101 protein-coding genes (1 of these 101 running past the window's edge) are annotated in these 115,343 nt (G+C 64.3%); 58 read left to right on the forward strand and 43 right to left on the reverse strand.

Features of this window, described 5'->3' with window-relative positions:
• Positions 1-5: 5 nt before the first annotated feature.
• The gene (locus AC1DVM_RS01380) at positions 6-914 is read right to left on the reverse strand and encodes a Gfo/Idh/MocA family protein (RefSeq protein ID WP_477251367.1); all 909 of its coding nucleotides are present in this window, start codon (positions 912-914) and stop codon (positions 6-8) included.
• Between the two features lie 167 nt (positions 915-1,081).
• Here AC1DVM_RS01380 and AC1DVM_RS01385 point away from each other — a divergent pair, with 167 nt between their 5' ends.
• Complete coding sequence (locus tag AC1DVM_RS01385) at positions 1,082-2,626, forward strand: serine hydrolase (protein WP_477251369.1); 1,545 nt, start codon at positions 1,082-1,084, stop codon at positions 2,624-2,626.
• A 20-nt stretch (positions 2,627-2,646) separates the two neighbouring features.
• Positions 2,647-2,994 (forward strand): hypothetical protein, encoded by a 348-nt coding sequence (locus AC1DVM_RS01390; RefSeq protein ID WP_477251371.1) that lies wholly within the window; start codon positions 2,647-2,649, stop codon positions 2,992-2,994.
• A gap of 32 nt (positions 2,995-3,026) precedes the next feature.
• Here AC1DVM_RS01390 and AC1DVM_RS01395 read toward each other — a convergent pair whose 3' ends face one another.
• Positions 3,027-4,166, reverse strand: coding sequence for an FAD-dependent monooxygenase (locus AC1DVM_RS01395; protein WP_477251372.1), 1,140 nt, complete (start codon positions 4,164-4,166; stop codon positions 3,027-3,029).
• Positions 4,167-4,639: 473 nt separating this feature from the next.
• Between AC1DVM_RS01395 and AC1DVM_RS01400 the strand changes: the two genes are divergently transcribed.
• From AC1DVM_RS01400 to AC1DVM_RS01465, 14 genes are all read left to right on the forward strand, one after another.
• On the forward strand, positions 4,640-6,913 hold the full coding sequence (locus AC1DVM_RS01400; protein ID WP_477251374.1) for a putative bifunctional diguanylate cyclase/phosphodiesterase: 2,274 nt from the start codon (positions 4,640-4,642) through the stop codon (positions 6,911-6,913).
• Positions 6,910-8,115 (forward strand): fumarylacetoacetate hydrolase family protein, encoded by a 1,206-nt coding sequence (locus AC1DVM_RS01405; RefSeq protein WP_477251375.1) that lies wholly within the window; start codon positions 6,910-6,912, stop codon positions 8,113-8,115. The genes AC1DVM_RS01400 and AC1DVM_RS01405 overlap by 4 nt, the downstream gene beginning before the upstream one ends.
• Positions 8,112-9,563, forward strand: coding sequence for an aldehyde dehydrogenase family protein (locus AC1DVM_RS01410; RefSeq protein WP_477251377.1), 1,452 nt, complete (start codon positions 8,112-8,114; stop codon positions 9,561-9,563). The genes AC1DVM_RS01405 and AC1DVM_RS01410 overlap by 4 nt, the downstream gene beginning before the upstream one ends.
• A 453-nt stretch (positions 9,564-10,016) precedes the next feature.
• Positions 10,017-11,591, forward strand: a complete 1,575-nt coding sequence (locus AC1DVM_RS01415; RefSeq protein ID WP_477251379.1) for an ABC transporter substrate-binding protein — start codon at positions 10,017-10,019, stop codon at positions 11,589-11,591.
• Between the two features lie 72 nt (positions 11,592-11,663).
• A complete protein-coding gene (locus AC1DVM_RS01420) occupies positions 11,664-12,641 on the forward strand; it encodes an ABC transporter permease (RefSeq protein ID WP_477251381.1) in 978 nt (325 codons plus the stop codon).
• An 11-nt stretch (positions 12,642-12,652) separates the two neighbouring features.
• Positions 12,653-13,489, forward strand: a complete 837-nt coding sequence (locus AC1DVM_RS01425) for an ABC transporter permease (RefSeq protein WP_477251383.1) — start codon at positions 12,653-12,655, stop codon at positions 13,487-13,489.
• A 1-nt stretch (position 13,490) separates the two neighbouring features.
• Positions 13,491-15,122, forward strand: a complete 1,632-nt coding sequence (locus AC1DVM_RS01430; RefSeq protein WP_477251384.1) for an ABC transporter ATP-binding protein — start codon at positions 13,491-13,493, stop codon at positions 15,120-15,122.
• A gap of 23 nt (positions 15,123-15,145) precedes the next feature.
• A complete protein-coding gene (locus tag AC1DVM_RS01435) occupies positions 15,146-16,843 on the forward strand; it encodes a thiamine pyrophosphate-binding protein (protein WP_477251386.1) in 1,698 nt (565 codons plus the stop codon).
• 31 nt (positions 16,844-16,874) lie between these two features.
• Entirely contained in the window at positions 16,875-17,936 is a 1,062-nt protein-coding gene (locus AC1DVM_RS01440; RefSeq protein WP_477251388.1) for a histone deacetylase family protein, read from the forward strand.
• A 33-nt stretch (positions 17,937-17,969) separates the two neighbouring features.
• Positions 17,970-19,400, forward strand: coding sequence for an aldehyde dehydrogenase family protein (locus AC1DVM_RS01445; protein WP_477251390.1), 1,431 nt, complete (start codon positions 17,970-17,972; stop codon positions 19,398-19,400).
• A gap of 84 nt (positions 19,401-19,484) precedes the next feature.
• Positions 19,485-20,156, forward strand: coding sequence for a GntR family transcriptional regulator (locus AC1DVM_RS01450; protein WP_477251391.1), 672 nt, complete (start codon positions 19,485-19,487; stop codon positions 20,154-20,156).
• Positions 20,157-20,188: 32 nt separating this feature from the next.
• Positions 20,189-21,433, forward strand: coding sequence for a Zn-dependent hydrolase (locus tag AC1DVM_RS01455; protein WP_477251393.1), 1,245 nt, complete (start codon positions 20,189-20,191; stop codon positions 21,431-21,433).
• A 175-nt stretch (positions 21,434-21,608) separates the two neighbouring features.
• Positions 21,609-22,673 carry a phosphotransferase gene (locus AC1DVM_RS01460; protein ID WP_477251395.1) on the forward strand — a complete coding sequence of 355 codons (1,065 nt, stop codon included), beginning with the start codon at positions 21,609-21,611 and terminating at the stop codon, positions 22,671-22,673.
• Positions 22,670-23,995 carry an aspartate aminotransferase family protein gene (locus AC1DVM_RS01465; protein ID WP_477251397.1) on the forward strand — a complete coding sequence of 442 codons (1,326 nt, stop codon included), beginning with the start codon at positions 22,670-22,672 and terminating at the stop codon, positions 23,993-23,995. The genes AC1DVM_RS01460 and AC1DVM_RS01465 overlap by 4 nt, the downstream gene beginning before the upstream one ends.
• Positions 23,996-24,024: 29 nt before the next feature.
• Here AC1DVM_RS01465 and AC1DVM_RS01470 read toward each other — a convergent pair whose 3' ends face one another.
• The 4 genes from AC1DVM_RS01470 to AC1DVM_RS01485 form a co-directional block, all read right to left on the reverse strand.
• Positions 24,025-24,348 carry a cupin domain-containing protein gene (locus AC1DVM_RS01470; protein WP_477251398.1) on the reverse strand — a complete coding sequence of 108 codons (324 nt, stop codon included), beginning with the start codon at positions 24,346-24,348 and terminating at the stop codon, positions 24,025-24,027.
• A gap of 105 nt (positions 24,349-24,453) precedes the next feature.
• Positions 24,454-25,377 carry a DMT family transporter gene (locus AC1DVM_RS01475; protein WP_477251400.1) on the reverse strand — a complete coding sequence of 308 codons (924 nt, stop codon included), beginning with the start codon at positions 25,375-25,377 and terminating at the stop codon, positions 24,454-24,456.
• On the reverse strand, positions 25,374-25,871 hold the full coding sequence (locus tag AC1DVM_RS01480; protein ID WP_477251402.1) for a GNAT family N-acetyltransferase: 498 nt from the start codon (positions 25,869-25,871) through the stop codon (positions 25,374-25,376). Before AC1DVM_RS01480 ends, AC1DVM_RS01475 begins: the two co-directional genes overlap by 4 nt.
• On the reverse strand, positions 25,868-26,692 hold the full coding sequence (locus AC1DVM_RS01485) for an IclR family transcriptional regulator (protein WP_477251404.1): 825 nt from the start codon (positions 26,690-26,692) through the stop codon (positions 25,868-25,870). Before AC1DVM_RS01485 ends, AC1DVM_RS01480 begins: the two co-directional genes overlap by 4 nt.
• A 143-nt stretch (positions 26,693-26,835) precedes the next feature.
• On the opposite strand from AC1DVM_RS01485, the gene AC1DVM_RS01490 reads away from it, so the two are divergent.
• The 15 genes from AC1DVM_RS01490 to AC1DVM_RS01560 all read left to right on the forward strand — a co-directional run bounded on the left by AC1DVM_RS01490 (position 26,836) and on the right by AC1DVM_RS01560 (position 47,015).
• The gene (locus AC1DVM_RS01490) at positions 26,836-28,119 is read left to right on the forward strand and encodes an ArgE/DapE family deacylase (RefSeq protein ID WP_477251406.1); all 1,284 of its coding nucleotides are present in this window, start codon (positions 26,836-26,838) and stop codon (positions 28,117-28,119) included.
• Between the two features lie 36 nt (positions 28,120-28,155).
• The gene (locus tag AC1DVM_RS01495; RefSeq protein ID WP_477251408.1) at positions 28,156-29,061 is read left to right on the forward strand and encodes a LysR substrate-binding domain-containing protein; all 906 of its coding nucleotides are present in this window, start codon (positions 28,156-28,158) and stop codon (positions 29,059-29,061) included.
• A gap of 93 nt (positions 29,062-29,154) precedes the next feature.
• Entirely contained in the window at positions 29,155-30,432 is a 1,278-nt protein-coding gene (gabT, locus tag AC1DVM_RS01500) for a 4-aminobutyrate--2-oxoglutarate transaminase (protein ID WP_477251410.1), read from the forward strand.
• A 184-nt stretch (positions 30,433-30,616) separates the two neighbouring features.
• Positions 30,617-31,873, forward strand: coding sequence for an ABC transporter substrate-binding protein (locus AC1DVM_RS01505; RefSeq protein ID WP_477251412.1), 1,257 nt, complete (start codon positions 30,617-30,619; stop codon positions 31,871-31,873).
• A gap of 89 nt (positions 31,874-31,962) precedes the next feature.
• The gene (locus AC1DVM_RS01510) at positions 31,963-32,703 is read left to right on the forward strand and encodes an ABC transporter ATP-binding protein (protein WP_477251414.1); all 741 of its coding nucleotides are present in this window, start codon (positions 31,963-31,965) and stop codon (positions 32,701-32,703) included.
• The gene (locus tag AC1DVM_RS01515; protein ID WP_477251416.1) at positions 32,690-33,400 is read left to right on the forward strand and encodes an ABC transporter ATP-binding protein; all 711 of its coding nucleotides are present in this window, start codon (positions 32,690-32,692) and stop codon (positions 33,398-33,400) included. The genes AC1DVM_RS01510 and AC1DVM_RS01515 overlap by 14 nt, the downstream gene beginning before the upstream one ends.
• Before the next feature lie 27 nt (positions 33,401-33,427).
• Entirely contained in the window at positions 33,428-34,312 is an 885-nt protein-coding gene (locus AC1DVM_RS01520; RefSeq protein ID WP_477251418.1) for a branched-chain amino acid ABC transporter permease, read from the forward strand.
• Between the two features lie 5 nt (positions 34,313-34,317).
• The gene (locus AC1DVM_RS01525; RefSeq protein WP_477251420.1) at positions 34,318-35,319 is read left to right on the forward strand and encodes a branched-chain amino acid ABC transporter permease; all 1,002 of its coding nucleotides are present in this window, start codon (positions 34,318-34,320) and stop codon (positions 35,317-35,319) included.
• A gap of 96 nt (positions 35,320-35,415) precedes the next feature.
• Positions 35,416-36,696, forward strand: coding sequence for an ArgE/DapE family deacylase (locus AC1DVM_RS01530; RefSeq protein ID WP_477251421.1), 1,281 nt, complete (start codon positions 35,416-35,418; stop codon positions 36,694-36,696).
• A complete protein-coding gene (locus AC1DVM_RS01535; RefSeq protein ID WP_477251423.1) occupies positions 36,693-38,087 on the forward strand; it encodes an amidase in 1,395 nt (464 codons plus the stop codon). Before AC1DVM_RS01530 ends, AC1DVM_RS01535 begins: the two co-directional genes overlap by 4 nt.
• Before the next feature lie 136 nt (positions 38,088-38,223).
• On the forward strand, positions 38,224-39,390 hold the full coding sequence (locus tag AC1DVM_RS01540) for an efflux RND transporter periplasmic adaptor subunit (protein ID WP_477251425.1): 1,167 nt from the start codon (positions 38,224-38,226) through the stop codon (positions 39,388-39,390).
• Positions 39,387-42,542, forward strand: coding sequence for an efflux RND transporter permease subunit (locus tag AC1DVM_RS01545; RefSeq protein WP_477251427.1), 3,156 nt, complete (start codon positions 39,387-39,389; stop codon positions 42,540-42,542). Before AC1DVM_RS01540 ends, AC1DVM_RS01545 begins: the two co-directional genes overlap by 4 nt.
• A gap of 159 nt (positions 42,543-42,701) precedes the next feature.
• Positions 42,702-43,865, forward strand: coding sequence for an ABC transporter permease (locus AC1DVM_RS01550; protein ID WP_477251429.1), 1,164 nt, complete (start codon positions 42,702-42,704; stop codon positions 43,863-43,865).
• Between the two features lie 40 nt (positions 43,866-43,905).
• Positions 43,906-44,979 (forward strand): NAD(P)-dependent alcohol dehydrogenase, encoded by a 1,074-nt coding sequence (locus AC1DVM_RS01555; RefSeq protein WP_477251431.1) that lies wholly within the window; start codon positions 43,906-43,908, stop codon positions 44,977-44,979.
• A 56-nt stretch (positions 44,980-45,035) separates the two neighbouring features.
• On the forward strand, positions 45,036-47,015 hold the full coding sequence (locus AC1DVM_RS01560) for a heavy metal translocating P-type ATPase (RefSeq protein WP_477251433.1): 1,980 nt from the start codon (positions 45,036-45,038) through the stop codon (positions 47,013-47,015).
• Here AC1DVM_RS01560 and AC1DVM_RS01565 read toward each other — a convergent pair.
• Positions 46,945-47,640: a DUF1003 domain-containing protein gene (locus AC1DVM_RS01565; protein ID WP_477251435.1), complete on the reverse strand. Its 696-nt coding sequence runs from the start codon at positions 47,638-47,640 to the stop codon at positions 46,945-46,947. The genes AC1DVM_RS01560 and AC1DVM_RS01565 overlap by 71 nt on opposite strands.
• A gap of 155 nt (positions 47,641-47,795) precedes the next feature.
• Between AC1DVM_RS01565 and AC1DVM_RS01570 the strand changes: the two genes are divergently transcribed.
• From AC1DVM_RS01570 to AC1DVM_RS01580, 3 genes are all read left to right on the forward strand, one after another.
• Positions 47,796-49,388, forward strand: coding sequence for an MBL fold metallo-hydrolase RNA specificity domain-containing protein (locus tag AC1DVM_RS01570; protein ID WP_477251436.1), 1,593 nt, complete (start codon positions 47,796-47,798; stop codon positions 49,386-49,388).
• A gap of 116 nt (positions 49,389-49,504) precedes the next feature.
• On the forward strand, positions 49,505-49,909 hold the full coding sequence (locus tag AC1DVM_RS01575; RefSeq protein WP_477251438.1) for a hypothetical protein: 405 nt from the start codon (positions 49,505-49,507) through the stop codon (positions 49,907-49,909).
• Positions 49,910-49,917: 8 nt separating this feature from the next.
• Positions 49,918-50,226 (forward strand): c-type cytochrome, encoded by a 309-nt coding sequence (locus tag AC1DVM_RS01580; protein WP_477251570.1) that lies wholly within the window; start codon positions 49,918-49,920, stop codon positions 50,224-50,226.
• 38 nt (positions 50,227-50,264) lie between these two features.
• Here the strand turns inward: AC1DVM_RS01580 and AC1DVM_RS01585 are convergent, their stop codons facing one another.
• From AC1DVM_RS01585 to AC1DVM_RS01595, 3 genes are read right to left on the reverse strand one after another with little or no spacing between them, the layout of a single operon-like run.
• A complete protein-coding gene (locus AC1DVM_RS01585; protein ID WP_477251440.1) occupies positions 50,265-50,702 on the reverse strand; it encodes a universal stress protein in 438 nt (145 codons plus the stop codon).
• A 25-nt stretch (positions 50,703-50,727) separates the two neighbouring features.
• Positions 50,728-51,570 carry a universal stress protein gene (locus tag AC1DVM_RS01590; RefSeq protein ID WP_477251441.1) on the reverse strand — a complete coding sequence of 281 codons (843 nt, stop codon included), beginning with the start codon at positions 51,568-51,570 and terminating at the stop codon, positions 50,728-50,730.
• Between the two features lie 48 nt (positions 51,571-51,618).
• On the reverse strand, positions 51,619-52,644 hold the full coding sequence (locus tag AC1DVM_RS01595; protein ID WP_477251442.1) for a zinc-dependent alcohol dehydrogenase family protein: 1,026 nt from the start codon (positions 52,642-52,644) through the stop codon (positions 51,619-51,621).
• 228 nt (positions 52,645-52,872) lie between these two features.
• Between AC1DVM_RS01595 and AC1DVM_RS01600 the strand changes: the two genes are divergently transcribed.
• The 5 genes from AC1DVM_RS01600 to AC1DVM_RS01620 all read left to right on the forward strand — a co-directional run bounded on the left by AC1DVM_RS01600 (position 52,873) and on the right by AC1DVM_RS01620 (position 56,020).
• The gene (locus AC1DVM_RS01600) at positions 52,873-53,244 is read left to right on the forward strand and encodes an ArsR/SmtB family transcription factor (RefSeq protein ID WP_477251444.1); all 372 of its coding nucleotides are present in this window, start codon (positions 52,873-52,875) and stop codon (positions 53,242-53,244) included.
• A 10-nt stretch (positions 53,245-53,254) separates the two neighbouring features.
• A complete protein-coding gene (locus AC1DVM_RS01605; RefSeq protein WP_477251445.1) occupies positions 53,255-53,680 on the forward strand; it encodes a YeeE/YedE family protein in 426 nt (141 codons plus the stop codon).
• Between the two features lie 3 nt (positions 53,681-53,683).
• Positions 53,684-54,136 carry a DUF6691 family protein gene (locus AC1DVM_RS01610; protein WP_477251446.1) on the forward strand — a complete coding sequence of 151 codons (453 nt, stop codon included), beginning with the start codon at positions 53,684-53,686 and terminating at the stop codon, positions 54,134-54,136.
• Positions 54,137-54,163: 27 nt separating this feature from the next.
• A complete protein-coding gene (locus tag AC1DVM_RS01615; protein WP_477251448.1) occupies positions 54,164-55,072 on the forward strand; it encodes an MBL fold metallo-hydrolase in 909 nt (302 codons plus the stop codon).
• Positions 55,073-55,171: 99 nt separating this feature from the next.
• Positions 55,172-56,020 carry a universal stress protein gene (locus tag AC1DVM_RS01620; protein WP_477251450.1) on the forward strand — a complete coding sequence of 283 codons (849 nt, stop codon included), beginning with the start codon at positions 55,172-55,174 and terminating at the stop codon, positions 56,018-56,020.
• Between the two features lie 58 nt (positions 56,021-56,078).
• Here AC1DVM_RS01620 and AC1DVM_RS01625 read toward each other — a convergent pair whose 3' ends face one another.
• Positions 56,079-56,624, reverse strand: coding sequence for a pyridoxamine 5'-phosphate oxidase family protein (locus AC1DVM_RS01625; protein WP_477251452.1), 546 nt, complete (start codon positions 56,622-56,624; stop codon positions 56,079-56,081).
• A gap of 238 nt (positions 56,625-56,862) precedes the next feature.
• Between AC1DVM_RS01625 and AC1DVM_RS01630 the strand changes: the two genes are divergently transcribed.
• Positions 56,863-57,351 (forward strand): hemerythrin domain-containing protein, encoded by a 489-nt coding sequence (locus AC1DVM_RS01630; RefSeq protein WP_477251454.1) that lies wholly within the window; start codon positions 56,863-56,865, stop codon positions 57,349-57,351.
• A 17-nt stretch (positions 57,352-57,368) separates the two neighbouring features.
• Here AC1DVM_RS01630 and AC1DVM_RS01635 read toward each other — a convergent pair whose 3' ends face one another.
• Positions 57,369-59,666 carry a PAS domain S-box protein gene (locus tag AC1DVM_RS01635; RefSeq protein WP_477251455.1) on the reverse strand — a complete coding sequence of 766 codons (2,298 nt, stop codon included), beginning with the start codon at positions 59,664-59,666 and terminating at the stop codon, positions 57,369-57,371.
• A gap of 107 nt (positions 59,667-59,773) precedes the next feature.
• A complete protein-coding gene (locus AC1DVM_RS01640) occupies positions 59,774-60,523 on the reverse strand; it encodes a helix-turn-helix domain-containing protein (protein ID WP_477251457.1) in 750 nt (249 codons plus the stop codon).
• A gap of 191 nt (positions 60,524-60,714) precedes the next feature.
• Between AC1DVM_RS01640 and AC1DVM_RS01645 the strand changes: the two genes are divergently transcribed.
• The gene (locus tag AC1DVM_RS01645) at positions 60,715-61,485 is read left to right on the forward strand and encodes a response regulator (protein ID WP_477251459.1); all 771 of its coding nucleotides are present in this window, start codon (positions 60,715-60,717) and stop codon (positions 61,483-61,485) included.
• Between the two features lie 29 nt (positions 61,486-61,514).
• Here the strand turns inward: AC1DVM_RS01645 and gyrB are convergent, their stop codons facing one another.
• From gyrB to AC1DVM_RS01710, 13 genes are all read right to left on the reverse strand, one after another.
• Positions 61,515-63,941 (reverse strand): DNA topoisomerase (ATP-hydrolyzing) subunit B, encoded by a 2,427-nt coding sequence (gyrB, locus tag AC1DVM_RS01650; protein ID WP_477251460.1) that lies wholly within the window; start codon positions 63,939-63,941, stop codon positions 61,515-61,517.
• A gap of 137 nt (positions 63,942-64,078) precedes the next feature.
• Entirely contained in the window at positions 64,079-64,687 is a 609-nt protein-coding gene (locus AC1DVM_RS01655; RefSeq protein WP_477251461.1) for a LysE family translocator, read from the reverse strand.
• A 59-nt stretch (positions 64,688-64,746) separates the two neighbouring features.
• Positions 64,747-65,076 carry a DHCW motif cupin fold protein gene (locus tag AC1DVM_RS01660; protein ID WP_477251463.1) on the reverse strand — a complete coding sequence of 110 codons (330 nt, stop codon included), beginning with the start codon at positions 65,074-65,076 and terminating at the stop codon, positions 64,747-64,749.
• Between the two features lie 52 nt (positions 65,077-65,128).
• Positions 65,129-66,286 carry a DNA replication/repair protein RecF gene (gene recF, locus AC1DVM_RS01665; protein ID WP_477251465.1) on the reverse strand — a complete coding sequence of 386 codons (1,158 nt, stop codon included), beginning with the start codon at positions 66,284-66,286 and terminating at the stop codon, positions 65,129-65,131.
• 124 nt (positions 66,287-66,410) lie between these two features.
• Complete coding sequence (gene dnaN, locus AC1DVM_RS01670; RefSeq protein WP_477251467.1) at positions 66,411-67,529, reverse strand: DNA polymerase III subunit beta; 1,119 nt, start codon at positions 67,527-67,529, stop codon at positions 66,411-66,413.
• A 168-nt stretch (positions 67,530-67,697) separates the two neighbouring features.
• Positions 67,698-69,200 carry a chromosomal replication initiator protein DnaA gene (gene dnaA / locus AC1DVM_RS01675; RefSeq protein ID WP_477251469.1) on the reverse strand — a complete coding sequence of 501 codons (1,503 nt, stop codon included), beginning with the start codon at positions 69,198-69,200 and terminating at the stop codon, positions 67,698-67,700.
• A gap of 779 nt (positions 69,201-69,979) precedes the next feature.
• Positions 69,980-70,246 carry a 30S ribosomal protein S20 gene (gene rpsT, locus AC1DVM_RS01680; RefSeq protein WP_477251471.1) on the reverse strand — a complete coding sequence of 89 codons (267 nt, stop codon included), beginning with the start codon at positions 70,244-70,246 and terminating at the stop codon, positions 69,980-69,982.
• Positions 70,247-70,417: 171 nt separating this feature from the next.
• A complete protein-coding gene (locus AC1DVM_RS01685) occupies positions 70,418-71,209 on the reverse strand; it encodes a TSUP family transporter (protein WP_477251473.1) in 792 nt (263 codons plus the stop codon).
• An 8-nt stretch (positions 71,210-71,217) separates the two neighbouring features.
• Positions 71,218-71,991: an enoyl-CoA hydratase gene (locus tag AC1DVM_RS01690; protein WP_477251475.1), complete on the reverse strand. Its 774-nt coding sequence runs from the start codon at positions 71,989-71,991 to the stop codon at positions 71,218-71,220.
• 72 nt (positions 71,992-72,063) lie between these two features.
• Positions 72,064-72,855, reverse strand: coding sequence for a DUF2189 domain-containing protein (locus AC1DVM_RS01695; protein ID WP_477251477.1), 792 nt, complete (start codon positions 72,853-72,855; stop codon positions 72,064-72,066).
• 140 nt (positions 72,856-72,995) lie between these two features.
• Positions 72,996-74,090, reverse strand: a complete 1,095-nt coding sequence (locus AC1DVM_RS01700) for an NAD(P)/FAD-dependent oxidoreductase (protein WP_477251479.1) — start codon at positions 74,088-74,090, stop codon at positions 72,996-72,998.
• On the reverse strand, positions 74,090-74,506 hold the full coding sequence (locus AC1DVM_RS01705) for a hypothetical protein (RefSeq protein ID WP_477251481.1): 417 nt from the start codon (positions 74,504-74,506) through the stop codon (positions 74,090-74,092). The genes AC1DVM_RS01700 and AC1DVM_RS01705 overlap by 1 nt, the downstream gene beginning before the upstream one ends.
• Before the next feature lie 45 nt (positions 74,507-74,551).
• Complete coding sequence (locus AC1DVM_RS01710) at positions 74,552-76,162, reverse strand: phosphoenolpyruvate carboxykinase (protein WP_477251483.1); 1,611 nt, start codon at positions 76,160-76,162, stop codon at positions 74,552-74,554.
• A 346-nt stretch (positions 76,163-76,508) separates the two neighbouring features.
• Between AC1DVM_RS01710 and AC1DVM_RS01715 the strand changes: the two genes are divergently transcribed.
• From AC1DVM_RS01715 to AC1DVM_RS01780, 14 genes are all read left to right on the forward strand, one after another.
• The gene (locus AC1DVM_RS01715; RefSeq protein ID WP_477251485.1) at positions 76,509-77,207 is read left to right on the forward strand and encodes a response regulator transcription factor; all 699 of its coding nucleotides are present in this window, start codon (positions 76,509-76,511) and stop codon (positions 77,205-77,207) included.
• A 141-nt stretch (positions 77,208-77,348) separates the two neighbouring features.
• A complete protein-coding gene (locus AC1DVM_RS01720) occupies positions 77,349-79,124 on the forward strand; it encodes a stimulus-sensing domain-containing protein (RefSeq protein ID WP_477251571.1) in 1,776 nt (591 codons plus the stop codon).
• A 5-nt stretch (positions 79,125-79,129) separates the two neighbouring features.
• Entirely contained in the window at positions 79,130-79,588 is a 459-nt protein-coding gene (locus AC1DVM_RS01725; protein ID WP_477251486.1) for an HPr kinase/phosphorylase, read from the forward strand.
• Positions 79,589-79,677: 89 nt separating this feature from the next.
• The gene (locus AC1DVM_RS01730) at positions 79,678-80,079 is read left to right on the forward strand and encodes a PTS sugar transporter subunit IIA (protein ID WP_477251488.1); all 402 of its coding nucleotides are present in this window, start codon (positions 79,678-79,680) and stop codon (positions 80,077-80,079) included.
• Positions 80,080-80,084: 5 nt separating this feature from the next.
• On the forward strand, positions 80,085-80,399 hold the full coding sequence (locus tag AC1DVM_RS01735) for an HPr family phosphocarrier protein (protein WP_477251490.1): 315 nt from the start codon (positions 80,085-80,087) through the stop codon (positions 80,397-80,399).
• Positions 80,400-80,501: 102 nt separating this feature from the next.
• Positions 80,502-81,914 (forward strand): adenosylhomocysteinase, encoded by a 1,413-nt coding sequence (gene ahcY / locus AC1DVM_RS01740; RefSeq protein WP_477251492.1) that lies wholly within the window; start codon positions 80,502-80,504, stop codon positions 81,912-81,914.
• 345 nt (positions 81,915-82,259) lie between these two features.
• Positions 82,260-84,860 (forward strand): sensor histidine kinase, encoded by a 2,601-nt coding sequence (locus AC1DVM_RS01745; protein WP_477251494.1) that lies wholly within the window; start codon positions 82,260-82,262, stop codon positions 84,858-84,860.
• A 49-nt stretch (positions 84,861-84,909) separates the two neighbouring features.
• Positions 84,910-86,487 (forward strand): tRNA (adenosine(37)-N6)-threonylcarbamoyltransferase complex ATPase subunit type 1 TsaE, encoded by a 1,578-nt coding sequence (gene tsaE / locus AC1DVM_RS01750; protein WP_477251573.1) that lies wholly within the window; start codon positions 84,910-84,912, stop codon positions 86,485-86,487.
• Between the two features lie 17 nt (positions 86,488-86,504).
• Positions 86,505-87,233, forward strand: a complete 729-nt coding sequence (locus AC1DVM_RS01755; protein WP_477251496.1) for a nucleotidyltransferase family protein — start codon at positions 86,505-86,507, stop codon at positions 87,231-87,233.
• A complete protein-coding gene (gene addB / locus AC1DVM_RS01760; RefSeq protein WP_477251498.1) occupies positions 87,230-90,388 on the forward strand; it encodes a double-strand break repair protein AddB in 3,159 nt (1,052 codons plus the stop codon). Before AC1DVM_RS01755 ends, addB begins: the two co-directional genes overlap by 4 nt.
• Positions 90,385-93,828 (forward strand): double-strand break repair helicase AddA, encoded by a 3,444-nt coding sequence (gene addA / locus AC1DVM_RS01765; RefSeq protein WP_477251500.1) that lies wholly within the window; start codon positions 90,385-90,387, stop codon positions 93,826-93,828. The genes addB and addA overlap by 4 nt, the downstream gene beginning before the upstream one ends.
• 99 nt (positions 93,829-93,927) lie before the next feature.
• Positions 93,928-94,248: a thioredoxin gene (gene trxA / locus AC1DVM_RS01770; protein WP_477251502.1), complete on the forward strand. Its 321-nt coding sequence runs from the start codon at positions 93,928-93,930 to the stop codon at positions 94,246-94,248.
• 190 nt (positions 94,249-94,438) lie between these two features.
• Positions 94,439-94,942, forward strand: a complete 504-nt coding sequence (locus tag AC1DVM_RS01775; RefSeq protein ID WP_477251504.1) for a putative pterin-binding protein — start codon at positions 94,439-94,441, stop codon at positions 94,940-94,942.
• Positions 94,935-97,091, forward strand: a complete 2,157-nt coding sequence (locus AC1DVM_RS01780) for a sensor histidine kinase (protein ID WP_477251505.1) — start codon at positions 94,935-94,937, stop codon at positions 97,089-97,091. The genes AC1DVM_RS01775 and AC1DVM_RS01780 overlap by 8 nt, the downstream gene beginning before the upstream one ends.
• 6 nt (positions 97,092-97,097) lie before the next feature.
• Here the strand turns inward: AC1DVM_RS01780 and AC1DVM_RS01785 are convergent, their stop codons facing one another.
• The 12 genes from AC1DVM_RS01785 to AC1DVM_RS01840 form a co-directional block, all read right to left on the reverse strand.
• On the reverse strand, positions 97,098-98,423 hold the full coding sequence (locus AC1DVM_RS01785; protein WP_477251507.1) for a bifunctional folylpolyglutamate synthase/dihydrofolate synthase: 1,326 nt from the start codon (positions 98,421-98,423) through the stop codon (positions 97,098-97,100).
• 69 nt (positions 98,424-98,492) lie between these two features.
• Positions 98,493-99,353 carry an acetyl-CoA carboxylase, carboxyltransferase subunit beta gene (gene accD, locus AC1DVM_RS01790; protein WP_477251509.1) on the reverse strand — a complete coding sequence of 287 codons (861 nt, stop codon included), beginning with the start codon at positions 99,351-99,353 and terminating at the stop codon, positions 98,493-98,495.
• Positions 99,354-99,457: 104 nt separating this feature from the next.
• Positions 99,458-100,297 carry a tryptophan synthase subunit alpha gene (gene trpA, locus AC1DVM_RS01795; RefSeq protein ID WP_477251510.1) on the reverse strand — a complete coding sequence of 280 codons (840 nt, stop codon included), beginning with the start codon at positions 100,295-100,297 and terminating at the stop codon, positions 99,458-99,460.
• Positions 100,298-100,369: 72 nt separating this feature from the next.
• Complete coding sequence (trpB, locus tag AC1DVM_RS01800; RefSeq protein ID WP_477251512.1) at positions 100,370-101,590, reverse strand: tryptophan synthase subunit beta; 1,221 nt, start codon at positions 101,588-101,590, stop codon at positions 100,370-100,372.
• Positions 101,591-101,643: 53 nt separating this feature from the next.
• Positions 101,644-102,306, reverse strand: coding sequence for a phosphoribosylanthranilate isomerase (locus AC1DVM_RS01805; RefSeq protein WP_477251514.1), 663 nt, complete (start codon positions 102,304-102,306; stop codon positions 101,644-101,646).
• 11 nt (positions 102,307-102,317) lie between these two features.
• The gene (lhpI, locus tag AC1DVM_RS01810) at positions 102,318-103,265 is read right to left on the reverse strand and encodes a bifunctional Delta(1)-pyrroline-2-carboxylate/Delta(1)-piperideine-2-carboxylate reductase (protein WP_477251515.1); all 948 of its coding nucleotides are present in this window, start codon (positions 103,263-103,265) and stop codon (positions 102,318-102,320) included.
• A gap of 7 nt (positions 103,266-103,272) precedes the next feature.
• On the reverse strand, positions 103,273-103,617 hold the full coding sequence (locus AC1DVM_RS01815; protein WP_477251517.1) for a lipopolysaccharide assembly protein LapA domain-containing protein: 345 nt from the start codon (positions 103,615-103,617) through the stop codon (positions 103,273-103,275).
• 15 nt (positions 103,618-103,632) lie between these two features.
• Positions 103,633-103,941 carry an integration host factor subunit beta gene (gene ihfB / locus AC1DVM_RS01820; protein ID WP_150942562.1) on the reverse strand — a complete coding sequence of 103 codons (309 nt, stop codon included), beginning with the start codon at positions 103,939-103,941 and terminating at the stop codon, positions 103,633-103,635.
• Positions 103,942-103,967: 26 nt separating this feature from the next.
• Complete coding sequence (gene sppA, locus AC1DVM_RS01825) at positions 103,968-104,933, reverse strand: signal peptide peptidase SppA (RefSeq protein WP_477251520.1); 966 nt, start codon at positions 104,931-104,933, stop codon at positions 103,968-103,970.
• A 96-nt stretch (positions 104,934-105,029) separates the two neighbouring features.
• Complete coding sequence (locus AC1DVM_RS01830) at positions 105,030-105,434, reverse strand: YkvA family protein (protein ID WP_477251522.1); 405 nt, start codon at positions 105,432-105,434, stop codon at positions 105,030-105,032.
• An 82-nt stretch (positions 105,435-105,516) separates the two neighbouring features.
• Positions 105,517-107,223 carry a 30S ribosomal protein S1 gene (gene rpsA, locus AC1DVM_RS01835; protein ID WP_477251524.1) on the reverse strand — a complete coding sequence of 569 codons (1,707 nt, stop codon included), beginning with the start codon at positions 107,221-107,223 and terminating at the stop codon, positions 105,517-105,519.
• A gap of 336 nt (positions 107,224-107,559) precedes the next feature.
• Positions 107,560-108,192, reverse strand: a complete 633-nt coding sequence (locus tag AC1DVM_RS01840) for a DsbA family protein (RefSeq protein ID WP_477251526.1) — start codon at positions 108,190-108,192, stop codon at positions 107,560-107,562.
• A 245-nt stretch (positions 108,193-108,437) separates the two neighbouring features.
• Between AC1DVM_RS01840 and AC1DVM_RS01845 the strand changes: the two genes are divergently transcribed.
• A complete protein-coding gene (locus AC1DVM_RS01845; RefSeq protein WP_477251527.1) occupies positions 108,438-109,682 on the forward strand; it encodes an argininosuccinate synthase in 1,245 nt (414 codons plus the stop codon).
• Positions 109,683-109,727: 45 nt separating this feature from the next.
• Here the strand turns inward: AC1DVM_RS01845 and mazF are convergent, their stop codons facing one another.
• On the reverse strand, positions 109,728-110,114 hold the full coding sequence (gene mazF / locus AC1DVM_RS01850; protein WP_477251529.1) for an endoribonuclease MazF: 387 nt from the start codon (positions 110,112-110,114) through the stop codon (positions 109,728-109,730).
• On the reverse strand, positions 110,071-110,313 hold the full coding sequence (locus tag AC1DVM_RS01855) for an AbrB/MazE/SpoVT family DNA-binding domain-containing protein (protein ID WP_477251531.1): 243 nt from the start codon (positions 110,311-110,313) through the stop codon (positions 110,071-110,073). Before AC1DVM_RS01855 ends, mazF begins: the two co-directional genes overlap by 44 nt.
• Before the next feature lie 493 nt (positions 110,314-110,806).
• Between AC1DVM_RS01855 and AC1DVM_RS01860 the strand changes: the two genes are divergently transcribed.
• On the forward strand, positions 110,807-111,928 hold the full coding sequence (locus AC1DVM_RS01860) for a site-2 protease family protein (protein ID WP_477251532.1): 1,122 nt from the start codon (positions 110,807-110,809) through the stop codon (positions 111,926-111,928).
• Positions 111,929-112,067: 139 nt separating this feature from the next.
• Positions 112,068-113,900, forward strand: a complete 1,833-nt coding sequence (typA, locus tag AC1DVM_RS01865; RefSeq protein WP_477251534.1) for a translational GTPase TypA — start codon at positions 112,068-112,070, stop codon at positions 113,898-113,900.
• 57 nt (positions 113,901-113,957) lie between these two features.
• On the opposite strand, the gene AC1DVM_RS01870 is transcribed toward typA, so the two are convergent.
• The 3 genes from AC1DVM_RS01870 to cysK form a co-directional block, all read right to left on the reverse strand.
• On the reverse strand, positions 113,958-114,167 hold the full coding sequence (locus AC1DVM_RS01870) for a hypothetical protein (protein ID WP_477251536.1): 210 nt from the start codon (positions 114,165-114,167) through the stop codon (positions 113,958-113,960).
• Positions 114,151-114,456, reverse strand: a complete 306-nt coding sequence (locus tag AC1DVM_RS01875) for a hypothetical protein (protein WP_477251538.1) — start codon at positions 114,454-114,456, stop codon at positions 114,151-114,153. Before AC1DVM_RS01875 ends, AC1DVM_RS01870 begins: the two co-directional genes overlap by 17 nt.
• 240 nt (positions 114,457-114,696) lie before the next feature.
• A protein-coding gene (cysK, locus tag AC1DVM_RS01880; protein ID WP_477251540.1) for a cysteine synthase A crosses the window boundary here: on the reverse strand, positions 114,697-115,343 show its 3' portion. It continues 316 nt past the right edge of the window; 647 of the gene's 963 nt are visible here — the last part of the coding sequence; its start codon lies beyond the right edge, outside the window — the gene reads right to left on this strand; the stop codon is at positions 114,697-114,699.

Here is a 115,343-nt window from a genome sequence, read left to right on the forward strand (position 1 = left end):
CCGCTCTAGCCCGCACGTTCGGCCAGGATTTCCTCGATGATGCGAACCACTTCAGCCGCCTCGCCAAATGTCGCGAGGCGGCTGCGGCCGGTGGACAGCAGGGTTGCGAGTTCGGCGATCTGCCCCGCATCGGCGCGGGCGGGCGCGATATCACCACTCTCGTGCTGAAGACGGAACCATTCGCTCAGGACCGCCGAACCTTTCGAGCCTGTCACTTCGAAGCGATTGAAGTCTTCGATGTCGCCCGCGACCGCGCCGTCGATCGTCATGCGGCAGGCCGGGAATTGCAGCACGGCGTCGATGCGCGTCTCGGTGCCACGCTCGCCATGCTCGACCGCGACGGCCTCCACTTGTGCGGGGCCGAAAAGCCGAAGCGCAAGGAAAACCGCGTGCGAAATCACCTCGCGGGTAATGCCGCCTTGTTCGGGCCCCGCAAGCCAGCCGCCCGCACCCTCCTGCCAGCCCCGGGGCCAGGTGCGAAACCGCACCTTGAGATCAGCCGAGAACCCCTCCCCGAGCGCTCCGGTCTGCACGAGCTCGAGCAGCCGCAATGTGGCGGGCGCTGTCGCAAACGGAAAATTGACGGCGGCCGGCACACCGAACCGCTCGACAGCCTCGACGCATCCTTGGGCGGATCGCAACGTGGCCGCCAAGGGCTTCTCGCAGAACACGGCCTTCCTCGCGCCAGCGACCGCCGCGACCAGCGCCTCGTGAGTCGCTGGCGGCGTCGCCACATACACGCAATCCACATCGGGATTGTGGATCAGTTCCTCGACGCTTCCCGCCCGCGCAACATCGACCWCGACATCGCGCGGGTCGTAGCCGGCCACGACGCGGAAATTCGGATTGGCGCGAAACCCCTCCATGTATCGTCGTCCGATGACGCCAAGCCCGAGAATGCCGATGCCGAACATGAGTTGTTTCCCGATGTGTCTTTCGCCGCCCCTATAGTCGTTTCGGCGCGCCCGTTCCAGAGCGGGCACGCAACATCGGGGACGTTGTTCCTAGCCGCGAGTTCTGCCACGATGACGATATCGGCCTTGGTTCAGACGTCGTCGGAGGGCCGCCGGAGGCAAGTCAGATGGCGTTGTCCGCTTTGCGCGCGTGGGTATCGGCCGGTTCCGCCGTTCTGATTCTGGCAGCCGCCGCCGGTCCGGTGTGCGCGCAAGCGACGGGTGACATGCAAGCCCGCATCGATGCCGTGATGCCGGCCTACGAGACCTATGTGCAGGCCGGCATGACGGCAGCGAACGTGCCGGGCGTCGCCATCGGCATCGTTCACGGCGACAGGCTCGTCTACACGAAAGCCTTCGGAGTGAAGGAACGGACGAAACCGGACCCGGTCACGCCCGACACGATTTTCCAGATCGGTTCGACCACCAAGGCTTTCCTGGGCGCCACGCTGGCACAGGCGGTCGATTCCGGGCGGTTGAAATGGGATGACCGCGTCGTCGATCATCTGCCCGAATTCCAACTCAACGACCCTTGGGTCGGGCGCGATTTCCGGCTCCTCGATCTCCCGGCGCAGCGCAGTGGGCTCACGCCCTATGTGAATGACGGCCTCGGCCTGCTCGGCTTCGATCAGCAGACCATGATCCTTTCTCTCCGCGACGCGCCTCAGGTGGGGATCTTCCGGTCCGAATTCTCCTATCTCAACATCCCGCACATGGTCGCCGGCAAGATCTTGGCCGGGACCTCCGGCGTCGCCGCGTGGCCGGAGGTGTTGAAGAAAGGCATCCTCGATCCGCTCGGCATGGCGGCCACGTCCTGGACGCCGGAGGCGATCGCGCGCGCGCCAGACCATGCCGTCGGTCACCGGGCGACCGATGGCGGACCTGTTGCGATTCCGTTTCATCCGTCGTTCCCCTACGGCTTCGGGCCTGCTGGCGCCCTCAATTCCAACCTCGCGGACATGTCGCGTTGGCTGCGCATGCAACTCGCTCGTGGCATGTTCGGCGAGGCGGTGATCGTCTCCGAGGCCAATCTCGACGTCACCTGGACGCCGCGCGTGGCCATGTCGGAGCGGGTCTCCTACGCACTCGGATGGGTGGTGAGTGCGACACCGAACGGTCGGGTGATTTGGCATAACGGCGGCACGACTGGTTTTGGCGCGCATGTGGGTTTCGTTCCCGATCGCGATCTCGGCGTGATCGTTCTGTCGAACCTGGAGAACCAGGGTTTTCCCGACGCCGTCGCGCAATGGCTCTACGACCGGTTGATGGGAAATCCGGAAGTCGACAACGTCGCGCTGATGCTGTCGGCATTGCATGCGAGGGAGGTCCAGGCAAAGGCCGCGATCGAGAAGCCGCTCGCCTCGCCCTCGTCGCCCACTCCCTATCTCGGCACCTATGCGTCGCGGCTCTTGGGCGATGCGACCTTGCGCGAGAGCGCCGGGAAGCTGCAGATGGTTCTCGAAACCTCGGAGGCCGTGCTCGACCTCGAAGCCATCGGCACCGACCTCTACAATGCCCGCCTTTCCCCCACCGGCACTTTCGCCGCCGTGGCGGCGATGACAGGTGATGATATCGTCACGCCCGTGCGCTTCGAGCGCGACCAGAAGGGCATCGTGACGGGCATGCGCTGGACGGCACCGGCCCTGCCGCAATTCTTCGAGCGCCAATTCTGAAACCGGAAGGACGACGGGTCATGACGCGATCGAGACACGCCGCAATCGGCCTGCTTGCCGCCCTCGCGGCAGGCTTACTGCCAGCCGACGCCACGCTCGCCTTCGGGCGGCCCGTTCCGGCAGCCGACAAAACGCCTCTCGTTCACAACGCGCAGATGCAGGGATTGCTGGAGCTGTTTGGCGAGGACCGGGACAATGACGGCTACGGTCACGACCGTCACTACGATTTCGACCAGTACCGCAATTCCACCAGCCGCAAGGAACGCATTCGCGACTATTACCAGATGCAGAAGGACATGCAGAAGGATTACTGGAAGAGCCAGAAACAGATGCAGAAGAACGCCATCAAGCGCCAGCGCGGGTGGTGATCGCTCTCTCGCCGCTGTCCACGCCTCGCATCCTAGAGCGAGCGCGGCGCCCGGCGATAGAGGTCACCGGCCATGGTGCGCATGGCGCGCAGGATCGAGACCTTCCTGGTCAATTCGTCGAGCTGGCAATACATGCGCGGAGGCAGGATCGCCACGAGCGGCGAGCGGCGGCTGAGCATCACGGTTGAGAATTGCGGCGGATCGAGATGGGTGTAGCGAGAGATCTCCTCGTACCAGCGGGTGCTGAAGCGCGCTTCCTTCTGGGGCCGCACAAGCGCGGTCTTGCGCTCGTGTTCATAGGCGCGGAAGGCTGACTGCACATCGGGCTGTTCGTGGAGGCTTTTTGCGAGCGCGATCGAATCCTGGATCGCCAGCCGCGTTCCCGACCCTATGGAAAAATGCGTCGTGTGCGCCGCATCGCCGATGAGGACGACCTTCTGGCTGTACCAGGTCTCGTTTGTCACTCGCATGAAGTTGAGCCAGGGAAGGCGGTCCTCGCGGACCTGGGCCAGGAGCTTGTGACCTTCCAGATGCTCGGCAAAGATCTCTTCAAGGCGCGCCAGACCCTGGTCGGCCGGGAGGTTGTCGAACCCGAGGCCCGCCCAGGTCTCGGGCGCGCATTCGACGATGAGCGTGCTCATCCCCGGCTCGAACCCATAGGCATGGAACCAGATCCAACCGGCATCGGTCGGCACGAACGCGAATTCGAATGAGTTGAAGACCCGGGTCGTCCCGAGCCACACATACTTGTTGMGGCCTTGCACCACCCGCGTCTTGAACGCCTCGGCGCGCTGCCGTCGCAGACGACTTCCGGCTCCGCCCGATGCGACCACAACGTCGGAGTCCGAGAAATCGGCCGAGGGGTCGATCTCGGTATTGTACTCGATTTTGACGCCGAGTTCGGTGGCGCGCTTCGACAGGATATCGAGCAGCCGCTGACGGCGCATGCTGTAACCGCCGCCGGTGCCGCGAACCGGCTTCCTGCCCTTGATGTCGACGTTCTGGTCGACCCACACGAAGGATTGGTCGATGATCTCGCGCGCCGTCGGCGGATCGTTCGCCTGGAGGTCCTGGATCAGATCGTTCCAATAGACGACGCCCCAGCCCTGGGTAACGCCGGGCGGATTCTGCTCATAAAGCGTAATATCGTGACGTGAGTCCCGATTTTTCATCAGGATGGCCAGATAGAGCCCAGCTGGTCCTGCACCGACACATGAAATTTTCATCGCACTCGCGCCTGCTCTTCGCCTCACCGGAGAATGCCGCACTTTCCCCCTCTGCGCCTCTGCCGGTTGGATGAATTGGGAGGTTTATTGAGGAGTAGTCCTGTCGGATACGGACAAGCTTGAAGCGGGCTTTGCTGTGCACCGCGGCTTTGACTGGCAACGCTGACCATTTTACTCCCGGAAGTTGGAAAAAGCCGCCTGTTCAACGCGAAGAAATTGCTTAATGTCACGCCGCTCTATCCTTTGTGAGTAGAATCCCGGCGCGAGGCGTATTCTGCCCTGAGCGCTTGCGACGGCATGGACGGCAGAACCGCGCGGGATGCGGTTGCAAGAAAAGAATAGGCTTCCGCATCGATGGAGGCGCGGGTCGAATAACAGCCTATTGGATTTTGTAAGTGTTCCGAGCGCCGCCCCTTCTCATGCCACCCACAAGACGATTTGTCTCTCAGGTCCTCCTGCCAGTCGCGGCGGCGACGACGGTTGCCATGGTGCTGGCTGCGATGGCGCTCGTTTGGACCGTGAACCAGAGCGACAGCATTTCGATCGAGCGGCAGGTCAGAACGACTCAGACGGCGATCGACAGCAGTGTCGGTGATCTTGCCACGCAGCAGGAGACGATCGCCGTGTGGGACCTTGCCGTTACAGAATTGCGGAAAGAGCAGCTGAACTGGGGCTGGGTCGATGCCGAAATGGGAACGTGGCTTCATCGGCTGTTCGCGCACGACCAGGTCTACATTTTGAACGGACGGGACGAAGCCATTTATGTGATGAAGGGCGGCGCTTCTGCGCCCACCGAGCAATATCTGCTTGCGGCGCCGGATCTGCAGCCTCTCGTGGATACTGCGCGTGCGCAGCTGAATGAGCGCGCGTCCGCCGATAGCGGTGCGGGCGCGCAGATTTTCGGCCATTCGGGGAAATTCCTCGAGATCCTGGGCCGGCCCGGGATTGCGAGCGCGATGACGATCGTGCCGTCGACGGATGCGGTCACTCAGGCGCCCGGTTCGGAATCGATCCTGCTGAGCGTACGGTTTCTCGACGGAAGCTTTCTTACGACGCTTTCGTCGCGCAATCTCATCGCGCAGCCTCGCCTGTCGCGTTTCAACACGGCGCTCCCACGCGAGCGGGCCATTGCCCTGCGCACGGATCAGGGCGCGGCGGTGGGGTATTTCATCTGGGAGCCGGAGCTTCCGGGCACCGAGATCCTGACTGTGCTCGGACCAGTCGTCGCCATCGTGTTCGTGGCCATCCTGCTGCTGATGGCTCTGCTTGTCGGTTCGCTTCGAAGGTCCGTCAAGGAGCTCGAGGAGAGCGAGCGAAAGGCTCGGCACCGCGCGCTTCACGACGTGCTGACCGGACTTCCCAACCGGACGTTGTTCAACGCCCGCCTTGACGAGGCCATCGAGGCCGTTGCCCGCGGCGGCGCGCTTGCGGTCTTGACGCTCGACCTCGACCGTTTCAAGCACGTCAACGATACGCTCGGACACGGCGCCGGCGATACGCTCATTCGCGCTTTCTCCAGACGCTTGTCCGACATCGTCCGCCCGCTCGATACGGTGGCGCGCCTCGGCGGCGATGAATTCGCCATCGTGCTGCCGGGCGTCGAAACCGCGTGCGAGATCGAAACCCTCTGCGACCGGATTCTCGACGCGGTTCGTCAACCCTTCGACATCGAAGGCAGCCAGGCTTTCGTGGGCGTCAGCATCGGCATCGCCTTTGCGCCGCGGGACGGGACGACACGCCACGAACTGGTCCGCAAGGCAGATATCGCGCTCTATCGCGCGAAGGACGAGGGACGCGATTGCCATCGCTATTTTGCGCCCTCCATGGACGAGATCGTCAAGCGGCGCGGCAAGATCGACGAGGAACTGCGGGCGGCCCTGGCTTCGGGCGACGGGCTTTCCATGTATTACCAGCCGCAGGTAGCCTCCGACGGGTGTCGGGTGGTCGGGCTCGAAGCGCTCATCCGCTGGAACCACCCGACCCGCGGGCCCCTGCTGCCCGATCAGTTTATCCCGGTCGCGGAAGAGACCGGGCTCATCGTCCGGCTTGGCGAATGGGTGCTGCGAGAAGTTTGCGCGACGGCCCTGCAATGGCCCCAACTCTTCTTCGCGGTCAATGTCTCGGCCGCGCAGTTCAGATCGAACGGATTTGCCGAGAGGGTGATTGCGCTCGTGCGCCGCGCCGGCGTCGACCCGCGCAGGATCGAGCTCGAGGTCACCGAAAAGGTGCTGCTGGGCGATCAATTGACCCGCGACGCTCTCAGGACGCTTCGGGCGGCCGGATTTACTATTGCGCTCGACGATTTCGGAACCGGTCATTCGAGCCTCGGATATCTGCGTCAGTTTCAGGTCGACAAGATCAAGATCGATCGGTCGTTCGTGCAGAATCTCGGGCATGAGGCCGATACCGAATCCGACGCGATCGTGGTGGCGATCATCACTCTCGGCCAGGCCCTGGGCCTGATGGTGACGGCCGAGGGCGTCGAAACCGCACAACAAAAGGCGTTTTTGATGCGTTCAGGATGCGCCGAAATGCAGGGCTTCCTGTTTTCCCGCCCGGTTCCCGCAAGCGACATCGAGACCGTCATCCATCATCCGAGGATGGAATCCGGACCCGCACACAAAAGAAGCGGCGTGGCAGCGCCCGGGCTGCTAAAGAAGAGCGTCCTTGCTGACCGGTCGGGTGAAAAATGAACAACGTGATTTCCAGCGACAGATTGTCCGATGTCCTGCCCACCGATGGCTTTCAGGGAGCACTTGCGGGGCGCGTGTGGCGGCCTGGCATCGGCCCGTGCCTGGTGTCGATCCGCCAGGAGGGCGTGATCGACATCTCGAGAGCCTTCGCGACCATGAGCGAACTCGCCGCAGCGGCGGACCCTGCGCGAATCCTCAAAACGGCCGAGGGCGACAACCTCGGATCGCTCGCCTCCCTGTTGGCGAACACCTTGCCGGATGGGCGGGACCCGTCGAAACCCTGGCTTCTGGCTCCTGTCGATCTGCAGGTCATCAAGGCCGCCGGCGTCACCTTTGCGGTTTCCATGTTGGAACGGGTCATCGAGGAGCGCGCGCGGGGCGACGCGGGCGCGGCCACGGCCATCCGCGCCGAGGTCACCCGCCTTGTCGGCGACGATCTCGCAAAGCTCAGGCCCGGGTCGCAAGAGGCCATGGACCTCAAGGCCGTCTTGGTCGCACAGGGCGCGTGGAGCCAGTATCTGGAAGTCGGCATCGGCCCGGACGCCGAGATTTTCACCAAGGCTCCGACCCTCTCGGCCGTCGGCCCATACATGGATGCCGGCTACCACCCCAAATCGACCTGGAACAACCCGGAGCCCGAAGTCGTCGTGGTGGTCTCGTCCACGGGCAAGATCGTCGGTGCGAGCCTCGGCAACGATGTAAACCTGCGCGATGTCGAAGGCCGCTCCGCATTGTTGCTGTCGAAAGCCAAGGACAACAACGCGTCCTGCGCGATCGGCCCCTTCATCCGATTTTTCGACGCCACATTCTCGCTCGACGACGTGCGGGGGACGAATGTGACGCTGACTGTCGAGGGCGAGGACGGCTTCCGGCTCGAAGGATCGTCTTCGATCGCCAGGATCAGCCGCGATCCGGAAGATCTCGTGGCCCAGACCATCGGCCCCAATCATCAATATCCGGACGGCTTCGTGCTCTTCCTCGGTACCATGTTCGCGCCGACGCAGGATCGGGACGAGCCGGGCCTCGGCTTCACCCACAAGCCCGGCGACATCGTCACCATCGCGGCGCCAAAACTCGGCGCGCTGGTCAATCGCATGCGACAAAGCTCGGATTGCGAGCCGTGGACATTCGGAATTGTTGCGCTCATGACTAACCTTGCGCAACGGGGCCTTCTCAAGACCAAAACGGAAACTCTCTCATGACGCTTCATGCCAAGAACTTCATCGCCGGCGAGTGGATCGCAGGGGCCAACGCGGCATCCGACATCAATCCGTCGAACACCAACGACGTCGTGGGAGAATTCGCCCGCGCCGACGCCGCCGATGCGAAGCGCGCGATCGAGGCCGCTCACGCGGCTTTTCCCGCCTGGGCCCGTTCGTCGATTCAAACGCGCCACGATATCCTGAAAAAGGTCGGCGATGAGATCATCGCACGCAAGGACGAACTCGGCCGGCTACTGTCCCGCGAGGAAGGCAAGACCTTGCCCGAGGGCATCGGCGAGGTCATGCGCGCCGGCCAGATATTCCAGTTCTTCGCAGGCGAATGTCTTCGCCTCGCCGGCGAGAAACTCGCCTCCGTCCGGCCCGGCGTCGATGTCGAAATCACGCGCGAGCCCATTGGCGTTGTGGGCCTGATCACGCCATGGAACTTCCCCATTGCAATCCCGGCCTGGAAAATCGCGCCGGCACTGGCCTACGGCAATTGCGTGGTGTTCAAGCCCGCAGAACTCGTTCCCGCGTCGGCCCATGCTCTCTCGGAGATCATCGTGCGGGCGGGCGTGCCGTCCGGGGTGTTCAATCTTGTGATGGGCCGGGGCTCGATCGTCGGCGAAGTCATGCTGAACAGCCCCAAGATCGCCGCCATCTCGTTCACTGGCTCGGTCTCGACAGGACGGAAGGTCGCGCAGGCCTGCATCGCATCGGACCCGATGAAGAAGATGCAGCTGGAGATGGGCGGAAAGAACCCGCTCGTGGTGCTCGACGACGCGGACCTGAAGGTTGCGGTGGAATGCGCCGTCAACGGAGCGTTTTTCTCCACCGGTCAACGGTGTACCGCCTCGTCGCGCCTCATCGTGACGGAAGGCATTCACGACCGGTTTGTGGACGCGGTGTCGGAACGCATGAAAGGGCTCGTCATCGACGACGCGCTGAAAGCGGGGACGCAGATCGGCCCTGTCGTCGACCAGAACCAGCTCGATCAGGACCTCAGCTATATCCGGATCGGGCAGGACGAGGGCGCAAGGCTTGCCGCCGGCGGCGAGCTGCTCAACCGCGAAGCGCCGGGCTTTTACCTCGCCCCGGCTTTGTTCGTGGATGTGGATAACGGGATGCGGATTGCGCGCGAGGAAATCTTCGGCCCGGTCGCGACCGTCACGCGGGCTCGCAGTTACGAGGATGCGCTGGCGATCGCCAACGATACGGCCTTCGGCCTGTCGGCAGGCATCTGCACATCGAGCCTGAAACATGCGGGCCATTTCAAGCGCAACAGCGAAGCCGGGATGGTGATGGTGAACCTGGCGACGGCCGGTGTCGATTACCACGTGCCCTTCGGCGGGCGCAAAGGCTCGTCCTATGGACCGCGCGAGCAAGGGCGCTACGCGCAGGAATTCTACACAACTGTCAAGACGGCCTACACGGCCGACGGGAACTGACGGCTTTTGCACCTGACCCGCGGCTTCCGCGCTCATCGATCACCCTCTCGCTTGCCCGCGGGAGGGTGATGTCGTTTCAGGCATCTCGATGCGTCGCGCCTGCCGTTCAGCGCGGGTTTTCCACCCGGGCCTTGCAACGCTGCTTGACTCAAAAATTTGATGCATCATAATCGTTCCGCAAGGGAACGTAGAGGTCAATCAAAGTCCAAACCGCATCGATGCATGTGTTCGCAGGTTAAACGCTCGCGAAACCGAACAATCTTTCGCAGTTTCAGCCACCTGCTGGATGGGTAGTTACATAATCAACTTACGTTTCTAGGACAATTTGGGCTTCAATCCGAGTTAGTTTACTTCGTTGCGTGGTTTCTGGGACTGCCGCCCGCCCCTTCCCTTTATGCGAAGACTTGCTGCGTAAACCGAAATTCGACCTGAACAAACCAGAGGAAGATCACGATGAAAATGAGGCTTAGCGTGCTGGCCGCCCTCGCCGGATTGCTTTGTGCCGGTGGATCCGCAGCGGTCGCGCAAGAGGCGGCGGTCAAGGGCGGAACGCTCAACATGATCGCCCAACCCGAGCCGCCGATGTTGATGGTCGGGCTGAACACGCAAGGGCCGACACTGTATGTGGGCGGGCAGATCTACCAGAGCCTCCTGACCTACGGCACCGACCTGAAGCCTCTCCCGTCGCTCGCCAAGTCCTGGGTCATCTCGGACGACGGGCTGACCTACACGTTCACCCTCCAGGACAATGTCAAATGGCACGACGGGAAGCCGTTCAGCGCCGATGACGTCGTGTTCACCGCCGACAAGTTCCTCCGCGAGGCGCATCCGCGCTGGCGCCTTATCGCAACCACCTATGTGGAGAGCATCACCGCACCGGCTCCCAATCAGGTCGTGTTCAAACTGAAGACGCCCTTCTCGGCCTTCATCAGCGCGTTCGAACTCAGCTCCTTCCCGATCATTCCAAAGCACCTCTACGAGGGCACGGATTACCGCACCAATCCCGCCAACCAGACGCCTATCGGCACCGGCCCGTTCAAGCTGAAGGAATGGAAGCGCGGCTCTTACATCCATCTCGTACGCAACGAGGATTACTGGAAGCCCGGCAAGCCTTATCTGGATGAGCTCTATTTTCGCATCATCCCCGATTCCGCCTCGCGCGCGGTCGCTTTCGAGAAGGGCACGGTCGACGTTCTTCGCGGCGGCGACGTCGAGGGCTTCGAGGTTCGCCGGCTCGTGAAGCTGCCTGAGGTGGAAAACACCACCAGCGGCTGGGAGAACTACGCACCGCTCGTGTTCATGCAGATGAACCAGCGCACCATGCCGTTCTCGGACAAGCGCGTTCGCCAGGCCATCATGCATGCGATCGATCGCGAGTTCATCGTCAAGAACGTGTTCTTCGGCCTCGGCAAGGTTGCGACGGGTCCATTCGCGTCCTCGACCTTGTACTACTCGCCCGATGTTCCGGCCTATCCGTTCGATCTGCCCAAGGCCAAGAAGCTCCTGGCTGATGCAGGCATCAAGCCTGGCGACTACACCATCCGGTTAATGCCGCTTCCCTACGGCGCCGCGTGGGACCGTATGTCCGAATACGTCAAGCAGCAGATCGAGCAACTCGGCTTCAAGGTCGTGATCCAGGGCGTCGATGCCGGTGGCTGGTCACAGAAGCTGGCCGATTTCGATTTCGATCTCACGTTCAACTTCACCTATCAGTATGGCGATCCGGCGCTGGGTGTTGCGCGGCACTACCTGTCGAACAACGTCGTCAAGGGAACGCCCTACGGCAACAACCAGAACTACCTGAACCCCAAGGTCGACGAACTCTTCGCCGTCGCGGCCGGCGCGGTCAGCAAGGACGTGGCGACCAAGGCCTACGCCGAAGCGCAGAAGATCCTCGTCGACGACGTGGCGCTCGGCTGGCTCTACGAGATGCAGAACGTCACCATCAGCCGCAAGAAAGTAAAGAACCTCGTGAGGACCGGCATCGGCCTCAATGAATCCATGGACGAGGTCTGGGTCTCCAAGTAACCGCCGCATGGGATCGGGCCGGCATGTTAACGCCGGCCCGTCTCACGCCATGCCGCCGTCGGGAGAGAATTTTTGAAAACGCTCGATTTCCTGTTTCAGCGCTTCCTCAAGGCGATTCTGGTCGTCCTCGGGGTCGTGATTTTGAACTTCGTGCTGATCCACATGGCGCCGGGCGATCCCGCCTCCGTCCTCGCGGGTGAAGCAGGAGCCGGCGACGCCAAGTTCATCGCCCAGTTGCGCGCCCAGTTCGGCCTCGATCAACCGCTCTACTGGCAGCTTTGGACGTATCTCAAGGGCGTCCTGACCGGCGATCTAGGCTATTCCTACCGCAATCAGGTCCCGGTCATGACGCTGATTTTGGACCGTCTGCCCGCCACGTTGCTGCTGACCGGATGCGCCTTCGTGTTTTCGCTCGTGCTCGGGATTCTGCTCGGCGTCATCGCGGCCTATCGCAGGGGCAGTATCGCCGACAGCGTCGTCATGACCAGCGCACTCGTCTTCTACGCGACGCCTTTGTTCTGGATTGCCCTGATGTCGGTGCTGGTGTTTTCGCTGCACCTCGATTGGCTGCCGCCCTTCGACATGGAGAGCATCGGCGCCAACTATACCGGCTGGGCGCGCGTTGCAGATATCGCGCACCATCTCGTCCTGCCGACCGTGACTCTCGGCCTGTTTTTCACCGCCGTGTATACGCGCCTTACGCGCGCCTCCATGCTGGAGGTAATGGCGCTCGATTTCGTCAAGACCGCCCGTGCCAAAGGCGTGCCGAAGGCGCAGATCATCCGCCGCCACGTGCTGCGCAATGCCATCCTGCCGGTCTTCACCTTCGCCAGCATGCAGGCCGGCCAGTTGGTCGGCGGCGCCGTGCTGACGGAGACGGTGTTTGCGTGGCCAGGCATCGGACGGCTGATGTTCGATGCGCTGTTGCAGCGCGACTATCCGGTTCTGCTCGGCGTATTTCTCGTGACCGCGGCCGTCGTGGTGCTGGTCAACCTGATCGCGGATCTCCTCTACCGGTTCGTCGATCCCCGTATCGAAGCCGCGGCCTGAGGAGAGGCGACATGAATTTCTTCAAGCGTTACGCGCGCAATTACGGCGCTCTTATCGGGCTCGCGATCCTGCTCGTGGTGATGGTGCTGGCCTTCGCGGCGCCTTTGCTGTTCCCCGTCAGCCCTTGGCAGAGCGTCGGCGACCCGTTGCTGCCGCCATCCGAAGATCCGGCTTTTCCGTTTGGCACCGACATGCTGGGACGGGATATCGCGGCGGGCCTTGCCTATGGGGCTCGCGTTTCGCTTCTCATCGGCGTCATTTCGACGGCCGTCGCCGTCGTGATCGGCGTCACCATCGGGGCGCTCGCGGGATTTTATGGCGGACGGGTCGACGATCTCCTGATGCGCTTCACCGAGTTCTTTCAGACCATCCCTGCTTTCGCCATGGCGGTCGTGCTGGTGGCTATCTTCAATCCCGACATCGTGTCGATCACACTCGCAATCGCGGTTGTGTCGTGGCCCCCCGTCGCGCGGCTCGTTCGCGGCGAGTTCCTGAGCTTGCGCTCCCGGGAGTTCGTGCAGGCCGCCATCGTGATCGGCCAGAGCGGCCCCCGGATCATGTTCACGCAGATCCTGCCCAACGCGATCTCACCCATCATCGTCACGGCGTCGCTGATGGTCGCGACCGCGATCCTGACCGAAAGCTCGCTATCTTTCCTCGGCCTTGGCGACCGCAACATGATGAGCTGGGGCTTCATGATCGGCGCCGCACGCACGATGCTGCGCGAAGCCTGGTGGATGAGCGTGTTTCCTGGCGTTGCCATCCTGTTGACGGTTCTGGCCATCAACCTGATCGGCGAAGGGCTCAATGACGCGATGAACCCGCATCTGCGCGGGCGGAAGGGCTGAGATGAACGCGCAAGCCACACCCCTTCTTCGCGTCGAAAATCTCTCGATTCCTCTCCCAGTCGGGCTTGATCGCGAATTCGCCGTCGAGAAAATCTCCTACGATCTCCATGCGGGCGAAATTCTTTGCATCGTGGGTGAATCCGGTTCCGGCAAATCCATGACCGCCAATGCCATCATGGGACTGCTTCCGGAGTATCTGACTCCTTCGGGCGGGCGCATTCTGTTTCGGGACAAGGACCTGCTGGCCATGCGCGAATCCGAGCTCGAGCAAGAGCGCGGACGGTCGATGGCGATGGTATTCCAGGAGCCGCTGTCGGCACTCAACCCGTTAATGAAAGTACGCGACCAGATCGCCGAAGTGATGGAGGTGCATGGCGAACGCAACGCCGAGGTGCGTGACCGGCGCGTTCTCGACCTGCTCGAATATGTCGGACTTCCCGATCCGGCAAATTTGCGAGACGCCTATCCTTTCCGCTTGTCGGGCGGGCAGCGGCAACGCGTCATGATCGCAATGGCGCTGGCTCTCGAGCCGGCCCTCCTCATCGCCGACGAACCCACCACCGCGCTCGATGTGACGACCCAGGCGCAAATTCTCGATCTGATCCGCCGCATCCAGAAGGCCCAGGGCATGGGCGTGATGTTCGTGACTCACGATTTCGGCGTCGTCGCCGATATTGCCGACCGCGTCGTCGTCATGGAGCGGGGCGTCGTCGTCGAGCAGGGTCTTGCGGCTGACGTCCTGAACCGTCCCCAGCACCCCTACACGAGGCGGCTCATCGCCGCGGTGCCGCATCGCGAGGCGCACGACGCGAAGGCGGCGGCGGAGGGCGATCTCCTGCTCGACGTGAGGAATCTTCGCAAGACCTATCGCAGCGGAGGCGGATTTTTTTCGAAGCCGCGCGTTGTCAAGGCCGTCAACGATATCAGCTTTACGCTCCGGCGTGGCGAGACCCTCGGGGTGGTGGGCGAATCAGGTTCCGGCAAGTCGACGCTCGGCCGTTGTCTCTTGAAACTGACGGAAGTCGATGGCGGGCAGGTTCTGTTTCGCGGGCGCGATGTCGTGCCGCTCTCGGCGCGTGCTTTTCGTCCAATACGTCGTCACATGCAGATGGTCTTTCAAGACCCCTTCGCGTCCCTGAACCCCCGCCAGACCGTAGGGCGCATTCTCACGGACGGGCCGGTTGCAAACGGCGTCTCGTATGCCGAGGCGGAACGCAAGGCGCGCGAACTTCTGGACCTCGTCGGCCTCGAATCCTCGGCGTTCGACCGCTACCCGCAGGAGTTTTCCGGTGGCCAGCGCCAGCGTGTCGGAATCGCGCGCGCCCTCGCTCTCGATCCTGAATTGCTTGTGGCCGACGAAAGCGTCTCGGCCCTCGACGTGTCGGTTCAGGCGCAGGTTCTCGAGTTGCTGCAAGACCTGCAACGCCGGCTCAACATCGCCATCATTTTCATCACACACGACCTTCGCATCGCGGCCCAGATCTGCGACCGCATCGCCGTGATGTATCGCGGCGAGATCGTCGAGTCGGGCCCGCCCGAGCAGGTGTTCGATGCGCCCCAACACGCCTATACGCAACGTCTGATTGCCGCTATTCCGGGCCTTCACTGGAACCCGCGCCTCGCGGTGCTGTGATGATTCCCGCAGGAGAGAACACGATGCCCCCCCTAGCTGTCCGCTCCGGCGGCGAGATTCTCGTCCGCCAACTCATGATCAACGGCGTGCGCCGGGTTTTCATGGTCGCCGGCGAAAGCTTCCTGCCCTGCATCGACTCGCTTTATGCGCACCGCGATGAGATTTCCACCGTGTCGTTCCGGCAGGAGGGCGGAGCCGCCTATGCGGCGGAAGCGCATGGCAAGCTGACGGGCGAACCCGGCATCTGCTTCGTCACCCGCGGGCCGGGCGCGACCAATGCGAGCATCGGTGTGCACACGGCCTATCAGGACGGCACGCCAATGATTCTCTTCGTCGGCCAGATCGGGTCCGACACGGTTGAGCGCGACTGTTTCCAGGAAGTCGATTATCGCCGCATGTTCGGCTCCATGGCCAAATGGGTCGCGAGCATCGACCGTACGGACCGCATCCCGGAATACATCGCCCGCGCGTTCCAGGTTGCCCGGAGTGGAAGACCGGGGCCGGTGGTGCTGGCGCTTCCCGAGGACACTCTGTGGGGACAGGCTTCCGTCGCGGACGTCCTGCCGGGAGCCCGCGCACACGCCCACCCGGCGCCTGCCGAAATCGCCCGCCTCGCGGAACTTCTCGAACAGGCCGAGCGGCCCTTCATGATCGTTGGCGGCGCCGGCTGGAACGACGAGGCGCTGGCGAAGATGCGCGGCTTCGCAGAGCGTTTCGATCTGCCGGTCGGCGTCTCCTGGCGCCGCCTGGAATGCTTCGACAACCGACATGCGAATTTTGCCGGTCATGTGGGCTATGGAATGGACCGAAGACTCGCGCAGCGCATGGAGGATTCGGACCTCCTGCTGGCAGTCTGCACGCGTCTCGACGAGCCCACCACCGAAGGCTATGTCCATGTGACGAGCCCCGTCCCGCGCCAGACCTTGGTTCACATTCATCCTGATCCGAACGAGCTCGGCCGGGTCTATCGGGCGGAACTCGCCATGGTGGCCGATCCGACCGGCTTCAGCACCGCGGTTGCGTCGCTCTCGCCCAAGGCAACGCCTCGCTGGGCCGGTGCCGCGAAGGCGGCCAATGCGGAGTATCAAGCGACGCTGGAGCCGGGACCGATGCCAGGCGAAACGAATCTCGCCAAAATTTCCGCCTCGCTCCGCGACCGCCTGCCGAAGGACGCGTGCATCACTCTCGGAGCCGGCAACTTCGCGCTGTTTCCGCACCGGTTTCTACAATTCTCCGGGCCGGGCACGCAGGCCTCGCCGGTCTGCGGCGCGATGGGATACGGGCTCCCGGGCGCCATCGCCGCGAAGCTCGCTTTTCCTGAACGTGTCGTCATCTGCTACGCGGGCGACGGCTGTTTCCAGATGACCATGCAGGAGCTTGGTACCGCGGCGCAAAGCAAGCTGGGGATCGTCATTCTCGTCTTCAACAATGGCATGTGGGGCACCATCCGGCAGCACCAGGAGCGCGAATACCCGGCACGCGTGTTCGGTCTTTCGCTGACCAACCCCGATTTCGCCGCGCTTGTGCGTGCCTATGGCGGACACGGGGAGACGGTCGCGCGGACGGGAGATTTCATGCCCGCATTCGAACGTGCGCTCGCCTTCGCCGAGCGTGAATCGATGCCGGCGCTCATCGAAGTGCAGTACGATCCGAACGGTATCACCCCCGACACCACACTGGCCGCGGTGCGGGATGCGGCGCTGACGCGGGCCGGCGCCTAATATCAAGACCATGCAACAGGAGCGAAGCTCGATGCGAGCGTTCTTTCATCCCGATCAAAGTCTGCACGACCCCCAGCAATTCATGCAAGTCGGCCGCATTCGCGATCCCAAGGACTTGCCGAGCCGCACGGAGGCGCTGCTGGGCGCGCTCGCGAAACGCGGCGTTTCGCCGGAAAAGCCTGCCGATTATGGCGTGGGGCCGGCCCTGACGATCCACACGCAACCCTTCGTGGATTTCCTGCAGAGCGCCTACGAGCGTTGGCGCGCGGTTCCGGAAGCGGGGCCGGAAGTCCTGCCCAATGTCTCCCCCTATTGGAACGGGCGCCCCGAATGGCAGAGCCGCCCCCCATGCCGCTCCAACTGGATCGTGGCTGAAGCCGGCTATTATCTCGGTGACCTCGCGGTGCCGATCGGACCCAACACGTGGACGTCCACAATCCGGTCCAGTCATACTGCGACGGCCGCAGCGGATGCGATCCTCGCCGGCGAAGCCGTGGCCTATGCGTTGTGCCGGCCCTCCGGCCACCACGCGCGTACCGATCGGGCCTCCGGCTTCTGTTATCTCAACAATTCGGCGATCGCGGCACAGCGCCTGCGAAGCCGCTACGCCAAGGTGGCTGTGCTCGACGTGGACGCGCATCATGGTGACGGAACGCAGGAGATCTTCTATCGCCGCGCCGATGTGCTGACCGTGTCCGTCCATGTCGACCCGAATTCCTACTACCCGTATTACATCGGGTACGCCGATGAGCGCGGGCATGGCGATGGCGAGGGATACAACATCAACATTCCGCTTCCGCCCAAAGCCAACGACGCGACCTTTCATGCCGCAGTCGAAGAGGCAGCGATGAAAGTCCGCGATTTCGGCGCCGAGGCGCTCGTCGTGGCTCTCGGCTACGATAGCCATCGGGAGGATCCGATCGGCTTGCTGGACGTTTCGACGGAAGGGTTTCGCGGCATCGGCGAACGCATCCGCGCCATCGGCCTGCCCACCGTTGTGGTGCAGGAGGGCGGATACCAGATTTCGGTGATCGGGGATTGTCTCGGGCAGTTCCTTGACGGACTTCTCGAAAACAAACCTTATGGCGGCTAAGCGGTATCGCTCCAGTTTGGAAGGAAACAGGCAATGACACAGGCTCTCCAGTTCTACATCGACGGATCGTGGGTTTCTCCAGTCGGGAGCGCAACGCTCGAGGTCGTGAACCCCGCCACGGAGGAGGCTTATGCGCGCATCGCGATGGGCGAAAAAGCGGATGTCGACAAGGCCGTCGCAGCGGCGAAGCGCGCGTTCGGTTCGTTCTCGCGCAGCTCGCGCAAGGAGCGGGTGGAGCTCATGGAAAGCGTGATCGCCACCTATAAGAAGCATTACGACGAGATGGCAGCCGCAATCTCCGACGAGATGGGTGCACCGCTGGGCTTTGCCAAAGAGGCCCAGGCGGCGGCGGGCCTCGGGCACCTGGCGCAGGTTCTCGAGGTTCTCAAGACTTTCGAGTTCGACGAGATGATCAACAACGCTCTGATCACCCGTGAGCCTATCGGGGTCTGCGGTTTCATCACACCGTGGAACTGGCCCATGAACCAGATCGCCTGCAAGGTCGGTCCGGCGCTCGCCACCGGCTGCACCATGGTGCTCAAGCCAAGCGAAGTGGCGCCGATGTCGGGCGTGCTGTTCAGCCAGATCATGCACGAAGCGGGCGTTCCGGCCGGCGTCTACAACATGGTCAACGGTGACGGCCCGACGGTCGGCCAGGCGCTCTCGACGCATCCCGACATCGACATGGTGTCGTTCACCGGCTCGACGCGCGCAGGCATCGCGGTTGCACGCGCGGCCGCCGACACGGTGAAGCGCGTGTCGCAGGAACTCGGTGGAAAATCGCCCAATATCATCCTGCCGGATGCGGATTTCCTCCGGGCGGTCACGCACGGCACCCGTCAGTGCTTCAGCAATAGCGGCCAGTCGTGCAACGCACCGACGCGCATGCTGGTGCCGGCAGACCGTCAGGAGGAGGTCATCGAGATCGCTCGCAAGATCGCTGAACAGACGGTCGTGGGCGATCCCCGTGCTGCGACGACTACCATCGGACCGGTCGTCAGCAAGGTGCAGTTCGAGAAGATCCAGGCTCTGATCGAGGCGGGCATTGCCGAAGGCGCGCGCCTGGTTGCGGGCGGGCCGGGCCGGCCGGAAAATCTCAACCGCGGCTATTACATTCGCCCGACTGTCTTTGCCGACGTGCGCAACGACATGACGATTGGTCGCGAAGAGATTTTCGGACCCGTGCTGTCGATCTTGCCCTATGACAGCGAAGAGGAAGCCATCGCGATCGCCAACGATACGGTGTACGGCCTTTCGAGCTATGTCACGTCCGGCGATCTCGATCACGCCCGCAAGGTCGGTCGCCAGATACGCGCCGGCATGGTGCATCTCAACGGTGCCCCCGGTGACGTCGCGGGTGCCTTCGGCGGCTACAAGCAATCCGGAAACGGCCGCGAATGGGGCAAGTTCGGCTTCGAGGATTTCCTCGAGGTCAAATCGATGTTCGGCTACCAGGCCGCGTGACCATCGAACGGGATCGAGGCACGACTCGCGGCCTCGATCCCGAAAAAAAGGAGGGCGCAATGTCAACGCAGGCGGGATGCTGTCGTGGATTTTGAATTCAAAACCATCGACCATAGCAAACTGGGTGAAGTGGTCTATCAGCACATCGCCGAGGCGCTGATCAAGGGCGCCTTGAAGCCGGGCGAACGACTCAAGATCCGCGACCTGGCGCACGACATGGGAACCAGCGTAACCCCTGTGCGCGATGCGATCCTCCGCCTTGTTCATGAAGGCGCTCTGTTGTTGAAGAGCCCGCGCGACATCCGCGTACCGGTCCTGCATCAGGACCGGTATCTGGAGATACGCACCATCCGACTGAAGCTGGAAGGGCTGGCGGCAGAGCGGGCTGCCAGCAACGCATCGGCCGCCGACATCGGACGCCTGGAACGGCTCATCGACGACAATGAGCGCGCTCTTTCGCGGAACGAATTCGCGCGCGCCACCGAAAGCAATCAGATCTTCCACTTCGAACTCGCGAACATTGCCGCCATGCCGATTCTGCGGGGCATACTGCAAAATCTCTGGCTTCAAATGGGCCCGGTCATCGCCGCCGCCTATGAAGGCGGGGGGCGGACCATGATCGAACACCACTACATTGTGCTCGATGCCATCCGCCGGCATGATTCCGTCTCGGCCAAGAACGCCATCCGGGAAGACATCCTGGGCGGTGGCGGCGTCATTCTTCACAGCAACATCCTGAGCAGCAACGACGCGTGAGCGGTCCGCATTCACCGAAGGTTTTCAACGTCATGGCTTTTTCCACTTCCACCCGCGTCAACCTCGACCGCTTCTGGTCGACGATCGAGCGCTCGGCCGAGATCGGGCGCGGCCGCGAGGGCGGACTATCGCGCCTTGCGCTCAGCGATTCCGACAAGGCTGTCCGCGATGTGTTCGTGGATTGGTGTCGGGAGGCGGGGCTCGCCGTGACCGTCGATCGCGTCGGTAATATTTTCGCACGCCGGTCCGGGCTGGACGACACATTGCCGCCTGTTCTAATGGGGAGCCATCTCGATACCCAGGCAAATGGCGGACGGTTCGACGGGATCGTAGGAGTTCTCGGCGCACTCGAAGTTATCCGCACCCTGAATGACCTTGGGCACCAGACGCAGCGGCCGATCGAGATCGTCAATTGGACGAACGAGGAAGGCGCGCGTTTCTCCCCGCCGATGACGGCCTCCGGATGCTTCGCCGGCGCGTACGAACTCGATTGGGTTCATCAGCGCCCGAGCGACGACGGCGCGACGTTTGGCGAGGAGTTGCGACGCATCGGTTATCTCGGCGATGCCCCAGTCGGCGGCCGGGAACTCGATGCCTATTTCGAACTTCATATCGAGCAGGGCCCGATCCTCGATGCGGAGAAGACGCAGGTTGGCATCGTTACCCATGCGTACAGCTCGCGCGGATTTTTTGTGGAATTCAACGGTGAGACGGCCCATGCGGGACCTTGTCCGATGGAGCGTCGCCGCAACGCACTCGTGGCAGCAGCTCGCCTGCTTGTCGCCGTGGACGATATCGGGTGGGATTACGCCGACACCGGCGGCAAGGCGACCGCGGCGCGAATGACCGCTTGGCCCAACAAGGCCGGCATCGTGTCGGACTGGGCGCAGGCCTTCTGCGATGTGCGCCACGACGACCCGACGGTCGCAGCCGTCATGGCCGAACGGGTCGAGCGCGCGGTGGGCGTTTCGGCCGCCCGCGCGGGTTGCACAGGCAAGGTGTTCGAGCGCTGGGACTGGGGCGGCGCCATCTTCGACCCGCAGATGATCGCCGACATCCGGACGCACGCTGAGGCTCTCGGATATTCCACCCGCGACCTGCCGAGTCAGGCAGGCCACGACGCCTATTTCCTCGCGCGGGTCTGCCCCGCAGCCATGATCTTTACGCCGTGTCAGGGTGGCATCACCCACAACAACAATGAGCGCGCTACCCGCGAAGACCTGGAGCCCGGGTTGAACGTCCTGTTGCATGCCGCGGTCGGCCGGGCGGATCGTTAGAACGTCCAGACGACATCGTTTGCCGCGCGCTGTGCGGCAAACTCCACTCGCGTGCGACTCGATCCTACGATGTATCCGCGTCGCGCCCGGCCCCGTTGGGTTCAAGAATCACACCGGCATCTCTTGAGTAAAAATGATGCATCATGCATCATGACAAAAGCGCCGAGGAGTTCCCATGACAACCACGCAGACCTCCGATATCGCTTCGCTTCTGGACACGGTTTCGCCCGCACTTTCGCTCGACGAAGTTGACGGAATCGCACGAGATGTTTTCGGCCTCACTGCGCGTGTCTCCGAGCTGACAGGCGAACGTGATCGAAACTTTCATCTGCAAGTGGGCGACGAGCATTATGTATTGAAAGTCAGCAACCCGGCTGAAAGCAGAGAGGTGATCGACTTTCAGACTCGCGCTCTCCTCCATATCGCACAGGTCGATCCGGGTCTCCCCGTGCCCCGCCTGGTACCGACGCGGGCTGGTGCTGCAGAATGGGTGTTGATGCGAGGACACGAGGCGCCGCGCGTCGTCCGCGTTCTCTCGTTCCTGCAGGGAGTGCCTTTCCACCGCGTGTCGGCCGCCCCCATGCTGAGACGCAATCTGGGCATGGCGACGGCGCGCCTGGACCTTGCGATGCGCGGCTTCTTCCACCCTGCCGCGGGCCACGAACTGATGTGGGACCTGAAACATGCAAGTCGCGTGCGCGACCTTCTCGTTCATATTCAGGACGAAGCGCGACGCGCGTTGGCCCAGCGCTATCTCGACACCTTCGAAGTCCACGCTTTACCGAAGCTGCCACATCTGCGCGCTCAGGTGATTCACAACGATCTCAACCCGCATAATGTGCTGGTGTCGCCCGATGACCACAGCCGGATCGCCGGCATCATCGATTTCGGCGACATGGTCCACGCGCCGCTCATCAACAATCTGGCGGTGGCGGCCGCTTATCAGCTCGCGCCAGACGGCCATCCGCTCGAGACAGCCGCCGAGATGATTGCTGCCTATCACGGCGTGCTGCCGCTGGAACCAGAAGAGCTCGACATCCTTTTCGACCTCATCGTGACGCGCATGGTTCTCACCGTCGCAATCACCGGATGGCGGGCTGCGCGGTATCCCGAGAATGCCACCTATATCCTACGCAACAATCCCCAAGCTTGGGCCGGTCTTGCACGTTGCAATGAGTTGAGCCGTACGGAAGCGCAAGCCTACCTGCGGAAGGCCTGCCAAGCGGAGCGACCGATATGACGATGATCAATGCCTACGATCCCGCCAATGCGGGTCACCTGCCTGTGCAACAGCAGGAGATGATCGCGCGACGGCGGCGTCTTCTCGGCCCGGCCTACCGGCTCTTCTACACCGAGCCCGTTCACGTCGTGCGCGGCGATGGCGTCTGGCTCTACGATCCCGAGGGACATGCCTATCTCGACGTCTACAACAATGTGGCGTCGGTCGGCCATTGCCATCCGCACGTGGTCGAGGCGCTCTGCCGACAGGCCGGCACGCTCAACACCCATACGCGGTATCTGCACGATTCCGTGCTCGATTATGCCGAACGGTTACTGGGCCACTTTCCTTCCGCGCTCGGGCACGTGATGTTCACCTGCACCGGCAGCGAGGCGAACGATCTGGCGTTTCGCGTGGCCAAGGCACATACAGGCGGCACCGGCTTCATCGTCACGCAATATGCCTATCACGGCGTCACCAACGCCATTGCCGAGATGTCGCCTTCTCTTGGCAGCTCGATGAGGCTCGGCGACCACGTTCGCACGGTGCCGGCGCCGGATGCCTATCGAAACAGCAGTCAGGATGTCGGCGCGCTGTTCGCTGGTCATGTGCAACGCGCGATCGACGACTTGCGTGCCAACGGCATCAAGCCGGCGGGATTGATCGTCGATACGATTTTTTCAAGCGATGGCGTTTTCACCGATCCTCCCGGCTTCCTCACGGAGGCCGTCGCGGTCATGCACAAAGCCGGCGGGCTCTTCATCGCCGACGAGGTTCAGCCGGGATTTGGCCGGACCGGCGGCCAGATGTGGGGTTTCCAGCGCCACGGAATCGTGCCCGACATCGTCACACTCGGAAAGCCGATGGGCAACGGGCATCCCATGGCGGGCATGGTGGCGCGTCCGGAGATCTTGGCAGAGTTCGGCCAGAATCTGCGCTATTTCAACACGTTTGGTGGAAATCCCGTATCGGCGGCGGTCGGAATGGCGGTGCTGGACGTCATCGAAAACGAAAACCTTGTCGAGAATGCCGCGAAAGTCGGCGCCCGTCTTCGCGTCGGCCTCGAGGAATTGGCGAAGGCGCACGCGATCATCGGCGACATCCGTGCAGCCGGCTTGTTCGTCGGCGCCGAGTTGGTGCGCGATCGGCGTACACGCGAGCCTGCGACGGAAGAAACCGCCCGCGTCGTCAACGGGCTTCGCGCCCGTCGCATCCTGATCAGCGCGGCGGGACCGGCTGCCAACGTGCTCAAGATCAGGCCGCCCCTCGTTTTCTCGAACGACAACGCCGACCTATTCCTCACCGCACTCGACGAGGTCCTGAGGGAAGTCGCGGGTCGCTAGGCGAGACCCGCGACGTGGAAACCGAGTAATCAGGCGGAGGCCTGCGAGAGAGCCTCCGGCTGCTTGACCTCGATTTCGACGAACGCGATCGGGTGCTCTGATCCGTTCATGACATCGTGCTCGATGCCGGCAAAGCGCATATAGGATTGCCCGGCGACGAGCGGCACGTCCCTCGCCGATTGACCATCATGGATTCTGAGTATTCCATCCGTCAGCATGATGACGAAATAGGGCCATTCGTGCCGATGCCAGCCGGTTACCGCGCCAATCGGAAAATCCCATCGGGTGATACGAATGGTCGTGTCGTCTTGCTGTACTGTCGGGACAGCAGGGATCGTGCATTGAAAAGCCATGTTTCTCTCGTGTGACAAAGAACCGACAGGTGTATTCTTCGGTTTCGGTGGGGGATGGTCCCAACATCGCGCACGCGATGTCGACCGGCGGCATTTCGCGCAACGTCATGGTAGTGCTCGCCCTGAACGTCGAGCGGGGATGAGTACGGTCGCGGCAGCGCCGATCACCAGAACGAGCCCGATGAAATCCGCCAGCGTTGGTTGTTCACCGAGCAGCAGCATCGCCCCGTAAACCCCGACCGGAGGAACCATCAACGTTCCAAGGCTCGCAGTGCCGGCCGGAATACGCGCCAGGATGGCGAACCAGAGAAGATAGGCAAGCGCCTGTGACAGAAGCACGTGGTAGAGGAACGCCATGATCGTGGCCGTCTGAAGCGCATGCGGCAGAGGCACACCCTCGAACGCGAGCATGCCGCACGTGGCGCAGACGGCGCCGACGAGGATTTGCCAAGTGGCGATGGTGAGGGGCGGCGCCGCGACGGGAAATCGTTTGCTGACGATGGTGCCGAGAGCCCAGCAAATTCCCGCCGCCAGTGACAGCAACACTCCGGTCGTGAGCTCACCACTCCGCAGCAACGGCCACCCGAGTGCCACCAATCCGCCCGCCCCGAGCGCAAGCCCGAGGCATCGTCGCCGGTCGAATTTCTCGCCCAACAGGAAGCGCGCAAAGACGACGGTCCAGATCGGCATCGTGAATGTCACGATTGCGGCTCGCGACGTGGGGCCGGAAAGTTGTGCGAATGTCAGCAGAATATTGAAGGCCGCGATCGAGAGAAATCCGGCGCCGATCAGTCGCGCCCAATGGTCGCGCCTTACAGCAAGCGAGTCGCCACGCATAATGGCGACCGCCGCGAGCAGGGCGCCGCCGAGGCTCATGGCGCTTGCGCGAAACGCCCAAGGGCTGATCTCGCTCAGCACGATCTTCACCGCGGGCCAATTGAATCCCCAGAGCAGCGCAAGGAGAGGGATCGCCGCCTTGTAATAGGCGGCTGACAGGGCAGGTCGGGATGCACGCGCTTCGATTTTCAAGGCGTCTTGATCTCGTAGGTGAGCCATTTCGTGCGGTCCGCGATGCGATCATAGGCCGAGCGGGCACGATAATTGTCGTCGGCGGTAATCCAGCGGACAACCGTCCAGCCCCGACCGCGGCCGACTTCGACGACGGCGTCGATCAGCGCCTGCGCGGCGCCGGAACCGCGCGCATCGGGCGCCACGAACAGGTCATCCAGAAAGCCACCCGTCGTCGCGGCCAGCGGACGCGCGAAGGCTCGAAAGTGAGCAAGGCCAATGGGTCGATCGTTCTGGTCGAGGGCAACGAACCCCTCTACCTCATGTGCGGGATCCTGCAGCCATGTCCAGACGGTCGCACGCATTTCGGGTGTCTGCGTGACGCGGTAAAATTCCGCGTAGCCGGCATACAGCTTCTCCCAGACGTCGCGGTGTTCAGGCGACACGCCGACAACGCGGGGCATCATCGCCTTTACCCCAACCGCCGCACCCGATGTGCTGCTGGTCGCATTCATGGTTTCCTCCCCTGTCGTCGATCGACTTCCGTATGATGGGTCTGCAGCCTGGTCCCGATCCGTTCGGCTGCGTCTTTGAGTACCTTGAGATGCCGTGTCGCGGCATTCGCCACGATATCGGCAGTGAGGCCGGTGATGCTGAGTGATCCGGCGAATACTCCGCTGCGGTCCAAAATGGGCACGCCGAGCGCCGCGAGGCCGACATAGAAATCGTCCTTTGCCAGTTCCCACCCTCTTTGACGAATGGTTTTCGCGGCTTTCCGCAGTTTTGCGGGCGAAGTTTCGCTGAACGCCGTCCGCCGGGGCATTTCGGCCGCGAGGCTTCGCTCGCGTTCCTCATCGTCGATAAAGGCGAGCACGATCCGAGGACCGGCACCGCAATTGAGCGCCGCGCGCGCACCGACGGCGAACCAGGTGGTGTCGATATGCAGCCGCGGGGCACGGACGCGATCGACGCACAAAGCCGCGCTCTCGTGGGGAATCCAGAGGAACGCGGATGTAGCCGTTGCCTCCGCGACCTCCCCGAGGATGGCTGACGCAATTTCACGCAGGTCGGATCCCACCTGCACCGCGGAGGCAATCTCCAGAATGGTGGGGTCGAGCATGTAATGCTGTGCGCGCGCATCGAAACCGACGACGCCCGTCACGATCAGCGTGTGGAGGAGGCGGCGGGTGGTTCCCTTGTCGAGGGCGGTCGCCTGGGCAAGCTCTGTCAATGTCAGGCGCGGTCGATCGGGCGCAAAGGCGCGCAACAATGCGACTGCCCGCGCGACGGCGCGCACCTCCGGCACTCCGGGCTTCCCGGGAAACCGAGGGAGCATGTCGGCTTCGTCTACCACCGGTCCGGAAACTCCTCTGAGTGCCATCCAATGACACAGGCAGTCATACCTTGACACAAGTCGGACCCCTTGCAAATACTCGCTTCCTCACCGTAATCCTGTACCCGTCTGATGCGAGCAAGCCCATGACCCTGGACGCCGACCTCCGTGACAAAATCATCGCCTCCGTCGAGGCGGGCTTTGCCGATCAGCTGGCCTTCACGCAGGAGATGATCCGTTTCCCGTCCGTGCGTGGCGCCGAACACACCGTGCAGGATTTCGTATTTCGCCAGCTGTCCGACCGTGGCTACGTGATGGACCGGTTCGAGATGGATCGCGCCGCCATCGAAAGTCACCCGGGTGGATCGCCCTGGTCTGAGGAGCATTCGGAAGCGCCGATCGTCGTCGGGATTCATCGCCCGCGGACGGAGGCCGGTCGCTCGCTCATTCTTCAGGCTCACGTGGACGTGGTCCCCACCGGACCTGCCGAGATGTGGACGCATGCCCCGTTCGACCCGGTGATCGACGGGGATTGGATCTACGGTCGCGGTGGAGCCGACATGAAAGTGGGCCACGCGGCGAATATTTTCGCGATGGACGCCTTGCGCCGCATTGGCCTGCAACCGGCGGCGACGGTTTATGTCCAGTCCGTCGTGGAGGAAGAATCCACCGGAAACGGCGCACTCATGACCCATCTGCGCGGCTACAAGGCGGACGCGGTTCTCATTCCCGAACCGGAAGAGGAAATGTTGGTTCGCGCCAATGTGGGCGTGGTGTGGTTCCAGGTCGAGGTTCGCGGTCATCCGGTGCACGTGCGTGAGATGGGAGCGGGCGCCAACGCCATCGACGCAGCCTACCGCGTCATCGCCGAACTACGCCGGATGGAAGAGGAGTGGAACACCCGCAAGGCGGGGCGCGAGCATTTCGAGAACGAAGCCCACCCCATCAACCTCAACGTGGGCAAGATCGAGGGTGGCGACTGGGCCTCGTCAGTCCCCTGCTGGTGCCGGCTTGATTGCCGGATCGCCATTTATCCCGGCACCTCGGCCGAACAGGCCGCCCAGGAAATCCGCGACCGTCTCGGCGCGTTCGCGCGGTCGGATGCCTATTTTGCCAACAATCCCCCGCTGGTGACCTTCAACGGTTTTCACACCGAGGGTTACGTGCTGGCGCCCGGCTCCGAGGCCGAATCCGTGCTTGGCCGCGCCCACGAGGCCGCCACCGGCAAGCCGCTCGAAACGTTCATGACGGCAGGCTATCTCGACGCGCGCGTCTATGCGCTTTACGATAAGATTCCGGCGCTTTGCTACGGTCCGAGCTCGCAGAACATCCATGGATTCGACGAGCGCGCCAGCATTGCGTCCATCAAACGCATCACCACCGCGATGGCGTTGTTCGTCGCCGAGTGGTGTGGAGTTGAGGCGGCATGAAATGAAGTGGCGTCCGATGACAGACCCGTCTGAGGCGTGAAAAACGCGCGGCTTCCCCCTCTTGTCGCTCTGCGCGCCTTCGACGCGGTCGGCCGACGGCAAAGCATCCGTGCCGCCGGCGACGAACTGGCGGTCAGCCATACGGTCGTGTCGCGGCATCTTCGCAACCTCGAAGATTGGCTTGGCGTCAAGCTTGTCGAAGCCCGTGGTCGCGGGCTCGTCCTCACCGCCGAGGGCGCGCGCTATCACGCTCAGATCGGCCGTGCGTTCGACGCCATCGCGCGGGCGACCGCGGATCTGCGTCCCACCGCCCGACGCAGCCTTGCAATCTGGTGCTTCCCGGGTCTCGCCAATCGCCGGTTGCTGTCGCGCCTGCCGGCATTGGAGGCGCGGCTCCCCGACTGGGAAATCATGTTGCACCCCACCCTTGCCCGCTCGGATCTTTCGCGCGGCGAGGCGGATGCGGAGGTCGTCTATCTGGACGAGGTCGAAAGCAATGAGCGCGTTCGGGCCGAACTTCTTGCGCGGCCCCGGGTCTTTCCCGTCGCAAGCCCCACCTTCATGGCCCGCTATGCGGGGATCGAGACCATTCCGGATCTCTTGCGACTGCCTTTGATTCACGAAGATTCGACCGATCAATGGGGCCGGTGGCTCGACCTTGCGGGCATCCCTGTCCCACAGGCGCTCAGCGGTCCGCGACTCTGGCATGCGCATCTCGCCATCGAAGCGGCGCGCCTCGGACAGGGCGTCGCGCTGGCCAACGAGATGCTGGTGGAGGATGATCTGAAAAGCGGCGCCCTGATCGAAGTCGTGCCGTCGGACATCCGCCTGTGCGGATACTATCTCGTCGCGCCTGCGCCGCGCTGGGACGAGCCCACGATGGTTGCGTTGCGGGCGTGGTTGCACGAACTCTCGATTTGCGCGGAGGGCACCGGTGCCTAAAAAGCACCGTTCCGACGCAAACTAAGCAGTTGTTAACCCGGGTGCTTGTCGCGAAGCTGTCGCCACATTGCACTGAACACGTGGAGCGGACCGATGACCACTAATGCAGATCTTTTCGCGCGGAGACAGGCCGCGGTGGTTCGCGGCGTCGGAAACGCGTCGCCCATCTCGGCCGCCCGCGCTCTCAATTCTGAAATCTGGGATGTCGAGGGCAAGCGCTACGTCGATTTCGGCGGTGGCATCGCGGTTCTCAACACCGGACATTGTCATCCGCGCATCATGGAAGCGGTTCGCAAGCAGCTCGATTGCTTCACCCATACCTGCTTCCAGGTCATGATGTACGAGCCCTATATCGAGCTTGCCGAGCGCCTCAACGCGCTCGCGCCGATCTCGGGAGCCGCCAAGGCAAGCCTCTTTACGACCGGCGCCGAGGCGACCGAGAACGCCATCAAGATCGCGCGTGCCGCGACCGGCCGTTCGGGCGTCATCGCCTTCACGGGCGGGTTCCATGGCCGCACGATCATGGCGATGAGCATGACGGGCAAGGTCAACCCCTACAAGAAGGGTCTCGGCCCTTCGGTTCCGGAAGTCTGGCATGTGCCCTTCCCGGTGCCGCAGCATGACGTGACGGTCGAGGATTCGCTTAAGTATCTGTCGTTTCTCTTCAAGGCCGACATCGACCCGTCGCGCGTCGCGGCCATCATCATCGAGCCGGTTCAGGGCGAAGGCGGGTTTCACGCGGCGCCGGTCGAACTGATGCGGGCGTTGCGCCGCATCTGCGACGAGCATGGCATCATCCTCATCGCGGACGAAGTGCAGACCGGTTTCGGCCGCACCGGCAAGATGTTCGCGATGGAACATTACGATGTCTCGGCGGACATGATCTGCGTGGCCAAGAGCCTCGCGGGCGGCTTCCCGCTCTCGGGTGTCATCGGCCGTGCGCCGATCATGGATGCGGCAGAGCCCGGCGGTCTCGGTGGCACCTATGCGGGCAACCCGCTGTCGTGCGTCGCCGCGCTCGCCGTTCTCGACGTCTTCGAGGAAGAGAAGCTTCTCGACCGCTCGAACGCCATCGGCCAGCGCCTGAAGGCAGGCCTCGAAGCGTTGCAGCGGCGCAACGATCTGCTGCCGATCGCAGCGATCCGCGGCCCCGGCGCCATGATCGCGTTCGACATCGTCAAAGAGCGCGGATCCGACGCGCCGGATGCGGCCGCAACAAGCCGCGTCACGAAAAGCGCTTTTGAGAATGGTCTCGTGCTCTTGTCCTGCGGCACAAACGCCAACACGATCCGCATTCTCGTTCCGCTGACGGCGTCGGACGCCATTATCGACGAGGGACTCGGGTTGCTCGAGAAGTCGCTGGCAGCCTGACACGCTCCATGAAGCGCCGATGCAGGACCGTGTGGTCCTCCGCGCTGTTTGCGCTACGGCGTTAATGATCTCGCGAGATCCGCGTGTGGATCTCGCGCTGTCGCGGAGCTTGGCTTCGCGGCCCTGCCTCGGACGACGAGAAGCGGCTCCATGCCGCCATACACAGTTGCAACGGAGGGAAGTTATGCGAGTAGCGACAACACTACACAGGCGAGCCTTGATGCTCGCGGCCGGGATGAGCGCCCTGTGCTTTGCGGCATTACCAGGCTATGCGGCGGAGCCCGTGAAGATCGGCGTGGTGGCGCCCCTCACGGGTCCCGCGGCGAATTCGGGCATTTCCCTGCGCCAGGGTATGGAGCTTGCCGCCGAGGAATGGAACGCCAAGGGCGGCGTCACCATCGACGGCCAGAAGACACCCATCACGGTGATCTTCGAGGATTCCCAGTCGCGTCCGGAAGTCGGCGTCAGCGCCGCCCAGAAGATGATCAACCGCGACAAGATCGACCTGCTGATCGGCGAGGCGTTCCACAGCTCCGTCACCATTGCGCTGATGGAGCTCGCCTCCCAGTTCAAGCTGCCGATCCTCAGCGGCGAGCCGGTCAGCACCGAGATTTCGAAGAAGGTCGAGGCCGACCCGGAGAAATACAAGCTGTTCTGGAAGGGCGACTTCAACAGCGAGGCCTATGGCGAAGCGTTGCGCGACGTCTACAAGAGCATCGCTGCTGGCGGCAACTTCAAGCCGAAGAAGAACACAATCGCGTTCGTCGTGGAAGACACGGATTACGGGCGCTCGAACGCTCAAATCACCGCCGACCTCTTCAAGAAGGAAGGCTGGAATGTCGTCGCGCTTGAAACCGTGCCGCTCGGACATGCCGATTTCTACCCGCAGCTCACCAAGATGCGTTCGCTGCAGCCGGATGTGCTGGTTTCGATCTTTACCTCGGTGAATTCGGGGGCCGGACTCGTCAAGCAATTCCAGGAGCTTGGCGTGAGCGCCCTGCATCTGGGCGTCTACTACCCGCTGCGTTCCGAGTTCTTCGACCAAGCCGGAGCCGCCGCCGAAGGCCTCGTGTGGGTGCCGATGCAGTATGATGTGGAATCGAACAAGGAGCACGCCGCGTTCGACAAGCTGATCAAGGACAAGTTCAAAACCGCAGGCTCCTCCGACCATGCGTTCGGTCACGGCATTCTCAATGTCGCGCTCGGCGCGATCGAGTCCGCCGGCTCGCGCGACGCGACGAAGATCTCGGATGCGATCGGCAAGACCAATTACAAGGGCGTGCACGGCACCTGGGCGTTCGACCAGAAGAACCACACGGCGAAATCCGGTGCGGATTTCATCCCGGTTCCGGCCGCGCAAATCCAGGGCGGCAAGAATGTGGTGATCTGGCCGGAGGCACGTGCCGCCGGCAAGTACCAAAGCCAGCCGAACCTGCGCTAAACGCGCCAACAGAAACGGGAGAGGCCAGAACGCCTCTCCCGTTTCTTTCGTTAAACCGCGTCCGTCCGACGGAACCAGGCATCAGCAGCATGACGAATATTCCTCTTCTCGAAACCAAGAGCGTCCGAAAGGTCTTCGGCGGCGTCGTCGCCCTCAAGGACGTGTCGTTCGGCGTGTCGGAAGGCGAGATTCTGGGGCTGATCGGACCAAACGGCGCCGGAAAGACCACGCTGTTCCACGTCATCGCCGGCAAGGAACAACCGACGAGCGGAACGATCACCTTCCGCTCGAAAGATATCACCGGCCTTCGCCCGGATCAGCGCTGCCATCTCGGCATTGCACGCACCTTCCAAATTCCGCAGCCCTTTTCGCAGATGACGGTGTTCGAGAACGTCATGGTGGCGCTGCATTTCGGTGCGGGCGAACACGCCCGCCCTCTGGAGGATGAGGCCTCACACATACTCAGCCGCGTAGGTCTTGAACGCTGGGCATCCGAGGAATCGGCATCGCTGCCGCTGGGCGCGCGCAAGAAGCTCGAACTGGCGCGCGCGCTCGCGACAAAGCCGACGCTTCTTCTGCTCGACGAGGTGATGGGCGGCCTGCGGCCGAACGAGATTACCGAGATCATGGAAACGATCCGGGAGGTGCGCGCGTCTGGCGTCACCATCATCATGATCGAGCACGTGATGCGAGCCGTCATGGGCCTCGCCGATCGAATCATCGTCCTGCACCACGGCGAGCTGATTGCCGAGGGTTCTCCCGCGGAGATCACCCAGAACGAAGCCGTCATCGAAGCTTATCTCGGGGGGGCGACGCATGTCTCGGCTTGAACTCAGCGGCGTATCGGCCTTCTACGGTGACGCCCAGGCTCTCTTCGATATCGACCTTGTGGTGGAGCCCGGCGAGATCGTCGCCATCATCGGCTCGAATGGTGCCGGCAAGACGACCGTGCTTCGCACCATCTCGGGTCTGGTAAAGCCACGCAACGGCAGCCTGCAATATGACGGCCGCGACCTCGCCTCCGCCACTGCCTGGTCGGTGGTTTCCAGCGGCATCGCGCATGTTCCCGAGGGGCGCCGACTGTTTCGCGAAATGAGCGTGCAGGAAAATCTCATGATGGGCGCCTATCACCGCAACAACGTGGCGGATGGAAAGGTCGACCTGGAGCGCGTCTATACCCTGTTCCCGCGGCTGGCCGAGCGGCGCGACCAGCTTGCCGGCACGATGTCGGGCGGCGAACAGCAGATGGCTGCGATCGGGCGCGCGCTGATGGCTCGGCCACGGCTTCTGCTCCTCGACGAGCCTTCGCTTGGTCTCGCGCCCAAGATCATCGAGACGGTGTTCAAGACCATTCGTGAGATCAACGCCGACGGCGTGGGCATCGTCCTCGTGGAGCAGAGCGCACAGCTCGCCCTGGAGACTGCGCAACGCGCCTACCTGATGGAGAACGGCCGTATCGTGAAGTCCGGCGACGCCTCCGCTCTCATGAATGACGACGCCGTGCGCGAAGCCTATCTGGGCCTCTGAGCGAGCCTGCAGAAAGAGAACCGAACCATGTTTTCAATGCCGCTGCCGCTCTTTGCCGAGCAAATCATCAACGGTATCGTTCTGGGATCCATGTACGCCCTCGTTGCGAGCGGGCTGACATTGATCTGGGGAACGATGCGGATGCTGAATTTCGCCCATGGCGAGTTCTATATGCTGGGCGGATACCTGTTCTTCCTGCTCATCTCGTCCCTTGGCCTTCCCCCCGCGCTCGCGGTGCCCATCTCGATCTCGCTCGTCTTCCTCGTCGGCCTTGCCGTGCAGCGCCTGTCGGTGCACCCGCTGCTCGGCCGGCCGCAATGGGAGTTCAGCACCCTCGTCGCGACCCTCGGCGTCTCGATCTTCCTGCAGAACGCCGCTCTTCATATCTGGGGCGAGCGTTTCAAGACCGTACCCTACTTCATCAACGGCACCATCGATATCGTCGGAATGAGGCTGTCGTATCAGCGCTTGCTGATCCTCGCGGTCGCGATTTTTGCGATGGTGGTCATGTGGTATCTGCTGCGCCGCACACGTTTCGGCATGGCCCTGCGCGCCACCGCCATGGATCGCGACGCCGCGATGCTCTATGGCGTCAACGTCTACCGGGTCTTCACGATCACGTTTGGAATCGCGGCTGCGCTCGCGGGCCTTGCGGCCACCATGCTGGCAAGCATCAATTCCATCAGCCCATGGATGGGCGCGCCCCTGATGTTGAAGGGATTTGTCGTTGTGGTGCTCGGCGGATTGGGTAGCTTCCCGGGCGCCATCCTGGGCGGAATCATCATCGGTATCGTCGAGACACTCGGCGTTATCACCTGGTCGTCGCAATGGCGCGAGGTCATCTCGTTCACCGTCCTGATCTTCATCCTGTGGTTCCGTCCATGGGGCCTGTTCGGTGTGAAGGAATCCTGAAAATCATGACCACGCCCGAGAACAAGAAACCCCTCAACAACCTCTTCGTGCTCATCGGCATCGCGGCCCTGTTCGCCGTCGTGCCGCTGGTGACACAGGAGGCCTATTTCCTGCACATCTGCATTCTCGCCCTCCTGTTCGGTGCGCTTGCGTCGAGCTGGAACCTGATCAACGGCTACGCGGGGATTTTCACCTTTGGCCATCAGGCGTTCTTCGGTCTCGGTGCCTATGGCTCGGCTCTCATGAGCATGAAACTCGGCCTGAGCCCTTGGGTCACGATGTGGATCGCGGGTGTCATGTCGGCGGCTTTGGGATGCCTGATTTCGCTCCCCGTGCTGCGCATCCGCTCAATCCCGCACATTGCCATCGTCACGCTGGCATTCGCCGAGATCGTGCGCATCGTCTGTTCCAACCTCACCGAGTTCACCCGCGGCGAGCTGGGCCTCTGGGGCATCCCGCCCTTCACGTCGTTCTCGCTGCCGTTCATCGGGCCGGTGGTGTTCGATGCGGCCCATAAGGTTGCGTATTTCTACGTCGTGGTGCTGCTCTGGCTGCTCATCATCGGTGCGACCTACTGGATCCTGCGCAATCGCTTCGGGTTCGGGCTTCGGGCAATCCGGGATTCGCAGATCGCCGCCGAAAGCCTCGGGCTCAACCTCACCCGCTACAAGACGATGGTGTTCGCCCTCAGTTCCATGCTGGCGGGCGTGCTCGGTGCATTCTACGCGCATTACGTGCTGATCCTGACGCCGAGTTCGGCGCTCGGCATCGACATCATGATCCAGATTGTCGCCATGACGCTGATCGGCGGAATTGGCCGGTTGCTCGGACCCACCATCGGCGCGTTCATTCTCACTTTCGGACTCGAATGGCTTCGTGGCTTCGGCGAGTACCGCATGCTCATCTACGGCGTGCTTCTCGTCGCCATCGTGATGTTTCTGCCGAAGGGTCTTGCCAGCATGAGACTTGGATCGCTGCGCCGTCGCAAGAGCGCGCCGTCGCCCTGAGCCCGCGGAAAGCTCGAAGGGCGCAGATTCAGAACAGGTCAACGGTGCGGGCGCGCTGGTGCGTTCGCCACCTCTCAAGAAGGAGCCGGACACATCATGGTCGATCCCGATATTTCCCGCCGCATCAGTGATGCGGTCGATTCGCATTTCGACGAGCAGATCGCCACCACGATGGATTTCGTCGCGATTCCGAGCACCCGGGGCGCCGAGGGTCCGTGCCAGGATATGATGGCCGATCTGCTCAACCGGCGCGGCTACGAGGTGGACGATTGGAAGATCGAGATCGACGACGTGAAGGATCTGCCAGGCTACGGTCCGATCGAACATGATTTTTCCCGTGCGCGCTCGGTGGTCGGCACCTATCGACCGGCAAACACGGTCGGCAAGTCGCTGATCCTGCAGGGACATTGTGATGTTGTTCCGGCCGGTCCCCTCGACATGTGGGACACGCCGCCGTTCCAGCCCACCGTCAGGAACGGCTGGCTCTACGGCCGCGGCGCCGGCGACATGAAGTCGGGCACCATCGCGGCGCTTTATGCCCTCGACGCGTTGCGTTTTGCCGGATTGAAGCCGACAGCGCGCATCCATCTGCAATCGGTCATCGAGGAGGAGAGCACGGGCGTCGGCGCGCTCTCCACCCTCCAGCGCGGCTATCGGGCCGATTGCTGCCTGATTCCCGAACCGACCGACGGCCGGCTCATCCGCTCCCAGGTTGGCGTCATCTGGTTTCGCCTCAAGGTGCGGGGCCGGCCGGCGCATGTGGCGCAGGCCGGGTCGGGCTCCAACGCCATCAAGGCCGCGTACCATCTCGTGCAGGCCCTCGAAGGCCTGGAGGAAGAGTGGAACCGCCGCGCCGCCAGCGACCGCTACTTCAGCGCCCTCACCCATCCGATCAACTTCAATCCCGGCATGATCAAGGGCGGCGAATGGGCCTCCAGCGTTCCGGCCTGGTGCGATGTCGATTGCCGGATCGCGATTCTTCCTGGCTGGAAGGTTTCCGATTGCCAAGCGGAGATCCTTGCCTGCGTGGCGGAGGCGTCGCGCAAGCATGCGTTTCTCGCCGACAGCCCGCCGGAGGTCGTCTGGTCCGGCTTCTTGTCGGACGGTTTCGAGCTCTCCGGAGCCGAAGAGCCCGAGGCCGTGCTGCGGCAGGCCTATGGCTCAATCTTCGGCGGGGAGCTGGCGGACGCGACGTTCACCGGCCTCACCGACACGCGCTTTTATGGTCTCGACCACGGCATTCCGAGCCTCTGCTTCGGCGCCAAGGCCGATCAGATGCACGGGTTCAACGAGGGCGTCGAGCTCGATTCGCTGCGCAAGGTCACGAAGACAATGGCGCTGTTCGTCGCCGATTGGTGCGGGGTTGAACCAGCATGAGTGCGGACATACTGACGCTCCCCGTCGCGGAGCTTACGGCGCGCTATCGCAGCAAGTCGCTCTCGCCGGTAGAGGTTGCCGAAGCGCACCTTGCGCGCGCCGAAATCATCGATGGGAAGCTTTCGGCCTTTCAACTCATCACGCCTGATCTCGCGCGCGAACAGGCGCGCGCTTCTGAGGCGCGGTGGCGGGCGGATTCCCCCATCGGCTCGCTCGATGGCGTTCCCGTGACGATCAAGGACAACTTCGACATCGCCGGCCTGCCGACGCGGTTCGGTTCGCTCACCGTTTCGGACCGACCCGTCGCCGAAGATGTGCCGAGCGTTGCGCGTCTGCGCGAAGCCGGAGCGGTTTTCATCGGCAAGACCACGACGCCGGAATTCGCCTGGAAGGGCATCACCGACAGCGCGTTGCGCGGCATCACCCGCAACCCCTGGAACACCGCGCATTCGCCGGGCGGTTCGAGCGGCGGCGCGGCGGCGGCGCTTGCCGCCGGTGTCGGCTCCCTCGCACTCGGTAATGACGGCGGCGGCTCGATCCGCATTCCCGCGAGCCTGTGCGGAATGTTCGGCATCAAGCCCACGTTCGGACGCGTTCCGCACGCCCAGTCAGGCCTGTTCTGCACGCTCGCCTCCAGTGGCCCCATCACCCGCTCGGTCGCCGATGCGGCCGCCATGCTGCGCGTGCTCGTGCGACCGGACGATCGGGATTATTATGCCGTACCGCCGCCTGCGCCGGATTGGCTGGATAATCTTGAGGGCGGCATCGAGGGCCTGAGGATCGGCTATTCGCCGGCGCTTCAGGGAATCGAGCCGAGCGACGAGGTGGCGCGCGCGGTCCGCGCCGCGGTGGAGCTTGCCCGCGACCTCGGCGCCGAGGTTGAAGATGTCGGTCCGCTTCTCGATCCGCTGCGTCCGATCTTCGAGGAGCATTGGCGCGCCGGGTTCGCTGCGCGCTTACGCGATGTCCCGCGCGAGCAATGGGATCTCGTCGATCCCGGGTTCCGCGAACTCGCGGAAGCGGGATTGAATGTCAGCGGCGAAGCATTGAACCGTGCCGAAATCGCCCGGGCGAAATTGACGGAACAGATGGCCCGCTTCCACCGTCGCTATCCGCTCCTGCTGACTGCGACCACGCGGGTCACGGCCCCGGTCGCCGATATTCTTTACAATGGACCGGATTACGACCGCTGGCAGGTCGCGGTTCCCTACACGGTTCCGTTCAACCTGACGGGACAGCCCGCGGCTTCGTTACCCTGCGGGCTCTCCTCGACCGGCCTTCCGATCGGCCTTCAGGTCATCGGGCCCCGCTTCGCCGAGCCCCTCGTCATGCGGGCGAGCCAGGCGCTGGAGAGAGCTCTGGGGTTCGACAGCCGCCCAGCGCTCGCCTGATCGCAGCTTCGCTTCAGAAAGAATATCTCAGGTCGGGATGTCTTTCCCGATGCGCCGACCTGAAGGTGACTTGTACGTCCGTCCTTATGATCGTTTGATGGTGAACGCCCTCGCCGCGATCCGGAGTTCAGGACAGATGCCCAAGCACCTCGCCTCGTGCCGTAACGCTTTCCTCCTCTTTGCGATTGCATTGGCTTTGGTCACCGGCTCCGACGGACCCTGCGCACAGGGCGGGCCCGGCTCCATGCCGCCGCCGGAGGTTTCCGTGGTGGAGGTGAAGGCGGGACCTGTTCCGCTGAGCTTCGAATATGCCGCCAGAGTCGCGGCCTCGCGCGAAGTTCAGGTCCGGGCGCAGGTGGGTGGCATCCTGTTGAAGCGGAACTTCGTGGAAGGCGCGGAGGTAAAAGCGGGCGACGTCCTGTTTGAGATCGATCCCGCCGTCTACAAGGCCGAGCTTGCAAAGGCCCAGGCCCAGTTGCAGCAGGCCGATGCGCAACTCTCGCAAGCCTCACGCGAGGCCGACCGCATGACGCGCCTGTTCGCCACCGGCTCCGGCACCGAAAAGGCGCGTGACGACGCGCTGTCGGCACAGGAACTCGCAAGCGCCATCGTGGCGGGCGCCAAGGCGCAGGTCATGGCCGCGCAGCTTCAAGTCGATTTCACACGGGTGACGGCGCCCATCGGCGGCAGGACGAGTCTGGAGCGTGTCCCCGAAGGAAGCCTCATCAGCACCGCGGGCGACGCTGGACTCCTCACGCGGATCACGCAGGACGATCCGGCCTATATCAATTTCTCGGTGAACGAGAGCGAGTTCTCGGCGGCCCGCGCGCTGCTCGAATCTCAAGGACAATGGGACAAGGCCGCGGACATCATCAGGCTCAAGATCCTGTTCGGCGATGGGATCCAATACAGTGAGATCGGCATCATCGACTTTCTGTCCAGCGGTCTCGACCCCGAGACCGGTACGTTGCGTCTCCGCGGCGTTGTCGCCAACCCGGAGCGTCGCCTTCTGCCGGGTCTGTTCGTGCGGGCGGTGGTGACGGGCATCACGCTTGCAAGCGCCGTGGTGGTGCCGCGGGCTGCGGTGTCGCAAGGCCCGCAGGGCACCTTCGTCTACACGCTCGGGAGCGAGAGCAAGGCCGAAATCAGGCCGATTGTCCTCGGGCGGGAGGTCGCGGACGGTTGGGTGGTCGAGTCCGGGCTGAAGCCGGGCGATAAACTCATTACGGAAGGCCTGATCAAGGTGCGTCCGGGCTCTGCCGTGAAAGTCAGCGCGGCCGTCGCCGGAGGCACAAGGCCATGAACCGGTTTTTCGTCGACCGGCCGGTTTTCGCAGCTGTCATTTCCATCGTCATCGTTCTGGCGGGCATCGTCGCGATGGGCGTGCTGCCGATCGCGCAATACCCGGAACTGACGCCCCCGCAGGTGGTCGTCAGCGCCAGCTATCCGGGCGCCAATGCCGAGACCATCGCCCAGACGGTGGCGGCGCCGTTGGAGCAGCAGATCAACGGCGTCGAGGGCATGATCTACATGCAATCGTCGAATTCCAGCAGCGGCGAGATGCAGCTGACCGTGACCTTCGCGCTCGGGACAAATCCCGACCAGGCGACCATCAATGTCAACAACCGTGTGCAGCGCGCCACGCCGACATTGCCACAGGAAGTCACACGGCTCGGGGTTACGGTCGAACAAAGGTCCACCTCGATCCTGGGCATGGTGGCGATGTTCGCCAAGGATGGGCGCTACGACACCACCTATGTGGGCAACTACGCCCTTCTGAACGTGGTGGACGAACTCAAGCGCGTCCCCGGCGTCGGTGACGCCTCAATCCTTGGCCAGCTCGATTATTCGATGCGGATATGGCTGCGCCCCGATAAACTTGCGCAGTTTTCTCTCACGCCCACCGACGTGGCCATAGCGATTCGCGAACAGAACGCGCAATTCGCCGCCGGCCGGTTCGGCGACACGCCCAACGATCCCTCGACGTCCTTCACATATTCGGCGACCACGCAGGGACGCCTCGCCGACGCGGATGCGTTCGGCAACATCATCCTGCGCTCGACGCAGGACGCCGCGGCCCTGCGACTCAAGGACGTAGCGCGTGTGGAATTGGGCGCCGCAAGCTATTCGACCGACAGCAAGCTCAACAGCACGCCGGCGGTGCCGATTGCGATCTACCTGCAGGCGGGCGCAAACGCGCTGAACACCATGGATGCGGTCAATGCGCGGCTGGATGAACTTCGACCCGGTTTCCCCCCTGGGCTGACCTACGACATCCCCTATGACACGACCAAATTCATCAAGGTGTCGATCGAGGAGGTGATCCACACCTTCGTCGAGGCCATCATCCTGGTGGTCCTGGTGGTCTTTCTGTTCCTGCAGAACTGGCGTGCCACGCTGATTCCGGTCGTCGCGGTGCCGATATCGATCGTCGGGACATTCGCCGGCATGTATCTCCTCGGCTTTTCCATCAATCTTCTGACCCTGTTCGGCCTCGTGCTCGCCATCGGCATCGTGGTGGACGACGCCATCGTGGTTCTCGAGAACGTCGAGCGCATCATGGAGACCGACAAACTCCCGCCACGCGAGGCCGCCATCAAGGCGATGGGAGAAGTGACGGGGCCGGTCATCGCCATCGTGCTGGTGCTCTGCGCCGTGTTCATCCCCGTGTCGTTCATGGGCGGGCTCGCCGGCAACATGTACCAGCAATTCGCCGTCACCATCGCCATGTCGGTTATCATCTCGGGCATCGTCGCCCTCACCCTCACGCCGGCGCTCTGCGCCCTCATCCTCAAACCCGGCCATCAGGAGCCGTGGCTTCCGTTCCGGATCTTCAATCGCAATTTCGACCGGCTGAGCGCCGGCTATACGAGCGGCGTGCGCTTCTTCGCCCGACGTTTCGTCATCGGCCTGTTGATCTTCGTCGGCATTCTCGCCGCAACCGGGATCCTCTTCCGAACCATTCCGGGCTCGCTCGTTCCCGACGAGGACCAGGGCTTTCTCATCGGCGCCACCGTGCTGCCGCCGGCGGCCTCGCTCCACCGCACCATCGCCGCCATGGATCAATCCTCGGCGAATCTCCAGAAGCATCCGGCTGTCGAGAACGTTTTCGCCATCGCCGGCTTCGATCTTTTGTCGGGTGGGCTCAAGCCAAGCGCCGGCACGACATTCGTGACCTTGAAAGACTGGAATCTGCGCACCACGCCGGACGTCGATGCCCGAAATCTCCCGGGCCCGTTCATGGGCATGAATGCGGGCATCAAGGATGCGCTGACGCTGTTTTTCAATCCACCGCCCATCATGGGACTGAGCACCACCGGCGGGTTCGAGCTCTACCTGCAGGACCGGACCGGAGGCGGCGTGGGATCCTTGGCGGCGACTACCGCCGCGTACGTCGAGGCTGCCGCGAAACGTCCCGAACTCGCGGGTGTTCGCACCACCTTCGACACCAACGTGCCGCAATACCGGATCGATCTCAATCGTGACACCGCAAAGGCGCTAGGGGTGCCGATCAGTTCAGTTTTCGAGGCAATGCAGAGCACGTTCGGGAGCCTCTACGTCAACGATTTCACTCTTTTCGGACGCAACTACCGCGTGACGCTGCAATCGGAAGCAGCCTTCCGTCAGGCGCCCAAGGATCTGCGCCAGGTCTTCGTGCGGTCTAATACCGGCAGCATGATACCTCTAAGCGCGCTGGTCACCACAGAGCGCATGATCGGCCCCGATCAGCTCGAACGGTTCAACGCTTTCGCGGCGGCCAAGATCACCGGCAATCCCGCATCGGGATACACCTCCGGCGAAGCTATCGCGGCCATGCAGCAGGTCGCCCGCGAGATGCTTCCGCAGGGGTTCCAGATTGCCTGGACGGGGTCTGCCTATCAGGAACTGGAGGCGGGCGGCTCCGGTACGCAGGCGATGGTGTTCGGCATCGTCATGGTGTTCCTGATCCTGGCCGCCCAATACGAGAAATGGACCTTGCCGCTGGCGGTGGTGCTGGCGGTGCCGTTCGCACTACTCGGAGCGCTGCTTGCCATCTGGCTGCGCGGGCTGACGAACGACGTCTATTTCCAGATCGGATTGGTCACCCTCGTGGGCCTCGCGGCGAAGAACGCCATCCTGATCGTGGAATTCGCCGTGTTGAAGCGGCAGGAGGGAGCAAGCGCGCTCGAAGCGGCGGTGGAAGCGGCGCGACTGCGTTTCCGTCCGATCATCATGACCTCGCTCGCCTTCATTCTCGGTGTCGTTCCGCTGGCCATCAGCAGCGGCGCAGGGTCCGCCAGCCGGCATTCCATCGGAACCGGCGTCATCGGCGGCATGCTGGTTGCGACCTTCGTCGCCACCTTCTTCATCCCGATGTTCTACCGGCTGGTGGCGTGGCGCGAGCCGAAATCGCGCGATGCCGGAGCACCCCTGGCGGAGGTAGCCCCTCCCGTGACCGAGCGCGGCCCGGTCTAGCGATCGCCGGAGCGCGCATTCATTGCGCTACGTCAAGAACCGCGGCGACTTTTGCCCCATACTTCGGGCCGGGTTCGCGGAGGCCACGATGGATTCGCCATGCGTCAATGACAAGCCTCAGGCCGCGTGCATGGGCTGCCGCGAAGGCGGGAGGACCTTGTGAATCCCGACTTCGCTTCCATCACCGGGACCTCTGCGCCGCCTAGCTGTGGCTTCGACCAAGGCCCGCAGGGGCTCACCGTCCGCCTTGCCGGCGCATGGGTAGCCGAGCACGCCGCCACCATGGAGACCCTGATGGCGGACCTCGCAGAGCGGGCCCGGAGCCTGCCTCAGATCACCATCGATCTCTCGGGCATCGCGCGCCTCGACACCGCCGCGGCGTGGCTTCTGGATCGAACGCGTCACGCGTTGCTCGCCGAGGGTCGCACCGTGTTGTTGTCCGGGGGCACCGAAGAGCATCGCATCCTCATCGATGAAGTCGATCAATACGAGGTCGTGTCGACCCGAGAGACCGACGAGAACGAGGTGACAGAAGCCCTGGAAACCGTCGGCCGCAACGTGGTTGGCATCGAACGCGACGTCGTCAGTGGATTATCGTTTCTCGGGGAGTTCGTCACGGCAGTGGGCGGATTATTTCTCCACCCGCGCCGCCTGCGCGGAACAGCGCTTGTAGCCCAGCTCGATCGGGTCGCTCTGCACGGCGTCCCCATCATCGCGCTGATTTCATTTCTCGTCGGCGGCATCATCGCCCAGCAGGGAATATTCCAGCTCCGCAAATTCGGCGCCGCCACGTTCGTCGTTGATCTCGTGGGCATCCTCACGCTTCGTGAACTCGGCGTTCTCCTGACGGCGATCATGCTCGCCGGTCGCTCCGGCTCCTCGTTCACGGCCGAACTCGGCTCCATGAAAATGCGCGAGGAAATCGACGCCATCCGCGTGATGGGCCTCGATCCGATGGAGGTGCTCATCATCCCGCGTCTGCTCGCGCTGGTGATCGCTCTCCCGATGCTGACCTTCATCTCGGACATCTCGGCGCTCTTCGGCGGCGGTCTCATAGCGTGGCTCTACGATGACATGAGTCCGCGGGTGTTCATGTCACGATTGCAGGACGCGGTCGAACTCAATACCTTTATGGTCGGCATTCTCAAGGCCCCCTTCATGGCTCTCATCATCGGAATGATCGCAACCGTCGAAGGTTTCGCGGTCGCCGGTTCGGCGGAGTCCCTCGGGCGTCACGTGACCGCGTCGGTGGTCAAGTCGATCTTCATGGTGATTGTCGCCGACGGTCTCTTCGCGATTTTCTTCGCCGCGATCGAATATTGATCACACCAACGTTGACCTGCAGGATCTGGGAGAAATCACGATGTCCAAAATGAAAGTTGCGATTTTCGTCGAGCCGGGGCGCATCGTTCTTGACGAGAAGCCGATTCCCGATGTCGGACCGCTCGATGCGCTCATTCGCATCACCACCACGACGATCTGTGGCACGGACATCCATATTCTCAAGGGCGAGTATCCGGTCGCCCGCGGCCTGACGATCGGTCACGAACCGGTCGGCATCATCGAGAAACTTGGTTCCGCCGTGCGCGGCTATCATGAGGGCCAGAAGGTCATCGCGGGGGCCATTTCGCCGAGCGGCTACAGCGAGGCCTGTCTCTGCGGCTGCCACTCCCAGGACGGCGCGGGCACGAAGCATGGCTGGAAGCCGCTCGGAGGCTGGCGCTTCGGCAACACCATCGACGGAGCTCAGGCGGAATTTCTGCTGGTTCCCGACGCCATGACCAATCTGGCTGCCGTTCCGGATGGGCTCACGGACGAGCAGGTGCTCATGTGTCCCGACATCATGTCGACCGGCTTCTCCGGAGCCGAGAGCGGGCGCATCCGCATCGGCGACATCGTGGCGGTCTTCGCCCAGGGTCCCATCGGACTTTGTGCGACAGCCGGCGCGAAACTCATGGGGGCCACCACCATCATCGCGGTCGAGAGCGTGCCGGCGCGCGCGGAAATGTCCCGTCGCATGGGCGCAGACCATGTGGTGGATTTTGCGAACGTCGATCCGGTGGCGGAGATCATGCGGCTCACGGATGGACGAGGCGTCGACGTCGCCATCGAGGCGCTGGGCAAGCAGGCCACATTCGAGGCTGCCCTGCGCGTCCTTCGGCCCGGCGGAACTCTGTCCTCCCTGGGGGTCTACTCGGCGGACCTCAAAATACCGCTCGACGGCTTCCTCGCCGGCCTTGGCGATCATACCATCCGCACGACGCTTTGCCCCGGCGGCAAGGAGCGTATGCGTCGGCTGATGAGCGCGATCTCTTCGGGCCGCGTCGACACGCGGCCGTTGGTCACCCATCGCTTCAAGCTCGACCAGATCGAGGACGCCTATGACCTGTTTGCCCACCAGCGCGACGGCGTCCTCAAGGTGGCCATCACGCCGTAGCTTGCGCCGCATCGGCGGAAAGCGCATCTCTCCTACGTCCCTCGCTCGGTGCCCCGATGTCCGGTCTCGACAATTCCAGCTTTCCGTCTGCGAAGTCGTTTGCTCCGGAACGCGGCGCCTTCTCGTTAGGGGGGTTGCACAGGCTCGTTCGCCCCGTGCTCGTGATGATTCCAGCGCTCGGCTTGGCGGCAGGCTTCGTCGCGCGAGTCGCCGGCTACGACCAGTTGTCCGGAGTCCTTTGGATGGCCGCGAGCGTGCCGGTTCTGGCCGCACTGCTGGTCGAAATCGTCGCAACCCTGAGACGTGGGGATGTGGGCCTCGATATCGTGGCGGCCTTGTCGATGACGGGCGCGCTCGTATTCGGCGAACATCTCGCGGCCGTCGTCGTGGCGCTGATGTATGCCGGGGGACAATATCTCGAGAGCTTTGCCGAGCGTCGCGCCAACCGCGAGATGACCGCCCTCCTGGGACGCGTGCCGCGGACGGCCATGCGTTACCGGGATGGCAGGCTCGAGGAAGTGCCGCTCGATTCCATCTTGCCGGGCGAGCGCCTGCTCGTGCGGCAGGGAGACGTGGTGCCGGTGGACGGCGTCGTGGCCGAAGACGCCGTCGCGGTGCTCGATCAATCCGCCCTGACCGGCGAATCCCTGCCCGTGCAAAGGAATGCGGGCGAGCCTGTGATGAGCGGCGTGACCAATGTGGGCGAGGTCTTCGACCTGACCGCGACCCATCGTGCGGCAGAGAGCACCTTTGCGGGAATCGTACGCCTGATCGAGGCGGCCCAACGCTCGAAAGCCCCCATGTCGCGGCTGGCCGACCGATTCGCCATCGTGTTCCTGGCGTTCACGGTTGCGCTCGCGACATTCGCTTGGCTGTGGAGCGGCGATCCCATCCGGGCGCTGGCCGTGCTGGTGATTGCCACGCCTTGCCCGCTGATTCTCGCGGTGCCTGTCGCCATCGTGTCTGGCGTGTCCCGCGCCGCTCGATCAGGGGTGCTGGTCAAGGGCGGCAAGGCTCTCGAGACCCTGGCGCGCGTGCGCGTGCTGGTGATCGACAAGACCGGCACCCTCACCCATGGCGAAGCCCGCCTGACCGAAATTCGGCCGGTGGCGGAGTTCGAGCCGGGACGGCTGCTTCAGCTCGCGGCCTCGCTCGATCAGGCCTCCAAGCATGTGATCGCCCGTGCGTTGGTGGCGGAGGCCCGGGGGCAGGGAATCGATCTTCATCTCCCTGTGAACGTGGTCGAGGCGCCGGGTGACGGACTTTCCGGGACGGTGGACGGATTTCGCGTGGTCGTGGGCGGGGTCGGCTATGTGGCTGCGCAAATCCCCGCCATGAGGGGGGCGTTCGTGGCCGATCGCTATCCGGTGGGATCGGTGGTGGTGGCAATCGCGGTCGACGAACGCCCGGCCGGGTTTCTGGTGCTGTCTGACGGGCTGCGGGAAGGGGCCGAAAAGGTGATCGATAGTCTGCGCGGATTGGGAATTGCGCGGATCGTGCTCGCATCCGGCGACCGCAAGGACGTCGCCGACGCCGTGACGGCCGGCCTGGGGTTCGACGAAGTGCGGGCCGACCTTTCGCCCGAACAGAAGATCGCCATCGTGCAGGCCGAACGGCGGCACGGCACCGTCATGATGATCGGGGACGGGGTCAACGACGCGCCGGCGCTCGCGGCGGCCGATCTCGGCGTCGCCATGGGGGCGAAAGGCGCCGCCGCATCCGCGGAAGCAGCCGACGTGGTGTTGCTGGTGGACGAACTGGACAGGATCCTGCCCGCCATCACCGCGGCTCGCTGGTCCCGACGCATCGCACTGCAAAGCATCTATGTGGGCATCGGACTTTCGGTTCTCGGCATGATCGTCGCCATGCTGGGTTACCTCACCCCGGTGCAGGGCGCGCTGATCCAGGAGGTGATCGACGTGGCGGTGATCCTGAATGCCTTGCGGGCGCTGCGCGGCCCCGAAATCAACGCCGCTCCTGCAGCAGTTCGATCTGCAACTGCTGGATCTCCGCCAACCGTTCCCATTGACGCGTGATGAGATGATCGAGCTTGTCGTGGAGATGCCGGATTTCTAGTTCGGCCTTGAGATTCACTCGGTAATCGTTGAGGGAGCGCAGGCGATCCTTCGATTCCTGACGCCTCTGGCTCATCATGATGATCGGCGCCTGGACGGCGGCGACGCACGAGAGGATCAGATTGAGAAGGATATACGGATAAGGATCGAAGGCCTCTTGCTGGGCGATGGTGTTGATGGCGATCCAGACCCCGAGCCCGATCCCGAATAGAATGAGAAACGGCCAGCTCCCGCCGAAAGTCGAGAGCCCGTCGGATAGGCGCTCGCCCAGCGTTCGTTTTTCGTCGTAGCTCAGCTCGGTATTGGTCGACACCACCAGGCCTTCGGCGAGACTGCGCGCGACGTCCCGGTCGAGATCGGAAAGTTCGCCACGCTCCTGCCGCAGGAGATCTTCCACGTACAGCATGCGGTACCGGTCCGCCGCCGACCGACTGATGCGGGCATCGGGAGCGAGGTCCGGATGGTCCCGCCGCAGCCGGTCCACGAGCGCGGGGTGGAGATGATCGAGCACGATGGAATCGTGGCTCGACATGGGTTTTCCGGTGATCGGGCAAACGGAGCCGGTTGAGGATGCGCGGGATGTCATGGATCGGGCCTCTGCTTCCTGGGTTGGTCAAACTTAGCCGCTCGACACGATCCTACCTAGATGCGATCCTTCGTCATCGTTTCGGAACGGCGATGGCCGAAAGTGTCGGTCTGGCACTTTGGCTCATCCCCGATCAGCCTTGAAGGAGTGCTTTCGTGCCGCTCCGCCTTCATTTCTACGGCGCCGCCGGAACCGTCACCGGTTCCTGCTTCATGCTCGAAACCGGCACCGTCCGGATTCTCGTCGATTGCGGCATGTTCCAGGGCTCCAAGACGGAGCGGGAACTGAATTATCGCCATTTCCCGTTTCGAGCCGCGGGCATCAGCGCGCTGTGCCTGACCCACGCCCATATCGACCATAGCGGCCTCATCCCGAAATTGACCAAGGCGGGGTTCGACGGCCCGATCTACGCCACGCAGGCGACCGCCGACCTCGCCTCGATCATGCTGCCGGACTCGGGGCACATCCAGGAAATGGAGGTCGAGAACCTGAACCGCCGCAACTCCCAAAGGGGGCGCGCGCCGGTCTTTCCGATCTACACTGCCGAGGAGGCTCTCGCGAGTCTCGCCCAGTTCCGCGCAGTGCCTTATGGGGAATGGCTGGACGTCGCCCCAGGCTTTCGCGCCCGCTACTGGAATGCCGGTCATCTGCTCGGTTCCGCCTCCATCGAGATTGAGGTGGCGTCCGATACGGGCGGCGCGCCGACCCGGCTGCTCTTCTCGGGCGATGTGGGGCCTGATCACAAACTGCTGCAGCCGTCTCCGGACGGTCCGCGCGACCTCGATTACGTGATCCTCGAATCCACCTACGGCGACACCGACCGCGCCGGGGTCACGATCATGAGCCGACGTCGCATGTTGCGGGACGAAGTGCGGGAGGCACGCAAGAAGCCGAGCGGCGTGCTGCTGATCCCGTCCTTCGCCGTGGAGCGAACGCAGGAGCTTTTGGTCGATCTTCGCGCCTTGATGGAGGCAGGCGAGATCCCCGAGATTCCGGTTTTCATCGACTCGCCCCTCGCCTCGCGGGCATCGGATATTTTCCAGCGGCATGCCGGGGAATTGCGCGACGGCGACGATCTCGTGCGGGCGCTTCGATCCCGCTGGGTACGCTTCACCCAAAGCGTGGAGGAGAGCAAGGCGATCGACCGCATCCACAGTTTCCACATCATCATCGCGGCGAGCGGGATGTGCGAGGCCGGGCGGATCCGGCATCATCTTAGGGCGTGGCTCTGGCGCGACGACGCCACCGTCCTGTTCGTGGGCTATCAGGCGCAGGGAACGCTGGGGCGCATTCTGCAGGAAGGCGTCTCGCGCGTGCGCATCCGTGGCGAAGAGGTCAGGGTTCGGGCGCGGATGCGGACGCTCGACCTCTATTCAGGCCACGCTGACGCGCCGGAACTGGCAGCCTGGCTCGCGGATCGGCGTCCGGTGCGACGGAGCGTGTTTCTCGTCCATGGCGAGGCGCCCGCGCTCAGCGCCCTGCAGGCTTCCCTTGGCGGCGATGCACGGGCTCATCGACCGATCATCGCCGACCTTGACGATGTTTTCGATCTGTCCGGGGATGTCGCGCGTCTTCTGGAAGCGCCCGAGCGCCGCCTGCCACCCGAGGTGACTGGTCACCGGGATTGGCACAACGATTACTCCGACCTGATCCTCGACCTCAATGCGGTAATCGAAAAGGCGGCCGACAGGAAAGCAAAGGAAGTCGTCATCCGCCGGCTGAGGCGCGCACTTCATGAGGAGGGGTGACGAGCTCATTTCCGCCGCGCCGGCATTGATCGGAATCAAAGTCGCGTGGGTGCGGGTCTTTACATTGATCAGCGGTGGACCTTCAACGGTCGCCGTCCGATTTCAGGAGAGCGAATATGCTTCATCACATCACGCTTCATCTGGCGCGCAGCAAGGCGTTCCCGGAAGGAAGCATCCGCCATGGCTACGAGGTAACGGCGCCTCTCGACGAGAAAGGCATGCTCGATCGCGAAGAATGGGCGAGCAAGCGCGCGCAGTGCCGCGTCAAGCGCTTCTGGCCCGGCGAACCGGATCGCAACGGGGTGTTGATACACCGCCAGGGCGGTTCGGGAGGCGCCACCTGGATGATCGACTACAATCAGGATCGGCCAGGCGACGAAGAATCGGGCTATCGCCTCAACCAACACCGGTTCGCGCCGGGCGAGTACGTCACCATCCAGGACGAGGACGAGAAACCCTATACGTTCGAGGTGAAAGCCGTCCGGCCCGCCGAACCGCGCGCCAAGGCGGAGACGAAGTGATGCGGCGCATGGTTTTTGCCAGCCTCGTGCTGGCTTCATTCCTCACCTCGGCGGCCGCCCAGGAAGGCCGCGTGCAGCGCGGCGCCACCTTCGCGCGCGTGAACTGCTCCCAATGCCACGCGATCGGCCTGATCGGCGAGAGCCCGCTCTCCGAGGCTCCGCCATTCCGCACGCTGCATGAGCGCTATCCGGTCGAGGATCTGGCCGAGGCGCTGGCAGAAGGAATTACCACCGGACATCCGTCCATGCCGGAATTTCAGCTCGATGCGGCGCAGATCAACGATCTCATTGCCTACCTGAAATCGATAGAACGCTGACGCGCTGGTCGCGCCGCATCCGCACGACACATCGGGTGCTAACGCACGACGAGCACCGGAATGGTCGATTGGGAGAGCACTTTCAGAGTCTCGCTTCCCAGGAACATGGCGGACATGCCCGAGCGCCCGTGCGACGCCATGACGATCAGGTCGCATTGCCGGCTCTCGGCGGCGCGAACGATCGCCTGGTTGGGCGCATCGTCCTCGAGATGGATGGTCGTCGCGTCGATCCCCGCGCCCGCGGCGACCTGAGCGGCTCGCGCAAGAATGCGGTCGGCCTGCTTCTTCATATGCGCGCGGAAGGAGGTGGGCGTCTCCTCCAGTTGCTCGGCCTCGATCGCGAAGACATGGAACGGCTGCGTCACCGTCAGGATGCAGATCTTTGCATCCAGCGCCCTCGCGAGCTTCACACCGTGATCGATGGCGTGCGCCGCCAGCTCCGATCCGTCGGTGGCAATCAGGATGTTCTTGAACATGATAGTCTCCCCTTGTTGAACCTGCTTAGTACGAAAGAAGCAGCGGCACCGGGCAACGCTTCAGCAACGACTGGGTGACGCCACCGAGAATCATCTCCCGGAATCGGGAATGCATGAATGCGCCCATGACGATCATGTCCGCGTGCGTGAGCGTCGCGTGGTTTCGCAGTGTCGTCGCCACGTCGCCCTCGACGACGGGAAGCGTCAGCACGTTCACGTTGACGCCGTGACGCACCAGATGCGGCGCGATCTCGGCACCCGGCACGGTATCGGCGAGATCCTTCTCGCCCTCCACGCTCACGAGTTCGACGGTCTCGGCCGCGCGCAGAAGCGGCAACGCGTCGTTCACGGCGCGCGCGGCCTTGCCGCTGCCGTCCCACGCGACGACGATGCGGTTTGCCTTGAACTTCTCGAACGACGGGGGGACGACGATGAGGGGGCGCCCGCTGCGCGACAGCACTGCCTCGATCAGGCCTCGATCGACGGCGACCGCCACAGGCTCGGCATCGAGCACGGTCACGTCGTGCGAAATCGCCAGTCTCGTGAAACTTTCGATGAGTTGGGGATAGGCCAGTTGTGGCGTCTCGACACTGGACGAGATGCCTGAATCCGCCGCCGCCTGCCGGGCCGAATCCGCAACCGCTTTCGCCAGCGCGTCGAGCCGCCGGTTCTCCGCCGCCACCAGACTGGCGCCGATTTCGCTGACGAAGACATGGGTCAGTACGAGCTTCAGCGAGGCTGCCTGAACGGTCACGTGGGCGGAGGCCTGCGCCGCGAGAGAAAGGCCATATCCGAGCGCGGCGGCAGGCTCTTTGAGCTCACCCTCTTCGGTCGTGCCGATCAAAACGCTCTTGATGTTCTCGATCATGATCTTCCTTTCTTGTTTGTGCGAAAAAAAGCGCGAAGACTCATCGCGTCAGGGAAATGACGCGACATCGACACGCGGCAGGCGTTGCGGCGGCGGAACGAGAACGGCCGCCCCGTCGATCCGCCCGGCCCGCAGATCCGTCAGAGCGTCGTTGGCGGCCTCGAGCGGGTAGCAGGTCGTTGCGGTTCGGACATTCGCCAGCTTTGCGACGGACAGAAAGTCAACCGCGTCCTTACGGGTAAGGTTAGCCACCGACATCACGTGCCGCTCCTCCCACAAGAGCCGATACGGAAAGGACGGAATGTCGCTCATATGGATTCCTCCGCAGACCACCCGGCCACCCTTCTTCACCGCCCGCAGCGCAGTCGGCACGAGGTCGCCCACGGGCGCGAAGATGATGGCGGCATCGAGCTGCTCAGGGGGGCGCTCCTCGGAGCCGCCTGACCAGACCGCGCCGAGAGAACGCGCGAAATCCTGCGCCGCCGGATCTCCCGGACGCGTGAAGGCGAAGACGCGACGGCGTTGCCAGACGCAAACCTGCGTGATGACGTGAGCGGCCGCCCCGAAGCCGAAAATGCCGATGGTTTCGCCATCGCCCGCGGCAACAAGCGACCGCCAGCCGATGAGCCCCGCGCAGAGGAGCGGTGCCAGCGCCACCGGGTCGCCCTCATGCGGCAGGGGGACGACATAATCGGCATCGGCCACCGCGTGTGTCGCAAAGCCTCCGTCGCGCGTGTAGCCCGTGAACAACGGGGCATCGCACAGGTTTTCGCGGTTCGCCCTGCAATAGGGGCAGCGGCCGCAGGTTTTTCCGAGCCAGGAAATACCCACCCGATCCCCGATCCGCCACCGGCCGACCCCGTCCCCGATCGCATCCACGCGGCCGACGATCTCGTGTCCGGGGATGACCGGGAGATTGGCCGGAGGCAGGTCGCCGTCGATGACGTGGAGATCGGTCCTGCACACCGCGCAGGCTTCGACCGCCACGCGGATTTCGCCCGGTCGTGGCGACGGCGTCGGCCGCTCCTCGAGGATCAGAGGCGTTCGCGACCGGCGAAGGACCATAGCCTGCATGGTTCAAGGCTCCTGGCGGAACGGTCGGTTCGGTATCCGCCGATCTGTTCCCAACAGACGGGAATGTAGACCCAACCTACGACCGCCGAATTGACGAGGATCAAGACGCCGGGAGCGAAAGGGCTCTCTCTTGTGGGGCGTGCTCGGTGTTCGACCGTAACGCGCGAACCGGCCTTTGAGCGAACCCTTGACGTTAATTCAAATAATGCTAAATTAGATTTATCTTAAATGACTGATATGATAGCGCAGCCGATGATGGATCTCCCGACCTTTGAGAAACAGGCGACAGAGGTAGCCGATATCCTGCGTGCTCTCGCAAACGAGCGGCGGCTCATGATCCTGTGCAAGCTGGTCGAGTGGGGCGAGGCCAACGCGACGTCTCTTGCCGAGGCCGTGGGGCTCTCCCAATCGGCCCTGTCGCAGCATCTCGCCCGGATGCGCCAGGAGGGCATCGTCACCTTCCGGCGAGAAAGTCAGACTCTCTGGTATCGCGTTGCGGATCCGAGGATCGAGCTGCTACTCGCCTCCCTGTACGATCTGTTCTGTCGAACGGCTTCCGGCGACCGGGACCCGTCCACCCGGATGAAATCGAACGTTTGAGGAGCTTGCCTTGACTGACTTCACTCCTGTTTCGGCGCTCCTCGGCGGGCTTCTCATCGGGACCAGCGCCACCCTCTTGCTGGTGTTGACCGGCCGCATCGCGGGCATCAGCGGGATCGTCGGCGGTTTGCTCACGCCCCGCCGCGGGGATTTGGGCTGGCGGATAAGCTTCATCGCCGGATTGCTGATCGCCCCGTTCGCCTTCCGCCTCGTGGGCGGCGCCATTCCGCCCCTCGTCATCGATGTTTCCCCAGCGGTTCTGGTCCTCGCGGGTCTTCTGGTGGGGTTTGGCACGCGGTTGGGCGCGGGCTGCACGAGCGGCCATGGCGTTTGCGGGATCGGGCGCGCGTCGCCGCGTTCGCTTGTCGCCACCGGTGTCTTCATGGCGACCGCGATTGCCACCGTCTTTCTGACCCGCCACGTCCTGGGGAGTTGAGTGATGCCGTTGATCCTTTCCGCCTTCGCATCCGGTCTCATCTTTGGTCTGGGATTGATCGTCTCGCAGATGGTCAACCCCGCGAAAGTCCTCGGCTTTCTCGATGCATTCGGATCCTGGGACCCCAGTCTCGCCTTCGTGATGGGCGCCGCCGTTGCCGTATCGGCCTTGGGATATCTCGTGGCCCGTCGTCGTGGCGTCCCGGTCTTTTCACCGCGTCTGGAAATGCCGACGCGTCGTGACATCGATCCGCGCCTCGTCGCAGGGGCGGCGCTTTTCGGTATCGGATGGGGGCTCGTCGGCCTCTGCCCCGGCCCGGCCTTGACGATCCTGCCCGTGGGGCCATGGCAGGTCGCGCTGTTCGTGGCGTCCATGGTCGCCGGCATGGCCCTCTTCCGCCTCGTCCCGGCCGGGCCCGAAATGCGCGGGCTGCCGGACCTGAATGCAAGTCTCTAAACGGCATTTTGGAAAGGAGTTCTCCTCATGTCTGAATCTCCCGCCTCGGCGCTTCAGGGACGTCCGATCGTTGCCGGTTTCTATGACAAGCGCACCGGCAGCATCCAGTATGTGGTGACCGACCCCGAAACCAGGCGATGCGCCATTATCGATCCGGTTCTCGATTTCGACCCGAAATCCGGCGCGGTGGCGACGAAATCCGCCGACCAGCTTTTGGCCCATATCGAGCGCGAGGGGTATGTGCTCGAATGGATCCTCGACACACATCCGCACGCGGACCATTTCTCGGCGGCGGGATATCTCAAGGACAAGACCGGCGCGCCGACTGCGATCGGCGAGAAGGTCGTGGAGGTCCAGCGGCTGTGGAAAGGCATCTACCATCTCGCCGAAGATTTCCGCACCGACGGCTCGCAATGGGACAAGCTGTTTGTGGATGGGGAGCGTTTCAAGATCGGCAATATGGACGCGCAGGTAATGTTTACGCCTGGCCACACGCTCGCCTCCATCGCCTATCTGGTAGGCGATGGAGCCTTCATCCACGACACGCTGTTCATGCCCGATAGCGGCACCGCCCGGGCGGATTTCCCCGGCGGGTCCGCGAAGGTCCTGTGGCACAGCATCATGCGGATCATGGCACTGCCGGACGACACACGGCTATTCACCGGTCACGATTACAGGCCCGAGGGAAGAGAGGCGCGCTGGGAAAGCACCGTCGGACAGCAGCGGGAGCACAACACCCATCTCAAGTCGGCGAAGACCGAGGACGCATTCGTCGTCTTGCGCGAGAAACGCGACAGCGAGTTGCCCATGCCGCAACTCATCCTGCACGCGTTGCAGGTGAATATTCGTGGCGGACGATTGCCCGAGCCGGAGAGCAATGGGCGGAGCTATCTCAAAATTCCCCTCGACGCGCTGCCGCGCGTCGCGTGGGACTAGCAGACCTCCCCGCTTGAGGGCGCACGGCGCAGTTTGACAATTCTCATGGCCGGAGCCGTCCGCAAGGCTAGGCTGGCCCAGACAGCATGGGGATCTCACATGATCAAGGACGTTCTGGTTCATCTGGACGGCTCGGCGCAGGACGAGGAGCGCCTCCTTTACGGCGAAGCCGTAGCGTCGATCTCGCAGGCTCATCTCACCGGACTCTTCACACACCCGCTGCCCGATATGGCGGCTCTGGTGCCATTCGACGGCGGCGCGGTGGCGGCCGATCTCGTGGCGCAGATGGACATGGAGGCGAGGCAGCTTGGGACTCGTGTGGCCGGAAAACTGGCCGACCGGTTCAGCCGTCTTTCTGTGCCCAATGAAGTGCGACGGGTTGAAGATATCGCCGATCAAATTTCCAGCGGGGTCGCCACCGAGGCGCGCTGGGCCGATGTTTTCGTCACCAGCCGGCCCTATGAGGACGATGGCGACACGCAATGGCGGCGCCTGTTCGAGGCCGTGCTGTTCGAAAGCGGCCGGGCGATTCTCGTCGTCCCGCCGGGCCGGCGACCGCCGGAGGCGCTGCGGCGCGTGCTCTTATGCTGGCGTGACACGCGGGAATCCGCCCGCGCAGTGGCGGAATCCTTGCCGATCCTCGTTCAGGCTACCCGGACCATGATCCTTGTGGTCGATCCGGATCCCGCGCTCGATGGCGCGAGAAGCGAACCCGCGGCCGATATCGCCAAACATCTCGACCGGTGCGGCGCGAGGGTCGAGGTGACCGTCGCGGCGAGCCAGGGCCACGAGGTCTCTCAGGTGATCCTGGATCACGCGGCGCGCATGTCTGCCGACCTGATCGTCATGGGCGGCTACGGCCATTCCCGCGCCCGCGAGTGGCTGATCGGCGGTGTGACGCGAGACATGCTGACCACGTCGCCGCTTCCAATCCTGATCGCCCACTAGCAGCTTTCGCAGCTTGCCGAGTCTGCGCTACGGAGAAAAGCCGAATTGTCGGTGTTGATCAGCGCACGGTCGTTCTTGTCCACGCCGGTGGATCGCTGGCCGGGAAGGATTCGAGATCGGCTTCTTCGACCGCGTCGGCGCTCTGGTCCGGTTCGAGCAAGGTCACGACATCCTCGTGGCCGAATCCCTGCCGATAATCCAGCGCCGAGATCACCTCGAGCATTACCCGGAACAGAGCGATATCCTGGTCGTCCGGCGGCACGTATTCGGCGATCCCGGCGGGGAATTTACTCAAGAGCAGATTGCGTGCGAGCTCGATGTCCTTCGGATCCTTCAGGCGCATCGCTCGACCGGCTGCCGATATTCCGCGGATCTCACCCCAATTTTCATACGGAAGGTTCACGGTAAGAGAGACCTTGTCGCTTCGTTCGATGTTGCGGGCTTTCTGCGAAACCGCGGAGGTTCCGAAATAGAGGGTCAGATCGTCATGGGCGTAGCTGACGGTCGTCGCCTGGGGAAATCCGTCATCGCGGACGGTCGCGATGGTCATGTCCTTCGCACCGTCGAGAATGGACAGAATGTTCTGCTTCAACGAGGTATCCATCACGCACCTCCGCGCGGCCACTCCGCCGCAAGGTTGGTCCTCACTCGCCTGTCCGCAATCTACGCGTCCTCACTGATAAATTCCATCCTCAAAGGGCGCCGACGACGACCGCGAACCTCCGAGAAACGATGTTTGATTTTGCGCAATGCGGGGGGGTCGGGCAAACGATAACCCTTCTCGGTCATGTATTGCGCCGTGCAGTTTCGGCAAAAACTGTTGGCCGAAAAGGGACCTGACCATGTTCTGCGTTCCAGCTCCCCTGAAATTCGAGCACCAGGAGCTTGACCGTGAACTTGCGCAAGCCATCCGCAGAGGTGGCCGCGTAGGCATCGCGGCGAAGCGCGTGGCGGATCTTTTGCGTGCGCAGTTCGAGCGCGATGAGGAATGGACGCTTCGCCCGCTCGGCGCATTGCCCGAACTGGCTGCCGGAAATCAAGTTACCGACGCCGTGCACCTCGTCGATCTGACCATGCGCCTGAAGGAGGAACTGCCGACCATGTCCTCGGAATACGGGGTGATTCTGGCATCTCTCGACGAGCTGGCGGAGGCGGCAGCCGACGGGTCGGATAGCGACATCGAGCGAGTGGTCGGCATGCTGAAGCGCCATGCTGACATCAAGACGCACGTGCTTTATCCGGCGGCGCTGCTTGTCGGTGAATTCCTGAAGAGGCAGAGCACGATGACGACGACGCCGGCACGCTGGCCCGAGCACCGGTCGGACGCGTAACAACCTTTGGGCGGAGCCTACCCGCCATCGAATATCCCCCGCAGCGTGCGCCCAAGCTCGACGGCCGTATAGGGTTTCTTGAGCCAGCCTGCCCGGTTCGTTCTTTGACGTTTTACCAGTTCGGGTTCGGCGTAGCCCGAGGTGAGCAGCACCTTGAGCTGAGGTCTGCCGGCGCGGGCGGCGGTCGCCAGATCCGCGCCGGTCATCCCACCGGGCATCACCATGTCGGTAAAGAGAAGTTGGACTTCGGGATGTTCGTCGAGTGCTGCGAGTGCGCCGGGACCGTCGCCGGCCTCGATCACGCGATAGCCCATATCGCGCAGGCGCGCTGCCGTCATGCGCCTGACCCGCAGATCATCCTCGACCAGCAGAATGGATTCGCCCATGCCCTTGAATGACTCATCGAAGCCCTGCGGATTTTTCGCTTCCCCGCTCTCGCGTCGAACGCTCGCCTGCGGCAGATACATGCGGATGGTAGTGCCGCCGCCCGGTTCGCTCGCCAAGGCGACATGCCCGTTAGACTGCATCACAAAACCGTAAACCATAGGAAGGCCCAGCCCGCTGCCGGCACCGACGCCCTTGGTGGTGAAGAACGGCTCGAAGGCTCTCGCCAGCACGTCCTGGGCCATACCGATGCCGTTGTCGCTGACGGTGATCAGCACATATTTTCCGATGCGAGTTTCGGAATGGTGGCGCACGTAATCGGGGCCCAGTTCCGCGTTCTCCGCCGTGATGGTCAATTGTCCGCCATTCGGCATGGCGTCGCGCGCATTGATCGCAAGATTGAGGATGGCATTCTGGAGTTGGCTGGGATCGACCATCGCGGCCCACAGGTCCGTGTCGGCGTTCCCCTTGATGGTGATCGCCTCTCCGAGCGTGCGCCGCAGGAGCGGCATCATCTCGGCCAAAAGCGCGCCGATATTGGTCAGTCGCGGCTGGAGGGACTGCCGCCTGCCGAAGGCGAGGAGCCGCTCGGTCAATTGGGCGCCGTGCTCGGCGGTTTCACGCGCCTCTCTCACCAGATCGAGCTGATGTGCATCCGTCAGGCGCGCCTCGAGCATTTCGAGATTGCCCAGGATCACCGTCAGCAGATTGTTGAAATCATGCGCCACGCCGCCGGTGAGCTGGCCGATCGCCTCCATCTTCTGGGCCTGGCGAAGCTCCTGCTCGATCCTGTGAGTGGCGGTGAGGTCGCGGATGAACCCGGTGAACAAACGATAGTTGCCCATCTGCACCTCGCCGACCGCGAGTTCCATGGGAAAGACACTGCCGTCCTTACGCTGGGCGCTCACCACGCGACCGATGCCGATGATCCGCTTTTCGCCCGTTCGGAGGTAGTGTTCGAGATAACCGTCATGTTCCTCGCGATAGGGCGAGGGCGTGAGCATGCTGACGTTCTTTCCGATCACTTCGTCGGCGGTGTAGCCGAACAGAACCTCGGCGGAACGGCTGAACGATTGTATCAACCCACGCTCGCTGATGGTGATCAGCGCTTCGGGTGCGGTATCGAGAATGGAACGAAGACGCGCTTCGCGCTCACGCAAAGCCTCCTCGGCCGATTTCTGCTCCGTAAGATCGAGCGCGAAGGCGGCAAAGCTTTCACCATCGCGCGTGGCGAAAGCGGTTCTCACCGGCACGCGCACGCCATCGCGGAAAAACTCCTTGTCGGAATGTGCCGAGATCCCGGCAGCGCGCGCCTCCGCCATGGCGCGCTCATCCCCCAACAACCAATCCGGCGGCCTGATCAGGCCCGAATCGAGGTCGCGCCTGCTGCTGCCGACCAACTCCAGAAAGGCCCTGTTGGCCTCGACAACCCGGCCCCGCTCGTCGATGAAGAGTGCTCCGATCGGTAGCGCTTCCAGCATGGTCCGCAGGCGCGACTCGACCAATGACCGTCCGTCGTGCCGACCTGTCCGGCCGATGTCCTCGATGATGGACACGACGATGCGCCCCATCGACCCGTCGATAGCCACCGACGAGATCTCCCGGATCCGCACCGGAATTCCGTCTTTCCGGAGAAACCGCTTCTCGGCACGGTAGCTGGGCAGATTTCCCGAGAGGAGTTGGGAGGCGAGATCCTGAGCGCGGCGCCTGTCATCCGGGTGCGTCAGTTCAAGAATGTTCCGACCTTCAAGCTCACCCGGCGGGTAGCCAAGAATACGGCAGGCCACCGCGTTTGCATGCCTCATCGTTCCGGCCGGATCGACGAGAACGATGCCGACGGCCGCTTCCGCGAAGGCCAGCCGAAACCATTGGGCCATCGGGTGCCTTTCGGGAGCTTCGACATCCGGCGACACCGGCTCGTCTCGGGGCATGCGGAAAGGATCCAACTCGATCGGACTTCGGGAAACGGGTTCCAAAAAATCCGATCCTTCATATCATACGCCATGTCTGCCCGAAGGGGGCAGATGCGGAATTTCGTTCAGTTCAGCGGCGCGATCGAAGGAGCCCGCATCCTGTAGACGTTTGGCGATTGCGCTTCTTCCTCGCCTGTCAAAGCCTGCAAGCTCTCCACGCAGCGCAGCTCTACGCGGTTTCGTCCCTCAAGGGTGATGAGCCCACGGCGTTTGAATTTCGAAAGCGCCCGACAGACCGTCTCAATGGTCAGCCCGAGATAATCCGCAATGTCCCTGCGACTCATCGGCAGCTCGATCACGACGGGGCCGCCGTCCTGAGAGGTGCGCCGCGCGGTCGATACCAGGAAGTTGGCGACCCGCTCCTCAGCGCTGAGTTGACCCAGGAGCGTGATGAGATTGTGGGCAGACCTTATTTCCTCGTAGATCCGCGTGAGAAGCAGCCTGCCAAGTGCCGGCAATTCACGCTCCGCCTCATGCAGGCGGATCAGACTGATACGCCTCAGGCGAACCGGCGTCACAGCCTGAGCCGTGTAGAGGTAAGGACCCTGAAACGAGACCCCAAGGACCTCGCCGGCAAAGATGAAGGCCGTGACGGCACGCCGCCCGTCGGGTAAGATGCGATAGGCACGCAAGCAGCCCTCGGCGATCTGGAATGCATGGGTCGAAGGATCGCCTTCCCAAAAGACCGCCTGTCCGGCGGCGAACGTCTCCAGAGGCTGCGCGGCGAACAGGCTTTCGAGCGTTCCCGGCGCGTGTGGGCCGGAAGCCGGGTTCGGCGATCGATAAGGGAGGGTGACGAGGTTGGAGGAATACATGTTCGCAATCTCCACGAGCCGCCTCCCACATAGTAAGCTTGCAAGTGTGACGGTCGTTGCCGACATGCGTGCGAATTTGTCAGCGACCTGTAACGAATTGTAACAGCGCCTGAGTGGGCCAGGCCATGAGGCGCTTCGGTCGAGGCGTACCGCGCCTTTCCCCGGTGCAGATAATGGACGGGACACGAGAGATGGCTGAACAGGCGCATATTCTTGTCGTGGATGACGATCCCCGCGTCAGGAAAATGCTGACGAGCTACCTGAGCGACGAGGGGTTCCGCATCAGCGTTGCGGAGAACGGCTCCTGCATGCGGCGCTGTCTCGACCGCGAAAAAGTCGACCTCGTCCTCCTGGATCTCATGCTGCCACAGGAGGACGGCTTGGAGCTGGCGCGGGAAATTCGCACGCGCCCGGGCATCGGCATCATCATGGTGACGGGACGCGCGGATGTGGTCGACACCATCGTGGGTCTGGAGGTCGGGGCGGACGATTACATTGCGAAACCGTTCCACCTCCGGGAGGTACTGGCGCGCATCAAGAGTGTGCTGCGTCGCCTGCAGGCGACGCCCTCCCCCGGACGCGGAGAGACCCTCATGGGGGAGCCTGGCAAGGTGATCCGGTTCGATGGCTGGTCGCTGGATCTGGGCCGGCGCGAACTGACCGCCCCGGATGGTGCGCCAATCCCGTTGACGAGCGGCGATTTCGACTTGCTGGTGACATTCGCGGCCCATCCGGGGCGGGTCCTCGACCGGGATACCCTGATGGACCTGACACGGGGGCGCCGCTGGGATGCTCTCGACCGGTCAATCGACGCGCAGGTGGCCCGGCTTCGACACAAGATCGAACCCGAACCGAAGAAACCCAGACTGATAAAGTCCGTGCGCGGCGTCGGCTATTTGTTCAGCGGCCGCGTGGAGCATTCAGAAAGCGCGCACGCCCCCGGCCAGACCGCGAGGACCTGACCGGGCGGGTTGCCGGCCAACGGCTCGGATCAGACGTCGAGATTGGCCACGCTCAGCGCGTTCTCCTGGATGAATTCGCGGCGCGGCTCCACCACGTCCCCCATCAGTTTTACGAACAGATCGTCCGCATCGGTCACGTCCTTGACCTTCACCTGCAGCAGCGAGCGCACCTCGCGGTCGAGGGTGGTTTCCCAAAGCTGCTGGGCGGTCATCTCGCCAAGGCCCTTGTAGCGCTGGAGCTGGAGCCCCTTGCGTCCGGCGGCGAGCACCGAGGTGAAGAGCGTCAGCGGCCCGTCGATCTGCATTTCATCGCCCTTGCGGACGAGAGCCGCCGGTTTGGCATAGACGTCCTGCAGGGACTTCGAACGCTCGTCGAGCTTCTTGGCCTCCTGGCTTGCCACCAGCGACTGGTCCAGTACCGACACCTGCTTCACGCCACGCACCGTGCGTGAAAATGCATAGCCGCCCTCGCGCACCTCGCCGACCCAGCCGCGCTCGAGCTCCTCGGAGATCAGGTCGAGGCGCTGCGCGATGTAGGTTGCGGCAGCCGGACCGCGCTCGGGATCTTCGACGACGTCCGGGCGCAACGCGCCGGCGATCGCCGCCTGCTCGACCGCGCGTCGATCGTAGCGCGTATGAAGGCTCGACAGGACCTGCCGGATCAGGCGCGCCTCCTCGATCAATCCCTTGAGCTGCTCGCCCTGGAATTCCAGCCCCGATTCGAGGCGCAGCAACGCATTGTCGATGCCGGCATCGATCAGGAAGTCTTCCAGCGCCCGCTCGTCCTTAAGGTAGAGCGCCTGCTTGCCGCGCGTCGCCTTGTAGAGCGGCGGCTGGGCGATATAGAGGTGGCCGCGCTCGATCAGCTCCGGCATCTGGCGGAAGAAGAACGTCAGCAGCAGCGTGCGAATGTGCGACCCGTCCACGTCCGCGTCGGTCATGATGATGATGCGGTGGTAGCGCAGCTTGTCGGGGTTGAATTCCTCGCGTCCGATACCCGTGCCCAACGCCGTGATCAGCGTCCCGATTTCCTGGCTGCCGAGCATCTTGTCGAACCGCGCACGCTCGACGTTGAGGATCTTGCCGCGAAGGGGCAGAACCGCCTGGAAGGCGCGGTCGCGGCCCTGCTTGGCCGAGCCGCCGGCCGAATCGCCCTCGACGAGCAGAATTTCGCATTTCGACGGATCGCGCTCCTGACAATCGGCGAGCTTGCCGGGGAGCGAAGCGATGTCGAGAGCGCCCTTGCGGCGGGTCAGCTCGCGCGCCTTGCGGGCGGCTTCGCGGGCGGCCGCCGCTTCCACCACCTTGCCGACGACGGTGCGGGCCTCTGCGGGGTGCTCCTCAAGCCAGTTGTTGAGCGCCTCGTTGACGACGTTCTCGACCGCGGGTCGGACCTCCGAGGAGACGAGCTTGTCCTTGGTCTGCGAGGAGAATTTCGGGTCCGGCACCTTCACCGACACCACCGCCGTCAGGCCTTCGCGGCAATCGTCGCCCGTGAGCGAGACCTTCTCGCGCTTGGTGAGGCCGGAGGATTCGGCGTAGCCATTGACCTGGCGCGTCAGCGAGGCGCGAAAGCCCGCCAGATGCGCGCCGCCATCCCGCTGCGGAATGTTGTTGGTGAAACATAGTACCGTCTCGTGGTAGGAATTGTTCCACCACAGCGCCACCTCCACGCCAATCCCGTCGCGCTCGGCGCGGATGACCACCGGCTCGTGGATCAAAGGGGTTTTGGCGCGGTCGATGTAGCGCACGAAGGCCTCGATTCCGCCCTCGTACATGAGCTCTTCGCTCTTGCGTTCGGCATGGCGGTTATCCGACAGGATGATGCGCACGCCCGAATTCAGGAACGCGAGTTCCCGCAGCCGATGCTCCAGGGTGTCGTAATCGTACTCGACCATCGTGAACGTATCGGTCGAGGCCAAAAAGGTGACTTCCGTGCCCTGCCGGCCCTGGGCATCGCCCACCACCGCGAGGGGCGCCACGGCCTCGCCATGGCGGAATTCCATGGCGTGTTCCTTGCCGTTACGGAAAATGCGGAGCTGGAGCCGGCTCGACAGGGCGTTGACCACCGAGACGCCGACGCCATGCAGGCCGCCCGAGACCTTGTAGGAATTCTGGTCGAATTTCCCGCCCGCATGGAGCTGGGTCATGATGACCTCGGCGGCCGAGATGCCCTCTCCGGTGTGGATGTCCACCGGAATGCCGCGACCGTTATCGGTCACCGTGACCGACCCGTCGGCGTTCAGCGTGACCGTGACCTTGGTGGCGTGACCCGCGAGCGCCTCGTCGATGGCGTTGTCCACCACCTCGTAGACCATGTGGTGGAGGCCCGAACCGTCATCCGTGTCACCGATATACATGCCGGGACGCTTGCGGACCGCATCGAGGCCCTTGAGGACCTTGATGGAATCAGCCCCATAGGCATCGACGTTCATGTGTGCAGCAGGTTCGGCCATTGAGAGTCCTTGTGGAGCGCGGGGGAACCCATGCGCTCTCGGTCTTTGATTCGTGAGATCAACTATTTAGTCACAGTTTGTTGAAATTTCATCCCCACGCGTGTACGCGCGCGTGAAATGGGCGGGAAAACTGCGGCTTATCGGGCCGCCGCCGCGGCGCCGGCCATGACCCCGCCGGTGCCCCGATTGAGCGCCCGGATCGCCTTCGCGCTGGTAAAGAGCCGCCGGGCCCGAAGCGCCAGCAGGATATAGGCGCCGAACACCAGAGCCAGGACCGACAGCGCCGCGCCCGCCAGTTCGGCGAAGCCCAGCCATGTGACCCGGCTCAGGTCCACGAAGGTCGGCAGCAAGGCGAGGTAAAACACCATGACCTTCGGGTTCCCCATGGTCACGGCCAGCCCGCCCAGGAAGAGCCTCGCTGGATGCTCGTAGACTCTGTTGGCTTCGACATCCCGCACGACCACGGGAGCGCTCCAGAGCTTCCACGCAAGGTAGAGCAGATACGCTATGCCGAGCCATTTGATGACGAGGAAGATATTCTGGAACGCGTGGGCCAGGGCCGCGAGCCCCACCACCGCGAAAGCAAGCCAGACCACGTCGCCGATCGCGACCCCCGCCGTGAACGCCACCGCGCCCGACGTGCCCCGCCCGAGAACCCGCGCGACGATCGCGGCGATCCCCGGACCAGGGGACGCGGCGGCGATGAAAAGCGCGGTCGAAAACACGATGAGGCCGGCGATGTCCATGATCGTCCTCCTGGCGGAATTCTTACATGAGGATCGGGTCGAATGGGAGGCGGAGGCGGCTAATCGACGATGAAGAGCTTTGCGCCCCGTTCCGTCCGCGATCGATGCGGCTCTGCCTCATCGGCCACCTGATAGCTCTGCCCGGCGCCCAGCACGAAAACCCGTCCATCCTCGAGTTCGGTCACCAACTCGCCTTCGAGAACGAACAGGATGTGCCCCTTGCTGCACCAGTGATCGGCCACATAGCCGGGGGAATATTCCACCATCCGGACTCGGATATCGCCGAATTGCCGGGTGCGCCAGAGCGCATGCCCCGTATCGCCGGAATGGCGCGTCTCTTCGACAACCGCCCAATCCGTCGTGCCGAAGGGAATATTGGACATCTTCATGGGAGCTTCGTAGGTGGGCCGGCTCCCCCGCGCAAGGGCGGATACGAGCGGATTACGCCTCATCCCGACGCACGCGGCCGGGGCTGACATGGAGGAGATCGGCCCGCCCGGCGAGATCGGCGAAAAGCCCTGGATCGGCTCCGGTCATCCAGACCTGGCCGCCCAGCGTCTCCAGCGTGTCGAACAGGCCGGCGCGGCGGCGCGGGTCGAGATGGGCCGCGACCTCGTCGAGCAGAATGAAGGGTGCGAGCCCGGTCATGCTTCCCACGAGCTGCGCGTGGGCCAACACCAGCCCTATCAGCAAGGCCTTCTGCTCCCCCGTGGAGGCGAGATTGGCCGCGATATCCTTCGGCCCGTGGCGCACCAGCATGTCGGTCGCCTGCGGCCCCACCAGGGTGCGGCCGGCAGCCCTGTCGCGGAAACGGTTGTCGCGCAGGATCGCCCGGTAGCGATCTTCCGCATCGACCGCGGCAAGCGTTGCCACCAGCGCATCGATATCGCCCTCGAGGCTCAGGGTCGCGAACGGAAACGGCGATTGGTCGTTTCGCGTGGACAGGATGAGCGCCCCTAGGCGCTGAACCGTCTCGCGCCGCGCGGACGCGACCGCGATGGCAAGCTCCGCCACCTCGCGCTCGATGGCATCGAGCCAAAGGCGATTATCGGGATTTTCCTCGAGCAGACGGTTGCGCGAGCGCAGGGCCCGTTCGAGCGCATTGACGCGCGCGCCATGTTCGGAATCCACCGCCAGCACAAGACGGTCGAGAAAGCGCCGACGGTCGCCCGCGGGCCCGCGAAACAGCGCATCGAGATCGGGCGTCAGCCAGACGATGCGCAGATATTCGGCGAAGGCCGAGGGCGACGGGACGCCGGCACCGTCGACCCGGCAGATCCGGGTCGTTCGCGCCTCAGGATCGGCCCGTTCGAGACCCGTCCCCAGACGGTGTTCGCCATACGCCGTATCGAGGGTCAGCGAAATCGCAAACCCGCCTGCTCCCCCGTGACGCGCCATGTCGGCGATATCGGCCCGTCGCAGGCCGCGGCCCGGCATGAAGAGCGACAGCGCTTCCAGCAAATTGGTCTTGCCCGCCCCGTTCTCGCCGACGAGAGCCACAAGCTGACGGCCCACGGCGAGATCCAGTTCCCCATAGGTGCGGAAATCCTGGAGGATCAGGCGCGTGATGAGGGCCGGGCGCGGCGCGGTTGTGAACATGACAGGCCCCCTCTTTCGATGAGCGAACCCGAAAGATCAAGCGTCCGAAGGGCGGCGACGCGCAGGCGGCTCGCCACATTCGAAAATACGAGCCGCGACAATGCTTCAGGCTGGAGGCGTGCGCCTAAACGCGCATCGGCATCAGCACATACAGGGCTGAGGCGCCCTCGCGATCCTGCACGATGGTGGGCGAGCCGGGATCTGCGAGCTTGAACAGGGCCGTGTCGCCGTCGAGCTGGGCCGTGATGTCAAGGAGGTAGCGAGCGTTGAATCCGATGTCGATCGGGGCCGCATCGTAATCGACCTCGATCTCCTCGGTCGCGCTGCCCGAATCCGGATTGGTGACAGTGAGTGTCAGACGCCCGTCCGCCAGCGCCAGCTTCACGGCGCGGCCGCGTTCCGACGAAATCGTCGACACGCGGTCCACTGCCTTGGCAAAGTCGCTTCGCTCCACCGTCAGCATCTTGTCGTTGCCGACCGGAATGACCCGCTGATAATCCGGGAAGGTGCCGTCGATGAGCTTCGAGGTCAGGATGACGCCGTCGAAGGTCAGGCGGACCTTGGCGGACGAGAGCTCGACGATGACGGATTCACTGCCGTCTTCCACCAACTTGACGATTTCCGCCACCGCCTTGCGGGGGATGATGACGCCCGGCATGCCGTCCGAGCCCGTCGGCGCGGGAAGCTCCACACGGGCCAGCCGATGCCCGTCTGTGGCCACCGCGCGCAGCATCGTGGTGCCGGAGACATCGATGGTGTGGAGATAAATGCCGTTGAGGTAGTAGCGCGTCTCCTCGGTGGAGATCGCGAACTGGGTCTTCTCGATCAGGCGCTTCAGGTCGGTCGCCGACAGGGTGAACCGATGGGGAAGATCGCCCGCCGCGAGATCCGGAAAATCGCTTTCGGGCAGGGCCTGCAGCATGAACCGCGAACGGCCCGAGCGGATCTGCATCTGTGCGGAATCGCCGGTCATTTCGAGCGAAACCTGCGCGCCATCCGGCAGTTTCCGCACGATATCGTAGATCATGTAGGCCGGAACGGTGGTCGAACCGGGTTCGCTGATATCGGCTGGAACGGTCTCCGTCACCTCGATATCGAGGTCGGTCGCCTTGAGGCGCAGGGTCCCGTCCTCGCCGCGCAGGAGAACATTCGACAGGATCGGAATGGTATTGCGGCGCTCGACGACGCGGTGCACATGCCCAAGCGCCTTCAACAGAGCGGCTCGCTCAACAGTAACTCTCATAGTCCAACACCCGTTTTCGTTGGAATTCTTGGCTCAGACCGGAAACGTCCGCAGCCCGTGGCGGCCGAAAGGTCAAGCGGGGGGCAAGAGTGGCGAAGGTTGGCCGCAAAAGCAAGGCCATGGGGCCGGATCCTCAACAAGCCATCGAGGGGGCCGGGCGACCCTCCCCTATTCCTGCAGCATGCGCTTGAGCAATTCGACCTCGTCGCTGAGGGTGTTGTCTTCTCCCAGAGCCTTTTCGATCTTGCGCACGGCGTGAAGAACGGTGGTGTGGTCGCGACCGCCGAACCGCCGGCCGATCTCCGGCAGCGACCTAAGGGTAAGGACCTTCGACAGATACATGGCGATCTGCCGGGGCCTCACCACGGCGGCGGTGCGCCGTTCCGACAGGATGTCCGAGCGCGAGACGTTGTAGCGGGAGGCCACCAGTTTCTGGATATCCTCGATCTTGACCCGTTTCGGCTCCCGGTTGCGCACCAGGTCGCGGATGGCGGTCTCGGCGGTCTCGAGGGTGATGGGCGAGCCGGTGAGCGTCGCATGGGCGAGCAGCCGGTTGACCGCACCCTCGAGATCGCGCCCGTTCGCAGTGATGGCGCGGGCGACATAGGCCACTACGCTCGCCCCCACGTCGAAGGTGGGGTGAACGCATTTGAGGGCCTCGATGCGCGTCGTCAGGATGGACGCCCGCAAGGCCTCGTCGAGCCCCCCGACTTCCACCACCAGGCCACCGGCCAGGCGGGATCGGACCCGCTCGTCGAGCGCTTCGAGATCCGCCGGCGGACGGTCCGCCGCCACCACGATCTGGCGGCCCGCATCGATGAGGGCGTTGAGGGTGTGGCCGAACTCCTGCTGGATCTGCTTGCCCTGGATGAACTGGACGTCGTCGAGGATCAGCAAGTCGATGCCGCGCAGCCGCTCCTTGAACGCCAGGGAGGTCTGGGCTTTCAGGGAGGCGACGAACCCGTACATGAACCTGTCCGCCGTCAGGTAGATCACCCGCCGCCCCTGGGCGCGGACCTGGTGACCGATGGCGTGGAGCAGATGGGTCTTGCCGAGGCCGACGCCCGCGTGAAGGAAGAGCGGGTTGTAGATCGCCTGCCCGTTCTGGTGGTGGGCCACCCGGTCGGCGGCCGCATGGGCCAGCGCGTTCGAGCGGCCGACGATGAAGCTGTCGAAGGTGAGGCGGGTATCGAGCGGCGCGCCGCCGAGCTCGTTGCCGTCACTGCGCTCGTCGGGAAGAGCCGCGGACAGGGGCTTGGCTTCGGCCGAAGTCGGCACGCCCGACAGCACCGGGGCGCCGCCGCCGAGGCGGGGAACCTCCGTGGGCCGACGGAGGGCCGACGGGTCGCGGCCGACGCCGCTGCGGACCGCGATGACGACGCGTTCCAGATGGGTCGCCTCGGCGCGATAAAGGGCGAGCACGCGGTCTGTGTAGTGGGACTCGATCCAGCTTTTCAGAAAGCGGGTCGGGACCGTGAGATAGGCGCAGCGATCGACCACCGATTCCAGTTCCAGGCGCCCGAACCAGCTCGAGAAAATATCCTCGCCTAGCTCTGCCCGCAGCCGGCGCTTTACACGCGCCCAGGTCTCCGCTGCGCCCTGGTCTGCCGCACCCGCAACGCCGCTCTCGCTCGCCGCCGCGTAGGCACGGTGATCCTCGCTCCGAAACATCAAAATCCCTCCCCTAAGGGCCATGGCAAAACGCGATGGTCCTTACGCCCCGACTTGTTGTGAACACACAAAAAAGCTGCCCCACGCCAAGCTGTTCAACGCCTGACGAGATAATTCAACCAAAGATTATCGTTTACTATTCTGACCAGATGATCGGATGCGAACGCCCGGCTTACAACCGCTCAAGTGTTATCAAGAGAAGCCGTTACGAGATGCCGGAGCGTTTTCTTGCCTCGTACTCACATGAAACAACGCTCTATCCCCGCAACTGGGCACAATACCCTGACACTTGATTGGATGACTTCGCGGCGGACCGCTGAAGTGAGGTGACCTTACACAGGGGGTCGGGGGGGTGCAACACGCTCCCGCTCGGCTGGCGGCCGGGACGGGCCTCCTCGATGCCCACAGGCCCGTCCACAGGTTTTCCCTCACCCCGATAAAGTCCTGACTTCCCAACTGATTCAGTGTTCGGAGAAGGGGCTGTCGGGAGCCTGCAAAAAAGGTTTTCGGGCAACGTTGAATCAAAGGCGATTCGGGGGCGACGCAGGGGAGATTCGGATGCCTCGCGAACCTTTGCCTGCTAAGCACTTGAATATATTCGCCCTTTCCTGCGCGTTTTGATCTCGGCTTTGCCAAAAAGCACCCCTTGAAGCGACCTCTGAGTCAATGGGCAATGTGGATAAGACGAAAGACACGGAATGGTGCCCCGGCCATGAAAAAACCCGGCTGAAAAGCCGGGTTTGAAGGGTCGTCTCAGGGTCGCCCGGGGGCGATGATGATCAGGCTCCGAGAGCCTTTACGCGGCTCGCCAGGCGCGAGACCTTCCGCGACGCGGTGTTCTTGTGAAGAATGCCCTTCTGGGCCGCGCGCATCATCTCCGGCTCGGCGGCGCGCAGCGCTGCTGCGGCGTCCGTCTTGTTGCCCGAGGCGAGTGCTTCCTCAACCTTGCGGACGAAGGTCCGGACACGGCTGCGGCGCGACTTGTTGAACGCGGTGCGCTTCGCGATCTTGCGGGTCATTTTCTTGGCCGACACGGTGTTGGCCATGGGCCTGTCCTCGTCTTTAAAATCCGATGCGCAAAACCGGGCTCTCTTCAGCCCTGGCAGCGGTCGGGTGATTGCATGGAAACCGTAAAAACCCGCTTCGTGAGCGGGCTCATGTGGAGCGGCTTATAGACAACGGCGCGCCGAACGTCAACGCCGCCGGCTCTCTCGCTTTCAAAAAAGCGCCGCGAGCCCTTGCCGCCACGGATTGGCGGGGTCGAGAAGGAGGCGCAGCGCCATCAGCCCGGAGACGGCCACGAGCAGCGGACGGATGATCCGGACCCCGAAGCGCATGGCGACGCGCGATCCGATCTGCGCCCCGATGAGGGAGGCTCCGGCCATGACGAGCCCCAGAGGCCAGACCACGGCCCCGGTCGCCGAATAGAGCAGCAGGCTGCCGAGATTGCTCGCCAGATTGAGGAGTTTCGTGTGGGCCGTGGCGCGCACCACTCCGTATCCGAGCAGCATGACGAAGGCCAGCATGTAGAAGGAGCCCGCGCCCGGGCCGAAGATGCCATCGTAGAAGCCGATCGCAACCGGCACGGTCAGGCCGAATGTGAGGGAGGTCATGCGGGCGGTCGCATCCGCATCCTGTACCTTGCGGGAGAGCGCGAAATAGACCGCGATCAGGATGAGAAGGATGGGAATCAGCGCCTCGAGCACCGGTCGCGGCAGGAATTGGACGCAGAGCGCGCCGGCGGTGCCGCTCAGGAAGGCCACGAGGGCGAACCGCCAGGCCTCTTTCCACCGGATCAGGCCCTTGTGCCCGAATGTCCAGGTGGCGGAAGCCGCCGCGAAGGAGCCCTGCACCTTGTTGGTGGCAATCGCCTGCGCGGGGTCGAGGCCCGCCAGCATGAGGGCAGGTACCGTCAGGAGTCCGCCGCCGCCCGCGATGGAATCGACGAAGCCCGCCAGCAACGAGATGGCGGCCAGTGCCGCCATCATATCCAGACCGATATCGCCCATCGTGAGGGTCAGGAGTTCTTGAAGACCGGGGCGCGCTTCTCGACGAAAGCCTTCATGCCTTCGCGCTGGTCATGGGTGCCGAACAGGGAATGGAACATCCGGCGCTCGAACCGCACGCCCTCGGCCAGCGAAGTCTCGTCGGCCCGGTGGACGTTTTCCTTCGTCATCATCACGGCGGGCCGCGACATGGACGCGATGGCGTCGGCGGTCTTGACGGCCTCCGCCAGCAGGTCGGAGGCGGGGACCACCCGCGCCACCAGGCCCGAACGCTCAGCCTCCTCGGCCCCCATCATCCGGCCGGTAAGGCACATATCCATCGCCTTGGCGCGGCCGATCAACCGGGTGAGGCGCTGCGTCCCGCCCATGCCCGGCATGACGCCGAGCTTGATTTCGGGCTGGCCGAATTTCGCCGTATCGGCCGCGATGATGAAATCGCACATCATGGCGAATTCGCAGCCGCCCCCGAGCGCGAAGCCCGCGACCGCGGCGATCAGCGGCTTGCGGCGGCTCGCGACCCGGTCCCAGCCGACGAAGAAATCCTCCACATAGGTGTCCGGGTAGGACAGCTCCGACATCTCCTTGATGTCCGCGCCGGCCGCGAAGGCCTTTTCGGAGCCGGTCACCACGATGCAGCCGACATTGCGGTCGGCATCGAAATCGTCGAGCGCCCGATTGACCTCGGTCAGGAGCGTGGAATTGAGGGCGTTCAGGGCCTGCGGCCGGTTCAGGGTGATCAGGCCGACCTTGCCCCGCGTTTCGACGATGATGGTCTCGTAGCTCATGCGATTGCCCTCAACGGATGAGCCTCACCGGTAGGCGAGGCCCAGCATCGCCGCAAGACCAAAATGCGCGCCTCAGGGACCCACGACCCTCCGGTAGAGGTGCCAGGTGGCGTGGCCGAGAATCGGCAGGGTCACCGCAAGCCCGAAGAAGAACGGGATGAAGCCGACGGCGAGGAGTGCCGCGACGATGAACCCCCACGCGATCATCGGGCCCGGGTTGGTGCCCACGGCCCGGATCGAGGTCTGGATGGCCACGGCCGCGCTCACATGGCGATCCACCAGCATGGGGAACGAGAACACGCTGATGGCGAGCACCACGAGACTGAACACGAAGCCGATGGCGTTGCCGATGATGATCAGCGTCCAGCCCTGCGGGGTCGTCAGGACCTCGCGCACGAATCCCCCGAAGGTCGCGGGCATGTAGGAGCCAAAGATCGATTGATAGAGCGCCTGCGCGACCGCCAGCCAGACGAGGAAGATCCCCAGAAGCAGCAGACCCAGCATGATGATGGAGCCGAAGGACGGCGAGCGCATGACCCGCGAGGCCGCGCTCCAGGTGATGTCCTCCCCCTGCTCGCGTCGCCGGCTCATTTCATAAAGGCCCACGGCCGCGACCGGGCCGAGTATCGCAAAACCGGCCGTGATGGGAAACAGAAGCGGCAGAACGTTGTTGCCGAAGACCATGGCGGCCAGCAGCACACCGAGAACCGGATAGATCAGCGCCACGAAGAATGCGTGCGTCGGCATCGCCCTGAAGTCGTCCACCCCTTTGCGAAGGGCGTCGGAGAGATCGGACGTTCGGATGTGCCGGATATGGGGGAGATCCAGATCCATATCCTCGGGCATCGTGGTGAATTTCGCCATGGCAACACCTCCCATGTGCATCATGCGCTTCCGGAGGCGTTTTGACCAGATATCGAGGTCGCCGTCACCGAGTGCGTCCCACCCGTCTTGTCAACGCCCCAGTCTGGCGTTCGATCCCGAGAGCGCACGGTAGAGGTCGCTCACGCGTCGAGGCGAGCGGCCACCTCCAGCGCCAGGGACAGGCAGGAGGTCAGGCCTGGGCTTTCGATTCCGAACATCTGAACGAGGCCCGCCAGCCCGTGCTCGGCAGGCCCCTCGATGAGGAAGTCCGCGGCTTTTTCGCCCGGACCGGTGAGCTTGGGCCGGATGCCGGCGTAGTCGGGAATCAGTGCGCCGTCGGGAAGGCCCGGCCAATAGCGCCGGATGAATGCATAGAAGATGTCGGCCCGCTGAGGATCGACCTCGTAGGTCTCCCGGTCGATCCATTCCACGTCCGGGCCGAAGCGCATGCGGCCCGAGAGATCGAGGGTGACATGGACCCCCAATCCGCCTTCCACTGGCGACGGATAGATCAGCCGCGAGAACGCTTTCCTGCCGCGACAGGAAAAATAATTTCCCTTTGCCAGAACGAGACGCGGCACGCGCTCCGCCGGATAGCTTTCGGTCGCGCGACCCAAAGCCTGCGCGCCGAGGCCCGCCGCGTTGACGACCGCGTCGACCGAAAGCGTCATGGGGTCGAGGCCGCCCACATGGGCCTCCCAGCCCGACGCCTTCGGCGCGAGACGTTCGACGGGTGCGTGAAACGCGATCATGCCGCCGGCCGATTCGAGATCGCCCCGCAGCGCCAGCATCAACGCATGGCTGTCGACGATTCCGGTCTGTTCCGAGAGCACGGCTCCCCCGCAGGCGAGTTGGGGCTCGAGGGCACGCGCCTGCGCGCCGGTGAGAAGGGTCAGTCCCTCGACGCCATTTTCGAGGCCCTGCTCGTAGATGCCTTCGATCTTGGCCTGTTCGAGCGCATCGGTGGCGACGATCAGCTTGCCGCAGCGCCGGTGCGGAACGCCGTGACTGTCGCAGAACGCATAGAGCATCCGCCGTCCGGCGACGCAGTGGCGCGCGCGTAAGGAGCCTGCCGGATAGTACATCCCCGCATGGATGACCTCGCTGTTGCGAGACGACACGCCGTTTCCGATCCCGCCCGTGGATTCGCAGACGACCACCGAATGGCCTCGCAGCGCCAGTTCGCGCGCAGCCGCAAGACCCACGACTCCGGCTCCGATGACGAGAATGTCCATCAGGAATGGCGCGCGCGGTCGGGCGCGACGACGAAGGCCGTCCCGAGCATCAGGGCCAGGGCCGACGACACGATGGCGGTCGCCAGAAAGGAACCGCCGCAGCCCTCGCTTCGCGCGGCGAGCAGGAGGTCGTCGGGGAACACGTTCGCGCCGATGGCGCTCACCGCCTGAATTGCCGTGACGAGCGCGGCGATCAGCGCCATGCCGCGCAATCGCGGCATCCTGGTCGCGGTGAGCAGGGCAAGCGCGACGAGGACGAGGGTGACGGGCGATAGGAACCGGTCACCGACCGCGTACCAGAGCGGCGCATTCATCAACCGGTCGAACCCGGCACCCAAAACCTTGTCGCACACTTCGGCGGCGGCGGGTCGGAGGGCAATGAAAAAGGCGACGCAGAATACGAGAAGGCGGCTCATGGCCGCCTTCTAACCGATGGACGCGAGGAGGGGAAGCGACCGCGATCAGGCCGCGAGCGACGATTGCGGCGCGGCGGCGCGCACATCCGCGTCCACATGGTCCTCGAAGCGCTTGAAGTTCTCGTTGAACATCTCGACCAGCCGCTTGGCCGACCGCGCGAAAGCCGCCTTGTCCTGCCAGGTTTTCACCGGATAGAGGATGTGCGGTTCGACGCCGGGTACCGAAGTCGGCACCGCGAAGCCGAAATACGGATCGCGACGGAAATCCGCGCGCGACAGCGAGCCGTCGAGAGCGGCCGTCAACAGGCGGCGGGTGACCCGGATCGGCATGCGCCGGCCAGTGCCGTATTGGCCACCGGTCCAGCCCGTATTCACCAGCCAGCAATCCACGTGGTGCTTGGCGATGAGGTCGCGCAGAAGGTTGCCGTAGGCGGACGGGTGGCGGGGCATGAAGGGCGCGCCGAAGCAGGTCGAGAACGTCGCCTCGGGATCCTTCACGCCCTTCTCGGTGCCGGCGACCTTCGCGGTGTAGCCGGACAGAAAGTGATACATCGCCTCGGCGGGCGTCAGCTTGGCGATGGGCGGCAGGACGCCGAAGGCATCGCATGTGAGCATGACGATGTTCTTCGGAATTCCCGCGCGTCCGGTGATGCTCGCATTGGGGATGAAATCGAGCGGATAGGCGCAGCGCGTATTCTCGGTCTTGGCCGCGCTGTCGAAATCCGGTTCACGGGTGATCGGGTCGATGGCGACGTTCTCCAGAACCGTGCCGAAACGCTCCGTGGTGGCGAAGATTTCGGGCTCCGCCTCCCGCGACAGGCGGATGGTCTTGGCGTAGCAGCCACCCTCGAAATTGAACACGCCGTAGGGACCCCAGCCGTGCTCGTCGTCGCCGAGGAGAATGCGGTCGGGATCGGCCGACAGGGTCGTCTTGCCGGTCCCCGACAGGCCGAAGAACACCGCCACATCGCCGCCATGGCCCACATTGGCCGAGCAATGCATCGGCATGACATTCTGCGGAGGCAGCGCGAAATTGAGATAGGTGAAGACCGATTTCTTCATCTCGCCCGCATAGGACGTTCCGCCGATCAGCACGATCTTGCGGGTGAAATCGCAGGCGATCACGGTCTCGGAGCGGCAGCCGTGACGGGCCGGATCGGCCCTGAAGGACGGCAGGTCGATGATGGTGAGTTCAGGCGCGAAGTTCTTGAGTTCGCCGCGCTCGGGACGGATCAGGAGGTTGCGGATGAACAGGGAGTGCCAGGCATATTCGGTGAAGACCCGGGTGCGGACCCGATAGGACGGGTCGGCACCGCCCTGAAGATCCTGGGCGAACAATTCCCTGCCCTCGGCATGCTTCAGAAAATCCTCCAGCAGGGTGTCGAACTGCGCCGGCGTGATGGAGCCGTTATTCTCCCACCAGACCGCATTCTCGGTGGTCTCGTCCCGCACGACGAACTTGTCTTTCGGCGAGCGCCCGGTATGCACGCCGGTCTCCGCCAGCAGCGCGCCTCCCTTCACCAACTGGGTTTCGCCACGCTGGAGAGATTGCTCGTAGAGGGCCGGCGCCTCCAGGTTCCAATAGACTTTCTTGAGGTTACGAAGGCCGATGACCTCAGCGCCCTGCGCGCTGTTGAAGACGCCGATAGTGTCCACTGGGACTTCTCCTGATCGCCAGGCGCTGGGCGGCCCGGGCATTGCCAGATAGGCTCGATATGGTCTTCCGGACGAGGCACTCGTCCAGCGCGCGCTTTTCTTTCAGAGATGGGGCTCGCTCGTCAACCGGCCATTCCATTTCGTTCTATTCTCACAATTGCCTCCGATCCGTTCGTTCATCTCCCGTTGCGAAGGGGTTCCTATGATGTCGGCCACTGGCAGACAGGCAAGGGGAACCTTACTTATGCCATGAGAAAGGCGCAGTTCGGCACGTTTTGGGGCTTTCTGCGTTACAGGAGCCACGGGTTTCGAGTGGCCATCCGCGTTCAGCAGCAAGGAAGTGCTCATGCCAACGATCGCTCTCGTCGACGACGATCGCAACATCCTGACGTCGGTTTCCATCGCGCTCGAAGCCGAGGGCTACCGGATCCAGACCTACACGGACGGGGCCTCGGCCCTGGACGGGCTCAAGCATGCCCCGCCGGATCTCGCCATCTTCGACATCAAGATGCCGCGCATGGACGGCATGGAATTGCTGCGCCGCCTGCGACAGAAATCCGATCTGCCGGTGATCTTCCTGACCTCGAAGGACGAGGAGATCGACGAATTGTTCGGCCTCAAGATGGGTGCCGACGATTTCATCCGGAAGCCGTTTTCGCAGCGCCTCCTCGTCGAGCGCGTGAAGGCGGTCCTGCGTCGGTTCGCGCCGCGCGACCAGATCCAGACCCGGGAAGCCGACGCCAAGGCGCTGGAGCGCGGGCAGTTGAAGATGGACCCGGAGCGCCATGCCTGCACGTGGAAGGGCGAGCCGGTCACCCTCACCGTGACCGAATTCCTGATCCTGCAGGCCCTGGCGACGCGGCCCGGCGTGGTCAAGAGCCGCAACGCCCTCATGGACGCGGCCTATGACGATCAGGTCTACGTGGACGACCGTACCATCGACAGCCACATCAAGCGGCTGCGCAAGAAGTTCAAATCCGTTGACGACAGTTTCGAAATGATCGAGACCCTCTACGGCGTCGGCTATCGCTTCCGGGAAGGGTGAGGCCCCATCCCCCGGCGGGTTTGACCGAAAGGGCCTGATCCCGGAAAATGTCATCGATCTCAATCGCCTGGAGCATGGTGCCGTCCGACAAGTTCTGAACGCTTTCCGGCATTTAGTTCTGGAAACATCCCTGTGAGTGGCATGAAGGTTGACCTCAATCTCGACGAGGCCGCGGCAGACGATCCGCCCGCCCCGCGGGGTGCGATGGCGCGGCTCAAGGCGCTCGGCCACTGGCTTTCCCAGAGGGCTTCGTCCAGCCTGACGCGCCGTATCCTGGTTCTCAACCTCGCCGGCCTGGTGGCGCTGCTGGTCGGCTTTCTTTACCTCAACCAGTTCCGGCAGGGGCTGATCGAGGCCCGCGTGCTGTCGCTCGTCACTCAGGGCGAGATCATCGCCGGCGCCATCGCGAGTTCGGCGACCGTCGAGACCGACGCCATTACCATCGATCCGGACCAGCTCCTCCAGATGCAGGCGGGAGACACCGCCCGGTTCAGCGAGGACATTCCCTCGCTGGAATTCTCCATCAATCCCGAGCGGGTCGCGCCTCTCCTCCGGCGGCTGGTGACGCCGACCCAGACCCGGGCCCGGATCTACGATCGGGAAGGCGCCCTGCTGCTCGATTCCCGGACCTTCTACTCGCGCGGCGACATCCTGCGCATGGACCTGCCGCCGATGGCGGACGAACAGCTGACCTTCATCGAGCGGTCCTGGCACAACCTGCGCACCCTGTTCCGGACCAAGAAACGCCTCGTCCTCGAGGATGTGGGGCCGGCGAACGGCAAGTCCCTGCCCGAGGTCACCCGCGCCTTCGCGGGCGAACGCGCCAGCGAGGTGCGCACCAATGCGCGGGGCGAGACCATCGTGTCGGTAGCGGTGCCGATCCAGCGCCTGCGCTCGGTCCAGGGCGTGCTGCTGCTCTCCACCCAAGGCGGCGATATCGACACCATCATAGCGTCCGAGCGGTTTGCCCTCCTGCAGGTGTTTCTCGTCGCCGCCATCGTGATGATCGTGCTGTCGCTGTTCCTGGCCGGCGCCATCGTGGGGCCCGTGCGTCGGCTCGCGGACGCGGCAGAGCGGGTCCGCCGCGGCACCCGCTCGCGGCAGGAGATTCCGGATTTCACCGGCCGTTCGGACGAGATCGGCCATCTGTCGGGGGCCCTGCGGGACATGACGCGGGCGCTCTACAACCGCATCGACGCCATCGAGAGCTTCGCGGCCGACGTGGCGCATGAATTGAAGAACCCGCTGACCTCCTTGAGAAGCGCCGTCGAGACCCTGCCGCTGGCCCGCAACGACGAGTCGCGCGGCCGCCTGATGTCGATCATCCAGCACGACGTTCGTCGCCTCGACCGCCTCATCAGCGATATTTCGGATGCCTCCCGGCTCGATGCGGAGCTTGCCCGCGCCGATGCGGAGCCCGTCGACATGCCCCGGTTGCTTCACGCGGTCGTCTCCGTCGCCAACGAGCGGCGCCACGAGACCGATCCGGTGATCACGCTCACCATCGATGCGGCGCCGCGCGATGCCTATCTGGCGCTGGGCCATGACAGCCGCCTCGGCCAGGTCTTCAACAACCTCATCGACAATGCGCGCTCGTTCTCGCCCCCGGACCAGCCCGTGCGCATCCATATGCGCCGGCGCAAGAACGAGATCGAAATCGTGGTGGAGGATTCCGGACCGGGGATCGAACCGGAGGCGCTCGACCGCATTTTCGAGCGTTTCTACACGGATCGTCCCGAACAGGGCTTCGGCCAGAATTCCGGCCTCGGCCTTTCCATTTCGCGGCAGATCATCGAGGCCCATCGCGGCACGATCCGGGCCGAAAACCGCCCCGGTCCGCTCGACGAGGAGGGTCGGCCCACATCGCTCGGGGCACGCTTCGTCATCCGCCTGCCCTCCGTGGGCAAGAAGGCGTGACCCGGATGGCCTCGCCCCAGACCATCCATGCGACCACCATCGTCCTCGGCGAGGCGGGCATCCTGATCCGCGGCGATGCCGGCTCGGGCAAATCGACGCTCGCCCGAAAGCTCATCGGCGATGCCTGCGCGCGGCGTCTCTTCGCGCGGCTGGTCGCCGACGACCGGAGCCGGATCGAGGAGCGGCATGGGAGATTGCTCGCCCGAGGGGTCGAGGCGGTGTCGGGCCTGATCGAGATCCGGGGCATCGGCCTCGAACGGCAGGCGGCCGAGCCGGCCGTGGTGGTGCGGCTGATTGTCGATCTGTCAGCTGACGACCCGCAGCGCCTGCCCGACCCGGCGGACCGGATCACGGCCCTGTGCGGCGTCACGCTGCCGCGGCTGCGCGCCCGAACCGGCGCCGACCTCATCGAAAGCGTGCTCGCACAGACCTGTGGCCTTTACACTGCGGTCATGACAGAGTGATGAAGTTTTTATCGGAACCGCACTTGCGCTCGGCTTCGCAGTGCACAAAATAGCGGCTCCGCTCACGGAGCGATCGGACCAGTAACATTATGATTGGCATGGTGCTCGTCACCCACGGGCAGCTCGCGACCGAGTTCAAGGCCGCGCTCGAACATGTAGTGGGGCCTCAAGAGCAACTCGAAACGATCACGATCGGACCGGACGACGACATGGAGACGCGGCGCAAGGACATCATGGCCGCCGTCTGCCGCGTCAATTCGGGCACCGGGGTTGTGGTGTTGACGGACATGTTCGGCGGAACGCCCTCGAATCTGGCCTTGTCCTGCATGAATGGCAGCACCGTCGAGGTGGTGGCCGGCATCAACCTGCCGATGCTCATCAAGCTCGCCAGCGTCCGCGACGAGGAGGGCCTCGAGGATGCGGTCTCCCACGCCCAGGAGGCCGGCCGCAAGTACATCAACATCGCGTCGCGCGTCCTGACGGGGAAATGAGCCCGATGGATTTCGACGACGATTGCCCGCCCGCGCCCATTCCCGAAGGCGCCGCCCATTGCGAGCTCCCGATCATCAATCGCCGGGGATTGCACGCCCGCGCCTCCGCCAAGTTCGTCCAGACGGTTGAGAAATTCGATTCCGACGTCACCGTCACCCGCTGCGGCGAGACCGTGGGCGGACGCTCGATCATGGGGCTTCTCACCCTCGCGGCCGCCCAGGGCACCACGATCACGGTGACGGCCAAGGGCCCTGACGCCGAAAGCTGCCTCGGCGCGATCGGCGACCTTCTGGCCAACCGCTTCGGCGAAGACGAGTGATCCCGAAAGCCAGCATATAAAGATATCTTTATATCTTGATTGCTTCGCCTCCCGGTCTCTGCTAGACACCCTTCCGATTTCAAACACCCGGAAGAGAGAGCTATGAGCCAGGCTGGCGCAAAGGACTACATCGTCAAGGATATCGGCCTCGCCGATTTTGGCCGCAAGGAAATCTCGCTTGCCGAGACGGAAATGCCCGGCCTCATGTCGGTGCGCGAGGAATACGGCCCGAAGCAGCCGCTCAAGGGCGCGCGCATCGCCGGCTCCCTGCATATGACCATCCAGACCGCGGTGCTGATCGAGACCCTGAAGGCTCTCGGCGCCGACGTTCGCTGGGTGTCGTGCAACATCTATTCGACCCAGGACCACGCCGCCGCGGCGATCGCGGCCTCCGGGATTCCGGTCTTCGCCTATAAGGGCGAAACCCTCACCGAATATTGGGACTACACCGCCAAGCTGTTCGACTGGCACGGCGGCGGCACCCCCAACCTGATCCTCGACGACGGCGGCGACGCGACGATGCTGGTCCATCTGGGCCTGCGCGCCGAGCAGGGCGATGTGGCCTTCCTCGACAAGCCCGATTCGGAGGAGGAGGAGATCCTCTTCGCGCTCATCCGGCGCCTGGTGAAGGAAAAGCCGAAGGGCTGGTTCGCAGAACTCGCCGGCGCCATCAAGGGCGTCTCGGAAGAGACCACCACGGGCGTTCACCGCCTCTACATCATGGCCAAGGAGGGCAAGCTCCTCTTCCCCGCCATCAACGTCAACGACTCGGTCACCAAGTCGAAATTCGACAACCTCTATGGCTGCCGTGAATCCCTCGTCGACGCCATCCGCCGCGGCACCGACGTGATGATGGCCGGCAAGGTCGCCATGGTGGCGGGCTTCGGCGACGTCGGCAAAGGCTCGGCCGCCTCGCTGCGCCAGGCCGGCTGCCGTGTGATGGTATCGGAAGTCGACCCGATCTGCGCATTGCAGGCCGCCATGGAAGGCTACGAGGTCACCACGATGGAGGATGCGGCGACCCGCGCCGACATCTTCGTGACCGCCACCGGCAACAAGGACATCATCACCGTCGACCACATGCGGGCGATGAAGGACCGGGCCATCGTCTGCAACATCGGCCATTTCGACAACGAGATCCAGATCGCGGGCCTCAAGAACCTGACCTGGCAGAACATCAAGCCGCAGGTCGACGAGATCACCTTCCCGGACGGGCACCGGATCATCCTTTTGTCGGAAGGCCGCCTCGTGAATCTCGGCAACGCGATGGGCCATCCGTCCTTCGTGATGTCCGCCTCCTTCACCAACCAGACGCTCGCGCAGATCGAGCTCTGGAGCAATGCGGGCAAGTACGACAAGAAGGTCTACACCCTGCCCAAGCACCTCGACGAGAAGGTCGCGACGCTCCACCTCGAGAAGATCGGCGTGAAGCTGACGAAGCTGCGTCCCGATCAGGCCGCCTATATCGGCGTGAAGGAGACCGGTCCCTTCAAGCCGGATCATTACCGCTACTGAGGCGCACGAATTCGATGGACTTGTCAAAAGCCCGGCACCCGCCGGGCTTTTTTCATGACGGATGGTTTTTCAACGCCCTGGCCCGATGAGACAGTCGGGAGCCCATCCACTGCCTGTCCACAGGTTCTCCCCGAGAATTTTAAGCCGGCTTTAACCCTCTTCCGGGCGGAGTCACCGGTAGTCTAAGGTGGGGGCGATTCGTTCCGATCCGTGGATTTCAACCCGATCGGACGGTTCCGTTCATCGCCTCGTAACGTCTCGTCGGGTTCCAGTCCGACCAGCCACTGCGAATTGCCCCTCGGGGGCGACTTGCCCCGTCAGGGGCCGATTGGGAGTCTTGGGAGAATGCGCGGCAAAGCCGGGCGCGAGGTACGCGCTGCCATACCGGGGACCAAGGCGGGACCGCTCGTCGCCTCCGCGCGCAGGTCACTTCGGCCGCTCTCCCTCGCCCTGTCCCTTCTGTCAGGCGCCTCGCTGACGGCGCTCGCGGCCGAGTTCACCATCCCGCTGACCGATCGCACCATTACCCTGCCGGACGGGGCAGCCGGTCTCCTCCACTCCCTCGACCTTCACAATGCCTATTTCGGCCTTTTCCTCGGGCTCGTCGCGCTCTCGGCCAGCACCGCCGTATTGCTGGTGCGCGAACAGCGCCGCTCGACGCGCCGGGAGCGGGCTCTGCGAACGGAGATCGTGGCCTTGCGCGGCGCCGACGACCTCGCGACCCTCCTGATGGGATCGGAGCGCCAATTGCTGGTGAGTTGGCAGGGACGCGACGGCGAGCCGCGCTTCGAAGGCGATCCGACCATCGTGGGGGACGGCGCGCCGGCCCAGCGCGCCCTCGCCTTCGGCACCTGGCTGCTGCCGGCGGACGCCTCGACGGTCGACACGGCGCTCGAACGGCTGAAGCAGCGGGGCGAAGCCTTCCGCCTGACGGCCCGCACCACTCACGACCGCTTCATCGATGTTGAGGGCCGCACCATCGGCGGCCGGGCGCTGCTGCGGCTGCGGGACGTCACCGGCGATCGCGCCGATCTGCTGCTCGGTCGGTCCGAACTGACGGCGGCGCGCGGCGATCTGCGCGCCATGACGAGCCTGCTCGACGCGGTGGCGCATCCGCTCTGGATTCGCGACGGCGACAACGCATTGGTTTGGGCCAATCAGGCCTATCTGCGGGCGGTCGAGGCCTCCGACGTCGCCGACGCCACCGCGCGCGCGGTGGAATTGCTCGACCGGCCGACGCGCGACGAGGCGGATCGCCAGCGCCGCGATGGCGCGACATTCGCAGCTCGCGTTCCGGCCGTCGTGGCCGGCCAGCGCTCCGTCCTCGACGTGGTGGAGCGGCCGACCGGCAACGGCAGCGCCGGCATCGCCGTCGACGTGTCGGAACTGGAGGCGGTGCGGATCGATCTTCAGCGTCAGATGGACGCCCAGCTTCGCACCCTCGATCAACTCCCCACCGCGGTGGCGATTTTCGACGGCAGCCAGAACCTGATCTTCAGCAACGCCGCCTATCAGCATTTGTGGAATCTCGACGCCGCCTTCCTCGCGTCGCGGCCGACCGACAGCGAAGTGCTCGACCGCCTCCGCGCCGCGCGCAAACTTCCCGAACAGGCCGATTTCCGCGCCTGGAAGGCCGACATCCTGTCCGGCTATCACACGGTCGAGTCGAACCAGACCTGGTGGCACCTGCCCGACCGTCGCACGCTTCGGGTCGTGATCAATCCCAATCCCCGCGGCGGCGTCACCTATCTGTTCGATGACGTCAGCGAGCGCGTGCAGCTCGAATCGCAGGTGAATGCGCTCACCCGGGTCCAGAGCGAAACCCTCGACACCCTGAAGGAGGGCGTCGCGGTGTTCGGCTCCGACGGGCGCCTCAAGCTCTACAACCGCGCCTTCTCCGAGATGTGGGAATTGCCGCAGGATCTCACCGCCCAGCACCCGCATATCGACGCGGTGATCCGCGCCTGCCGCGTGCTTGCGCCCCAGGACGAGCCATGGGTCGATCTGCGCGGGGCCGTCGCGGGGCTGGCGGATCTGCGCATGGGCATGGATTGCCGCATGGACCGGCGCGACGGTTCAGTGCTCGAATGCGCCGCGCAGCCGTTGCCGGATGGCGCGACTCTGCTCACCTTCATCGACGTCACTGCGAGCGTCAGCGTGGCGCGCGCGCTGACGGAGCGCAACGAGGCGCTGGAGCGGGCCTCCCGCCTTCGCGACGAGTTCGTCCACCATGTGTCCTACGAGCTGCGCTCGCCGCTCACGAACGTCATCGGGTTCGCGCAGTTGCTCGGCGACGAGACGGTCGGCACGCTCAACCCGCGCCAGCGCGATTACGCGGATCATATCCTGCGCTCGTCCGGCGCCCTGCTGGCGATCCTCAACGACATTCTCGATCTTGCCTCCATCGATACCGGATCGCTGGAATTGTCTCCCGAGATGGTCGATATCCGCTCGACMATCGATGCCGCCATGCGCGGCATCGAGGACCGACTCGCCGAGGCCTCGTTGACCGTCGACATCGACGTTCCGGCCGATATCGGGTCCTTCGTGGCGGATGGGAAGCGCATACGCCAGATCCTGTTCAACCTGTTGTCGAACGCAGTCGGGTTCTCGTCGCCGGGCCAGAGCATCCGCATCCTTGCCCGCAAGCGGGAGGACGAGGTTCTGTTCGAAGTGAAGGACGAGGGCCGCGGCATCCCGCCCGAGGTGAAGGCGCGGATTTTCGAGCGCTTCGAGAGCCACACGCTGGGAACCCGCCATCGCGGCGTCGGACTGGGATTGTCGATCGTACGTTCGTTCGTGGAATTGCACGGCGGTCGCATCGACCTCGTCTCGGCCCCCGGCGAGGGCACCACGGTTACCTGCATCTTCCCCAATGAACGGCATGAATCGCCCTCGGATGGCCGATCGGGCCAGAATGCGCTACCACCGCTCGCCGCCGAATAGATTCGGACGGTCGCCGAAACGCCACGACGACGACGATAGATTGGACCTTATGCACGCGCAGGATTCATCGCTCTCCGGCTGGACGATCCTTCTGGACGATCACGCGGCGACGGAACGTTTCGCCCGGATCCTCGCCGACGAACTGCGCGCGGGAGATCTTGTCACGCTGTCGGGGGGGCTCGGGGCCGGCAAGACGACGCTCGCCCGCGCGCTCATCCGGCTTTTGTCCGAAGATCCCGACCTCGAGGTTCCAAGCCCCACCTTCACGCTCATGCAGACCTATGAGGCGTCCGCATGCCCGATCGTGCATGCGGATTTCTATCGCCTCGGCGGCGGACAGGAGCTGGTCGAGCTGGGGTGGGACGACGCCACGGAGAACGCCATCACGCTGGTGGAATGGCCGGAGCGCGCCGACGATGCCCTGAAGGCCGAGCGCCTGCATGTGGAACTCGACTTCGCTCCCGGCGCGGAAGGTCGGGGACGTGTCGCCACCCTCACCGGCTCGGGCACCTTCGCGGCGCGCCTGCGGCGCCTGCGGGCGTTCCAGGGACTCGTCGAGAAGAGTGGCTGGGCCGACGCCGTGCGCACGCCGATGCCGAGCGATGCTTCGGTGATCCGCTCGTACGAGCGCCTGGTGAAGCCGCGCGGCGACACGGCGCTTCTGATGATCTCGCCGCCCCGTCCGGTCGGGCCGCCGGTGCGTCGCGGCAGGCCCTACACCACCATCGCCAAGCTCGCCGAGACGGTCCATGCGTTCGTGGCCATGGACAAGGCCCTGCGAGCGCAGGGTTTCAGCGCGCCGCGCATCTACGGGGAGGATCTGGAGGCAGGGCTGCTCCTCGTCGAGGATCTCGGCAACGAACCCTTCGTCGATGCCGATGGGCCGATGCCGGAGCGCTATGCAGAGGCGACACGTCTCCTCGCCAGGCTTCACACCACAGACCTGCCGTCGGTGCTTCCGGTCGGTGACGGCCAGGAGCACGTCATCCCGCCCTACGATCTCGAAGCGCTGCTGATCGAGGTGGAGCTTCTGACGGACTGGTATGTGCCACACATCATCGGCACGCATCTGTCCGGCTCCGCCCGCGCCGAATTCGTCAACATCTGGACCGAGGCGCTGCAGGAAATCCTTGCCGGCCCCACCACCTGGACGCTGCGCGACTACCACTCGCCTAACCTTATCTGGTTGCCCGAGCGCGAAGGGCTCGCGCGGGTCGGCATCATCGACTTTCAGGACGCCGTCATGGGTCCTCCCGCCTACGACGTGGCGTCCCTTCTGCAGGACGCGCGCGCCACCGTGCCGCCGGACCTCGAACTGAAGCTGATCGGCGTCTATGCGCGCGAGCGCCGCGCCGCCGACCCGCAATTCGACGTGGCGGCCTTCGCGCGCGCCTATGCGATCATGGGGACGCAGCGCGCCACCAAGATTCTCGGAATCTTCGCGCGTCTCGACCGGCGCGACGGCAAGCCGCATTACCTCCGGCACCTTCCGCGCATCGAAGCCTATCTGATGCGCAACCTCGCTCATCCGTCGCTCGTGAAGCTCAAAGGATGGTATGAGAATTATCTGCCGCGCCTGATTCCGCATATCGACGACGCCGAACCCGAATCCCCTCCCGCGCCGTAAAGCCAGAGCCGCCGCCCTTGTCCCAGACCCACGCACCCACCACCGCCATCGTGCTCGCAGCGGGTCTCGGCCGGCGCATGCTCCCGCTCACCGCTTCCATGCCGAAGCCGCTCGTGAAGGTGGGCGGCCGCACGCTGATCGACTTCGCGCTCGATCGCCTGGACGAGGCGGGCATGGAAATGGTGGTGGTCAACGTGCACCATTTCGCCGACATGATGGAGGCGCATCTGCGCACCCGCCGACGCCCCGTCATCGTGGTGTCGGACGAGCGCGAGGCGGTTCTCGAAACCGGCGGCGGCGTCAAGAAAGCACTGCCCCTGCTGGGGGCCTCGCCCTTCATCACGTTCAATTCCGATTCGATCTGGGTCGAAGGCGAAAGCCCCAACCTGTCACGCCTGATCGCCGCGTGGGACCCGGAGCGAATGGACATCCTCATGCTCGTGGCGCCGCGCGAGACGAGTGTCGGTTATGAAGGCGAGGGCGATTTCAGCCGCGGCGACTCGGGCCGCCTGCGGCGGCGCCGACAGGGCGAAACCGTGCCGTTCGTCTATGCGGGCGTCGCCATCGTGAAATCCGAGATCGTGCAAGACACGCCCGAAGGCCCGTTCTCCGCCAACCTCTTCTACGACCGCGCCATCGCGAGAGACCGTCTCTTCGGGCTCGAACTCGACGGCCAGTGGCTGCATGTGGGCGAGCCGCACGCCATCGCCGAGGCGGAAGCCTGCCTGCTTGCCGGGGCGCGATGACAGCGGGCGCTTCGCATCTCTTCACCATCCCGCCGGGCAGCCCTTTTCTGCCGACCCTGGTGGACGCGCTCTTCGACGGCCGCCTGGTGGGGCCGTTATCCGACGATCCGGCGGCGCTCGCCGACATCACCATCTATGTGCCGACCCGGCGCGCCACCCGCGCGCTGATCGCCCTGCTGGCCGAGCGGGGCGGCGCGAAAGCGCAGCTCCTGCCGCGCATCGTGCCTCTGGGCGAAGCGGACGAGGCCGAGTTCGAGCTGACGGGACTGGAAGGTTCGCCGCTGGAGGAATCCGCATCGCTGAAACCGCCGATCCCGCCGCTGGAACGCCGGCTGATCCTGACGCGGCTGATCCAGCGCTGGTCGGCGCAGGTCGATCGGACGCTTCTGCAGCTCGGGCCCGATGTGCCCTTTCTCGTGCCCGGATCACCCGCCGATGCAGTCAATCTCGCGGCGGATCTCGAGACGCTCATGGATTCCTTCACCACCGAGGGAATCGACTGGCACGCGCTGGAACTGGCGGTGGACGCCGATTTCTCCGAGTATTTCCGCATCACACGGAACTTCGTGCAGATCGTCAGTGAATACTGGCCGCGGATTCTCGCGGAGCGGCAGGCCAGCGACCCGGCAGCGCGGCGCGGCGCCCTCATCGAGGCCGAGGCGCGCCGTCTCGATCGTGTGYGGCCTGGGACACCGATGATCGTCGCAGGCTCCACCGGCTCGATCCCCGCGACCGCCAACCTCATGGCGGCGATCGCACGCCTGCCGAAGGGCGCGATCGTGCTGCCCGGCCTCGATACGGATCTCGACGAAGAGAGCTGGCGCAAGATCGGCGGCGTCGGCGACGACGATACCGATCCGACGCACACCCACCCGCAGGCAACGCTGCGGCGGCTGGTGGACAACCATCTGCGGGTCAGGCGATCCGAAATCGTCGTGCTGGGGCAGGCCACGGAGGCGGCAACGGCGCGGACGCACGTTCTCTCCGAAGCGCTGAGGCCCGCCGAGACGACCGATCTCTGGTCGGAGATTCCCACGAACGCGCGCCTGTCGCTTGCGCAGGCCGGTTGCGCCGGCATCGCTGTGGTGGAAGCGACGGACGAGCGCGAGGAGGCGCTCGCAATCGCGGTGGCGTTGCGCGAAACGCTCAACGATCCGCACCGGAGCGCGGCGCTCGTGACGCCCGATCGGGCGCTCGCGGCGCGGGTCGCGGCTGAACTGGCACGCTGGAATATCGCCGTCGAGGATTCGGCCGGATGCGCGCTCGCTGATACGCCGACGGGGCGTCTGGCGCGGCTTGCGGCGGAGGCCGCCGCCGAGGACCTCAGGCCTCTGCCGGTCCTGTCGCTTCTCGCCCATCCGCTGGTGCGTCTCGGTTGGCCGCGCGAGACTGTCGCGCATGCCGCGTCCGTTCTCGAAATCGGCGTCCTGCGCGGCCCCACGCCCGGCGAGGGCCTCGCCGGCATGCGCACGACATTGGCCAGAAACCGCAGCGAGAAGAGCCGCCGGGCACCGCGCGCGCGACAGCGGCTGACCGAGACGGATTGGGATCAGGCCGACGCCCTGCTGCGGCGGCTGGAAGCGGTCTTTGCGACTTTTTCGCCGGCCTTCCACGGCGAAGGCACGCTCGATCTCATCGCCCTGACCGAGCACCATCGTCGCGCGGTCGAAGCGCTCATGGCGCCGCCCCCGCACGATGCCGGCGATGCGCGCGACTCCTCGACAGAAGCGCTGATGGCGCTGTTCGACGATCTCGAAATGTCGGAAATCCGCTCGGAGGAAGATCAGCCGCTGCAAGGGCGGTTCGTCGATTATCCGGCGTTCTTCACCACCCTCGCGAAGCAGCAGAATCTCAGTCCGTCGCCCCGCTCGACGCATCGCCGCGTCAAGATCCTCGGCCTCCTCGAAGCGCGGCTCCTGTCGGTGGATCGGATCGTACTGGGCGGGCTCGACGAGGGCACATGGCCGCCGCGCACGATCACCGACGCGTTTCTCAACCGGCCCATGCGCGCCCGCGTCGGCCTTGCGCCGCCCGAGCGCCGCATCGGCCAGACGGCGCACGATTTCGTTCAGGCTCTCGGCACCCACGATGTGGTCATCACCCGGGCGCAGAAGCGCGACGGGTCGCCCATGGTGCCGTCGCGGTTCCTGCAACGGCTGAAGGCGTTCTCGGGCGACGAGGTCTGGTCGCGCATGGCGGCGGGAGGAAACCGCTATCGTGATTGGGCGCGGATGCTCGACGCGCCGAGGCCCGCGCCGCCGCTCCCCCGTCCCCGTCCCCTGCCCGACCCGGCCCTGTTTCCGCGCAATCTCAGCGTGACCGAGATCGAGATTCTGGTGCGCGATCCCTACTCGATCTTCGCGCGCCACATCCTCAAGCTCGACGCCCTCGACGCACTGGCGGTGGCGCCGGGCGCGGCGGATCGCGGCACGATCATCCACGAGGTTCTGGGCCAATTCGCACAGACCTATCCGCGTGAGTTGCCAGCGCACGCCCATGAAGAACTGCTTGGACGCGGCGCGAAGGAATTCGCCCGCATCGCCGAAGCGTTTCCGGAACTCTATGCGGAATGGTGGCCGCGCTTCGAGCGTCTGGCGACCGAGTTCCTACTCTGGGAAACGCACCGCCGGCCCGACATTCTCGACGTCTACGCGGAATGCTCGGGCGCGCTCCCCATCCCGCTTGCCGACGGCACCGTGTTCACCCTGCGCGCGCGCGCGGATCGGATCGAGCATCGCCGTGACGGCGGTTTCACCATCGTCGATTTCAAGACCGGGCAGCCGCCCGGGATCCGCGAGGTCTATGCGGGGTTTTCGCCCCAGCTCACCCTTGAGGCGATGATGCTCATGCGCGCGGCCTTCAGAGGGTTGCCGGCCGCGAAGGACACGCCGGACCTGCTCTACATGCACACCACCGGCGGGCGCGAGCCCATGACGCCGCGCCCGATCGGACCGACCGGGAAGGAGACGCGGCTCGTCTCGGAGATCGTCGAGGAACATGCGCGCCGCTTCGAGGGCATGATCGCCCGTTTCGTCAAAGGCGAAGCGCCGTATCTTTCGCGGCCCTTCCCCAAATATGCGCGCCGCTATTCGGATTACGACCATCTGGCGCGGGTGAAGGAATGGTCGCTGGTGAGCGGCGAGGGACTCGAATGAGAACCGATCTGGTGATCCCGTCCTACACCCGGGAGGCRCAGCGCCGCGCCGCCAATCCGCGCGCATCCGCGTGGGTGTCGGCCAATGCGGGAGCGGGCAAAACCAAGGTGCTCACCGACCGCGTCGTGCGGCTCCTCCTCGACGGTTGTCCGCCCGGCCGCATCCTGTGCCTGACCTTCACGAAGGCCGCCGCGGCAAACATGGCGATCCGCGTCTTTGAATTGCTCGGCCGATGGGTGACGCTCGACGACGAGAGCCTGATCGCGCAATTGACCGAACTCGAAGGCCGCGTCCCGAGCCGCGAACAGGTGCGCCTCGCGCGTACGCTGTTTGCTCGCGCGGTCGAGACGCCGGGTGGGCTCAAGATCGACACCATCCACGCATTCTGCGAGCGGCTTCTGCATCTCGTGCCGTTCGAGGCCAACGTGCCGGCGCGGTTCGCGGTCCTGGATGAGAACCAGAGCGGCGAGATGCTCGCGGAGGAAACCGCCAACGTGCTGGCGGATTCGGCCAGTGGCGATTATCCGGCGCTGCACGATGCGCTTTCCGTCGTCAGCGTGGAGGCGGCGGGCGAAAAGCTCACGGCCGCGCTGACCGCGGCGCTGCGCTGCAAGAGCTTTCTGCGCCATCCCGGCGGCATCGCGGCCGGATTGGCAGATCTGCGCACGGCGCTGGGTCTTGAGGTTGGCGAGGATGTGACGTCGGTCGAGCGCGCCATGCTGGAAGGCGGGATTGCGCCATCGGAATGGTCGGTGCTCGCGGGCGAATTGCGCACCGGCAAGGCCACGGACGAGAAACGCGCGGATTCGCTCGTGGCGGCGGCCCTTGCGGAGCGGACGGACGACCGGTTGGCGCATTACCTCGACGTCTTCTTCACCCAGGAGGACACGCCGCGCAAATCATCCGCTTTCTTCACCAAACAGGTCCCGCCGCAGGCCGCCGAGCGGCTCATCGCAGAGCAGGCGCGCGTCGTCGCCCTCACATCGAAACGCAACGCGGCGCTCGCCCTGCAACGCACGAGCGCCCTTTTCACCCTCGCGGCGGAAATCGGCGCGCGCGTCGAGCAGGCCAAGGCCCGGTATGGCGCACTCGACTTTCAGGACCTCATCGACAAGACATTGGCGCTGCTGTCGCGAGGCGACACCGCCTGGGTGCTCTACAAGCTCGATCGCGGCATCGACCATGTGCTGATCGACGAAGCGCAGGATACGAACCCCGAGCAATGGGACATCCTGCATCGCATCACGGCGGATTTCACCACCGGATTCGGCGCCACCGGATCGCGGATTCGCACGCTCTTCGCGGTGGGCGATCCCAAGCAGTCGATCTATGGCTTTCAAGGCGCGGAGCCACGCAAGTTCGAGGAAAGCCGGCGGGACTGGAAACGCAAGGTCGCGGATGCGGCGCTGGCTTTCGAAGACGTGAGCCTCACGCTGTCGTTCCGCTCCACGCCCGCGGTCCTCTCCGCCGTCGACGCGACCTTCGCGGTCGACTCGCATTTCAAGGGTTTGTCGTTCGATGAGGTCGCGGTCGGCACCGTGCATGAGAGCGCCCGCCCGAATGTGCCGGGCCGCGTCGAACTCTGGCCCGTCGTCTTCGCGCAGGACGATGACGAGCCCGACGCCTGGGCGCTGCCGGTGGACGCTTCCGAACGGCAGGCGCCGCCCGTCGTGGTGGCGGGACGCATCGCCGATCTGGTGAGAAGCTGGACCACGAGCGGCGACGAAACCGGACGGGTCTGGAAAGCCGGCGACGTGCTGGTGCTGGTGCGCAAGCGCGGCGCGGCCTTCGAGGCCATGATCCGGGCCCTGAAGGAAAAGGGCGTGCCGGTGGCGGGCGCGGACCGGCTCAATATCGGCGAACATATCGCCGTCATGGATCTGGTGGCGGCGGGACGCGCGGCTTTGCTGCCCGACGACGACCTGACCCTCGCGACGGCGCTGAAATCGCCCCTCGTCGGTCTCACCGACGACGACCTGATCCGCATCGCGGCCTATCGGGACGACGACGAATCGCTTCTGGCGGCGCTCGAACGGCACGCGACCCGCGACGACCCTGCCGCGCAGCGCGCTTGCGAAGCCCTCGCCCGCTGGCGCGAGATGGCGCGCCAGCATGGTCCCTTCGGGTTTTTCGCGTTTCTGCTCGGGCCGATGCGCGGTCGCGCCCAATTGGTGGCGCGGCTCGGCAGCGAGGCCGGGGATGCCATCGACGCGTTCCTCTCCGCCGCCCACCAATCCGAGCAGCTCGACACCCCCTCGCTGGTGACGTTCCTCGACCGTTTCGAATCCGCCGACCATACGATCAAGCGCGATCTGGACTCCACCAACGACGAGGTGCGGGTGATGACCGTGCACGGCGCCAAGGGCCTCGAAGCGCCGCTCGTCTTCCTGTTCGACGGTTGCGCCGTGAAGGGCGCCGACCCGATCCTGCTGGAGCTTCCCACGGGTGGCGACCGGACGGTGCCGGTATGGTCGCCCGGCAAGGCCTTCGATTCCGAAGTCATCACCGCCGCGCGGGCCCTCTGCCATGACAAGGCTGCCGAGGAGCACAACCGCTTGCTCTACGTGGCGATGACCCGCGCCAAAGACCGGCTGGTGGTGGCGCCCTATTTGACCAGCGGCAAGAATGCCAGGCCCGAGGCATGGTCGGAAATGATCCGCCACGGGCTGGGCCTGCGGCCTGGTGCGCTGGAGCCGGTCGAGGCGACCTTCGGTCCGATCGAGATCTGGCGGCAGGGGCCGGATGAAACCGCAGCGACGGCCGGAATCGACCCGGCGGCAGCCGCGCGCGGGTCCATGCCCGACTGGCTCTTGCAGAGCGTGGCGCCCGAGCCGGAGCCGCTGCCGCCGGTGCGCCCGTCGAGCGCGCTCGGCGCCGCCGAACGGATGACCCGGCCCGGAGACGGGCCCTACGCGCCCGAGGCGCGGCTGCGCGGCACGATCGTCCATGCGCTTCTGGAACGGCTCCCGGCTTTGCCAACGGAGCACCGCGCAGCCATGGCGACGGCCTACGTCAAGGCGAGGGCGCCCAGGTTGGCCCCGGCCCTGCGACAGACGTTCGTCAGCCATGCGCTGAGCGTGATGGAGGACCAGGCGCTCGCGCCCCTGTTCGGCCCCGGCTCGCGCGCCGAAGCACCCTTGGCGGGGCGGGTCGGCACCGTGGACGGCGAAGTCTTCGTGTCGGGCCAGATCGACCGGCTGGCGGTGCTGGAAACGGAGGTTCTCGTGGCGGATTTCAAGACGACGGCGCGGCCGCCGCGCGAAGGCGCCCCGCCGCCGCAATCCTACGTGACCCAGCTCGCCCTCTATCGCCGGTTGCTCCAGGAAATCTACCCGGCGAAACGCATCCGGGCCTTCCTGGTCTGGACTGCCGGCCCGGTCGTCCAGGAATTGTCGGAGGCGGATCTCGAGGCCGCCCTTGCGCTCATCAAAGCCGCGTGAGGCTTGCCGCCTCGCTTGATTCCCGAGGACCCGGTTCTTACCTTGAGCGACAGTGTCCGCGGCTCGCGACTGAGTCGCCGCAACAAAAGGTGAGTTTTAATGGCGACCGTGAAGGTGACCGATTCGAGTTTCGGCGAGGACGTCCTCAAATCCTCCGAGCCCGTGGTGGTGGATTTCTGGGCCGAGTGGTGCGGCCCCTGCCGCATGATCGGTCCGGCTCTCGAAGAGATTTCGGCCGAAATGGACGGCAAAGTGAAGATCGTGAAGCTGAACGTGGATGAGAACCCCCAGGTCTCGTCGCAATACGGCATCCGCTCGATCCCAGCCCTGATGATGTTCAAGGACGGCAAGGTCGTGGCCCAGAAGATCGGCGCCGCCCCCAAGGGCGATCTCGCCAAATGGATCCAGGCATCGGCCTGACGCGACAGGACGCGCCGGTTCGCCGGCCGTAAGGCGTTCAAGAGGGCCCCCGAGGGGGCCCTTTTTCGTTCCGATGGAATATTCACGCGGATTTCGTATTCTGTTCCTTAGAGGAACTAAATCCGAAAACTTGGCTGGACGTAGGGGCGACAGGGTATAATATGGCGTTGCTCGCCATTCGGAGCCGACGATGCGGCACTGTCTTGTCCTTCTGCTCTTGATCCTTTCGCCGCTCCGCTCCGCCGAGGCACAAGAGACCCTACCCTCGCCAACGGGAGAAGTGCTCCTCACCGTCACCGGCAAGGTGGCGAGGACGAACGGACCGAACGGCGCCGAATTCGACCGCTCGATGCTCGAGGCGCTCGGTGTCGTGAGTATCCAGACGTCCACAAGCTTCACCGACGGGCGAAAGACTTTCGAGGGGGTGCCTCTCGGGGTCGTTCTGGCCCGCATCGGCGCGCGGGGCACGACCTTGAAGGCCACCGCGCTGAACGATTATTCCATCTCGCTCCCCGTCTCCGACCTGACACACGATCCGATCCTGGCGATGCGCATGGACGGGGTGCTTCTGACGCCGAGAGACAAGGGCCCCTTGTGGATCGTGTTCCCGAAAGACCGCCTCGGCTCCCTCATGGAGGGGGCGGAGAACGATTCCAAATGGGTGTGGCAACTCGACAGGCTCGACGTTGAGTAAAACCCGCCGTCTGAGAGAGCGCCTGCCGGCCGGCTCCGCCCTCGCATCCGGCCTCGTCATCGCTGTGCTCGTAGGCATCTCCGGCTTCAACTTCTCCCGGCTCGTGGAGATGCGTCAGGAATTCCAGAAGGACGCGCTCTACGTGGTGCTGTGGCCTGTCACGCAGGCCCAGTATCAGGTCGCCCGTCTGGCGGATCGTCTGGCGCCGCCTGAGCCGGACGTGAGCGCCGACGCTCAGAAAACTCTCGCCGCGCGGCAGTTGGACGTCGCCGTCAGTTCCCTTTCCCAACTGCTCGAGGGCCATTTCCGCCAGGTCCTGGCGAATTACGGCTACCTCGACAAGGTACGGGGCCATTACACGAACTTCGCGCGCCTCGCCGCCGAGGATCTCGGCAGGCCCGGTCGCGAAGCGGAGTCCCGAATTCGCGACTACGCCCGCGTCGCGGGCGCAGACCTGCGCGATCTCGCCAACCGGATCGTGCTGGAAAGCAACGCCTATGTGAAGGATCTGCGAACGCGCTACCTGCAGATGCTGATCGAAACCGCGGTGGCGTTCCTGTGCCTCCTGCTCGCGTCGGTCTTCTTCACCGTGAACTTTCTGAGAAGCGTGAACGAAAACAAGCGCACCCGGCAGCGGTTGATCGAGCAGGAGGAGCTTGCCGATCTCGTCATCAACAACGTCACCAGCCAAGGCATCGTCATATTCGACCAGAACCTGACCTGCCTCTTGTTCAACCCGGGCATGGAGACTTTGCTGGGACTGAGGGCTGCCGATGTGACCGGCACCGACATTCGCGAGCGTGTACCGCTCTTCCGCAAACCTTCCCTCGACATCATGCTGCAGGCGGCGATCGGGGGCACTCATTCGGTGATCGAGGATGAGGGCTTGTCGCCAACAGGACAGGATCGTCTGCTGGAGATCCACAGCTATCCCCTGAGAACCGCCGGGCGGCGGCTGGGCATCGCGTTCGTGCTCGACATGAGCCAGCACTGGAAGGCCCGCCGGCAGGCGGAGCGGCAGAATGTCGATCTCGAAAACCAGGTGAAGCAACGCACCGTCGCGTTACAGCAGGCGGAACGTCGTCTCATCGCCGCCATTGAGACCGCCCCGGAGGGCTTCGCCGCGTTCGACGCCGGCGGGCACCTTCTGTTCGCCAACGAGCGCATCCGGGAGGCCGCGGCCGTGCCCACCGGCGGCGAACAATTGACGCTCTCCGACTTCGTCGACCGTCTCATTCCGATGGGAAGCACCGATCTCCCGCTGGCTCAAGTCGACAGCCCGTTCGCGGGGATCGCCACCGACCTGCAGCTCACCGGCGATACCTGGGCGCATCTTTCCGTCACCAGGGCGGATGGCGGCACGATCTTCATGCGCCTCACCGACATCACGCAGCACAAACGCGCCTCGAACGCTCTCGTGTCGGCGCTCGATCGCGAACGCGAGACGACCGGCGCCTACCGCAATTTCGTCTCCATGGTGTCCCACCAGTTCAGGACACCACTGGCGATTCTCGATTCCAGCGCGCAGCGCCTCCTGCGGCAGACCGGAGCCGTGACGCCACAGGATCTTTCGCTGCGAATCCGGCGCATGCGCGGGGCGATCAGCCGGTTGACCCATCTGGTCGACAGCGTCTTGAACGCCGCGAGACTCGATGAGGGCCAGATCGAGGTCCAGCCGGCCATCTGCAATCTCGTCGATCTCGTGGAGGAACATTGCGAAAGGCAGCGCGAGCTGACGCCGCATGCCTCCATCGCGCTTCGAGCCGATGCGCCGAACGTGCAGGCCTATTGCGACGGCCTGTTGATCGAGCAGGTGATCGTCAACCTGTTGTCGAACGCGGTGAAATATTCAGGCGAGCATCCGCGCATCGACGTGCGGGTGTGGTCTGACGGCTCGAGGGCCTATTGCTGTGTGGCGGACAGGGGCGTTGGAATCCCGGCCGACGAGGTCCCGCGGATCTTCGACCGGTTCTACCGGGCCCGCACGGCGGTGGGGATCGCCGGGACGGGCATCGGGCTCAATTTCGCGCAGAAGATCATGCAACTCCATGGCGGAACGATCGACGTCCGCAGCGACGTTGCGCTGGGCTCGGCCTTTACCTTCGATCTGCCCGTGCGACAGGCCGATCTCGATACGAAAGCGGCGTGACGCGGGTTATTGCGGCAACGTGCCGTTGGCTGCCAGCACCTCGCCCGCGAGATACAGCGAGCCGCAGATCAGCACGCGCGGCGGGCGCTCCCACACATAATCGCGCAGGGACGCGAGAGCCGATTCGACGCTTGCCTGCACGGACGCGGTGAGGCCGACGCCCGCCGCGATGGAGGCGACCTCATCGGCCGGACGCGCGGCGATCTGACCACCGATCGGCACTGCGATGACCTCTCGCGCGAGGCCGATGAAATTGCGGAAGAACGCGTCCGAATCCTTGGTGCCCAGCATGCCCACGATCAGCACCAGCGGAAGGTCGTGGCGCTCGCTCTGGTCGGCCATGGCGGCAGCCAGAACCCGGCCGCCATCCGCGTTGTGCCCGCCATCGAGCCACAATTCGCTGCCCTCGGGGGCGAGCCCCGGCAGACGGCCCTTGGCAAGGCGCTGCAAGCGTCCCGGCCATTCGGCCCGGGTGAGACCCGCCTCGAAAGCCGCCGTCTCGAATTGCTCGAACCCGGCGGCGCGCAACGCCGCGATCGCCGTGCCCGCGTTGATGTATTGATGGCGCCCGACGAGACGGGGCCGCGGGAGGTCGAGCAGGCCTTTCTCGTCCTGATAGACGAGCCGTCCACCCTCCTCGTGCACCGAGAAATCCTGCATGCCGACGATGATGGGCGATGCGCCGATGCGCTCGGCCTCGGCGCGCAGGGTCTGGTCGGCCGGGAGATAATCCTGGGGCGCGATCACCGCCGGGCAGCCACGCTTGAAGATGCCGGCCTTCTCGCGCGCGATGCCTTCGAGCGTGGTGCCGAGATATTCCGCGTGGTCATGCCCGATCGAGGTGACGACCGCGGCCGCCGGATGATCGATCACGTTGGTCGCGTCGAACTGGCCGCCGAGGCCCACTTCGAGCAGCAGGACGTCGGCGGGTTCTTCGGAGAACAACAGGATCGCCGCCGCCGTGGTGATTTCGAACACGGTGATCTGCTCGCCGGCATTCACCGCCTCGCAGCGGCGGAACGCTTCCACGAGCCGCTCCTCGGTGACGTATTGTCCGCCGTTGAGGCGCCCGAGGCGGATGCGCTCGTGGAAGCGCACCAGATGCGGCGACGTATAGACATGGACCGCGAGCCCGGCGCTTTCGAGGATCGCCCGCATGAACGCGATGGTCGAACCCTTGCCGTTGGTGCCCGCCACGTGGATCACCGGCGGCAGGCGCCGCTCCGGATGGCCGAGCTGCGCCAGCAGCCGCTGGATGCGGCCCAGCGACAGATCGATGGTCTTCGGATGCAGCGCGAGAAAGCGCGCGATCAGCGCATCTGACGAATCCATGCGGAACGTCCCTTTCGCATGAAACGGCGATCCGGCAGCCGGATGCTCATGCGCGACAGAGTGAAGAAATCAGGCCGCTTGGGCGGTCGCGTTCGTAAACAGGCTGGCAAGCCGCGCCACGGTGCCCTTCACGTCATGACGGTGCACCACCATGTCGACCATGCCGTGATCCTTCAGGTACTCGGCGCGCTGGAACCCGTCCRGCAGCTTTTCGCGGATCGTCTGCTCGATGACGCGGGGGCCCGCAAAGCCGATGAGCGCGCCCGGTTCGGCGATATGGACGTCGCCAAGCATGGCGTAGGACGCAGTGACCCCGCCGGTGGTGGGATTCGTCAGCACCACGATGTAGGGCAGCTTCGCCTCGCGCAGGCGGCGGATGCCGACGGTCGTGCGAGGCATCTGCATGAGGGACAGGATCCCCTCCTGCATGCGCGCGCCGCCCGAGCCTGCGAACAGGATATAGGGGGTCCTCTTCTCCAGCGCCGTCATGGCGCCCTTCACGAAGGCCTCGCCCGCCGCCATGCCCAGCGACCCGCCCATGAAGCCGAAATCCTGCACCGCGATGGTCATGGGGATGTTCTCGACGCGGCCGAACCCGACCTTGAAGGCGTCCTGCTGGCCTGTCTTGGCGCGAGCGTCCTTCAGGCGGTCGATATAGCGCTTCTCGTCGCGGAACTTGAGAGGGTCGATTGCCACTTCCGGCAGCGCCACGTCGAGCCATGTGCCGCCGTCGAACATCAGGCCGAGGCGCTGCGAGGCGGAGATGCGCATGTGGTGGTTCGAGCCGGGGATGACCCATTGGTTCGCCTCCACGTCCTTGTGGAACACGACCTGCCCTGTATCCGGGCACTTGATCCACAGATTGTCGGGCGCCTCGCGCTTGAAGAGCGTCTTGATCTTCGGGCGAACGACTTCGGAAATCCAGTTCATGACTTTGTCCTTTCGCGTGATGCCCGGAGCCGGTCCGGGCACCCGCGCCTGTGGCGCAGCGGGCGTCGAAAGCCGGGACGAACCCAGCCAGGACGCCGGTTAGTTTACGCCGCCGCCCGCTTGTTCACCGAGCGCACGCCTTCGCTCAATTCCTTCACCAATGTGGTGACGGCCTCGACCGAGCGCGAGGTGGCGCGATCCTGATCGTCGAGCGTGCCCTTGAGGACGTCGATCAGCGCGGACCCGACCACGACCCCATCGGCACCCTTGGCCACAGCAGCGGCATGCGCGCCGCTCTTGACGCCGAACCCCACCACGACCGGCAACGGCGTATGCCGTTTGATCCGCTCCACCGCCGTGGCGACCTTGCCGAAATCGGGGGTCGCCATACCGGTGATGCCGGTGATTGAAACGTAATAAACGAACCCGGCCGTGTTGGCGAGCACCGCCGGCAGGCGCTTGTCGTCGGTGGTGGGGGTTGCGAGGCGGATGAAGGCCAGACCGGCCTTGAGGGCCGGCAAGCATAACTCGTCGTCCTCCTCGGGGGGCAGGTCGACCACGATCAAACCATCCACGCCCGCCGCCTTGGCGTCGACCAGAAAGCGGTCGCGGCCGTAGGTGTGTATCGGGTTGAAATAGCCCATGAGAATGACAGGCGTCTCTTGATCGTCGTCACGAAAACGGCGGATCAGCTCCAGCGTCCTGACGGTGTTCTGCCCCACCTTCAGCGCCCGCAATCCCGCCGCCTGAATGGCCGGACCGTCCGCCATGGGATCGGTGAAGGGCAGGCCGATTTCGACGATGTCGGCCCCGGCCTTCGGCAGGCTTCGGAGGATCTCGAGCGATGTCTCGGGGTCGGGGTCGCCCGCCATCACATAGGTGACGAGGGCCGCGCGGCCCTCCTGGCGGCATTTGGCGAAACGGGCTTCGATGCGAGTTGTCATGGGCGGTCCCATAGCATGTGGACGCGGATAGGGGAAAACCCCGGCTTGGGACGTCGACGAACGGTTCGCCCCCTACCCGATCTCCATCTTCAGGTGTTCGGCGATCTGGTTCAGGTCCTTGTCGCCCCGCCCGCTGATGTTCACCACCATCAGGTGATCCTTCGGCTTCGTCGGCGCGAGATCCTTGACCTTGGCGAGCGCGTGGGCGGGTTCCAGCGCCGGCAGGATGCCTTCGAGGCGGGCGCAGAGCTGGAAGGCTTCCAGCGCCTCGTTGTCGGTGGCCGAGAGATAGGTCACCCGGCCCATCTCGTGGAGCCACGAATGCTCTGGCCCGATCCCCGGATAATCGAGGCCGGCCGAGATCGAATGGGCGTCGGCGATCTGGCCGTCATCGTCCATCAGCAGATAGGTGCGGTTGCCGTGCAGCACGCCCGGGCGGCCGCCAGAGAGAGACGCCGCATGGAGCTTGTCGAGGCCATGGCCGGCCGCTTCCACCCCGTAGATCTCGACGCTGCGATCGTCCAGGAAGGGATGGAACAGCCCGATGGCGTTGGAGCCCCCGCCGATGCAGGCGACGAGCGAATCCGGCAGCCGGCCTTCCGCCGCCATCATCTGCTCGCGGGTCTCGTTGCCGATGACGCATTGGAAATCGCGCACCATGGCGGGATAGGGATGCGGACCCGCCACCGTGCCGATGCAGTAGAAGGTATCGGACACGTTGGTGACCCAGTCCCGCAGGGCCTCGTTCATGGCGTCCTTGAGGGTGCGGGTGCCGGATTGCACCGGCACGACCTTGGCGCCCAGCATGTTCATGCGGAACACGTTGGGCTTCTGCCGCTCCACGTCGACCGCGCCCATATAGACGATGCACTCGAGCCCGTAGCGCGCGCAGAGGGTGGCGGTGGCCACCCCGTGCTGGCCGGCGCCGGTCTCCGCGATGATCCGCTTCTTGCCCATGCGGCGGGCGAGAAGGATCTGGCCCAGCACGTTGTTCACCTTGTGGGCGCCGGTGTGGTTCAGCTCTTCGCGCTTGAAGTAGATTTTCGCGCCGCCCAGATGCTCGGTGAGGCGCTCGGCGAAATAGAGCGGGCTCGGACGACCGATGTAATGGGTCATCATGGAGCTCATCTCGGCATGGAAGGCCGGGTCCGCCTTGGCGTCCGCATAGGCCTTTTCGAGATCGAGCACGAGGGGCATCAGGGTTTCGGCCACGAAGCGACCGCCAAAAATGCCGAAATGGCCGCGCTCGTCCGGTCCGGTGCGGAAGGAATTGGGTTGAGCCTGATTTGTCACGCCGGTCCTGCCTTACGCTTGCGCCGCATCCCAAAGGGCGATGCGGCGGGTGTTCAAATAACCGGAACGGCGAAAGCCGCCCGCGCCGCCCTGACGAATGCCTCGATCCGCTGGGGATCCTTGATCCCCGGCCGCACCTCCACGCCCGACGACACATCGACGGCATTCGGCCGGGTCAGCTCGATGGCCGCCGCGACGTTGTCGGGATCGAGCCCCCCTGACAACATGAACGGAAGCTTTCGGTCAAGCCCGGCAAGCAGCGTCCAGTCGAAGGGCAATCCGTTGCCGCCCGGCAGAAAAACGCCGGCGCGCGGCGGCTTGGCGTCGAGCAGAAGAAAATCGGCCACCTGCGCATAAGCGGCCGCGAGGTCGAGGTCGCCCGCCTCCGCGATGCCGATCGCCTTCAGAATCGAGCGACCGAAGCGCTCGCGGATATCGGCGACGCGGTCCGGCGTCTCGTGGCCGTGGAGCTGCAGGATGTCGGGGTCCATCGCATCGATGGCCTCGGCAATTTCAGCGTCGGTGGCATCGACGAGCAGAACGACCCGCTCCGCCCGGCCCCGCGCCTGCTCCGACAGCATTTTGCCGGCCTCCAGCGACACATGCCGCGGGCTTTTTGAGAAGCGCACGAATCCGACCAGGTCCGCGCCGGAATCGAGGGCCGCGTCGAGGGTCTCGGGTGTCGAGAGGCCGCAAATTTTGATGAGGTGGTCCATGTGGCGTTACTCTAGGCGAAGTCGCCAAGCTTGCGCCACACCAGCATTGCCGCAGCAAGGTCCTCGAGGGACGCGCCGACGGACTTGAACAACGTGATGGCGTCGGGGTCGCGGAATGGCGGCTGCGCGCAAAGCCCGAAAAGGTCGCCCCTCACATCCTCCTCGGCGATGGCGCCGCTCTGCAACGCCAGCGCCACGTCTCCGCCCTCGGATTGGGCCGCCTCCGTGTCGATGTAGATCCAGGCTCGCTGGAGGGCGACATCGTCCACCTCGCGCATGGCGAGATTGAAGGCTCCCACGAGATCGAGGTGGGTGCCGGGTTTGAGCCATTCTCCCTTGACGAGAGCCTGCTGCGAAAGCGTCGCGCAGGAAACGAGGTCGGCTTCCCGCACGGCGGCTTCGAGATCGACGCTCGCCGTGACGGGCAGGCCTTCCTGCCGGAGACTTGCCGCCAACGCCTCGGCCTTTTCTGGCCGATGGTTCCACAGCACCACCTGCGAGAGGGGCCTCTGGCTGAGATGCGCTCGGATGAGAAACGGCGCGAGAGATCCGGCGCCCACCATCACCATGCGGGTCGCATCCGGACGCGCGAGATAGCGGGCCGCGAGGGCGGATGCGGCGGCGGTTCGCCAGAGGGTGAGGCGTGTGCCGTCGAATGCTGCTTCGGGCTCCCCCGTATCGCCATCCATCAGCAGATAGGTGCCCATGACGCTCGGCAAGGCCCGGGCAGCGTTCCCGGGGAACACCGACACGACCTTGACGCCCATGAACGGGCGGGTCGAAGCGGCGCCCGTCCATGCCGGCATGAGCAGGAGCGTTCCGTGAGCCCCGTCGCGCTCGATCGCATGATGGTGCCGGACGGGCGCGACGATGCCGTCCGCAAACGCGTCCGCGAGCGCGTCGATCAGAACCGGGAAGGTGAGGACCCGGTCGATGTCGGCGGCGGAGACGACACGCATGGCGGACCTAGAGCAAGGCCGAATGGGACGGCGGAATCGTCAGGTCGGTGCTGGATTTGCCCGCGCGCAGGCGATCGGTTTCGTTGCGCAGCGTATTCGCCTCGCGTCGGTAGAGTCGCCGCTCGCGACGATGCTTGCCCTGCGCCAGCCAGGCGGCGATGCCGCCGATCACGACGCCCAGCATGACGGCGGCGAAGATGACGGCGAAAAGCGGGAGATCGGCCGAGAATTCCGGCGCCGCCCGCGAGAAGGGATCGAGCGAGAGCGTCACAATCTGCCGGTTGGCCACGGCGAGCAGCACGATCAGGATCGCGATGGGCAGAAGGACCAGCGCCTTCAGGAAGCGAATCACAGGCAATCCCCTAAATTACTGCGCGGCGGTCTTGAGGACCTTTTGGGGCACGTTGAGACGCTGCCGCATCTCCTTGCCGGTTTTGAACACCGGAACGACCTTCTCGGAGATCGACACCGATTCGCCGGTGCGCGGATTGCGCCCGGTGCGGGCATCCCGCTTCTTGACGGAGAACGCGCCAAAGCCCCGCAATTCGACGCGGTCGCCTCTGGCAAGAGCATCGGCGATCGTGTCGAGGATCGCGTTGACGATGTTCTCGACGTCGCGCTGATACAAATGAGGGTTCTGCTCAGCGAGCTTGAGCACCAGTTCGGATTTGATCATGTATCGGCTATATGTTTGACGCTGCTTTATTTTTCCGAAGGGTGCCAGACCGCCAACAGACCGTCAAGCTGAGCAGCCTCCGCGCTGGCGGCGGCCCGGCGGAATGCCTCTCCGACGCCGTCGAGACCGAACAGATCGGCACCGGTGGCGGCCCAGGCGAACAGCGAGAAGTCCCGGTCGCTGCGCGGCTTCCAGTCGCGAATCGGCAAATCCTTGCGAATCGCCTTCTCGCGCTCGAGCCACGCCACGGCGTCGCGTTCGGCGCCGATGGCGTCGACAAGTTTCATCGGGACGCCCTGGTGACCGCTGAAAATCTGACCCGTCGAGGCGGCTGCGAGTTCGCCCTCCGACATGCCCCGCCGCTCGCGAACGATTCGCTTGAACCAGTCATAGGTATCTTTGACCACCGATTCGAGTGCCGCCCGGGCTTCGGGACTCGTCGGCTTGAAGGGGCTGGGCTCGGCCTTGAGAGGCGAGGACTTCACCTCCTCGACCTTGACGCCGACCTGACCGAGCAATCCCGACAGGTCGGGATACTGGAACAGCACGCCGATTGAACCGACCAGCGAGGTCTCGCGGGCCACGATATGATCGGCCGCGATGGCGGTGATATAGCCGCCGGAGGCTGCTGTCCCGTCCACGAAAGCCACCAGCGGCTTTTTCGCCGACAAGGCCCGGATGTTGCGGAACAGCTCCTCGGAGCCGGTGGTGGTGCCTCCGGGACTGTTGATGGACACGACCACGCCGGAGACCGACTTCGATWTTCCGACCCGCTCCATCAGATCCGCCAGGCGCTGATTGCCCGAAATGAACCCGTTCACGGAAATCCGCGCCACATGGGCCTGGCCTTCGATGAGGCCGAAGCGGTTGGCCGCCACGTAGCCCACGACTCCGACCGTCAGAATGAGGGCGAGAATTCCGAACACGCGCCAGAAACTGAGCTTGCGGCGCAATCGGCGGCGGTCGGCGATGGCTTCGGCGTCGATGGTCATGGGTTGATCTCTTGCGTCGCGAATGGGCGGCTCGGCTGGCCGCACCCTATTGCGAAGGCAGGTGGGGCGGCAAGGCGCGCCCGCCAATAAAAACGCTTACAGCCCAGGTCTCGGCCAGAACATCCAGAGCAGGAGGCCGGCGGACAAAGCCCATAGCGCGACGATTGCGACGGCCCCGGCCCGGCTCGCCGGGCTGTCCAATCGGCGAAGGGCGGCGGCGCGAAATTCCTCCATGAGAGCGGGCGGCACCAGCCTGACGGCGAGCAGGATGCCGACCGGCACCAGGATCAGATCATCGAGGTAACCGAGCACGGGGATGAAATCGGGGATCAGGTCGATGGGGCTGAACGCGTAGGCCGCGACCGCCGTCGCCACCAATTTGGCGTACCAGGGCACGCGGGGGTCCAGTGCCGCCAGATAGAGGGCCACGACCTCGGTGCGAACCGACCGGGCCCAGCGCTTCAATCTGGCGATCGGGCCGATTTCCTGCGCACGCGGCATGTCGCCTCCCCGCCTCCTCGAACGAAAAAGGCCCGCGCGAAATTTCGCGCGGGCCTTCCCACAAGCCTTGGTTCAGGCCCGCTTACTTCTTGTCGGTCTTGGCCTTGTTGAGGGCCGCGCCGAGGATGTCGCCGAGTGAAGCGCCCGAATCGCTCGAACCGAACTGCGCGATGGCTTCCTTCTCTTCCGCGACCTGGAGGGCCTTGATCGAGAGGGTCACGCGGCGCGCCTTGCGGTCGAACTGGGTGACGCGGGCATCGAGCTTCTCGCCGGCGGCGAAACGCTCGGGGCGCTGGTCGCCACGGTCGCGGGCAAGCTCGTTACGCTTGATGAAGGTGGAGAGGTCGGTGTCGACGATCTTCACCTCGATGCCGCCATCCTTCACCTCGAGAACCTCGCAGGTGACGATCTGGCCCTTCTTGAGTTCGCCGGCTTCCGCGAAGGGGTCGCCGCCGAGCTGCTTGATGCCCAGCGAGATGCGCTCCTTCTCGACGTCGACGTCGAGAACCTGCGCGCGAACCATGTCGCCCTTCTTGAAGTCGTCGATGACCTGCTCGCCCGGCTTGTTCCAGTCGAGGTCCGACAGGTGGACCATGCCGTCCACGTCGTTGTCGAGGCCGATGAAGAGACCGAACTCGGTCTTGTTCTTCACTTCGCCTTCGACTTCGGAGCCGACGGGATGCAGTTCGGCGAAAGCCTCCCACGGATTCTGAAGCGTCTGCTTCAGGCCCAGCGAGATGCGGCGCTTCACCTGGTCGACCTCGAGGATCACGACCTCAACCTCTTGGCTGGTGGAGATGATCTTGCCGGGGTGAACGTTTTTCTTGGTCCAGGACATCTCGGAGACGTGGATCAGGCCTTCGATGCCCGGCTCGAGTTCGACGAACGCACCGTAATCGGTGATGTTCGTGACGCGGCCCTTGAGCTTGGCGTCGACCGGGTAGCGGGCGGCGATGCCCTCCCACGGATCGGCGAGAAGCTGCTTGATGCCGAGCGAGATGCGGTGCGTCTCGTGGTTGATCTTGATGATCTTGACCTTCACCGTCTGGCCGATGTTCACGACCTCGGACGGATGGTTCACGCGGCGCCATGCCATGTCGGTGACGTGCAACAGGCCGTCGATGCCGCCGAGATCAACGAACGCACCGTATTCGGTGATGTTCTTGACCACGCCGTCGATGACCTGACCCTCTTCGAGGTTCGCCACGAGCTCGGAACGCTGCTCGGCGCGGCTCTCTTCGAGAACGGTACGGCGCGACACGACGATGTTGCCGCGGCGGCGATCCATCTTGAGGATCTGGAACGGCTGGCTGACGCCCATGAGCGGGGTGACGTCGCGCACGGGGCGGATATCGACCTGCGAACGGGGCAGGAACGCCACGGCGCCGTCGAGATCGACCGTGTAGCCGCCCTTGACCTGATTGAAGATCGTGCCGTTGACACGCTCGTTGGCCTCGAAGGCCTTCTCGAGCTTGACCCAGCTCTCTTCGCGGCGGGCCTTGTCGCGGGAGATGACCGCTTCGCCGAGCGCGTTCTCGATGCGCTCGACATAGACTTCGACCTCGTCACCGACGCTGACCGTCTGGTCGCGGTTCGGGCCGGCAAATTCCTTGAGCGCGACGCGCCCTTCCGTCTTGGCGCCGATATCGATGACGGCGACGTCCTTCTCGATCGCCACCACGATGCCCTTGACGACTGAGCCTTCGCTGATTTCGTTCGTCAGGAACGACTCTTCGAGCAGGGCTGCGAAATCGTCACGGCTCGGCGTGTATTGAGTAGCTGCAGACATGGATTCTCCTGAATGGCCCAACGTTTGAGGGGCTACACCGGCGGCTCGTGTGACGGGCCGCTTCCAAACCGCCGCTGCCGGGAACGCCCCTGTTGGGCCCAGTTCCAGGCATTCCGCCCATTTTTGGGGCGGGCCGGTGTCTCATCGACGGATGGAAACGTCATACTCCGGCAAGGCGTCGGAAAGGACGAAAGAGGCCCGCTTGCGCGTCGCCCAAAAATCGTCACCGCTGGCGTCTTGTCGGATAGGACGGTCGTTTACTGCAAAACGCAGGCGGAAACAAGCGTTTGCCGGGACCGGCGGCGACTCGGTCGAATCCCGTCAGGGGCGAGGGCCTCACACCGGAACATCCGCCCGTCGCGTGCGGTCGTCCCGCGCCCAGTCGAGGGCGCGCTCCAGCCGGTCGTTGCCCCAGAACAATTCGCCGTCCTCGGTGATCAGCGTGGGGGCGCCGAAGACGCCGCGCGCCTGCGCCTCCTCGCCGATCCGGCGCAGGCGCTGCTTGTTGGTGTCCGATTGCGCCTCGCCAAGGATCGCCGGCGCGTCGAGGCCGAGGCCCGACAGGATATCGGCGATCACCTCGGGCTGGCCGATGTCCCGCCCGTTGCCGAATTCTTCCGTGAAGACGAGCCGCGTGAAGGCCGCCGCCCATCCGCGCTCGCCTCCGACGAGGGCGACGCGCGCCGACAGCAGGCTGTTCTGGGGGAAGGGATTGGGACGGTAGAACGGGATCCTCAGCCGGGCCGCCTCGCGCTCCATGTCCCGCCACATGTAGCGGCCCTTGCCGGGAAAGAGGTTGAACGGCGACGTGGTCCAGCCCTGCGCGGCGAAGATTGGCCCGAGCAGGAAGGGCCGCCACAACAGCCCGACCCCAGCCTTGTCGGCCGCCTCCTCGATCCGCATCGCCGTGAGGTACGAATAGGTCGAGGCGAAATCGTACCAGAATTCGACGATCGGGCGCTGGGCCATGGGGGTCTCCGGGAGGCGAATGGGGAGTGAAGAGTGAAGGGGTGAAAAGGTGAAGAAGTGAAAGGGTGAAATCGTGAACCAGAAGGCCTTGCAAGAAAAGGAGGAAGAGGACGACTGAACCCCTCTCCCCTTCACCCTTTCACCCTTTCACCCTTTCACCATTCGCCCCTTCCCCTCGCCAAACCATTGCACCCGCGCGGCATCCCGGCTAAGCCCCGCACATCATTCATGTCCGGGACGAAACCATGTCTTCCTCAAGCCCTTCGAAGCGTGTGAACAAGGTCGTGCTTGCCTATTCGGGCGGCCTCGACACCTCCATCATCCTCAAATGGCTGCAGACGACCTATGGCTGCGAGGTCGTGACCTTCACGGCCGATCTGGGCCAGGGCGAGGAGCTGGAGCCGGCGCGCCAGAAGGCCCTGCTGCTCGGCATCAAGCCAGAGAACATCTTCGTCGAGGACCTGCGCGACGAGTTCGTGCGCGACTACGTCTTCCCGATGTTCCGCGCCAATGCGCAATATGAGGGGCTCTACCTGCTGGGCACCTCCATCGCGCGTCCGCTCATCGCCAAGAAGCAGATCGAGATCGCCGAGCGCGTCGGCGCCGACGCGGTGTCCCATGGCGCCACCGGCAAGGGCAACGACCAGGTGCGGTTCGAGCTCGGCTATTACGCGCTCAAGCCCGACGTCACCGTCATCGCTCCCTGGCGCGAATGGGACCTGCGCTCCCGCGAGCAGCTCATCGCCTTCGCGGAGGCTCACCAGATTCCCATCGCCAAGGACAAGCGCGGCGAGGCGCCGTTCTCGGTCGACGCCAACCTTCTCCACGCCTCCTCCGAGGGCAAGGTGCTGGAGGACCCGGCCGCCGAGGTGCCGGATTACGTCTATTCGCGCACCAACGACCCGGAATCGGCCCCCGACAAGCCGACCGTGATCACCATCGAGTTCCTGAAAGGCGACCCCGTCGCCATCGACGGCCAGAAGCTGGGGCCCGCCGACCTTCTGGCGAAGCTCAATGCGCTCGGCCGCGAGAACGGCATCGGCCGCCTCGACCTCGTGGAAAACCGCTTCGTCGGCATGAAGAGCCGCGGCATGTACGAGACGCCCGGCGGCACCATCCTGGCGCTCGCCCATCGCGGCATCGAATCGATCACGCTGGATCGCGGCGCGGCTCACCTCAAGGATGAGCTGATGCCGAAATATGCCGAGCTCATCTATAACGGCTTCTGGTTCTCGCCGGAGCGCGAGATGCTGCAGGTGCTGATCGACAAGAGCCAGGAATTCGTCACCGGCGAGGTCAAGCTCAAACTCTACAAGGGCGGCGTTCACCTCATCGGCCGCGAGAGCCCGTATTCCCTCTACGACCAGGACCTCGTGACCTTCGAGGAAGGCGCGGTGGCGTATGATCACCGGGATGCGGCCGGGTTCATCAAGCTGAACGCGCTGAGGCTCAGGACGCTGGCGCAGCGGAAGAAGAAGCTGGGGTTGTAGAGGGGCGCGGTCGTCCGTCGCGACCGTCGCATAACCTCGACTCGGTTACGGCAGCTGCATCAACGCCTTGATCTTCGCCTTTGTGTGCAACACCACGGCGTCAGGAACAGTCGCGATAAAGGCAGCCTCCCGGTGTGCCCAGGACAGACTTCTGATCTGGTCCGAAAGCACGTAGCCGGTGACACCGCTGCCATCCGGGATATGAACCTCGAAGGGATATCCCTTCCCCTGGTTGGTGACGGGACAGAGCACGCAAAGCCGCGAGATTTGATTGTAGGCGCGGGGTGACAGAACAAGCGCAGGGCGTCTGCCGCTTTGCTCTCGGCCCGCCTGAGGGTTGAAGTTCAACCAGATGAGATCGCCTGAATCGGGGCAATAGGCCGTCGTGTCAGAACTCGTTGCCGACCGCAAAACCTGTGTCACTCTCGCCATGCAAGTTCTCGTTGGTCATCCCTGACAGGAGGTCCGCCAGATCGTAGGCAGGCAGATCCCCGATCGGCGCAATGACGAGCTTCCCGTTCTCAATGGACAGATCCGCTGTGGTGCCTTCCATGGCATTGATCTCGCGCGCAAACGCGTTCGGAATGCGCAACGCAACACTATTGCCCCATTTTGCGAAGTGAACAATCATACAAATGTCCTGCCGGCTGTATATACAATGACGATACATCACGCCGGTTTCAAATCAACATGTTCCAATCGGGTCATCGCGCCTCGCCTCGCAGATGCCCCGCGAGTTCAACCTCGTCATGCCCGGGCTTGACCCGGGCACCCACGCCTTGACCACGGCGGAGAAGAAAACCGTGGGTGGCCGGGTCAAGCCCGGCCATGACGGAGAGCTGGAGCGACGTAGGGTAACTCTCAACCGCAGTCACGTGAGAAGGCACTTGCTGTTCGCGCGGCAACCCCACCGCCGYCATGCCCGGGCTTGACCCGGGCACCCACGCCTTGCTGCACGGAGGACAAGAAAACCGGGGGTGGCCGGGTCAAGCCCGGCCATGACGCAGGGGTTGGTGGCGACGGCCGACCGCGGCCCGCGCCATGCGCCAAGATTACCCGCCCCGGCGACTTCCGGTCCCGCCGCAACGCTTCTACGGTAAGGCTTGCGTTTCGTGGAGGCCTCGATGTTGTGGTCCATCCCCATCGCGCGCATTGCCGGGACGGTGGTGCGCGTTCACGTGACCTTCCTGCTGTTCCTGATCTGGATCGGCGCCGCGCAATGGCGGCAGGGCGGGCGGGAGGCGGCCTTCGACGGGGTGGTGTTCATCGTGCTGCTGTTTGCCTGTGTGGTGGCGCATGAATTCGGGCACATTCTGGCGGCGCGCAAGTTCGGCATTCGCACGCCCGACGTGACCCTGTGGCCCATCGGCGGCATCGCGAGCCTGGAGCGGATCCCCGAGAAGCCCCGTGAGGAATTGCTGGTGGCCGTGGCCGGGCCGGCGGTCAACGTCGTGATCGCAGGCGTCCTGATCGCCGTGCTGGGAGGACTTGGCGCGGCGGACCTCACGGATCTGGAAAACCCGCAGATCGGCCTTCTGGCGCGGCTTGCGGTCGCCAACGTGATCCTCGTGGTGTTCAACCTGATTCCGGCCTTTCCGATGGATGGCGGGCGCGTATTGCGGGCGCTGCTCGCCATGCGGATGGACCATGTGGCGGCGACGCGGATCGCCGCGCGGATCGGACAGGGCACCGCCTTCGTGTTCGCGGCGTTGGGGCTGTTCGTGAACCCGATGCTGATCGTCATCGGCCTGTTCATCTACCTCGCGGCCACCGCCGAGGCCCAGCACGTGGCGTTGCGTGATGGGACGCAGGGGTTGCCGGTGAGGGCCTTCATGATGAGTTCCCTCGAGGCCCTCGGGCCGTCCTCGACGCTCGACGACGCCGTCGATCTCATGCTGCGGACGTCCCAGCGCGAATTTCCGGTGGTCGACGGCGCGGGGCGGGCGCGGGGGTTGCTTACCCGCGACGGGCTGATCGTGGCGTTGAGCCAGGGCGACCGGGCGACGCCTGTCGTCGACGTGATGGTGCGCGACCTGCCGACGGCGCATGATTGGCAGCCCTTCGACGCGGCCGTCACGCTCCTCACCCAGGCGTCGAAACCCGCGCTCCTCGTGCTCAACGACCAGCAGCAATTCGTCGGATTGCTGACCCCCGAGACGATCGGCGAAATGATGATGGTGCGCAGCGCGCGGCCGGATTGGCGCTTCCGCTCGGGGCGAACCTTGGCGGGAGCCGCCAAGGATTAATGCGGCCCGCCCTATTGCGGCCGCTGTCTCATCACTATATTGCAACGCAACAGATTTCCGCCCGGTTCGAGCCAGGGGCGCGGGGGATTATCCACCGCGAACCGGGCCGTTTTGCATTGAAAGCCCTGAAAGCCTCCCCATGAAGCTGCGCAACATCGCCATTATCGCCCACGTCGACCACGGCAAAACCACCCTCGTCGACAAGCTCCTCCAGCAATCGGGAAGCTTCCGCGAAAACCAGCGCGTGGAAGAGCGCGCGATGGATTCGAACGACCTCGAGAAGGAGCGCGGCATCACCATCCTGGCGAAGGCGACCTCGGTCGTCTGGAAGGATACGCGCATCAACATCGTGGACACCCCCGGCCACGCCGATTTCGGCGGCGAGGTGGAGCGTATCCTGAGCATGGTGGACGGCGCGATCGTGCTCGTGGACGCCGCTGAGGGCCCGATGCCGCAGACCAAGTTCGTGGTGTCGAAAGCTCTCAAGATCGGCCTGAAGCCCATCGTCGCCATCAACAAGATCGACCGGCCGGACGCCCGCCACATCGAAGTCGTCAACGAGGTGTTCGACCTTTTCGCGGCGCTCGACGCCACCGACGAGCAGCTCGATTTCCCGATCCTCTACGGTTCGGGCCGCAACGGCTGGATGGCCAATGCCCCCGAAGGGCCGAGCGATCAGGGCCTCGGCCCGCTGTTCGACCTCGTGCTCAAGCACGTGCCGCCAGCCAAGGTCGAGGAAGGTCCGTTCCGGATGCTCGGCACGCTTCTCGAGGCCAACCCCTTCCTCGGCCGCATCGTCACCGGCCGCATCTCGTCTGGCTCGGTGAAGCCCAACCAGACCATCAAGGTCATCGACCGCGAAGGCAAACTCGTCGAGTCCGGCCGCGTGTCCAAGATCCTGGCGTTCCGCGGCCTCGAACGCCAGCCCATCGAGCTCGGCGAGGCGGGCGACATCGTGTCCATCGCGGGCCTCGTGAAGGGTTCGGTGGCCGATACCTTCTGCGCGCCCGAGAACGACATCCCGATCCAGGCCCAGCCGATCGATCCCCCGACCGTCACCATGTCGTTCCTCGTCAACGATTCGCCCCTTGCCGGCACCGAGGGCGACAAGGTCACGAGCCGGATGATCCGCGATCGCCTGTTCAAGGAAGGCGAAGGCAACGTCACGCTGAAGATCGAGGAGGCGGCCGACAAGGATTCGTTCTTCGTCTCGGGCCGTGGCGAATTGCAGCTCGCGATCCTGATCGAGACCATGCGTCGCGAGGGCTTCGAGCTTGCGGTGTCCCGCCCCCGTGTGGTGTTCACCAAGGACGAGGCCACCGGCGAGCTGCTGGAGCCCATCGAGGAAGTCGTCATCGACGTGGACGAGGAATATTCGGGCGTCGTCGTCCAGAAGATGTCCGAGCGCCGCGCCGACATGATCGAGATGCGTCCGTCCGGCGGCAACCGCCAGCGACTGGTGTTCTACGCTCCCACCCGCGGCCTCATCGGCTATCAGGGCGAGCTCATGACCGACACGCGCGGCACCGCCATCATGAACCGGCTGTTCCACGCCTACGAACCCTTCAAGGGCGACATTGCCGGCCGCCGCAACGGCGTGTTGATCTCCAACGACAGCGGCGAGGCGGTGGCCTACGCACTGTGGAACCTGGAAGATCGCGGTCCGATGATGATCGAGCCGGGCTGGAAGGTCTATCAGGGCATGATCGTCGGCGAGCATAACCGCGAGAACGATCTCGAGGTGAACGTGCTCAAGGGCAAGAAGCTCACCAACATCCGCACCACTTCGAAGGACGAGGCCGTGCGCCTCACGCCGCCGATTCGCATGACGCTGGAGAAATCGCTGGCGTGGATCCAGGAGGACGAGCTCGTCGAGGTGACGCCGAAATCCATCCGCATCCGCAAGACGGTGCTCGACCCGAACGAGCGCAAGCGCGCCGAGCGCTCGGGCAAGGAAAGCGCCGTCGCTTAAACGGCCGACGAGAACAAAAAAGGCCGCCCCGGGGCGGCCTTTTTTGTATCTGGGGCGCTAGCCTGTCGTCGAACTCGTTCCGTCCTGGTCCCCTTCTTCCGACAAGGCGCCGGTGCCGGGGGTTGCGTCGGGGTTGGTCAGTTCGGGCTTGGCGTGAGGCCCCGCGGCCGGTTGCCTCGCGGCAGCCGGGGCGGCGCGCTCCTCCTGCTTCTTCGTCTCGTCGGGGCCGGGAGCCTCGCCGGGCTTCTTCTCACTTGTCGGTGCCATGCGGCTTCTCCTTGGAAGGGCCGCGCAGAGCCTCCAGATCTTTGGCCGAGAGGCTCGCGTCACTGAGATGGCGTGTGGTCTCGGGGGTTTCGGCCGCGGTGAGTTCCGAATGGTCCTCGTCCCGGTTGCTGCCCGAAATGGCCTGACGGAACGCATAGGCCTCGCCGCCCGGTTCGTCCCAGACCCGCCGCATGGTGGCGTTGGCCTCAGCGCCCTCGCGCGCGGGAGCCGGGTCGGCGCGGGAAATGGGGGCCTCGCGCCGGGGCGGGGAAACGCTCTTGTCAGCCATTCCGAAAAACTCCTTGAACCTGTCCGGAAGAGAACCCGGCGGCGCTCAGGAAGTTCTGGTCAAGCTCGGGCCGAGGGAGCGCAATCGCTGCCCTCGTCATGCGCGGGCTTGACCCGCGTACCCACGCCTTTGCTGGCACCGCCGCGAAAGTCGTGGATAGCCGGGTCAAGCCCGGCCATGACGGCGGAGTAGACGGAGAAGGGGGAGCTACGAGCAGACACTTCTCTCTCTATAATGTCCTCAAAGGCCTTCGAAAAGCGCGCTCGTAATGTAGCGCTCGGCGAAGGACGGCGCGACGGTGACGATGCGCTTTCCCTTGAATTCCGGGCGTCCGGCGATTTCGAGCGCCGCCGCCACGTTGGCGCCGGTGGAGATGCCGCCGGGAATGCCTTCGAGCTTTGCGAGCTTGCGCGAGACATCGAACGAGGTCTGGTTGCCTACCGTCACGACGCCGTCGATCACGGAGCGGTCGAGGACCTCCGGCACGAAGCCAGCGCCGATGCCCTGGATCTTGTGCGGGCCGGGCTGGCCGCCGGACAGGACGGGCGAATCCTCAGGTTCCACCGCGAAGATCTTGAGGTTCGGAAGACGCGGCTTCAGCACCTGGCCGACGCCCGTGATCGTGCCGCCGGTGCCGACGCCGGCGACGAACGCATCGAGCTTCCCGTCGGTGTCGTTCCAGATCTCCTCCGCGGTCGTGCGGCGATGGATTTCCGGATTGGCCGGATTGGTGAATTGCTGCGGCATCACCGAATGGGGGATTGCCTTCAAGAGTTCCTCGGCCCGCGCGATGGCGCCCTTCATGCCCATCGGGCCGGGCGTGAGTTCGAGTTCGGCACCGAGGAAGGCCAGCATCTTGCGGCGTTCGATCGACATGGTCTCGGGCA

The sequence above is a fragment of the Microvirga sp. P4_A5 genome (assembly GCF_056402495.1).

Excerpts from the sequence above, each read along its gene's own strand:
- AC1DVM_RS01385 (WP_477251369.1), top strand. The coding sequence starts at position 1,082 with ATGGCGTTGTCCGCTTTGCGCGCGTGGGTATCGGCCGGTTCCGCCGTT.
- AC1DVM_RS01390 (WP_477251371.1), top strand. The coding sequence starts at position 2,647 with ATGACGCGATCGAGACACGCCGCAATCGGCCTGCTTGCCGCCCTCGCG.
- AC1DVM_RS01400 (WP_477251374.1), top strand. The coding sequence starts at position 4,640 with ATGCCACCCACAAGACGATTTGTCTCTCAGGTCCTCCTGCCAGTCGCG.
- AC1DVM_RS01405 (WP_477251375.1), top strand. The coding sequence starts at position 6,910 with ATGAACAACGTGATTTCCAGCGACAGATTGTCCGATGTCCTGCCCACC.
- AC1DVM_RS01410 (WP_477251377.1), top strand. The coding sequence starts at position 8,112 with ATGACGCTTCATGCCAAGAACTTCATCGCCGGCGAGTGGATCGCAGGG.
- AC1DVM_RS01415 (WP_477251379.1), top strand. The coding sequence starts at position 10,017 with ATGAAAATGAGGCTTAGCGTGCTGGCCGCCCTCGCCGGATTGCTTTGT.
- AC1DVM_RS01425 (WP_477251383.1), top strand. The coding sequence starts at position 12,653 with ATGAATTTCTTCAAGCGTTACGCGCGCAATTACGGCGCTCTTATCGGG.
- AC1DVM_RS01430 (WP_477251384.1), top strand. The coding sequence starts at position 13,491 with ATGAACGCGCAAGCCACACCCCTTCTTCGCGTCGAAAATCTCTCGATT.
- AC1DVM_RS01435 (WP_477251386.1), top strand. The coding sequence starts at position 15,146 with ATGCCCCCCCTAGCTGTCCGCTCCGGCGGCGAGATTCTCGTCCGCCAA.
- AC1DVM_RS01440 (WP_477251388.1), top strand. The coding sequence starts at position 16,875 with ATGCGAGCGTTCTTTCATCCCGATCAAAGTCTGCACGACCCCCAGCAA.
- AC1DVM_RS01445 (WP_477251390.1), top strand. The coding sequence starts at position 17,970 with ATGACACAGGCTCTCCAGTTCTACATCGACGGATCGTGGGTTTCTCCA.
- AC1DVM_RS01455 (WP_477251393.1), top strand. The coding sequence starts at position 20,189 with ATGGCTTTTTCCACTTCCACCCGCGTCAACCTCGACCGCTTCTGGTCG.
- AC1DVM_RS01460 (WP_477251395.1), top strand. The coding sequence starts at position 21,609 with ATGACAACCACGCAGACCTCCGATATCGCTTCGCTTCTGGACACGGTT.
- AC1DVM_RS01465 (WP_477251397.1), top strand. The coding sequence starts at position 22,670 with ATGACGATGATCAATGCCTACGATCCCGCCAATGCGGGTCACCTGCCT.
- AC1DVM_RS01470 (WP_477251398.1), bottom strand. The coding sequence starts at position 24,348 with ATGGCTTTTCAATGCACGATCCCTGCTGTCCCGACAGTACAGCAAGAC.
- AC1DVM_RS01480 (WP_477251402.1), bottom strand. The coding sequence starts at position 25,871 with ATGAATGCGACCAGCAGCACATCGGGTGCGGCGGTTGGGGTAAAGGCG.
- AC1DVM_RS01485 (WP_477251404.1), bottom strand. The coding sequence starts at position 26,692 with ATGCTCCCTCGGTTTCCCGGGAAGCCCGGAGTGCCGGAGGTGCGCGCC.
- AC1DVM_RS01490 (WP_477251406.1), top strand. The coding sequence starts at position 26,836 with ATGACCCTGGACGCCGACCTCCGTGACAAAATCATCGCCTCCGTCGAG.
- gabT (WP_477251410.1), top strand. The coding sequence starts at position 29,155 with ATGACCACTAATGCAGATCTTTTCGCGCGGAGACAGGCCGCGGTGGTT.
- AC1DVM_RS01505 (WP_477251412.1), top strand. The coding sequence starts at position 30,617 with ATGCGAGTAGCGACAACACTACACAGGCGAGCCTTGATGCTCGCGGCC.
- AC1DVM_RS01510 (WP_477251414.1), top strand. The coding sequence starts at position 31,963 with ATGACGAATATTCCTCTTCTCGAAACCAAGAGCGTCCGAAAGGTCTTC.
- AC1DVM_RS01515 (WP_477251416.1), top strand. The coding sequence starts at position 32,690 with ATGTCTCGGCTTGAACTCAGCGGCGTATCGGCCTTCTACGGTGACGCC.
- AC1DVM_RS01520 (WP_477251418.1), top strand. The coding sequence starts at position 33,428 with ATGTTTTCAATGCCGCTGCCGCTCTTTGCCGAGCAAATCATCAACGGT.
- AC1DVM_RS01525 (WP_477251420.1), top strand. The coding sequence starts at position 34,318 with ATGACCACGCCCGAGAACAAGAAACCCCTCAACAACCTCTTCGTGCTC.
- AC1DVM_RS01530 (WP_477251421.1), top strand. The coding sequence starts at position 35,416 with ATGGTCGATCCCGATATTTCCCGCCGCATCAGTGATGCGGTCGATTCG.
- AC1DVM_RS01535 (WP_477251423.1), top strand. The coding sequence starts at position 36,693 with ATGAGTGCGGACATACTGACGCTCCCCGTCGCGGAGCTTACGGCGCGC.
- AC1DVM_RS01540 (WP_477251425.1), top strand. The coding sequence starts at position 38,224 with ATGCCCAAGCACCTCGCCTCGTGCCGTAACGCTTTCCTCCTCTTTGCG.
- AC1DVM_RS01545 (WP_477251427.1), top strand. The coding sequence starts at position 39,387 with ATGAACCGGTTTTTCGTCGACCGGCCGGTTTTCGCAGCTGTCATTTCC.
- AC1DVM_RS01555 (WP_477251431.1), top strand. The coding sequence starts at position 43,906 with ATGTCCAAAATGAAAGTTGCGATTTTCGTCGAGCCGGGGCGCATCGTT.
- AC1DVM_RS01560 (WP_477251433.1), top strand. The coding sequence starts at position 45,036 with ATGTCCGGTCTCGACAATTCCAGCTTTCCGTCTGCGAAGTCGTTTGCT.
- AC1DVM_RS01565 (WP_477251435.1), bottom strand. The coding sequence starts at position 47,640 with ATGACATCCCGCGCATCCTCAACCGGCTCCGTTTGCCCGATCACCGGA.
- AC1DVM_RS01575 (WP_477251438.1), top strand. The coding sequence starts at position 49,505 with ATGCTTCATCACATCACGCTTCATCTGGCGCGCAGCAAGGCGTTCCCG.
- AC1DVM_RS01580 (WP_477251570.1), top strand. The coding sequence starts at position 49,918 with ATGGTTTTTGCCAGCCTCGTGCTGGCTTCATTCCTCACCTCGGCGGCC.
- AC1DVM_RS01585 (WP_477251440.1), bottom strand. The coding sequence starts at position 50,702 with ATGTTCAAGAACATCCTGATTGCCACCGACGGATCGGAGCTGGCGGCG.
- AC1DVM_RS01590 (WP_477251441.1), bottom strand. The coding sequence starts at position 51,570 with ATGATCGAGAACATCAAGAGCGTTTTGATCGGCACGACCGAAGAGGGT.
- AC1DVM_RS01595 (WP_477251442.1), bottom strand. The coding sequence starts at position 52,644 with ATGCAGGCTATGGTCCTTCGCCGGTCGCGAACGCCTCTGATCCTCGAG.
- AC1DVM_RS01600 (WP_477251444.1), top strand. The coding sequence starts at position 52,873 with ATGACTGATATGATAGCGCAGCCGATGATGGATCTCCCGACCTTTGAG.
- AC1DVM_RS01610 (WP_477251446.1), top strand. The coding sequence starts at position 53,684 with ATGCCGTTGATCCTTTCCGCCTTCGCATCCGGTCTCATCTTTGGTCTG.
- AC1DVM_RS01615 (WP_477251448.1), top strand. The coding sequence starts at position 54,164 with ATGTCTGAATCTCCCGCCTCGGCGCTTCAGGGACGTCCGATCGTTGCC.
- AC1DVM_RS01620 (WP_477251450.1), top strand. The coding sequence starts at position 55,172 with ATGATCAAGGACGTTCTGGTTCATCTGGACGGCTCGGCGCAGGACGAG.
- AC1DVM_RS01625 (WP_477251452.1), bottom strand. The coding sequence starts at position 56,624 with ATGGATACCTCGTTGAAGCAGAACATTCTGTCCATTCTCGACGGTGCG.
- AC1DVM_RS01630 (WP_477251454.1), top strand. The coding sequence starts at position 56,863 with ATGTTCTGCGTTCCAGCTCCCCTGAAATTCGAGCACCAGGAGCTTGAC.
- AC1DVM_RS01635 (WP_477251455.1), bottom strand. The coding sequence starts at position 59,666 with ATGCCCCGAGACGAGCCGGTGTCGCCGGATGTCGAAGCTCCCGAAAGG.
- AC1DVM_RS01640 (WP_477251457.1), bottom strand. The coding sequence starts at position 60,523 with ATGTATTCCTCCAACCTCGTCACCCTCCCTTATCGATCGCCGAACCCG.
- AC1DVM_RS01645 (WP_477251459.1), top strand. The coding sequence starts at position 60,715 with ATGGCTGAACAGGCGCATATTCTTGTCGTGGATGACGATCCCCGCGTC.
- gyrB (WP_477251460.1), bottom strand. The coding sequence starts at position 63,941 with ATGGCCGAACCTGCTGCACACATGAACGTCGATGCCTATGGGGCTGAT.
- AC1DVM_RS01655 (WP_477251461.1), bottom strand. The coding sequence starts at position 64,687 with ATGGACATCGCCGGCCTCATCGTGTTTTCGACCGCGCTTTTCATCGCC.
- AC1DVM_RS01660 (WP_477251463.1), bottom strand. The coding sequence starts at position 65,076 with ATGAAGATGTCCAATATTCCCTTCGGCACGACGGATTGGGCGGTTGTC.
- recF (WP_477251465.1), bottom strand. The coding sequence starts at position 66,286 with ATGTTCACAACCGCGCCGCGCCCGGCCCTCATCACGCGCCTGATCCTC.
- dnaN (WP_477251467.1), bottom strand. The coding sequence starts at position 67,529 with ATGAGAGTTACTGTTGAGCGAGCCGCTCTGTTGAAGGCGCTTGGGCAT.
- dnaA (WP_477251469.1), bottom strand. The coding sequence starts at position 69,200 with ATGTTTCGGAGCGAGGATCACCGTGCCTACGCGGCGGCGAGCGAGAGC.
- rpsT (WP_477251471.1), bottom strand. The coding sequence starts at position 70,246 with ATGGCCAACACCGTGTCGGCCAAGAAAATGACCCGCAAGATCGCGAAG.
- AC1DVM_RS01685 (WP_477251473.1), bottom strand. The coding sequence starts at position 71,209 with ATGGGCGATATCGGTCTGGATATGATGGCGGCACTGGCCGCCATCTCG.
- AC1DVM_RS01690 (WP_477251475.1), bottom strand. The coding sequence starts at position 71,991 with ATGAGCTACGAGACCATCATCGTCGAAACGCGGGGCAAGGTCGGCCTG.
- AC1DVM_RS01695 (WP_477251477.1), bottom strand. The coding sequence starts at position 72,855 with ATGGCGAAATTCACCACGATGCCCGAGGATATGGATCTGGATCTCCCC.
- AC1DVM_RS01700 (WP_477251479.1), bottom strand. The coding sequence starts at position 74,090 with ATGGACATTCTCGTCATCGGAGCCGGAGTCGTGGGTCTTGCGGCTGCG.
- AC1DVM_RS01705 (WP_477251481.1), bottom strand. The coding sequence starts at position 74,506 with ATGAGCCGCCTTCTCGTATTCTGCGTCGCCTTTTTCATTGCCCTCCGA.
- AC1DVM_RS01715 (WP_477251485.1), top strand. The coding sequence starts at position 76,509 with ATGCCAACGATCGCTCTCGTCGACGACGATCGCAACATCCTGACGTCG.
- AC1DVM_RS01720 (WP_477251571.1), top strand. The coding sequence starts at position 77,349 with ATGAAGGTTGACCTCAATCTCGACGAGGCCGCGGCAGACGATCCGCCC.
- AC1DVM_RS01725 (WP_477251486.1), top strand. The coding sequence starts at position 79,130 with ATGGCCTCGCCCCAGACCATCCATGCGACCACCATCGTCCTCGGCGAG.
- AC1DVM_RS01730 (WP_477251488.1), top strand. The coding sequence starts at position 79,678 with ATGATTGGCATGGTGCTCGTCACCCACGGGCAGCTCGCGACCGAGTTC.
- AC1DVM_RS01735 (WP_477251490.1), top strand. The coding sequence starts at position 80,085 with ATGGATTTCGACGACGATTGCCCGCCCGCGCCCATTCCCGAAGGCGCC.
- ahcY (WP_477251492.1), top strand. The coding sequence starts at position 80,502 with ATGAGCCAGGCTGGCGCAAAGGACTACATCGTCAAGGATATCGGCCTC.
- tsaE (WP_477251573.1), top strand. The coding sequence starts at position 84,910 with ATGCACGCGCAGGATTCATCGCTCTCCGGCTGGACGATCCTTCTGGAC.
- trxA (WP_477251502.1), top strand. The coding sequence starts at position 93,928 with ATGGCGACCGTGAAGGTGACCGATTCGAGTTTCGGCGAGGACGTCCTC.
- AC1DVM_RS01775 (WP_477251504.1), top strand. The coding sequence starts at position 94,439 with ATGCGGCACTGTCTTGTCCTTCTGCTCTTGATCCTTTCGCCGCTCCGC.
- AC1DVM_RS01785 (WP_477251507.1), bottom strand. The coding sequence starts at position 98,423 with ATGGATTCGTCAGATGCGCTGATCGCGCGCTTTCTCGCGCTGCATCCG.
- trpA (WP_477251510.1), bottom strand. The coding sequence starts at position 100,297 with ATGACAACTCGCATCGAAGCCCGTTTCGCCAAATGCCGCCAGGAGGGC.
- AC1DVM_RS01805 (WP_477251514.1), bottom strand. The coding sequence starts at position 102,306 with ATGGACCACCTCATCAAAATTTGCGGCCTCTCGACACCCGAGACCCTC.
- lhpI (WP_477251515.1), bottom strand. The coding sequence starts at position 103,265 with ATGCGTGTCGTCTCCGCCGCCGACATCGACCGGGTCCTCACCTTCCCG.
- ihfB (WP_150942562.1), bottom strand. The coding sequence starts at position 103,941 with ATGATCAAATCCGAACTGGTGCTCAAGCTCGCTGAGCAGAACCCTCAT.
- AC1DVM_RS01830 (WP_477251522.1), bottom strand. The coding sequence starts at position 105,434 with ATGCCGCGTGCGCAGGAAATCGGCCCGATCGCCAGATTGAAGCGCTGG.
- rpsA (WP_477251524.1), bottom strand. The coding sequence starts at position 107,223 with ATGTCTGCAGCTACTCAATACACGCCGAGCCGTGACGATTTCGCAGCC.
- AC1DVM_RS01840 (WP_477251526.1), bottom strand. The coding sequence starts at position 108,192 with ATGGCCCAGCGCCCGATCGTCGAATTCTGGTACGATTTCGCCTCGACC.
- AC1DVM_RS01845 (WP_477251527.1), top strand. The coding sequence starts at position 108,438 with ATGTCTTCCTCAAGCCCTTCGAAGCGTGTGAACAAGGTCGTGCTTGCC.
- mazF (WP_477251529.1), bottom strand. The coding sequence starts at position 110,114 with ATGGCGAGAGTGACACAGGTTTTGCGGTCGGCAACGAGTTCTGACACG.
- AC1DVM_RS01855 (WP_477251531.1), bottom strand. The coding sequence starts at position 110,313 with ATGATTGTTCACTTCGCAAAATGGGGCAATAGTGTTGCGTTGCGCATT.
- AC1DVM_RS01860 (WP_477251532.1), top strand. The coding sequence starts at position 110,807 with ATGTTGTGGTCCATCCCCATCGCGCGCATTGCCGGGACGGTGGTGCGC.
- typA (WP_477251534.1), top strand. The coding sequence starts at position 112,068 with ATGAAGCTGCGCAACATCGCCATTATCGCCCACGTCGACCACGGCAAA.
- AC1DVM_RS01870 (WP_477251536.1), bottom strand. The coding sequence starts at position 114,167 with ATGGCACCGACAAGTGAGAAGAAGCCCGGCGAGGCTCCCGGCCCCGAC.
- AC1DVM_RS01875 (WP_477251538.1), bottom strand. The coding sequence starts at position 114,456 with ATGGCTGACAAGAGCGTTTCCCCGCCCCGGCGCGAGGCCCCCATTTCC.